The 113656-nt window shown below is 72.8% G+C and carries 102 protein-coding genes, 1 pseudogene and 2 riboswitches (2 of these 105 only partly in view); of the genes and pseudogenes, 55 read left to right on the forward strand and 48 right to left on the reverse strand.

What is annotated here, in order from left to right:
• Together dnaE and Dvina_RS13175 are read left to right on the forward strand one after the other, a co-directional pair.
• Positions 1-2697 carry the 3' portion of a DNA polymerase III subunit alpha gene (gene dnaE / locus Dvina_RS13170; protein WP_223102766.1) on the forward strand. The gene continues 843 nt to the left of window position 1, outside the view, so 2697 of the gene's 3540 nt are visible here — the last part of the coding sequence; its start codon lies off the left edge, out of view; it ends in the stop codon at positions 2695-2697.
• A gap of 25 nt (positions 2698-2722) precedes the next feature.
• Positions 2723-4114 carry a hypothetical protein gene (locus Dvina_RS13175; RefSeq protein WP_223102767.1) on the forward strand — a complete coding sequence of 464 codons (1392 nt, stop codon included), beginning with the start codon at positions 2723-2725 and terminating at the stop codon, positions 4112-4114.
• On the opposite strand, the gene Dvina_RS13180 is transcribed toward Dvina_RS13175, so the two are convergent.
• Positions 4081-4362, reverse strand: a complete 282-nt coding sequence (locus Dvina_RS13180; RefSeq protein ID WP_223102768.1) for a CBU_0592 family membrane protein — start codon at positions 4360-4362, stop codon at positions 4081-4083. The two genes, Dvina_RS13175 and Dvina_RS13180, sit on opposite strands and share 34 nt — an antisense overlap.
• 75 nt (positions 4363-4437) lie before the next feature.
• Here Dvina_RS13180 and Dvina_RS13185 point away from each other — a divergent pair, with 75 nt between their 5' ends.
• Entirely contained in the window at positions 4438-5328 is an 891-nt protein-coding gene (locus tag Dvina_RS13185) for a LysR family transcriptional regulator (protein ID WP_223102769.1), read from the forward strand.
• 9 nt (positions 5329-5337) lie between these two features.
• On the opposite strand, the gene Dvina_RS13190 is transcribed toward Dvina_RS13185, so the two are convergent.
• Positions 5338-6462 (reverse strand): WD40 repeat domain-containing protein, encoded by a 1125-nt coding sequence (locus tag Dvina_RS13190; RefSeq protein WP_223102770.1) that lies wholly within the window; start codon positions 6460-6462, stop codon positions 5338-5340.
• A 174-nt stretch (positions 6463-6636) separates the two neighbouring features.
• Positions 6637-7155, reverse strand: coding sequence for a SigE family RNA polymerase sigma factor (locus tag Dvina_RS13195; protein WP_380030174.1), 519 nt, complete (start codon positions 7153-7155; stop codon positions 6637-6639).
• 84 nt (positions 7156-7239) lie between these two features.
• Here Dvina_RS13195 and Dvina_RS13200 point away from each other — a divergent pair, with 84 nt between their 5' ends.
• Positions 7240-7581, forward strand: coding sequence for a hypothetical protein (locus Dvina_RS13200; protein WP_223102771.1), 342 nt, complete (start codon positions 7240-7242; stop codon positions 7579-7581).
• Between the two features lie 120 nt (positions 7582-7701).
• Here Dvina_RS13200 and Dvina_RS13205 read toward each other — a convergent pair whose 3' ends face one another.
• Positions 7702-8916 (reverse strand): SGNH/GDSL hydrolase family protein, encoded by a 1215-nt coding sequence (locus tag Dvina_RS13205; protein WP_223105501.1) that lies wholly within the window; start codon positions 8914-8916, stop codon positions 7702-7704.
• Positions 8917-9022: 106 nt separating this feature from the next.
• Complete coding sequence (locus tag Dvina_RS13210; protein ID WP_223102772.1) at positions 9023-9961, reverse strand: coiled-coil domain-containing protein; 939 nt, start codon at positions 9959-9961, stop codon at positions 9023-9025.
• Between the two features lie 171 nt (positions 9962-10132).
• Between Dvina_RS13210 and Dvina_RS13215 the strand changes: the two genes are divergently transcribed.
• A complete protein-coding gene (locus Dvina_RS13215; protein ID WP_223102773.1) occupies positions 10133-10348 on the forward strand; it encodes a ferredoxin in 216 nt (71 codons plus the stop codon).
• On the opposite strand, the gene meaB is transcribed toward Dvina_RS13215, so the two are convergent.
• The 6 genes from meaB to Dvina_RS13245 form a co-directional block, all read right to left on the reverse strand.
• A complete protein-coding gene (gene meaB / locus Dvina_RS13220) occupies positions 10345-11316 on the reverse strand; it encodes a methylmalonyl Co-A mutase-associated GTPase MeaB (protein ID WP_223105502.1) in 972 nt (323 codons plus the stop codon). The two genes, Dvina_RS13215 and meaB, sit on opposite strands and share 4 nt — an antisense overlap.
• The gene (gene scpA / locus Dvina_RS13225) at positions 11298-13337 is read right to left on the reverse strand and encodes a methylmalonyl-CoA mutase (RefSeq protein WP_425516563.1); all 2040 of its coding nucleotides are present in this window, start codon (positions 13335-13337) and stop codon (positions 11298-11300) included. Before scpA ends, meaB begins: the two co-directional genes overlap by 19 nt.
• 92 nt (positions 13338-13429) lie before the next feature.
• Positions 13430-15130, reverse strand: a complete 1701-nt coding sequence (locus Dvina_RS13230) for a methylmalonyl-CoA mutase subunit beta (protein WP_223102775.1) — start codon at positions 15128-15130, stop codon at positions 13430-13432.
• A 99-nt stretch (positions 15131-15229) separates the two neighbouring features.
• On the reverse strand, positions 15230-15799 hold the full coding sequence (locus Dvina_RS13235) for a hypothetical protein (protein ID WP_223102776.1): 570 nt from the start codon (positions 15797-15799) through the stop codon (positions 15230-15232).
• A gap of 179 nt (positions 15800-15978) precedes the next feature.
• Complete coding sequence (locus Dvina_RS13240; RefSeq protein ID WP_246656190.1) at positions 15979-17274, reverse strand: acyltransferase family protein; 1296 nt, start codon at positions 17272-17274, stop codon at positions 15979-15981.
• 145 nt (positions 17275-17419) lie between these two features.
• Positions 17420-18004, reverse strand: coding sequence for an ATP-dependent Clp protease proteolytic subunit (locus Dvina_RS13245; protein ID WP_223102778.1), 585 nt, complete (start codon positions 18002-18004; stop codon positions 17420-17422).
• A gap of 194 nt (positions 18005-18198) precedes the next feature.
• On the opposite strand from Dvina_RS13245, the gene Dvina_RS13250 reads away from it, so the two are divergent.
• Complete coding sequence (locus Dvina_RS13250) at positions 18199-18705, forward strand: chemotaxis protein CheX (protein WP_223102779.1); 507 nt, start codon at positions 18199-18201, stop codon at positions 18703-18705.
• Positions 18706-18834: 129 nt separating this feature from the next.
• On the opposite strand, the gene Dvina_RS13255 is transcribed toward Dvina_RS13250, so the two are convergent.
• The gene (locus tag Dvina_RS13255) at positions 18835-19194 is read right to left on the reverse strand and encodes a hypothetical protein (RefSeq protein ID WP_223102780.1); all 360 of its coding nucleotides are present in this window, start codon (positions 19192-19194) and stop codon (positions 18835-18837) included.
• 37 nt (positions 19195-19231) lie between these two features.
• Here Dvina_RS13255 and Dvina_RS13260 point away from each other — a divergent pair, with 37 nt between their 5' ends.
• Positions 19232-19762, forward strand: a complete 531-nt coding sequence (locus tag Dvina_RS13260) for an NUDIX domain-containing protein (protein WP_343217160.1) — start codon at positions 19232-19234, stop codon at positions 19760-19762.
• A gap of 3 nt (positions 19763-19765) precedes the next feature.
• On the opposite strand, the gene Dvina_RS13265 is transcribed toward Dvina_RS13260, so the two are convergent.
• The gene (locus Dvina_RS13265; RefSeq protein ID WP_223102781.1) at positions 19766-22249 is read right to left on the reverse strand and encodes a putative bifunctional diguanylate cyclase/phosphodiesterase; all 2484 of its coding nucleotides are present in this window, start codon (positions 22247-22249) and stop codon (positions 19766-19768) included.
• Positions 22250-22442: 193 nt separating this feature from the next.
• Here Dvina_RS13265 and Dvina_RS13270 point away from each other — a divergent pair, with 193 nt between their 5' ends.
• Together Dvina_RS13270 and Dvina_RS13275 are read left to right on the forward strand one after the other, a co-directional pair.
• A complete protein-coding gene (locus tag Dvina_RS13270) occupies positions 22443-22994 on the forward strand; it encodes an RNA polymerase sigma factor (RefSeq protein ID WP_223102782.1) in 552 nt (183 codons plus the stop codon).
• On the forward strand, positions 22981-23739 hold the full coding sequence (locus Dvina_RS13275; RefSeq protein WP_223102783.1) for a hypothetical protein: 759 nt from the start codon (positions 22981-22983) through the stop codon (positions 23737-23739). The genes Dvina_RS13270 and Dvina_RS13275 overlap by 14 nt, the downstream gene beginning before the upstream one ends.
• Positions 23740-23763: 24 nt before the next feature.
• Here the strand turns inward: Dvina_RS13275 and Dvina_RS13280 are convergent, their stop codons facing one another.
• A complete protein-coding gene (locus tag Dvina_RS13280; protein ID WP_223102784.1) occupies positions 23764-24417 on the reverse strand; it encodes a response regulator in 654 nt (217 codons plus the stop codon).
• 5 nt (positions 24418-24422) lie between these two features.
• Complete coding sequence (locus tag Dvina_RS13285) at positions 24423-26462, reverse strand: sensor histidine kinase (RefSeq protein WP_223102785.1); 2040 nt, start codon at positions 26460-26462, stop codon at positions 24423-24425.
• Positions 26463-26585: 123 nt separating this feature from the next.
• On the opposite strand from Dvina_RS13285, the gene Dvina_RS13290 reads away from it, so the two are divergent.
• Positions 26586-27209 carry a hypothetical protein gene (locus Dvina_RS13290; RefSeq protein ID WP_223102786.1) on the forward strand — a complete coding sequence of 208 codons (624 nt, stop codon included), beginning with the start codon at positions 26586-26588 and terminating at the stop codon, positions 27207-27209.
• Between the two features lie 99 nt (positions 27210-27308).
• Here the strand turns inward: Dvina_RS13290 and Dvina_RS13295 are convergent, their stop codons facing one another.
• Positions 27309-27887, reverse strand: a complete 579-nt coding sequence (locus Dvina_RS13295) for a TetR/AcrR family transcriptional regulator (RefSeq protein ID WP_223102787.1) — start codon at positions 27885-27887, stop codon at positions 27309-27311.
• A gap of 93 nt (positions 27888-27980) precedes the next feature.
• Here Dvina_RS13295 and Dvina_RS13300 point away from each other — a divergent pair, with 93 nt between their 5' ends.
• The 5 genes from Dvina_RS13300 to Dvina_RS13320 all read left to right on the forward strand — a co-directional run bounded on the left by Dvina_RS13300 (position 27981) and on the right by Dvina_RS13320 (position 32739).
• A complete protein-coding gene (locus tag Dvina_RS13300; RefSeq protein ID WP_223102788.1) occupies positions 27981-28454 on the forward strand; it encodes a MarR family winged helix-turn-helix transcriptional regulator in 474 nt (157 codons plus the stop codon).
• Positions 28451-30016: an MDR family MFS transporter gene (locus tag Dvina_RS13305; protein WP_223102789.1), complete on the forward strand. Its 1566-nt coding sequence runs from the start codon at positions 28451-28453 to the stop codon at positions 30014-30016. Before Dvina_RS13300 ends, Dvina_RS13305 begins: the two co-directional genes overlap by 4 nt.
• A 79-nt stretch (positions 30017-30095) precedes the next feature.
• On the forward strand, positions 30096-30860 hold the full coding sequence (locus Dvina_RS13310; RefSeq protein ID WP_223102790.1) for a phosphodiesterase: 765 nt from the start codon (positions 30096-30098) through the stop codon (positions 30858-30860).
• A 100-nt stretch (positions 30861-30960) separates the two neighbouring features.
• Positions 30961-31431 (forward strand): hypothetical protein, encoded by a 471-nt coding sequence (locus Dvina_RS13315; protein ID WP_223102791.1) that lies wholly within the window; start codon positions 30961-30963, stop codon positions 31429-31431.
• Positions 31432-31584: 153 nt separating this feature from the next.
• Positions 31585-32739, forward strand: a complete 1155-nt coding sequence (locus tag Dvina_RS13320) for a hypothetical protein (RefSeq protein ID WP_223102792.1) — start codon at positions 31585-31587, stop codon at positions 32737-32739.
• A 186-nt stretch (positions 32740-32925) separates the two neighbouring features.
• Here Dvina_RS13320 and Dvina_RS13325 read toward each other — a convergent pair whose 3' ends face one another.
• The 3 genes from Dvina_RS13325 to Dvina_RS13335 form a co-directional block, all read right to left on the reverse strand.
• Entirely contained in the window at positions 32926-33309 is a 384-nt protein-coding gene (locus tag Dvina_RS13325; RefSeq protein WP_223102793.1) for a hypothetical protein, read from the reverse strand.
• A gap of 77 nt (positions 33310-33386) precedes the next feature.
• Complete coding sequence (locus Dvina_RS13330) at positions 33387-34175, reverse strand: hypothetical protein (protein ID WP_223102794.1); 789 nt, start codon at positions 34173-34175, stop codon at positions 33387-33389.
• 121 nt (positions 34176-34296) lie between these two features.
• A complete protein-coding gene (locus Dvina_RS13335) occupies positions 34297-35172 on the reverse strand; it encodes a hypothetical protein (RefSeq protein WP_223102795.1) in 876 nt (291 codons plus the stop codon).
• A 99-nt stretch (positions 35173-35271) separates the two neighbouring features.
• Positions 35272-35400: riboswitch (cobalamin riboswitch) on the forward strand.
• A gap of 61 nt (positions 35401-35461) precedes the next feature.
• Between Dvina_RS13335 and Dvina_RS13340 the strand changes: the two genes are divergently transcribed.
• From Dvina_RS13340 to cobM, 5 genes are read left to right on the forward strand one after another with little or no spacing between them, the layout of a single operon-like run.
• Positions 35462-37570: a VWA domain-containing protein gene (locus Dvina_RS13340; RefSeq protein ID WP_223102796.1), complete on the forward strand. Its 2109-nt coding sequence runs from the start codon at positions 35462-35464 to the stop codon at positions 37568-37570.
• Positions 37571-37574: 4 nt separating this feature from the next.
• Positions 37575-38177 (forward strand): cob(I)yrinic acid a,c-diamide adenosyltransferase, encoded by a 603-nt coding sequence (gene cobO, locus Dvina_RS13345; protein ID WP_223102797.1) that lies wholly within the window; start codon positions 37575-37577, stop codon positions 38175-38177.
• Entirely contained in the window at positions 38171-39514 is a 1344-nt protein-coding gene (locus Dvina_RS13350) for a cobyrinic acid a,c-diamide synthase CobB (protein WP_223102798.1), read from the forward strand. Before cobO ends, Dvina_RS13350 begins: the two co-directional genes overlap by 7 nt.
• Positions 39505-41022 (forward strand): precorrin-6y C5,15-methyltransferase (decarboxylating) subunit CbiE, encoded by a 1518-nt coding sequence (gene cbiE / locus Dvina_RS13355; RefSeq protein WP_223102799.1) that lies wholly within the window; start codon positions 39505-39507, stop codon positions 41020-41022. Before Dvina_RS13350 ends, cbiE begins: the two co-directional genes overlap by 10 nt.
• Positions 41019-41774 (forward strand): precorrin-4 C(11)-methyltransferase, encoded by a 756-nt coding sequence (cobM, locus tag Dvina_RS13360; RefSeq protein ID WP_223102800.1) that lies wholly within the window; start codon positions 41019-41021, stop codon positions 41772-41774. The genes cbiE and cobM overlap by 4 nt, the downstream gene beginning before the upstream one ends.
• 47 nt (positions 41775-41821) lie before the next feature.
• On the opposite strand, the gene Dvina_RS13365 is transcribed toward cobM, so the two are convergent.
• Positions 41822-42556, reverse strand: a complete 735-nt coding sequence (locus tag Dvina_RS13365; RefSeq protein ID WP_223102801.1) for a laminin G domain-containing protein — start codon at positions 42554-42556, stop codon at positions 41822-41824.
• A gap of 134 nt (positions 42557-42690) precedes the next feature.
• Here Dvina_RS13365 and Dvina_RS13370 point away from each other — a divergent pair, with 134 nt between their 5' ends.
• On the forward strand, positions 42691-43758 hold the full coding sequence (locus Dvina_RS13370) for an NHL repeat-containing protein (RefSeq protein ID WP_246656192.1): 1068 nt from the start codon (positions 42691-42693) through the stop codon (positions 43756-43758).
• A 74-nt stretch (positions 43759-43832) separates the two neighbouring features.
• Positions 43833-45029: an ROK family protein gene (locus Dvina_RS13375; protein WP_246656193.1), complete on the forward strand. Its 1197-nt coding sequence runs from the start codon at positions 43833-43835 to the stop codon at positions 45027-45029.
• A gap of 24 nt (positions 45030-45053) precedes the next feature.
• On the opposite strand, the gene Dvina_RS13380 is transcribed toward Dvina_RS13375, so the two are convergent.
• Both Dvina_RS13380 and Dvina_RS13385 read right to left on the reverse strand, forming a co-directional pair.
• Complete coding sequence (locus Dvina_RS13380) at positions 45054-45716, reverse strand: response regulator (protein WP_223102802.1); 663 nt, start codon at positions 45714-45716, stop codon at positions 45054-45056.
• Complete coding sequence (locus Dvina_RS13385) at positions 45713-46819, reverse strand: sensor histidine kinase (RefSeq protein WP_223102803.1); 1107 nt, start codon at positions 46817-46819, stop codon at positions 45713-45715. Before Dvina_RS13385 ends, Dvina_RS13380 begins: the two co-directional genes overlap by 4 nt.
• 131 nt (positions 46820-46950) lie before the next feature.
• Here Dvina_RS13385 and Dvina_RS13390 point away from each other — a divergent pair, with 131 nt between their 5' ends.
• The 5 genes from Dvina_RS13390 (at position 46951) to Dvina_RS13410 (ending at position 52694) form a co-directional block, all read left to right on the forward strand.
• Positions 46951-47253 (forward strand): DUF6223 family protein, encoded by a 303-nt coding sequence (locus Dvina_RS13390; protein WP_223102804.1) that lies wholly within the window; start codon positions 46951-46953, stop codon positions 47251-47253.
• Positions 47254-47542: 289 nt separating this feature from the next.
• Positions 47543-48952 (forward strand): chitinase, encoded by a 1410-nt coding sequence (locus Dvina_RS13395; protein WP_223102805.1) that lies wholly within the window; start codon positions 47543-47545, stop codon positions 48950-48952.
• Positions 48953-49191: 239 nt separating this feature from the next.
• Positions 49192-49701, forward strand: coding sequence for a hypothetical protein (locus tag Dvina_RS13400; RefSeq protein WP_223102806.1), 510 nt, complete (start codon positions 49192-49194; stop codon positions 49699-49701).
• Between the two features lie 59 nt (positions 49702-49760).
• Complete coding sequence (locus Dvina_RS13405; protein WP_380030185.1) at positions 49761-51965, forward strand: ricin-type beta-trefoil lectin domain protein; 2205 nt, start codon at positions 49761-49763, stop codon at positions 51963-51965.
• A gap of 12 nt (positions 51966-51977) precedes the next feature.
• Positions 51978-52694, forward strand: a complete 717-nt coding sequence (locus Dvina_RS13410) for a cobalt-precorrin-6A reductase (RefSeq protein ID WP_246656194.1) — start codon at positions 51978-51980, stop codon at positions 52692-52694.
• Here Dvina_RS13410 and ileS read toward each other — a convergent pair.
• Positions 52680-55784: an isoleucine--tRNA ligase gene (gene ileS / locus Dvina_RS13415; RefSeq protein WP_223102807.1), complete on the reverse strand. Its 3105-nt coding sequence runs from the start codon at positions 55782-55784 to the stop codon at positions 52680-52682. The two genes, Dvina_RS13410 and ileS, sit on opposite strands and share 15 nt — an antisense overlap.
• Positions 55785-56097: 313 nt before the next feature.
• On the opposite strand from ileS, the gene Dvina_RS13420 reads away from it, so the two are divergent.
• A complete protein-coding gene (locus Dvina_RS13420) occupies positions 56098-56478 on the forward strand; it encodes a hypothetical protein (protein ID WP_223102808.1) in 381 nt (126 codons plus the stop codon).
• A 41-nt stretch (positions 56479-56519) separates the two neighbouring features.
• Here Dvina_RS13420 and Dvina_RS13425 read toward each other — a convergent pair whose 3' ends face one another.
• The gene (locus tag Dvina_RS13425; protein ID WP_223102809.1) at positions 56520-57287 is read right to left on the reverse strand and encodes a siderophore-interacting protein; all 768 of its coding nucleotides are present in this window, start codon (positions 57285-57287) and stop codon (positions 56520-56522) included.
• Complete coding sequence (locus Dvina_RS13430; RefSeq protein ID WP_223102810.1) at positions 57284-58288, reverse strand: ABC transporter substrate-binding protein; 1005 nt, start codon at positions 58286-58288, stop codon at positions 57284-57286. The genes Dvina_RS13425 and Dvina_RS13430 overlap by 4 nt, the downstream gene beginning before the upstream one ends.
• Before the next feature lie 71 nt (positions 58289-58359).
• Between Dvina_RS13430 and Dvina_RS13435 the strand changes: the two genes are divergently transcribed.
• The 3 genes from Dvina_RS13435 to Dvina_RS13445 are packed head-to-tail and all read left to right on the forward strand — an operon-like array spanning position 58360 to position 61131.
• The gene (locus Dvina_RS13435) at positions 58360-59334 is read left to right on the forward strand and encodes a FecCD family ABC transporter permease (protein ID WP_380030188.1); all 975 of its coding nucleotides are present in this window, start codon (positions 58360-58362) and stop codon (positions 59332-59334) included.
• Positions 59331-60320 (forward strand): FecCD family ABC transporter permease, encoded by a 990-nt coding sequence (locus tag Dvina_RS13440; RefSeq protein WP_223102811.1) that lies wholly within the window; start codon positions 59331-59333, stop codon positions 60318-60320. Before Dvina_RS13435 ends, Dvina_RS13440 begins: the two co-directional genes overlap by 4 nt.
• Positions 60313-61131 carry an ABC transporter ATP-binding protein gene (locus tag Dvina_RS13445; protein WP_223102812.1) on the forward strand — a complete coding sequence of 273 codons (819 nt, stop codon included), beginning with the start codon at positions 60313-60315 and terminating at the stop codon, positions 61129-61131. The genes Dvina_RS13440 and Dvina_RS13445 overlap by 8 nt, the downstream gene beginning before the upstream one ends.
• A gap of 10 nt (positions 61132-61141) precedes the next feature.
• Here the strand turns inward: Dvina_RS13445 and Dvina_RS13450 are convergent, their stop codons facing one another.
• From Dvina_RS13450 to Dvina_RS13460, 3 genes are all read right to left on the reverse strand, one after another.
• The gene (locus Dvina_RS13450) at positions 61142-62653 is read right to left on the reverse strand and encodes a precorrin-2 C(20)-methyltransferase (RefSeq protein ID WP_223102813.1); all 1512 of its coding nucleotides are present in this window, start codon (positions 62651-62653) and stop codon (positions 61142-61144) included.
• Positions 62650-63276 carry a precorrin-8X methylmutase gene (locus Dvina_RS13455; protein WP_223102814.1) on the reverse strand — a complete coding sequence of 209 codons (627 nt, stop codon included), beginning with the start codon at positions 63274-63276 and terminating at the stop codon, positions 62650-62652. Before Dvina_RS13455 ends, Dvina_RS13450 begins: the two co-directional genes overlap by 4 nt.
• A 174-nt stretch (positions 63277-63450) precedes the next feature.
• Positions 63451-64512, reverse strand: a complete 1062-nt coding sequence (locus Dvina_RS13460; RefSeq protein WP_223102815.1) for a precorrin-3B synthase — start codon at positions 64510-64512, stop codon at positions 63451-63453.
• A gap of 100 nt (positions 64513-64612) precedes the next feature.
• Positions 64613-64692: riboswitch (cobalamin riboswitch) on the forward strand.
• Positions 64693-64751: 59 nt separating this feature from the next.
• Between Dvina_RS13460 and cobN the strand changes: the two genes are divergently transcribed.
• Complete coding sequence (gene cobN, locus Dvina_RS13465; protein ID WP_223102816.1) at positions 64752-68288, forward strand: cobaltochelatase subunit CobN; 3537 nt, start codon at positions 64752-64754, stop codon at positions 68286-68288.
• A gap of 22 nt (positions 68289-68310) precedes the next feature.
• Here the strand turns inward: cobN and Dvina_RS13470 are convergent, their stop codons facing one another.
• Positions 68311-69117 carry a class I SAM-dependent methyltransferase gene (locus Dvina_RS13470; RefSeq protein WP_223102817.1) on the reverse strand — a complete coding sequence of 269 codons (807 nt, stop codon included), beginning with the start codon at positions 69115-69117 and terminating at the stop codon, positions 68311-68313.
• A 65-nt stretch (positions 69118-69182) separates the two neighbouring features.
• Between Dvina_RS13470 and Dvina_RS13475 the strand changes: the two genes are divergently transcribed.
• The 3 genes from Dvina_RS13475 (at position 69183) to Dvina_RS13485 (ending at position 71789) form a co-directional block, all read left to right on the forward strand.
• Positions 69183-69758, forward strand: coding sequence for a TetR family transcriptional regulator (locus Dvina_RS13475; protein ID WP_223102818.1), 576 nt, complete (start codon positions 69183-69185; stop codon positions 69756-69758).
• Between the two features lie 33 nt (positions 69759-69791).
• Positions 69792-70505 (forward strand): PhzF family phenazine biosynthesis protein, encoded by a 714-nt coding sequence (locus tag Dvina_RS13480; RefSeq protein WP_223102819.1) that lies wholly within the window; start codon positions 69792-69794, stop codon positions 70503-70505.
• Between the two features lie 174 nt (positions 70506-70679).
• Positions 70680-71789 carry a lytic polysaccharide monooxygenase auxiliary activity family 9 protein gene (locus tag Dvina_RS13485; protein ID WP_223102820.1) on the forward strand — a complete coding sequence of 370 codons (1110 nt, stop codon included), beginning with the start codon at positions 70680-70682 and terminating at the stop codon, positions 71787-71789.
• On the opposite strand, the gene Dvina_RS13490 is transcribed toward Dvina_RS13485, so the two are convergent.
• Both Dvina_RS13490 and Dvina_RS13495 read right to left on the reverse strand, forming a co-directional pair.
• Positions 71770-72609, reverse strand: a complete 840-nt coding sequence (locus Dvina_RS13490; RefSeq protein ID WP_246656196.1) for a histidinol-phosphatase HisJ family protein — start codon at positions 72607-72609, stop codon at positions 71770-71772. The two genes, Dvina_RS13485 and Dvina_RS13490, sit on opposite strands and share 20 nt — an antisense overlap.
• 26 nt (positions 72610-72635) lie before the next feature.
• Complete coding sequence (locus Dvina_RS13495) at positions 72636-73424, reverse strand: class I SAM-dependent methyltransferase (RefSeq protein ID WP_223102821.1); 789 nt, start codon at positions 73422-73424, stop codon at positions 72636-72638.
• Positions 73425-73560: 136 nt separating this feature from the next.
• Here Dvina_RS13495 and Dvina_RS13500 point away from each other — a divergent pair, with 136 nt between their 5' ends.
• The 4 genes from Dvina_RS13500 (at position 73561) to Dvina_RS13515 (ending at position 76364) form a co-directional block, all read left to right on the forward strand.
• Positions 73561-74145 (forward strand): cysteine hydrolase family protein, encoded by a 585-nt coding sequence (locus Dvina_RS13500; protein ID WP_223102822.1) that lies wholly within the window; start codon positions 73561-73563, stop codon positions 74143-74145.
• Complete coding sequence (locus tag Dvina_RS13505; protein WP_223102823.1) at positions 74142-75047, forward strand: GlxA family transcriptional regulator; 906 nt, start codon at positions 74142-74144, stop codon at positions 75045-75047. Before Dvina_RS13500 ends, Dvina_RS13505 begins: the two co-directional genes overlap by 4 nt.
• A gap of 244 nt (positions 75048-75291) precedes the next feature.
• On the forward strand, positions 75292-75612 hold the full coding sequence (locus Dvina_RS13510) for an ArsR/SmtB family transcription factor (protein ID WP_246656197.1): 321 nt from the start codon (positions 75292-75294) through the stop codon (positions 75610-75612).
• Positions 75609-76364 (forward strand): SRPBCC domain-containing protein, encoded by a 756-nt coding sequence (locus Dvina_RS13515; protein WP_223102824.1) that lies wholly within the window; start codon positions 75609-75611, stop codon positions 76362-76364. The genes Dvina_RS13510 and Dvina_RS13515 overlap by 4 nt, the downstream gene beginning before the upstream one ends.
• Here the strand turns inward: Dvina_RS13515 and Dvina_RS13520 are convergent.
• Positions 76308-77060 (reverse strand): SDR family oxidoreductase, encoded by a 753-nt coding sequence (locus Dvina_RS13520; RefSeq protein ID WP_223102825.1) that lies wholly within the window; start codon positions 77058-77060, stop codon positions 76308-76310. The genes Dvina_RS13515 and Dvina_RS13520 overlap by 57 nt on opposite strands.
• 53 nt (positions 77061-77113) lie before the next feature.
• On the opposite strand from Dvina_RS13520, the gene Dvina_RS13525 reads away from it, so the two are divergent.
• The gene (locus Dvina_RS13525) at positions 77114-77890 is read left to right on the forward strand and encodes an IclR family transcriptional regulator (protein ID WP_223102826.1); all 777 of its coding nucleotides are present in this window, start codon (positions 77114-77116) and stop codon (positions 77888-77890) included.
• 66 nt (positions 77891-77956) lie between these two features.
• Here Dvina_RS13525 and Dvina_RS13530 read toward each other — a convergent pair whose 3' ends face one another.
• Positions 77957-78313 (reverse strand): STAS domain-containing protein, encoded by a 357-nt coding sequence (locus Dvina_RS13530; RefSeq protein ID WP_223102827.1) that lies wholly within the window; start codon positions 78311-78313, stop codon positions 77957-77959.
• A 210-nt stretch (positions 78314-78523) separates the two neighbouring features.
• On the opposite strand from Dvina_RS13530, the gene Dvina_RS13535 reads away from it, so the two are divergent.
• Positions 78524-79153: an alpha-ketoglutarate-dependent dioxygenase AlkB gene (locus Dvina_RS13535; protein WP_223102828.1), complete on the forward strand. Its 630-nt coding sequence runs from the start codon at positions 78524-78526 to the stop codon at positions 79151-79153.
• 471 nt (positions 79154-79624) lie between these two features.
• On the opposite strand, the gene Dvina_RS13540 is transcribed toward Dvina_RS13535, so the two are convergent.
• Together Dvina_RS13540 and Dvina_RS13545 are read right to left on the reverse strand one after the other, a co-directional pair.
• Positions 79625-83011 carry a hypothetical protein gene (locus tag Dvina_RS13540; protein WP_223102829.1) on the reverse strand — a complete coding sequence of 1129 codons (3387 nt, stop codon included), beginning with the start codon at positions 83009-83011 and terminating at the stop codon, positions 79625-79627.
• Between the two features lie 3 nt (positions 83012-83014).
• A complete protein-coding gene (locus tag Dvina_RS13545; protein ID WP_223102830.1) occupies positions 83015-83470 on the reverse strand; it encodes a hypothetical protein in 456 nt (151 codons plus the stop codon).
• Between the two features lie 438 nt (positions 83471-83908).
• Here Dvina_RS13545 and Dvina_RS13550 point away from each other — a divergent pair, with 438 nt between their 5' ends.
• From Dvina_RS13550 to Dvina_RS13560, 3 genes are all read left to right on the forward strand, one after another.
• Positions 83909-88201 carry a galactose-binding domain-containing protein gene (locus Dvina_RS13550; RefSeq protein WP_223102831.1) on the forward strand — a complete coding sequence of 1431 codons (4293 nt, stop codon included), beginning with the start codon at positions 83909-83911 and terminating at the stop codon, positions 88199-88201.
• Between the two features lie 128 nt (positions 88202-88329).
• Positions 88330-88680 (forward strand): hypothetical protein, encoded by a 351-nt coding sequence (locus Dvina_RS13555; RefSeq protein ID WP_223102832.1) that lies wholly within the window; start codon positions 88330-88332, stop codon positions 88678-88680.
• Positions 88677-89090, forward strand: a complete 414-nt coding sequence (locus Dvina_RS13560; protein ID WP_223102833.1) for a hypothetical protein — start codon at positions 88677-88679, stop codon at positions 89088-89090. The genes Dvina_RS13555 and Dvina_RS13560 overlap by 4 nt, the downstream gene beginning before the upstream one ends.
• Positions 89091-89117: 27 nt before the next feature.
• Here Dvina_RS13560 and Dvina_RS13565 read toward each other — a convergent pair whose 3' ends face one another.
• On the reverse strand, positions 89118-90512 hold the full coding sequence (locus Dvina_RS13565; RefSeq protein ID WP_223102834.1) for an aminotransferase-like domain-containing protein: 1395 nt from the start codon (positions 90510-90512) through the stop codon (positions 89118-89120).
• Between Dvina_RS13565 and Dvina_RS13570 the strand changes: the two genes are divergently transcribed.
• From Dvina_RS13570 to Dvina_RS13580, 3 genes are read left to right on the forward strand one after another with little or no spacing between them, the layout of a single operon-like run.
• Positions 90511-91455 (forward strand): DMT family transporter, encoded by a 945-nt coding sequence (locus Dvina_RS13570; protein ID WP_223102835.1) that lies wholly within the window; start codon positions 90511-90513, stop codon positions 91453-91455. The two genes, Dvina_RS13565 and Dvina_RS13570, sit on opposite strands and share 2 nt — an antisense overlap.
• 18 nt (positions 91456-91473) lie before the next feature.
• Complete coding sequence (locus Dvina_RS13575; protein ID WP_223102836.1) at positions 91474-92289, forward strand: MerR family transcriptional regulator; 816 nt, start codon at positions 91474-91476, stop codon at positions 92287-92289.
• A gap of 34 nt (positions 92290-92323) precedes the next feature.
• Positions 92324-93397 carry a baeRF3 domain-containing protein gene (locus Dvina_RS13580; RefSeq protein WP_223102837.1) on the forward strand — a complete coding sequence of 358 codons (1074 nt, stop codon included), beginning with the start codon at positions 92324-92326 and terminating at the stop codon, positions 93395-93397.
• Here Dvina_RS13580 and Dvina_RS13585 read toward each other — a convergent pair.
• Complete coding sequence (locus tag Dvina_RS13585; RefSeq protein WP_223102838.1) at positions 93394-93996, reverse strand: TetR/AcrR family transcriptional regulator; 603 nt, start codon at positions 93994-93996, stop codon at positions 93394-93396. The genes Dvina_RS13580 and Dvina_RS13585 overlap by 4 nt on opposite strands.
• 65 nt (positions 93997-94061) lie before the next feature.
• On the opposite strand from Dvina_RS13585, the gene Dvina_RS13590 reads away from it, so the two are divergent.
• Positions 94062-94709, forward strand: coding sequence for an NAD(P)-dependent oxidoreductase (locus Dvina_RS13590; RefSeq protein WP_223102839.1), 648 nt, complete (start codon positions 94062-94064; stop codon positions 94707-94709).
• A 104-nt stretch (positions 94710-94813) separates the two neighbouring features.
• Here the strand turns inward: Dvina_RS13590 and Dvina_RS13595 are convergent, their stop codons facing one another.
• The 3 genes from Dvina_RS13595 to Dvina_RS13605 form a co-directional block, all read right to left on the reverse strand.
• Positions 94814-96562, reverse strand: coding sequence for an ABC transporter substrate-binding protein (locus Dvina_RS13595; RefSeq protein ID WP_223102840.1), 1749 nt, complete (start codon positions 96560-96562; stop codon positions 94814-94816).
• A gap of 339 nt (positions 96563-96901) precedes the next feature.
• Complete coding sequence (locus Dvina_RS13600) at positions 96902-97327, reverse strand: RpiB/LacA/LacB family sugar-phosphate isomerase (RefSeq protein ID WP_223102841.1); 426 nt, start codon at positions 97325-97327, stop codon at positions 96902-96904.
• A gap of 16 nt (positions 97328-97343) precedes the next feature.
• Positions 97344-97763: an SDR family NAD(P)-dependent oxidoreductase gene (locus Dvina_RS13605; RefSeq protein WP_223102842.1), complete on the reverse strand. Its 420-nt coding sequence runs from the start codon at positions 97761-97763 to the stop codon at positions 97344-97346.
• An 82-nt stretch (positions 97764-97845) separates the two neighbouring features.
• Between Dvina_RS13605 and Dvina_RS55930 the strand changes: the two are divergent.
• A pseudogene (locus Dvina_RS55930) lies at positions 97846-97908 on the forward strand (hypothetical protein); the annotation flags it as partial.
• Between the two features lie 348 nt (positions 97909-98256).
• On the opposite strand, the gene Dvina_RS13610 reads toward Dvina_RS55930, so the two are convergent.
• Entirely contained in the window at positions 98257-98850 is a 594-nt protein-coding gene (locus tag Dvina_RS13610; RefSeq protein WP_223102843.1) for a TetR/AcrR family transcriptional regulator, read from the reverse strand.
• A 63-nt stretch (positions 98851-98913) separates the two neighbouring features.
• Here Dvina_RS13610 and Dvina_RS13615 point away from each other — a divergent pair, with 63 nt between their 5' ends.
• Positions 98914-99831, forward strand: coding sequence for a radical SAM family protein (locus tag Dvina_RS13615; protein WP_223102844.1), 918 nt, complete (start codon positions 98914-98916; stop codon positions 99829-99831).
• Positions 99832-99912: 81 nt separating this feature from the next.
• Here Dvina_RS13615 and Dvina_RS13620 read toward each other — a convergent pair whose 3' ends face one another.
• The 3 genes from Dvina_RS13620 to Dvina_RS13630 all read right to left on the reverse strand — a co-directional run bounded on the left by Dvina_RS13620 (position 99913) and on the right by Dvina_RS13630 (position 104465).
• Positions 99913-101565, reverse strand: a complete 1653-nt coding sequence (locus tag Dvina_RS13620) for a S1C family serine protease (RefSeq protein WP_246656198.1) — start codon at positions 101563-101565, stop codon at positions 99913-99915.
• A gap of 186 nt (positions 101566-101751) precedes the next feature.
• Positions 101752-103095: a class I SAM-dependent methyltransferase gene (locus Dvina_RS13625; protein WP_223102845.1), complete on the reverse strand. Its 1344-nt coding sequence runs from the start codon at positions 103093-103095 to the stop codon at positions 101752-101754.
• Positions 103092-104465: an FAD-binding oxidoreductase gene (locus Dvina_RS13630; protein ID WP_246656199.1), complete on the reverse strand. Its 1374-nt coding sequence runs from the start codon at positions 104463-104465 to the stop codon at positions 103092-103094. Before Dvina_RS13630 ends, Dvina_RS13625 begins: the two co-directional genes overlap by 4 nt.
• 178 nt (positions 104466-104643) lie before the next feature.
• On the opposite strand from Dvina_RS13630, the gene Dvina_RS13635 reads away from it, so the two are divergent.
• A complete protein-coding gene (locus Dvina_RS13635) occupies positions 104644-105015 on the forward strand; it encodes a hypothetical protein (protein ID WP_223102847.1) in 372 nt (123 codons plus the stop codon).
• On the opposite strand, the gene Dvina_RS13640 is transcribed toward Dvina_RS13635, so the two are convergent.
• Positions 105012-105779 (reverse strand): SAM-dependent methyltransferase, encoded by a 768-nt coding sequence (locus tag Dvina_RS13640; RefSeq protein ID WP_223102848.1) that lies wholly within the window; start codon positions 105777-105779, stop codon positions 105012-105014. The genes Dvina_RS13635 and Dvina_RS13640 overlap by 4 nt on opposite strands.
• A 66-nt stretch (positions 105780-105845) precedes the next feature.
• Here Dvina_RS13640 and Dvina_RS13645 point away from each other — a divergent pair, with 66 nt between their 5' ends.
• From Dvina_RS13645 to Dvina_RS13655, 3 genes are read left to right on the forward strand one after another with little or no spacing between them, the layout of a single operon-like run.
• Positions 105846-108074 carry a PAS domain S-box protein gene (locus Dvina_RS13645; protein WP_223102849.1) on the forward strand — a complete coding sequence of 743 codons (2229 nt, stop codon included), beginning with the start codon at positions 105846-105848 and terminating at the stop codon, positions 108072-108074.
• A 30-nt stretch (positions 108075-108104) separates the two neighbouring features.
• Entirely contained in the window at positions 108105-108953 is an 849-nt protein-coding gene (locus Dvina_RS13650) for a class I SAM-dependent methyltransferase (protein ID WP_223102850.1), read from the forward strand.
• The gene (locus Dvina_RS13655) at positions 108946-109518 is read left to right on the forward strand and encodes a TetR/AcrR family transcriptional regulator (protein WP_223102851.1); all 573 of its coding nucleotides are present in this window, start codon (positions 108946-108948) and stop codon (positions 109516-109518) included. The genes Dvina_RS13650 and Dvina_RS13655 overlap by 8 nt, the downstream gene beginning before the upstream one ends.
• A gap of 1195 nt (positions 109519-110713) precedes the next feature.
• Here Dvina_RS13655 and murQ read toward each other — a convergent pair.
• A complete protein-coding gene (murQ, locus tag Dvina_RS13660; RefSeq protein ID WP_223102852.1) occupies positions 110714-111607 on the reverse strand; it encodes an N-acetylmuramic acid 6-phosphate etherase in 894 nt (297 codons plus the stop codon).
• Complete coding sequence (locus Dvina_RS13665; RefSeq protein WP_223102853.1) at positions 111604-112479, reverse strand: MurR/RpiR family transcriptional regulator; 876 nt, start codon at positions 112477-112479, stop codon at positions 111604-111606. The genes murQ and Dvina_RS13665 overlap by 4 nt, the downstream gene beginning before the upstream one ends.
• A 215-nt stretch (positions 112480-112694) precedes the next feature.
• Between Dvina_RS13665 and Dvina_RS13670 the strand changes: the two genes are divergently transcribed.
• Positions 112695-113459, forward strand: coding sequence for a methyltransferase domain-containing protein (locus Dvina_RS13670; RefSeq protein ID WP_223102854.1), 765 nt, complete (start codon positions 112695-112697; stop codon positions 113457-113459).
• A 31-nt stretch (positions 113460-113490) separates the two neighbouring features.
• Here the strand turns inward: Dvina_RS13670 and Dvina_RS13675 are convergent, their stop codons facing one another.
• Positions 113491-113656, reverse strand: the 3' portion of a protein-coding gene (locus Dvina_RS13675; RefSeq protein WP_223102855.1) for a MarR family winged helix-turn-helix transcriptional regulator. 320 nt of this gene lie beyond the right edge of the window; the window shows 166 of its 486 coding nt (coding positions 321-486); its start codon lies beyond the right edge, outside the window; its stop codon occupies positions 113491-113493.

The raw sequence follows: 113656 nt of genomic DNA on the forward strand, positions 1-113656 counted from the left end.
ACGCTGCTGGTGGCCGAGAAGGTCGACACCGCCGGGATGTTCGAGTTCCACAACCTGATGCCGCGCTTCCCGGTGCCCGAGGGTGAGACCGAGGAGTCGTTCTTCCGGGCCGAGGTCGCCCGGGGCATGGCCCGGCGGTTCCCGAACGGCGTCGACGAGGTCCACCAGAAGCAGGCCGACTACGAGACCGACATCATCCTGTCGATGGGCTTCCCGGCGTACTTCCTGGTCGTCTCCGACTTCATCATGTGGGCCAAGAACGAGGGCATCGCTGTCGGGCCGGGGCGTGGCTCGGCGGCCGGAAGCCTTGTCGCATACGCGATGGGCATCACCGACCTCGATCCGCTCCCGCACGGCCTGATCTTCGAGCGGTTCCTCAACCCGGACCGCGTCTCGATGCCCGACATCGACATCGACTTCGACGAGCGCCGGCGCGGTGACGTCATCCGGTACGTGACCGAGAAGTGGGGCGACGACCGGGTCGCGCAGATCGCCACGTTCGGCACGATCAAGGCCAAGGCCGCGATCAAGGACTCGGCCCGGGTGCTGGGCTACCCGTTCGCGGTCGGCGACAAGATCACCAAGGCGATGCCGCCCGCGGTGATGGGCAAGGACATCCCGCTCTCCGGCATCTTCGACCCGAACCATCCCCGGTACTCCGAGGCGGTCGAGTTCCGCACCCTGTACGACAGCGACCCCGACGTGAAGAAGGTCGTCGAGACCGCGAAGGGCCTCGAGGGCCTGATCCGCCAGACCGGTGTCCACGCCGCCGGCGTCATCATGTCCGCCGAGCCGCTCATCGACCACGTCCCGCTCATGCGGCGCGACGCCGACGGGGCGATCATCACGCAGTTCGACTACCCGACCTGCGAGACGCTCGGCCTGCTGAAGATGGACTTCCTGGGGCTGCGCAACCTGACGATCATCGACGACGCGGTGAAGAACATCAAACGCCGCGGGATCGAGCTCGACCTGCTCTCCCTCGAGCTGGACGACAAGCCGGCCTACGAGCTGCTGGCCCGCGGCGACACCCTTGGCGTGTTCCAGCTCGACGGCGGCCCGATGCGCTCGCTGCTGCGGCTGATGAAGCCGGACAACTTCGAGGACATCTCCGCGGTGCTGGCCCTGTACCGGCCTGGCCCCATGGGCGCCAACTCCCACACGAACTACGCCCTGCGCAAGAACGGCCAGCAGGACATCACCCCGATCCATCCGGAGCTGGAGGAGCCTCTCAAGGAGATCCTCGGCCCCACCTACGGGCTGATCGTGTACCAGGAGCAGGTCCAGCGCGCCGCGCAGAAGCTGGCCGGGTACACCCTCGGGCAGGCCGACCTGCTGCGCCGGGCCATGGGCAAGAAGAAGAAAGAGGTCCTGGAGAAGGAGTACATCCCGTTCCGCGACGGTATGCGCGCCAACGGCTACAGCGACGAGGCGATCAAGAGCCTCTGGGACGTGCTCGTCCCGTTCGCGGACTACGCCTTCAACAAGGCCCACACCGCCGGTTACGGCCTGGTGTCCTACTGGACGGCGTACCTCAAGGCCAACTACCCGGCCGAGTACATGGCCGCCCTGCTCACGAGCGTCGGCGACGACAAGGACAAGATGGCGATGTACCTGGCCGAGTGCCGGCGCATGGGCATCGAGGTCCTCCCGCCCGACGTCAACGAGTCGATCGGCCCGTTCGCCCCGGTCGGCAGCAACATCCGGTTCGGCCTGGCCGCCGTGCGCAACGTCGGCCACAACGTCGTCGACGCGATCGTGCGCTGCCGGCAGACCGCGAACGGGCTGTACAAGGACTTCGACGACTTCCTGTCCAAGGTCGACGCGGTCGCCTGCAACAAGAAGACGATTGAATCCCTGATCAAGGCGGGCGCGTTCGACTCGATGAAGCACCCGCGGCGGGGCCTGCTGGCCATCCACGCGGACGCCATCGACAACTACGCCGACCTCAAGAAGAACGAGGCGATCGGGCAGTTCGACCTCTTCGGCGACCTGCTCGGCGGCGACGACGCCGCCCCGGGTGGCGGCACGGCGATGGCGGTGCAGATCCCCGACATCGAGTGGGACAAGCGCGAGCTGCTCACGTTCGAGCGGGAGATGCTCGGCCTCTACGTCTCCGACCACCCGCTGTTCGGCCTGGAGTCGGTGCTGTCGAAGGCGGCCGACACCGAGATCAGCCGGCTGTCGGAAGAAGGAGCAATCGCCGACGGTACCGTCGTGACCCTCGCCGGCATGCTCACCGGCGTCCAGCGGCGCATCACCAAGCAGGGCAAGCCGTGGGCCTCGGCGTCCCTGGAGGACCTCGGCGGCGCGGTCGAGGCGCTGTTCTTCCCCAACACCTACGAGCTGGTCGGGCAGTACATCGCCGAGGACGCGATCGTGGTCGTCAAGGGCCGCGTCGACAGGCGCGACGAGACGCCCCGGCTGATGGCGATGGACCTGTCGATCCCGGACGTCAGCACCGCCGACGAAAACCGCCCGGTCGTCCTGTCGCTGCCGGCCACCCGCTGCACGCCGCCGCTCGTCGACCGGCTCAAGGAGATCCTGGTCAACCACCCGGGCAAGGCCGAGGTGCACGTCAAGCTGCTCAACGGCTCCAAGGTGACGCTGCTGCGCCTGGGGCCGTACCACGTGAACAACACCACCGCCCTCAAGGGCGACCTCAAGGCGCTGCTCGGTCCCAACAGCTTCAGCTGAGTGCATCTCGGGGTAACCTCGGCGGGTGCACACGCACGTCCGGTCCCTGTGGCTGTCCCGGCGAGCACGGTGGTCGGCGTCCGCCGTCGCCGTGCTCGCCGTCGTGCTGCTCGTCGGCGGCGTGGTGTATCGGATCAACCAGCGCCCGTACGGGTTCAAGACGTTCGACCGGGTCGGCGGGGTCGCGCTGCCCGCCGGCAGCGAGCGGCCCCGGGCCTTCCTCGACGGCGGGCGGGCGTTCCTGGGCCGCGCGACCGGCGGCGGCGGATACGAGCTGCGGGCCGTCGACTCGGACCGCCCGGCCACCGCGATCTGGACCAACACCGGCCTGACCGACGTCGACACGTTCCGCTACGCCCGCGGCATGGTCCAGGTCACCGGCCTCGCCGACGCGCGGGGCGGCCGCCGCGTCACGCTGCTCAACGCGAACAACGGCCTGGCGTTCCGGACGTTCGACGTGGCCGCCGGTGACCGCTGGGCGCTGATCGGCAAGTACTTCGTCCGCTACGCGGACGCCGAGCACCGCCTGACCGTCACCGACGTCGGCAGCGGCCGCCTGAACGCGAACCTCGACCAGTCTGCGCCTGGGGAGGGCCGGCCTGGCGAAGCGGCGCCGGGCCGGCCTGGGCGAGGCGCGGCGAGCTGGTGGCTCATCGACAACTGGAGCGGCCAGCAGGTGCCGACGTCGCCGGTCGGGGAGCCGCTCGACGAGGCGCTGACCGTCGACCCGCACATCGTCCGGGCCACCGCGGACGGCGGCCTGGAGGTCGTCGACCTCGCCGGCGGCCGGGCGCTCGGCGGCGGCAAGGGCCTGGTGAACCCCGACTCGCTCGTGTACCCGTACGAGGAGCAGGTGTTCACCGTGGCGCGGGCGGCCGGGTTCGAGCTCAGGGCGTACACCCGCGAGCATTTCGGCAAACCGCAGTGGACGTGGGCGTCGCCCGACCCCTCCGCCCGCCCCCTGTTCGTGAGCGCGTGCGGCGAGGAGCGCATCTGCGTCGGCGAGGACCACGCCGTGACCGAGCTCGACACCGCCACCGGCGCTGTCGTGTTCCGGGTCGCGGCCGAGCGCCCGTCCCAGGCCATCCCCGTCGGCGACCGGATCATGCTGCGCACCGCGTCGGTGGCCGAGGGCGTGGTCGAGACGCTGCTCGACGCGCAGGGCCGGACGGTCGACAGCTGGCGGGGCAAGCGCGCCGCCCGCCTCGACGAGGGCAGCTACCTGCTGCTGCCGGCGGTCCCGGCCGCGGGCCCCTTCGCCTGGATCGGCGTCGACGCGCAGCACGGCACGGCCCGCGACCTCGGGTCCGTCGACGCCCGACCCGACTCGTGCACGTGGAGCCACACCTATCTGGCCTGCGCCACGGCGGGCGAGTTCGCGTTCTACCGCATTCGGGCGCCCTGGTACTCCCTCTGATCCGACTTCGCCCGCGAGGTGCGCGCGATCCGGAACATGGCCACCGCGCCGATCCCGACCCAGATCACGTTGAGCCCGGCCGACGGCCAGGCGTGGTTGACCGCCGAGTTCCAGCCGAGCGCCGCCGCCCCGACGATGTTCATGGCCTGGAAGACGAACCCGTCTCCGGTCAGGCGCCGGGCCGAGACCAGCCCGTACGCGACGAGGACCAGCGCGGCCCCGATCCACCCCACGATGTCGATCACCATGGGCCCGATCCTCGCAGCAAGCTCCGCTAACGTGTGAGCGAGAATTCCTACAGCCTGACTTCAGCGGGACTGCACATGGACCTGGACCCCCGCCGCCTGGCCGTCCTGGCCGCGATCGCCCGCCGGGGCACGCTGGCCGGGGCGGCGGCCGCGCTGCACGTCACCCCGTCCGCCGTCTCGCAGCAGCTGGCCGCCCTGGAGCACAGCGTGGGCCGCCCGCTCGTCGACCGCTCGGGCCGCCGGGCCGTCCTCACCGCCGCGGGCCGCCTCCTGGCCGGCCGGGCGGAGGCGATCGCCCGCGAGCTCCTGGAGGCCGAGCGCGAGCTGGCGGCGCTGTCGGGCCGGGCCGCGGGCCAGGTGCGGGTGGCCGCCTTCCCGACTGTCATCCGGCACCTGCTGGTGCCGGCGATGGCGCTGTTGGCCGCGGATTTTCCGGACGTGGTCTGCTCGATCACGGAGCTGGAGGGCGCCCCCGCGCTGCGCGAGCTCCGGCTCGGCGGCATCGACGTGACGATCACCGAGCGGGACGCCGGGTCGCGCAGCACCGCGCCCCGCTCGGTGACGGTCGTGCCCCTCTGCGACGACCCGTACCGGGTGGTCGTGCCGGTCGGCTGGCCGCCTGTCCACTCCTACGCCGACCTGGCCGACCGCCCCTGGGTGGCCGGGTCGGCGAACTCGACGACCGGGCAGATCCTGGACCGCGTCGGCCGCGAGCGCGGCCTGACACCCCGCCGCGTCCACGAGTGCCTGGACTACCCGACGGTCCTGGCGCTGGTGGCGGCGGGCCACGGCGCGACGATCGTGCCGGACCTCGCCCTGCGCGGCGTCGACCGCGACGAGATCACGGTGACCACGCTGCCGGTGGCCGGCGCCCGCCGCCTCGACGCCCACGTCACCGCCGGCCGGGCCCGCCTCCCCGCCGTCGAGGCCCTGCTCACCTGCCTCAGGGCCGTCGCGCCGGCCTAGCCGCCCCGGTCAGCCCGGATACACGACGAGCCTGATCGGCCGGGCCAGGAGCGTGACAGTCGTGAGCGCGCCGGTGTCCCGGGCGATCACCTCGATCGCCGCCGTGCCGACCGAGAACGGATCGCTCCGGCTCGGGGCGAGGTGCAGCAGCAGCGGCCCGTCGGCGTTGATGCCCAGCAGGTAGCGCTCGTCCGGCGGCCCGTACTCGACCCCGCCGTTCGCACCCGGGCGCTCGGCCGCCGGCCCCTTGTCCGGCAGCGGGTACCGCACCGTCAACCGCCCCTCGCCGAGGTCGTACCCCACGAGCGAGCGGTGCTCTCCCTGGGTCGCGGTGAGGTACACCGTGCGGTCGTCCGGGCCGAGCGTCACCGACCCGGACTCGGCCGGCACCGTTTCGCCGCGGGGCAGCCCGAGGTCGGCGATGTTCTGGGCGATGTGCCCGGTCGCACCGTCGGCCAGCCGCAGCCCGTTGAACGGCGACCCGGGCGCCTGGCACAGCACCAGGGTGCCGGAGTTGCGGATCGCGCAGGCCCGGTTGGGGGGCGCGGGGTCGAGCGGCACCGTGGTCCGCGCTGCGGTGGCGAGGTCGACGATGGTCGCGGACCCGCTGCGGGCCGGCACCACCAGCTTCCCGCCGTCGGGCGAGAAGTGTGCGCCTTCTCCCGGGGGCAGCTCCTGCCGTCCGGTGCCGGCCAGGTCGCGCAGCACCCGCGTCTGGTCCGGCCGCAGGGTCACCAGCCACCGCCCGTCCGCCGAGATCGCCTGCACCTGGAGCCCGTCCACCCGGTACTGGTGGCCGTCGGCGGTCAGCACCGCCCAGGCGCCCGTGTCACCGTTGAGGTAGGCGAGCGTGGCCCGCCCGACGCCCCGGTCCTCGGGCAGCAGCGGCGGCGACTGCTCCGGCACGATCCGCCCCGGCAGGCCGGCCGCGCCCGGCGGTGACTCGGGCTCGGCGCCCCGCCCGAACGGCACGGCGACCGCCACCAGCCCGGCCACCACGAGCAGCGCCGCGGCGACCGGCACCAGCCGCGTCACCAGCTGCCGGCGCCTGACCACCCGCACCGCCCGGTCGGTCACGTCGTACTCGCGCGCATCCTCCGCCACTTCGACAAGCACGTCCCGCAGCCCGGTCACGTCGCCTCCTCGCTTCGCTCGTCGTTGCCGTGCCCGTCGGGCTGTGCTTGCCGGTGACCGGCCCCTCCACTGCGTTCCGGACCGGTCACGTCGCCTCCTCGCTTCGCTCGTCGTTGCCGTGCCCGTCGGGCTGTGCTTGCCGGTGACCGGCCCCTCCACTGCGTTCCGGACCGGTCACGCCGAAACCTCCGCATCCTCGATGAGCTCCGCGAGCTCGGGCGCGATGACCCGCAGCCGGGCCAGCGCGTGGTGGGTCTGGCTCTTGACCGACCCGACCGAGCAGCCGAGCGCGTCGGCGGTATCGGCTTCGGAGAGGTCCTCGAAGTACCGCAGCACGATCACGGCCCGCTGCCCGGGAGCCAGCCGGGCCAGCGCGTTGCGCAGCACGATCCGCCGCACCGCCTCGGCCGACTCGTCGCGCCCGCCGGCCCGGTCGGGCGGGTCGGCGGTCGTCATCTCCAGCCGCCGCCGCGCGCGCCACGACGAGACGTGCTCGTGGTAGAGCGCCCGCCGCACGTAGGCGTCAGGCGCCCCGGCCCGCGTCACCCGCCTCCAGTGCCGAGCCACCTTGACCAGCGTGACCTGCACGAGGTCCTCGGCCGCATGGTGATCGCCGGTCAACAGGAAGGCGATCCGCGACAGCCGCCCCAGCCGTGCCGCAACGAACTCCCGAAAGCCCGCTTCATCGTCCACCAGCACCCCTCACGATGTCGTCCACACCCGGGTACACGACCCCACCGACATCCGGGGTTGGCCCCCGCCGGAGAGAATGACGACGTGCGGAGCCCCTTCCTCGTCATCGAGCGCGACCGCTTCGTGGCTCGCCTGCCCGACCACGGTGACGACCTCGAGCGCCTCCAGGACCAGGACTTCTACGTCACCGTCGACGGCGGCCCGACCTACTGCGTGACCCTCATGACCCTGGAGGCGATCGACGCGGTCCTGCGCCGATGGGCGCAGACCGGCGAGGGCGCGGGGGGACGGTACTTCTACGCGACGGATCTGGTCATCACGCCGCGGCCCGGGATCACCGCGATGATCGAAGCGATCGAGGCCCTCGTCGCGGCCGACGAGCTCGCCGGTGCCGGCCGGATCATCCCCGCCTCGGCCGCCGATTGACGGACGCGGCGGCGCCGTCGGGGGAAGGCCGCCGCCACCCCGGCCGGGCGGTGGCGCTCGGCGCACCGAGCCGGCCGGGGTTGAGCGCTACGCGCTGCTCGCGTACGCCGGGGGCTGACGCTACGACGTGGTGATGGTGCCGTCGGGCCGGCGGGCACAGGTGACCGCCCGGGCCGCCGTGGTGGACGCGCCGGCCAGGCACTTCGCGAGCACGGCCTGCCCCGCGGCCGTCGGGTGCCAGGACTCCTGGCACGTCTGGAAGTACGAGACACAGGTATTGGCGATGCGCTGGATGTCGAGCTTGTCCTTGCCCGACAGGCTCGTCACGAACGTGCCGCTGGGGCCGTCCTGCAGGCGGATCGGGGTGGCCAGGGCGTTCGCCGGGCTGCCGGGGTGCTCGCAGAGGCGGGCGCCATCGAAGGCGTGCTGCACGTCGAGGAACACCAGGTCGTCGCTCGGGAACTCGGCGGCGACGGTGTTGCGCACGTTCTGCACCAGCGTGCCGAGGCCCTGGGAGAAGAGGTGGCCGGCCGAGAGGCTCGCGCGGTGGATCGGGCAGCCGGCGGCGTAGCGCAGGGCGCCGAGGTCGCGGAACTTGTCGCGGTCGTCCTGGCGGCCGTCGGCCTCCCAGTAGGACGGGTCGAGGTCCAGCGGGAGCGGGTTGGTGTAGTCCTGGAAGACCACGCGGTGCTGGTGGTCGGCGTCGACCTGGTCCAGGGTGGTCAGCAGCTGGCGGATCGCGGCGACCGTCTCGGCCGTGGCCGCGTCGAACTGGGCCTGCGTGGCGAGGTCGCCGGCGGCGCACGGGGCCTGCGGGACCGGGCCGTTGAGGTAGGCCCAGAACTCCCACCAGCCGGTCCACGCGTCGGCGATGAAGCGGTTCGCGCACTTCTCGGCCACGTCGCCGAACGTGAACTGGCTGTTGTTCGAGCCGAGCCCGACGAGTACGAGATCGATGTCGTGGGTCTGGGCGACCGCCCGCAGCTGGTCCAGCTGGGCGGCGACCGTCCGGCCCTTGTCGCGGGCCGATGAGGGCTGGGCGAAGTCGGCGGGGCGGCCGCCGGAGCAGGCCAGGTTGTAGCGGTCCTGGATGCCGGGCAGGGTGGCCTGCTGCAGTGACGCGTTGGCCGAGCGGTGGCAGAAGTAGGCGTTGCTGTTGGGCGCCGACCAGCCGGGGAAGCCCTGGGCCACCCCGTTGACGTCGACGACCGGCTGGTAGTTGCCGGCGCCCTCGCCGCTGATGAAGCTGTCGCCCAGCGCGACAGCGGCTGTGGGTAACGCGGCCTGCGCCGGCGCACTGGTGGCGACCAGTGCACTGCCGGCGACGACCGCCATGACGAGCGCGGAGCGGAGGTACGTGTTCAAGTCGGTCTCCTCGGTCCCAGAACGTGAAGAGTTCTCGGATCAGATCACGGGAGACCTATGGTCGTCAATGTCCTACCTAGTAGATGGACATATGCACGTGGTTCGTGTGGTCGCTGCTCGGGTCGCCCTGCCCGCTGCGGTAGGGGTGCCAGCCGGCGGCGGGGGTCCAGATCTGGCGGTACCAGATGACGTACATGACGCCGAGGGCCGGCGCGTTGCGCACGAGCCACGTGGCCAGCTCCGTGCCGTACTCCTTCGACGCCCCGGCCGCCACCCCGCCGAACCCCGAAGGGTCGGCGGCGAAGTCACAGGCCCGGCCCTTCGGGTGCTCGTACGGCCCGCCCGGCCGGAAGCACGACACGTAGTGCGCGAAGCCGGCCAGCTTCACCTGCTCCAGCGCATGCACGGTTCTCGGCGTGAGGCACCCGGCCGTCGTCGGGTCGTGCAGGCTGCACGTCTCCTCCGGCCACGCCCCGTCGCTGCGGCGCGGTGCGGGCTGGGCGGCCACGAGCGGCGCCTTCGTGCTCATCGTCGTGCCCGGGTCCAGGATCGGCTGCGACTCGCGGTTCAGGGCCGCGGCGAGGGCCTGCTCGACGGCGGTCTTCTGCTGGGCCATGACCGTGAGCTGTTGCTGCTGGCGGGTGACCTCGGCGGCGATCGTCGCCCGGTTCGCGTCGAGGCTGGCCCGGACACTGGCCAGCACCCGCAGCTGCGCGGACTGCCGCCGGGCCACGAGCTCGAGCAGGCTCACCCGGTCGGCGAAGACGCCGGGGTTCGGCGAGTCCAGCAGCGTCGCCGCATCGCGCAGCCCGCCGCCGTACTGGTACGCCTTCACGGTCACCATCTCCGTGGCCGCGACCAGCCGCCGGTACTGCGGCTCCAGCTGCGCCTGCTGCGCCTCGACGAGCGCCTGGCGGGTCTGCGAGGCGGCGAGCAGATTCTGCGCGTCGATGAAGGCCCGGTTCGCCGTCTCCAGGCGCTCGGAGAGTTCGATCGAGCCGGCCCCCTCGTCCACGGTGGCACCCGGCGACGGCCGTGGAGCCGCCGCCGCGGACACGGGCGTCAGCAGAGCCGCCAGTGCGCAGAGCACGGCCACAAGCCACGGGGATCTGGACATACCACAGTCACATCGGCCTTCGGGGCGGCAACTTTATGGAAACCCAAAAGCTTCGATAGGTTGTACCGCATGTGGCGCATCACGATCAGCGAGACGTGCATCGGCTCCGGCAGCTGCGTCGGCGTGGCCCCCGAGTACTTCGACCTGGATGACGCCGAGGGCCGGGCCCGGCCGATCAGGGCCGACGTCGAGCCCGACGAGACGGTGCTCGACGCGGTGGCGAACTGCCCCATGGAGGCGATCACGGTGACCGACCTGGAGACCGGCGCGACAGTCGACGCCTAGGAGCCCGAGTGGTAGGCGGCCAGGAGCCGCTCGGCCGCCTCGACCGGGGTCAGGGTGCCGGACCGGACCGCGCGTTCGACGTCCGGGGTCAGGGCGCGGACCGCCGGTGAGGTGCGCAGGCCGTCCAGCAGGGCGTCGCGGGTCATCGACCAGACCCAGCCCAGCTGCTGGCGCTCGCGGCGGGCCCGCAGTTCGCCGGTCGCGGCCAGGTCGTCGTGGTGGCGGCGGAGGCGGTCCCAGAGGGCGTCGAGGCCCGCGCCGGTCAGGCCGCTGCAGGTCAGGACCGCGGTGTCCGAGTGCAGGAGGCGCAGGGCGCCGGAGAGTTCGCGGGCGGCGGCTCGGGCGTCCTGTTCGTGGGGGCCGTCGGCCTTGTTGACGGCGATGACGTCGGCCAGTTCCAGCACGCCCTTCTTGATGCCCTGGAGCTGGTCGCCGGTGCGGGCCAGGGCCAGGAGCAGGAACGTGTCGACCATGTCGGCGACGGCTGTCTCGGACTGGCCAACGCCCACCGTCTCGACGAGCACCACGTCGTAGCCGGCGGCCTCGACGACGACCATCGCCTCGCGGGTCGCCCGGGCCACGCCGCCCAGGGTGCCGGAGGTGGGGGAGGGGCGCACGAACGCGGCCGGCGCCGCGGCCAGGCGGTTCATCCTCGTCTTGTCGCCCAGGATGCTGCCGCCCGTGCGGGTCGAGGACGGGTCGATGGCCAGGACGGCCACGCGGTGGCCGGCCTCGATCAGGTGCATGCCCAGGGCGTCGATGAACGTGGACTTGCCCACGCCGGGGACGCCCGTGATGCCGATCCGCCGCGCCGCCCCGCCCGCAGCGGCCAGGGCGTGCAGCAGCTCCTGGGCCCGCGCCCGGTGGTCGGCGCGGGTGGACTCGACGAGCGTGATCGCCCGGGCGATCCAGGCGCGGTGGCCCCCGCGGACGCCGTCGACGAGGTCGCTCAGTGCTGCAACCGGGATCGCAGCACCTCCAGGAGACTCGCGGCCGCGTCGGCGATGACGGTGCCCGGGCCGAAGATCGCCGCCGCGCCCGCCGCCCTGAGCTCGTCGTGGTCGCCGGGCGGGATGACGCCGCCGACGACGATGAGGATGTCGTCGCGGCCGAGCCCGGCGAGCTCGTGGCGCAGGGCCGGCACCAGTGTCAGGTGGCCGGCGGCCAGGGAGTTGACGCCGACGATGTGCACGTCGGCCTCGACCGCCTGCCGGGCCACCTCGGCCGGGGTGGAGAACAGCGGGCCCACGTCGACGTCGAAGCCGAGGTCGGCGAAGGCGGTGGCGATGACCTTCTGGCCGCGGTCGTGCCCGTCCTGGCCCATCTTCGCGACCAGGATGCGCGGGCGGCGCCCCTCGTCCTCGGCGAACGCGTCGGTCAGGGCCCGGACCCGCTCGACATTGCCGGCCCCGGCGGCCTCGTCGCGGTACACCCCGGAGATGGTACGGATCTGCGCCGTGTGCCGGCCGAAGACCTTCTCCAGCGCGTCGGAGATCTCGCCGACCGTCGCGTGCGCCCGGGCCGCCGCCACCGACAGCTCGAGCAGGTTCCCGCCGTTCGCGGCACCCTCGGACAGCGCGGTGAGCGCCGCGTCGCAGGCGGCCTGGTCACGGGAGGCCCGCAGCTGCGCGAGCTTGGCGATCTGCGCCGAGCGCACCGCCGAGTTGTCGACCTTGAGGACCTCGATCGGCTCGTCGGTGTCCGGGCGATACTTGTTCACCCCGATCACCGGCTGCCGGCCCGAGTCGATCCGGGCCTGGGTGCGGGCCGCCGCCTCCTCGATGCGCATCTTGGGGATGCCCTCGCTGATCGCCCGGGCCATGCCGCCGGCCCGCTCGACCTCCTCGATGTGGGCCCACGCCTTCGCGGCCAGATCGTGGGTGAGCCGCTCCACGTAGGCGCTGCCGCCCCACGGGTCGATGACCCGGGTCGTGCCCGACTCCTGCTGCAGGAGCAGCTGCGTGTTGCGGGCGATGCGGGCCGAGAAGTCGGTCGGCAGGGCCAGGGCCTCGTCGAGGGCGTTGGTGTGCAGCGACTGCGTGTGGCCCTGGGTCGCGGCCATCGCCTCGATGCAGGTCCGGACCACGTTGTTGAACACGTCCTGGGCGGTGAGCGACCAGCCCGACGTCTGGCAGTGCGTGCGCAGGCTCAGCGACTTGGGGTTCTTCGCCCCGAACCGCTCGACCAGCCGCGACCACAGCAGCCGCCCGGCGCGCAGCTTCGCGACCTCCATGTAGAAGTTCATGCCGATGGCCCAGAAGAACGACAGCCGGGGCGCGAACACGTCGACGTCGAGCCCGGCCGCCTGCCCGGCCCGCAGATACTCCACCCCGTCCGCGAGGGTGTACGCGAGCTCGAGGTCGGCCGTCGCCCCCGCCTCCTGGATGTGGTACCCGGAGATGGAGATCGAGTTGAACTTCGGCATGTGCCTGGAGGTGTACCCGAAGATGTCGCTGATGATCCGCATCGACGGCTCGGGCGGGTAGATGTAGGTGTTGCGGACCATGAACTCCTTGAGAATGTCGTTCTGGATCGTGCCCGCGAGCTGTTCGGGCGCGACCCCCTGCTCCTCGGCGGCGACGATGTACAGCGCCAGGATCGGCAGCACCGCACCGTTCATGGTCATCGAGACGCTCATCCGGTCGAGCGGGATGCCTTCGAAGAGCCGGCGCATGTCCAGGATCGAGTCGATGGCGACCCCGGCCATGCCGACGTCACCGGCGACCCGTGGGTGGTCGGAGTCGTAGCCGCGGTGGGTGGCCAGGTCGAACGCGACCGACAGGCCCTTCTGCCCGCCGGCCAGGTTGCGCCGGTAGAACGCGTTTGACTCCTCGGCGGTGGAGAAGCCGGCGTACTGCCGCACCGTCCACGGCTGCGTCGTGTACATGGTCGGGTAGGGCCCGCGCACGTACGGCGGGATGCCCGGCAGGCTGTCCAGGTGCGTGACGTCGGCGAGGTCACCGGGCCCGTAGAAGCTCTTGACGTCGATGCCCTCCGGCGTCGGCGAGACCGACGACTCGGCGACGTCGGACGGGTCGGCGTCGCGCGGCGTGCCGAGCGCGATCTCGGAGAAGTCGGGAATCACTGCGCCACTCCCAGGTCGAGATGCGTCTGGCGCAACACGTCGAGCGCGTCGCAACCCATGTACAGGTAGGAGTCCACGCCGTCATACGGACCCTGGCCGGCCAGCCAGATCCGGGTCACGCCCTCGGCCCGCAGGCGCGCCGCCAACTCGGCGACGCCGGAGGCGTAGGAGCGGTCCGAACCGCAGATGCAGGCGACAGGCGACGTGCTGTCGGCGGTGAGGCGGACGCCGCCCGCCGCGAACAGGTTGGTGGCGAACGAGACGCGGGCCGAGTTGGCCGCCGTCGGACCCAGCGTGACGAGCCGGACCGTGGGCGGGTCGGCCCGGGCGTCGGCGGCGTCGCGGAGGAGTTCGAAGCTCTGGGAGTACCAATGCCGCGGTAGTCCGCCCGAAGGCGGCAACGGTGCCGGGGGGCGCACCGGCCGGCGCTCGGCCAGGTCCGGGAACTCCGAGACGCCGGTGATCGGCTGCCGGCGATGGGCGAGGTCGGCGTGGCGCCGCTCCCAGGTCGTGCCGATGCGGTCCCCGACAAGCCCCGAGCGCAGCGCCGCGGCCATGCCGCCGGCCCGCTCGACCTCGGTGAACACGTCCCAGGCGGCGTGGGCGAGGGCGTCGGTGAGCGACTCGACATACCAGGAGCCGCCGGCCGGGTCGAGGACGCGGGCGGCCCCGGACTCCTCGATGAGCAGCGACTGGGTGTTGCGCGCGATGCGGCGCGAGAAGGCGTCGGGCAGGCCGAGCCGGGCGTCGAAGGGCTGCACGGTGACCGCGTCGGCGCCGCCGGCCCCCGCCGCGAAGCACGCGATGGTGGTGCGCAGCAGGTTGGTCCACGGGTCGCGGGCGGTCATCATCGCGCTGCTGGTCACGGCGTGCTGCCGCTGCGCGCCGAGGTGCGGCACCTCGCAGACCTGCGCGACCCGGGACCAGATCCGGCGGGCCGCCCGCAGCTTGGCGATCGTGGCGAACTGGTCGGCGGTGGCGGCGAACCGAAACTCGAGCTGCTGGAGCGCCATGCCGGCGCTGAGCCCGGCCCCGACGAGTTCGCGCAGGTAGGCGAGGCCGGTGGCGGTCGCGTACCCGAGCTCCTGGGCGTCGCTGCCCCCGGCGTCGTGATACACCGTGGCGTCGACGGTGGCGACCGGCACACCGGACATCTTGGATAGTTCAGACAAAATGCTCGTGTCGTGTACCGTCCCGGTGCGCGCGGTGAGCCCGAGCGGGTCGGCGCCGAGATTGCCGGATTTGTCGGCCCCGGGCAGCGCCAGGAACGCGCGCGCGGCGGCCAGCGTGTCGGCGCCGTTGTCCAGCACCACCCCGGCCAGGTCCAGCAGCACGCCGTCGAGGGCCTCGGCCAGGTCGGCGGGCGCGATGCCGGCCAGCCACAGCGAGGTCGCGCCGTTCTCGAGGTCGGCCAGCACGGCCGCCCGGGTCACCTTCGGGTCGGGGTCGGCGTGGCGCTGCCGGACGTCCCACGGGCGCGGCGCCGGGTGCCCGCCGCGCACGAACGGCACGTGCCCGGGCTGCCCCGCGGGCGGGGCCGGGTCGGCCGCGGTGTACAGCGGCGCGATGCGCACGCCGTCGTAGGTGTCGGTGGCCAGCAGGTCGGCCACCGCCTCCGGGGGCGTGTCCTCATCGGCCCGCCCGGACTTGCGCAGCACGCCCAGGGCGAGCCGCTGCCAGTCCAGAAGATCGCTCATGCTGGACACGGTAGATCCCCCGTTTCGGGGAGCGAACCCGCCTGTGACAACCTCCACCGGCTCACTTTGTCACTTTCCGGGGCGTCGCGCCTGACGGCTTTAGCGCCGCTGCAGCACCTGCAGGCCGACGGCGAGGCCGAGCGGGGAGCCGGTGATGGCCGTGACGGTGCGCCGGCCGCCGGTGTGCGCGGGGAGCACGAGCTGGGTGACCAGGACGCGGTCGGCGTGGCAGTCCATGTCGACGTACGTCTCGTCCTCACCGATGCGGAACAGTGCCCAGATCTGACCGTCGCCGAGGCAGACGACCTGGAGGCGGTATTCGCCGGCCGGATAGGTGCGGGCGTCGTCGAACCGGGCCGTGTTGCCCCGCAGCGCGGTCATGAACCGCACGTCGAGGGCCTCGACGGTGCTCGCGTCGACCGTGTTGTACGCGGTGACCCGGTGCAGCATGTCGGCCTTCTCGGCGGCCGTGAGGTCGGGCGCGACCGCGGCCGACGCCTCCGGGGCGGCGGCCACACCTATCGACATCCGCGGCGCGGGCCGGGAGGCGGCCACCGCATAGCCGAACGCGGCCCCGATCGCCAGGACGATGGCGATGACCCAGGGCGAAGAGCTGGACCTGGGCCGCTCCGGCACCGGCTCGGCGCCGATCACCTCGATCTCCGTCATGAGCACGCTCTCCCGGTGCGAGGGCCACGGCGAGCCACACTGCGGCGCTGCCGGTGGCGGGCATCGCCAGCACGATCGTAACGCGGTCGGCCGACGTGGGCAGGGGTCGGACGGCCGGGACGAGCGCCCCGGCCGCGACGACCGCGATGATCAGGCGGACCGCAGCCCGCGGACCCGCCTCACCCGCGCCCTGGTCTCGAGGCATCGACGACACCCACCGGCTCCGGCCCGTCCTGATCGACGGCCGGGAACATACGGGGAGATGTGCCGGTTTCGCCGTCCCGGGCGGTGGGTTCCGCCGGCTTTCCGACCGCACCGCCGCGCTCGCCGCGCGGGACGATCCTCGACGGCGTATCGAAGTTCATGCTGGCCTTGAGCAGCCTCTTCAGCCGCGGCGCGAACGGCTTCTCGACGAGCCGGTGGCCCAGGTACGCCAGGACCAGCATCCCCGCGATCATGATCGGCAGCAGCGCCCAGGGCTCGATCTGGCCCTTGAGCCGCCGGATGGTGATCACGCCGATGTCCTGGTGCAGGAGGTACAGCGGATACGTCATCACGCCCGCGATCGTGAGCCACCTCCAGTTCGCCCACCGCAGCCAGCCCAGCGCGGTGGCGGCCACGACGGCGAGGAAGCCGCCGAACAGCACCATCGCGAGGGTCCACTTCATGTGCACCCCGAGGAACTGGTTGAAGTGCCGGGTGTCGAGGAGCACCTGGTGCTGCGCGAGCAGGAACGCGACCCCGACGAGCCCCCAGAGCAGCGGCGTGGAGCCGAAGCGGTGGATGAGGTACAGCAGGATCCCGAGAATGAAGTACGGCGCGTAGATCGGCTGCACGACCTGGTCCAGCAGCGCGATGTCCAAGTGGTTGGTGATGACCGCGGCGATGAGCCAGAGCGAGGCGAACGCGAGGACCCGGCGATAGGTGAGCCCGAACGCGACGACGATGGCGAACAGCAGGTAGAAGCGGGCCTCGGCCCACAGCGTCCAGTAGACGGCGTCGACGCTCGGGACCCAGAGCGCGTCCTGGGCCATCGTGAAGTTGACGAGCAGGTCCGAGAGGGTGGTGGGCGCCCGGATCACGCCGGAGTCCAGGGCCACGCTCCGGTTGAAGTGCACGACCGCGAACGAGACGACGATCGCCACCCAGTACATCGGGTAGAGCCGGGTGACCCGCGAGACGAAGAAGTCCTTCAGGTTGCGGTCCCAGCAGCTCATGCAGATGACGAACCCGGAGATGACGAAGAACATCTGCACGCCGAGGTAGCCGTAGTTCGCGAAGTCGAACAGCCGGCCGAAGATGGCGCGATTTTCCCGCTCCCAGATATGCGACTGGGGCGTGCCGACATAGTGGTACAACACCACGAGCAGGGCCGCGACCAGCCGCAAGCCGTCGAGCGCGGCAAGGCGGCCTTCCCGCCGCACCGGGGTGCCGGAGGTGGAGCGCGGTTCGGTTGGGGTAGGCGCGTTGAGCACCCGGCACTGTAACCCTTTCGGGCGGTCCATGTCGAAATCAGCGCATGGCCACGGCCCCCGCCGCGTCTGCGCGCGTTCCCCGCCGGCGCACCGGTCTGCGGCGGCGGTGCGGTCGGCCCGGGCTCGGCGCTCGACGCTGCCCGGCTCAGCGCTTGACGATGCTCGCCACCAGGCCGTAGTCGACCGCCTCCGGGGCGGTGAGGACGCGGCCGGCCTGGAGGTCGTCCTCGACGCGGGAGCGGGGCTGGCCGGTCGCGGCGGCGATGCGCAGGATCAGGTCCTCCAGCTCGCGCAGGTAGCGCCCGGCCTCGGCGACCACCTGGTCGGCCGTGCCGCCGGGGGAGTTGACCTTCGGCTCGGCCAGGCGGAACCGGGCGTGCGCGAACGCGGCCCGCTCGGTGGTCGCGCAGAACACGCCGAGCGCCGCACCGCTCACCTCGCCGACGGCCGTGGCGTGCACCGGTGCCTGCAGCGACTCGATGGCGTCGACGAGCGTCCAGACGGCGGCCAGGTTGCCCTGCTCGGCGCTCATGTGCACGCTTATCGGGTCGGGCCCGGCGGCGTCGAGGGCCAGGAAGGTGGCCGCGGCCCGGGCCGCCATCTCGGCCTCGATCGGCCCGCGCAGGAACACCATGCGGCGCGCGAACAGCTGCTCGTCCAGCCAGGGCGCATGCTGGGCCGGAGGCACCGGGGGCTCGTCGTCCGGACGCCTGTCGAAGTGTGGGCGCATGTGCTCGAACATATGTGAGTTTTCCCCTCCCGGCCGCCCGTGACCGCCCGTTTCCGCTGCGGGCTGAACCCCGTCCGGTGTCGGCGGCTTTTTGGCAAAAGTGGCAAATTGCTCGTCCTGAAACCTGGGACTGCCACGATGCGGTGAGGAGGCACCGAAAGGCGGTGCCGTTGGTTCTATGCCCGGGAGCCGCCATGGCGGACGTTTCCACCGCAGAGTCCGGCCTGGTCGATCAGGACCTCGTCGAGATCGTCCACGAGGTCTGGGACGCGTACCTCCAGCAGCCCGACGCTCCCGAGGTCGACACGCCGACCGTTCAGGACGCGAAGACCATCACCGCCGCCGTCTCCATCACCGGCGCCTGGGAGGGGCACGTCCGCGTCCTGGCGCCGCCCTCGGTCGCCGCCGACATCACCGCCATCATGCTGGCCATGGACAAAGCCGAGGTGACCGACCAGGACGTCACGGACGCCATGGGCGAGCTCATCAACGTGGTCGGCGGCAACATCAAGAACCGCGGCGCCCAGCCGGCCAAGCTGGGCCTCCCGGTGGTGGCCACGGGCAAGATGCTGTTCCCCGCGACCAAGGAGACCCACCGCCTGGCCCTGCGCTGGCCGGAGGGCGACCCGATCACGTTCAGCGTCCTGCAGGTCAACCCGGACCGGGCCGTCATCCCGGCCGCGACGGCCCGCCCGCGATGACGTCCGGCCGCGGTGCCGGCCGGCCGGGAAAGAGGTCCGCCATGCGTCCCTGACCGGACTCGGGCAACCGCACTCCGGCACCCGACCCGCCGGCGACGCGGCCGGACACGCGCGGGCCGGCCGCAGGGCTCAGCCGCGTCGCAGGCGGGTGCCGACCGGGGTGTCGAGGCGGAACGTGGTGCCGATGTTCCCCTCGTAGCCGAAGTCGACGCTCTTCACCACTACCTGCTCCGGGCCGGCCTCCACGATCTGCACCGAGATCGGGTCGGGCCGGTCGTCGAGGGCCAGCGACCACCGGTCGGCGAGGTAGCTCAAGCCGACCGCTTCCAGGACCTGCCGGCCGTCGTCCTCGTCGCCGGCCTCGCCGAGCGCGTAGCCGAACACGGTCACCGGCACGAACCGGCCGGGCGCGTCGTCGGCGGGGCGGAGGAAGCCGAGCAGCTCGCCGTCCTCGTCGCGGCGGGCCTCGGTCCAGCTCTCGGGAATCATGAACGGGCACGATACCCGGCCGCTGTACCCTGCCGCGATGACAATTCCCGGTGGTGACTACACGGCCGCGCTGCCGCGCAAGCGGATGGGCGCGGCGGTCCTGTTCCGCGATGCGCGCGGGCGGGTGCTGCTGGTCGAGCCGTCCTACAAGGACGACTGGGAGCTGCCCGGCGGGACGGTCGAGGCCGACGAGTCACCCCGGGCGGCGGCCCGCCGCGAGGTCGCCGAGGAGCTCGGGCTGGAGGTGACGCCCGGGCGGCTGCTGGTGGTCGACTGGGTGCCGCCGCGGCCCGACCGGACCGAGGGCGTGATGTTCGTCTTCGACGGCGGGGTGCTCGGCACCGACACCGCCGCGAGCGTGCGGCTGCCCGCGGACGAGCTGCTCAGCTGGGCCTGGTGCACCCGGGACGAGGCCGCGCGGCGGCTCTCCCCGCGGCTCGCCCGGCGCACGGCGGCCGCCCTCGACGTGGCAGCGGGAGACACGGCGATCGGAGACACTGCGATCGGAGACACGGCTGCCGGGGACACGGTGGCCGGCGGTGCGGTCTACCTCGAGGACGGCGTCTGAGCGCTACCAGGTGCGCTGGCGGACCAGGGCGGCCTCGACGCGCTCGGCCGGAGCCGGCTGGCCGTAGTAGTGGCCCTGGCCGTAGCGGCAGCCGGCCCGGCGGACCAGCTCCAGGTGCTCGCCGGCCTCCAGGCCGTGGGCGACGACAGTGACACCCAGGCGGCGGCCCAGGTCGACGACGACGTCAATGATCGGGGCGACCTGGCCGCCGGGGGCCGGCGGGGCGGTGAACAGCGCGCGGTCGACCTTGAGCAGGTCGGTCGGCAGGCGGCGCAGGTGGGCCAGCGACGTGGAGCCGGTGCCGAAGCGGTCGAGCGCCGTGCGCACGCCGATGGCCCGGACCGTGGCCAGGGGCTCGGCGACGCGCTCGACGTCGGTGCCGAGCTCGCGCTCGGCCAGCTCGATCACGAAGTCGTGCGGGTCGATCTGGTGGGCGTCCAGGGCCGTGCTCAGGCGGCCCGGGAAGGTGGGGTCGGTGAAGTCGTCGAACCCCACGTTCACCGAGATCCACAGCCGGTACCCCTCGTGCTGCCACAGCGACAGCTGACGCGCGGCCCGGGCCATGACCCAGTCGTGGATCGACGCGCTCAGCCCGAGCTCCTCGGCCACGGCCAGCACCTCGCGCGGCGGGATCGTGCCGAGCCGCGGATGCCGCCAGCGCAGCAGCGCCTCCACGCCGATCGGGTGGCCCTCCACGAGGTCGTACACCGGCTGGTAGGCCAGGTCCAGCTCGCCGCGCTCGACGGCCAGGGGCAGGTGCTGCTCCAGCGTGGCCCGGCGGACGTACGCCTCCTCGGCCGCCTCGTCGTGCCACTCGACGCGCCCGCGGCCGGTGCGCTTGGCCCGGCGCAGCGCCAGGTCCGCGCGGCGGAGGGTGTCCTCGGGGCCGCCGCCGACCGGGGCCAGGCCGATGCCGGCGGACAGCTGCAGGACGGTGCCCGGCACCGGGTACGGCTCGGCGAGCTCCCCGAGCAGGCGGGTGGCGAGGGTGTAGGCGTGGACCTTGTCGACAAGGGTGTACACCGCGAACTCGTCGCCGTCGACGCGGGCGGCGACGTCGTCGGGGGCGACGGCGGCGCGGATGCGGGCGGCCACCTCGACCAGCAGCGCGTCGCCGATGTCCGGGCCGTGCAGGTCGTTGACGCCCGCGAAGCCGTGGAGGCCGACGGTGACCAGGAAGCCGCCGCCGCGCTCCAGCGCGCGCAGCAGTGCGCCGCGGTTGGGCAGGCCGGTCAGCGGGTCGACGCGGGCGCTGCGCTCGAACGCCAACCGCTCGGCCGCGTCCCGCAGATGGATGACCACACCGCCGACGGCCGGATCGTCACGAAGATCGCTGACGGTGTACTCGACGTGGCGCCAGACCCCGAAACCGTCACAGATCCGGGTCCGCACCGGCGTCGACGATCCCGTGAAGGACCGGCGCACCGCCGCCACGTCCTCGGCGTGGACCAGGCGGACGAACTCGCGACCGAGCACCTCCTGGTCGGACAGGCCGAACTGGCGGGCCGCGGCCGGGGACTGCCAGCGCACCGTCAGATCCTTCTCCAGGATGAGGATGACGTCGCTGGAGCCGCCGATGATCGTCGTGAACGCGCTGCGCGCCGCGGCCAGCTCACCGCTGAACTTGCGGGACTTGAGGGCCTCGACCGCTTCTCGCAGTACCACCGCCAGCACGGCCGCGGCGCCGATGACCATGGCCGGCGTGCCGATCCGGCCACGGCTCACCAGCGCGTAGAGGACCGCACCGGCGCCCGCGAGGACGGGGCCGACCAGGAGCGGGTCGCCGATGAGCGTGCCGTCGGTGACGCGGAGCGTCGCCTCGCGGGTGTCGACCGAGCGGCAGGCTCCGGCCCAGACGAGTACCGAACCGAAGACCAGCAGGCCCCCGGCGGAGAGCAGCCAGGCGTCGTGCCGGGCCGGCTCGGCCGGCAGTAGGGGCACGATCGCGACGGCGAGCACGACGAGGGCGACACCGGCCCCGGCGGTGAGTGCGGAGCCGCGCGGGAACGGGGCGCGGACGCCGCTGACCACGCCGATCGTGATGCCGAGCGTCGCCAGCAGGCAGGTGACGAACACCGCGGGGCGGGGGGCACCGTGCAGGTCGAGGACGAGGACCAGCAGCGTCAGGAACTTCCACAGGGCGACGCAGATGCCGTCGAGCGCGCGGCGGAGCGCGGCCGCGGGGCCGGCCGTGACGCCGGGGAGGCTCAGCAGGCCGGCGACGAGCAGCAGGCCGGCCGCGGGCGCGGCGTACGGGGCGGCCATCGGCAGGGCGGCGCACGCGGACGCGGCGGTCAGGCCGGAGCCGAGGGCGGCGAGGCTGAGCCGGCTGGAGCCGCCGAGCGCGAGCCGAAACAGCCAGAAGGCGTGCAGGAGCCCGGACGCGGCCGCGGCCAGGAGCACGGCGGCGGGGACGGACAGGCCGAGCAGCGGCCCGCCGAGCAGGACCGCGGCCGCGGCGGCGAGGGTGAGCGGCGCGGACGCCATCAGCCAGCGCTCGCGGGATCTGTGCGCTCCACCTACTCCTGCTCGCATGAGGGTCCGTCCAGTCGCCGGGGGGCTTTGACCCCGGTAACGACCCCGCCCGCAGACGGTGACGCTCGGCTATTGATCGTTCACTCGACAGGCGTACCGTGTGGCCACTGGACGGAATCGGGCCCGTCCGGCTCTCTATACCGTGATGCACGAAATTGGGACGGCACCGGCGGACTTCGCGGAGTTCTACCGGACCGAGGCGGCGCGGGTGCAGCACGTCATGTGCGCGTTCGCGGGCCGCGAACTCGGCCGGGAGGCGACCGCGGAGGGCTTCGCGCGGATGCTGGAGCGCTGGGAGCGGCTGCGCGAGCTGGGTCCACCCCAGCGGCGCGCGTACGTGCTGACGACGGCCAAGAACTACGCGCGGCGCCGGGCGGAGGCGGAGTCGCGGTTCATCGGCCTGGAGGACCGGCCGTGGACCGAGCCCGTGGCCGTCGACGAGGCCCTGAGCCGGGTCGAGGACAGCCTCGGCCTGGAGGGGGCGGTGCGGCAGCTGATCGACTCGCTGCCGCCCCGGCGCCGGCAGGTGGCGCTGCTGTACTTCCTGCACGACGACGGCTACGCGGACATCGCGCGGCTGCTCGACATGAGCGAGTCGACGGTGCGCTCGCACGTGGCCGAGCTGCGCCGGGTGCTTCAGCCGTACGTGCGCCGATTCCAGCAGATCACGGAGGCGAGTGAGCATGGCCGAGCATGACGTGACCCGGGAGCTGGTGCGCCGCGCGTACGCCGACGCGCTCCGCGACGATGCTCCGGACCTGGACGAGGTGGTGCGCCGAGCGGGGCAGCCACCGGCCGCCGCCGGCCCCCGGCACGCGGTGAACCCGAAGCGCCGCCGCCGTCTGGCCCTGGCCGGCGTCTTCGCCGGCGTCATCGGGCTGGTCCTGGTGGTCGGCCTCTCCTCCGGGCGCCTCGGCGGCGGCGCGCCGGTGGGCCTGCTGCCGGAGGCGTCGGCGTCCCGGTCCGCGGGCCCGACCCCGACCTTCGACGACGCCGTCCCCGCCGGCACCGCCCCGGTCGGCCTGCCCAGCAGCTGCGCCGTCGCGTGGAAGCTGACGTTCGCGAACGGCGCGTTCTCGGTCACCGCCGACGGCGAGAGCGTCTGCCCACCGGTGGTGCCGCAGCGGATCTGGCTGATGGACGTCAAGGAGGGCAACGGCCTCATCTACCCGGGCGCCGCGACCGTCTGGCCGGCCGCCACCACGGGCACCGCGCTGGCACCGCCGTTCACGTTCACCGTGCCGAGCATCCCGACCCTGGCGGAGGGCCACTTCTACCGGCTGATCTACCTGCCGCCGGGCCCGCTGCCGACCCCGGGGCAGGACGCGACCGAGCCACACCGGCAGGCCCTGGAGCTCTCCTGGACGGTGCCGCAGGTCGTGACCGGCGACTCGTCACCGGGCCACGACGTCTTCGGGTCGCCGTACCCGCGCCGGTCCTGACGCTTCGAGGCCGGCCTGCGGGCCTCAGCGGCCCAGGCCGGCCTCCCGGGCGCGGACGATGGCCTCGGCGCGGTCGGACACGTGCAGCTTGGCGAATACGTTCGAGACGTTGTTGCGTACGGTCTTCTGGGACAGGAACAGCGCCTGGGCGATCTGCGCGTTGGAGCGGCCGGCCGCGAGCAGCTCCAGGATCTCCCGCTCGCGAGCGGTGAGGTCCGGGAACGCGGTCCGCGGCTCCAGGTGCCCGGCGGCGAAGAACTCGGCGATGCGCCGCGCGAGGGGTGCGCCGAAGACGGCGCCGCCGGCCGCCACGGTGGTGATGGCCCGCACGATCTCCTCCTGCTCGGCCCCTTTGACCAGGTAGCCGCGCGCGCCGGCCCGCACGGCGGCGAAGACGGTGCCGTCGTCCTCGGACATCGTCAGCACGACGACCCCGGACTCGGGCACCGCGGCCGCGAGTCGCCGCGTCGCCTCGATCCCGTTCAGGTCCGGCATCTGTACGTCCATCACGACGACATCCGGCCGGAGCCGCACGGCACTGTCGAACGCCTCCTGGCCCGTCGCCGCCGTCCCGACGACCTCGATGCCGTCGACGGAGCCGAGCAGGACGGCGAGCCCGTCGCGGAAGATCGGATGGTCGTCGGCGACGAGCACCCGAATCACCTGGTCGCTGGTCATGTCAGTCAGCCTAGTGCGGGCGGGGCCAGCGGGACGTGAGCGCGGATGACGGTGCCGCCCCCGTCCGGGCAGATGATCTCGCAGCGGCCACCGAGCTCGTCCGCCCGCTCGCGCAGCGACACGAGCCCGACCCCGCTCGGCGTGCCGGGCGCAATGCCGCAGCCGTCGTCCCGCACCTCGATCACGAGCTCGTCCGCGCCCGCGGTCAACGTGACAGTGCAGTGTGCGGCGCCCGCGTGCTTCGTGACGTTCGTCAGGGCCTCGGCCACGATCCGGTAGGCCGCGACCTCCACCGCCGCCGGCAGGTCCGCGGGCAGCGTGGCCGAAACCCGCGTGGTCAGCCCGGGCGCGCGGAGCCGCTCGGCGAGCTGCTCGAGCGCCCCGGCCAGGCCGATGTCGTCGAGCGCGGGCGGGCGCAGGTCGTGCACCAGCCGCCGGACGTCGGCGAGGGCGGTGGAGACGTCCTCGCGCGCCTGCCGCAGCACCTGGTCGGCCCGCTCCGGCGCCCGGGTGAGCAGGTTGCGGGCGGTGTCGATGCGCAGCCCCACGCCCCCGAGGGCCGGGCCGAGACCGTCGTGCAGATCGCGGCGGACCCGGCGGCGCTCCTCCTCCCGGGCCCCGACCAGCCGCTCCCGGCTCACCTGCAACTCGGCCGCCAGATAACTGGAGCGGGCCGCGGCCGCCGCCTGCCGCACGACGTCGGCGAGGAGCCGCTCGTCGCGCGGGGAGAGTGCGGTGCGGTAGGTCCCGGCGGCGAGGATGAGGCGGCCGACGGTCTCATCGCGGTAGGTGATCGGCAGCGTCTGCGTCGGGCCCGCCGCCCGCCCGAACTCGGCAAGCAGCGCCTCCCCGCCGCTGCGGTGCACCTCCACGGCGACGTACGGCGAGCGGAACGCCTCGGCAACGCTGCGGGCGACGGCGAGCAACTGGCGTTCGGGGCTGCCGGAGCGCTCCAGCTGCTCGGCGAGGCCGGAGATGATGCGGTACGGGTCGTGCCGCTCACCCAGCACCAGGCGCTGCACGAGCAGCCAGAGCCGGCTGCGCAGCGGCCCGTAGACCAGCAGCACCACGAGCAGCCCGGCCAGCGCCGCACCCCGCGTCCCCAGGCTCGTCGTGACGAGCGCGAGGACCACCGCGTCGACGAGCACCACGACGACCGCGAGCGTGCCGTAGAGGACGGTGCGCCCGAGCAGGTTGTCGATGTCGAGCAGCCCCGGTTGGAGTACACCCATGGCAATCGCGAATCCGGTGACCGCTATGGCGACGAAGAGCCCCGCGCCCAGCACCGACTGCGGCAGGACGAGCGCGGAGAGCATGACGAGCACGTCGACGACGCCCGCCCAGAGCAGCCAGCGCATCCGGGCCCGGTCCGAGGCGGCGCGGTAGCGGCGGAACACGATGGCGAACGGGATCAGGAGGCTCACCGGCAGGGCCGCGTAGCCGATCCGGAGCAGGACCTCCCACGCGGTGTCGGGCAGCGGCAGGTGCAGCAGATCGACGGAGAGCCCCTGCGCGGCGGCGGGCGCGGGACCGTCGTCCATGGCGTCGGCCACGCGCGCCGGCACGAAGAGCAACGTCAGCGGCAGTACCGCGGTGGCGGCGAGACTGCCCACGGCCGCCCATCGCCACCAGCCCCGGGGCAGGCGCCCGTCCGGGTAGAAGACGAGCAGGAGCGGGAGCGAGAACAGCAGCCCGGCCCCGACCCGCTGGTAGACCCAGTAGGCGTACTCGGCCCCGGCCGGTGTCGGCGAGTGCGCGACCGCCCAGGCGACGTAGGCGACCGCGAGGCCGTCGAGCGCCCAGTGCAGCCCGCTCGCGCACAGGATCCAGGCCACGGCGTTGCGCGGCACCCGGTGCGCGAGCAGGCCGCCGGGCACGGCGAGGGCGAGCCCGGCCAGCCCGGAGACCCAGCCCGCCTCGAGGCCGTCGCCGCTTCGCTGCTGGGCCGTGAGGCTCAGCTCGAGGACGGCCGAGGCGACGGCCGCGGCGAGTGTGAGCACCACGAACCCGCCACCGGCCAGTGTGGGTATTCGCGGCTTGGGCACGGGGTCATGGTGCCATCCGGGGTGTCCCGCAGTCCCGGGGACAGCAGTCCCGACTTACCCGGGACAGCTTTCGGGTTTCCCGTCCCTGCCGCCCGGGTCGCCGCGCCCGGCAAGGTGCTGGGCATGACGATCCGAACCGAGCCGATTCCCGCTCGTACCGATAATCCGTCCCCCGCCACCCGCCGCGTCCCGGTCCGCCCGCTGGCCCTCGCCCTGACCGCCGGCACCCTGGTGTGGGCCGGCACCATGTTCACCGTCGGCAACAACCCGGCCTCGTCGCTGGGCCTCACCATCTCCGACCTCGGCGGCGCCGCGTTCCAGCTGGGCCTGTTCGCACTTCTGGCGATCCAGCTGCGCACGTCGGCCACCGGCACGTCCCGTGCGGCCCGCGGCATGCTGTACGTCGAGCACGTCCTGCTCGCCGTCGCCACGGTGTGGAGCGTCCTGCACGCGATCCCGTCGCTGCGCGACGCCGCGTTTCTGGTCCCGATGGACGTCTTCTGGCCGCTGTCCATGCTCGGCATGTTCGTGATCGGCCTGAAGATCCTGTTCACCGCCCGCTGGCAGGGCGCCGCCCGGTTCTGGCCGACGGTGGCCGAAAGCTGGGCCGTGGTCACCGTCCCCACGTTCGCCGTCGTCGGCTCGCCGATCGCCGACTACGTGGGCGCCACGCACCTGCTCGTCGGCTACGCGACCCTCGGCCTGATCCTGGCCTTCCGCCCCGCGCTGACGGGAGCGGGCGCATGACAGCCTGGGCCGGCCCGTACCGCGCCTGACACCCACCCACCCGCCACACCCGACCGTCCCGGACCACGCCGGGCCGCTCGGGTGTGGCGTGCGTCGTGGTCAGCGGAACGTTGTGGCCATTTCGGTGAAGGTTTCGTGCATCACGGTGGCCAGGGGAGTGCCGCGCTCCCGGTCCAGCCACTCCTGGACGGCGACGCGCATGGCCACCAGGAGGGCGGCGGCCATCAGGCGGGCTCGGATCGGGGGTTCGGCGCAGCGGGCCATGACCGTGGCGGTCAGCTCGTTCTCCATGGCGGCGTACGTCGAGACCTGGTAGGCGGCCAGCGCCGGGTGGCGGCGGACCAGGCGGACCTGGTTCACCCAGTTCGGGTCGCGGGCGCCCAGGTCCTGCTGGATCTCCAGGGCCGCGGCGGTCAGGGCCTCCCACGGCGGCTCGGCCGGTGGGCGGGCGCGCACGGCGTCGACCAGGGCGTGGACGCGCTGCTGGTCGCCGTACAGCAGCGCCTCCTCCTTGCTCGCGAAGTAGTTCGAGAACGTGCGGCGGGAGACGTCGGCGGCGTCGGCGATGGCCTCGACGGTAACGCGGTCCAGGCCGTGCTCGATCGACAGTGCCAGGGCGGCCTCGTGCAGGGCCTGCCGGGTGGCCACCTTCTTGCGCTCGCGCAGCCCTGTTCCCACGGCAACGATGTTACCTAGTTCTCATTGGGCAAACTTGCGCATTGGGCAAGTTTTTTGGATGCTTGTATCAGGCAAGTATTGAGGGGAGGGGCGATGGAGCACGTGGACGCGGTGCGGGACGGGGTGCGCGCGCTCATGAAGGTCGTGCGCCTGCTCAAGCAGCAGCACCAGCACGAGCCGGGAGCCCTCGCCCCTGGGGTCGTCGGGCTGCTCGCCGTGATCCACAACCACGAGCGGCTCCACCTCAAAGAGCTCGCCGCGGCCTGCGCGCTCGACCAGTCCACCACCAGCCGGGCGGTCAGCACGCTCGTGCAGGACGGGCTCGTGCGGCGGGTCGCCGACCCCGGCGACGGGCGGGCGAGCTTCCTCGAACTGACCGAAGCCGGCGCGGAGGCCATGCGGCGCTCCGACGACTGGTACGCCGGCCTGCTGACCGCGGCCCTGCGCGACTGGACCCGCGCGGACGTCGAGCGGTTCGGCGGCCTGCTCAAGCGATTCGCCGAGTCGCTGAACACCGGCGCGGCGCGGCACGAAGCACAGCCAGAACCACTGGAGGCGGCACGATGAGTCATCCCACCCACACCGAGGAGCCGATGACCCATCGGCAAGTGCTGGAGGCGCTCAGCGGCCTGCTGCTGGCGCTGTTCGTCGCGATGGTCAGCTCCACGATCGTCTCGACCGCACTGCCGAAGATCATCGGCGCGCTCAACGGGACGCAGACGCAGTACACCTGGGTCGTCACGGCCACCCTGCTGGCGGCCACCGCGACCACGCCGATCTGGGGCAAGCTGGCCGACCTGTACAGCAAGAAGGCCCTCGTCCAGATCTCGATCCTGATCTACGTGGTGGGCTCCATGCTCGCCGGCATCGCGCAGAGCGCCGGCGAGCTCATCGCGGCCCGCGCGTTCCAGGGCATCGGCGTCGGCGGCCTGCAGGCCCTGGTGCAGGTGGTCATCGCCGCGATGATCCCGCCGCGCGAGCGCGGGCGCTACAACGGCTACCTCGGCGGCGTCATGGCGGTCGCGACGGTCGGCGGCCCGCTGCTCGGCGGTGTCATCGTCGACACCGACTGGCTGGGCTGGCGCTGGTGCTTCTTCGTCGGCGTGCCGGTGGCGGTCCTGGCCCTCGTCGTGCTGCAGAAGACGCTGCACCTGGTGACGATCCGGCGGGACAACGTGAAGATCGACTACGCGGGCGCCTCCCTCATCGCGGCCGGCGTGAGCATCCTGCTGATCTGGGTGTCGTTCGTCGACGGCTCGTTCGCGTGGGCGTCGTGGCAGACCGCGGCCATGGTCGGGGCCGGTGTCGTCCTGCTGGCCGTCGCCGTGTGGGTCGAGTCCCGGGCGGCCGAGCCGGTCGTGCCGCTGGCGATCGTCCGGCAGCGCACCACCGCCCTGTCGATCCTGGCCTCGCTCGCGGTCGGCATGGCGATGTTCGGCGGCGCCGTCTTCCTGGGGCAGTACTTCCAGATCGGGCGCGGCTACACGCCCACCGAGGCCGGCCTGCTGACCATCCCGCTGATGGCCGGCGTGCTGATCTCCTCGATCGTGGTCGGGCAGCTCATCACCCGGACCGGCAAGATCAAGCCGTACATCATCGCCGGCACCATCGTGCTCGTCGCGGGCTTCGGCCTGCTGGCGACCATCGACCACCGGACGTCGCTCGTCTACGTCAGCGCCGGCATGCTGCTGGTCGGCGTCGGGGTCGGCATGTCGATGCAGAACCTGGTGCTCGCCGTGCAGAACACGGTCCAGCTGAAGGACATCGGTGCGGCAAGCGCGACTGTCGCGTTCTTCCGCTCGCTCGGCGGCACGATCGGCGTCTCCGTCCTCGGCGCGGTCCTGGCCCGGCGGGTGACAGGCAACATCACTGACGCGGTGACGGCCGCGGGCGGGCAGGTCCCGGCCGGCGGTCAGACGAGCAACCTCAACCTCAGCGCGCTGCCGGAGGCGTTCCAGCACATCGTGCGGGCCGCGTACGGCGACGCGACGGGCCACATCTTCCTCATTTCCGCGGCCATCGCGGTCGTGGGCGTGGTCGCGGCGGTGTTCATGAAGCCGGCCACGCTGCGCAGCACTCTGGACCTTTCGGTGAAAAAGGACGAGGAGCCGGTGGCCGCCGCCCGGTAGGAAGAAAACAGACCCGAACGGGGCCGGCTCACCCCCTGGAGCCGGTCCCGTTCGCCGTGCGCAGGCGGTATAAGGAACCATGCCGCTCATCGCGCATCTCAGCGATCCGCACATCACCACCGGCGCTCTGGCCGCCGAGCCGGCCGCCGGGCTCTACCGGGCCCTCACCCGCGTGCTGGCCCTGGAGCCGCGCCCCGACTGCGTGATCGTCACCGGCGACCTGGTCGATCACGGCCGCCCGGAGGAGTACGCGGTGCTGCGGGAGCTGATCGAGCACTTCCCGGCGCCGGTCCACCTCGTCCCGGGCAACCACGACGCCCGCGCCGCCCTCCAGCAGGCCTTCGAGCTCGATGAGACGTTCTACGCGGCCGAGTACGACGCCTTCTCCGTCGTCGTCCTGGACTCCCTCAACCCGGAGCTCGGCGACGCCGGCATCCTCGGCTCCGAGCAGCTGGCGTGGCTCGATCAGACCCTGCAGGCCCGGCCGGAGGTACCGGCGTTCGTCTGCCTGCACCACCCGCCGGTCCGCGTCGGCATCCCCGGCATGGACGCGATCCGGCTTGTCGACGGGCCGGAGCTGGCCGAGGTCGTGCGGCGGCACCCGCACGTCGCCCGGGTCCTCGCCGGCCACCTCCACCGCGTGGTCACCGCCGGCTTCGCGGGGACGATCCTCAGTGTTGCGCCGAGCACGTACCGTCAGGTCGACCTCGGGATGCGGGCCGACCGCCCGGTTTCGTTCGTCGCCGAGCCGAGCGGGTTCCTGCTGCACCGGCTGGAGGGCAGCGAGTGCGTGACGCATCTGGTGCAGGTCAGCCACACCGGAGCCCCGGTGACCGCCTATTGAGCCCGGTGCGCGTGGCACGTTTCCGGGATTTGGCGCGCGGCGGCGGACCGTACCTTGAATGCAGCGCACCTGAACTTGAACCCCGAGAGGAACCACCCCCATGAGCGACTTCGACCTCCACGGCTCCGGCCACGTCCTGGGCGGCGGCGAGGACCACGCCTCCCTCGAGGCCGTCGACCAGCACCAGGGCCACGAGCTGGACCACCAGTCCCAGTACGGCATCCTCGAGCAGGACCACCGCAGCGTCGAGCACGAGGAGTTCGAGAACCTCAAGCACATCGAGTACACCGACGCGGCGGGCAACCACTACGAGATCACCGAGTACACGCACTACGAGCACACGGAGATCGAAGAGGACCACACCCTCATGGCCTACGGCCAGGAGAGTGGCGGCGAGGCGGGCTTCGGCGCGGCCGACGGCACCGACGCCGGCTTCGGTGAGGCGGGCTTCGGCGAGTCGGGCTTCAGCTCGCACCTGGCCCACAACCTGGACAGCATCACGTCCCGGTTCGAGAACTTCCTCGGCTCCGGTGTCTCCAACGACAACGAGATCAACGACGCCAGCGCGTAGCTCAGGGCTGCTCTCTGGGTGAGATTGCGCTCACGGCGCCGGCCGGCGGGACCCCCGCTGACCGGCGCCGTTTCGTTTTCCGGGCGATGTCAAGCCGTTTCCCGCTCGGAAATGGCCTGCGAACTGCAAGTTTCCGACGCAGACTGGGTCGCCATGAGCCTCGACGACGACTGGCACTACCTGCCCACCAGAACCCGGGCCGGCGCGCTGCAGCGCGGACTCGGCCGGGGAGCGGTCCGGGCCGGGCAGGACCCGGCCGCCCCGGAGCTGATCCAGGCCTGCATACGCCGCGACCATCGCTGGCTGCCGCTCGACGACCGCGGCGTCTACCTGGCCCGGCTGGTCCGCGACCTCGACCTGCCGGTCGGCCCGATCGTCGCCCGGCTGTTCACCGCCACCGACGAGACGGGCGAGTTCACGCACGTCCTGCGGGTCGCCGAGGCGCTGGCCCGGGCCGGCAACGCCACCATGGTCGAGAGTCTGCGACGCTACGTCGAGATCGGCCACCACTGGCGCGAAGCCCTCACCACCATCGCCACCGCGTGGCCGGCGAACTGGTGGGACGACCTGCTCCCGGCCGCCGCCGACCGCCTCGCCTCCTCCGGGCGCCCGCTGCACCTGCCGCCGGGCCCGCCGTGGGGCGACTGGGCCACCCGCGACGAGCGCATCCGGGCCGCCGTCGGCCACGGACCGCAGCCCCGGCGTGGCCTCGGCGAGCTGCTGAGCGCGGCCGACCTCTACGACGACGAGCTCGCCGACCCGGCCGCCGACGCCGAGCCCTGCCTGGCCGCACCGGCCGCGGACTCCCTGTCCGCGGCGCGGCGGGCGGTCGCCGATCCGGCCTCCGGGGGGTACTGGCGCGGGCTCTGTGTCATCGCGGAGCACGGCGACGAGTCCGACGGGCCGGCGCTGCTGGCCGGGCTCGACTGGCTCGACAAGCGCGCCGACGACATGTGCGGCTACGACCGGCTCGTCGACGGGCTGGTCCGGGTCGGCGGCGACGCGGCCCGGCAGGCGCTGCCGCGGATCCGGTCGCTGTGGTTCAGCCCGCACTCCTACGAGCGGGCGGCGTACCTGCGGGCCCGGCTCGCGCTCGAACCGGACGCCTGCGCCGGCGCGCTCACCGAGGGGCTCTGGGACTGCGAGGCCGACGTGCGGCTGATCGCGGTCCGGCGGGTGCCGCTCGACGCCAAGCTGGAGCGGCGGCTGGAGTACCTCCGCGACGACCCGATCGAGGTCCCGGAGGTTCGCGCGGCCGCGGCCGAGCGCCTGACCCTGGAGTCGATCTACCGGGTGTCGCCCGCCTGACACATCGGCGCAAGTGCGTGCCAAGTGCTCGCCAAGTCCCGTCCCGCATGCTGTCTTCAGCACCACCGAAGGGGCCCGGAAGCGGGCCTTGCAACACTTACCTCGAGCGCCTCGCGCCTCGATTTCTATAGATATCTGAGCCGGCCCGGCGGCCCCTCCCCCTCGTGCCGCCGGGCTCTCAGGACCCTACTTGGCCTGCCCGCACGTGGCCTGGATGCGCTGCGTGAGGCGGTCCGCGAAGGCGGGGTCGCTGATCACCCGCTGCTGGAACTCATCGACCTGGGCCGTCGTGAGGTCCGTGTAGATCGGGCGGGTGGCATAGGCCGACGCCATCGCCGCCGGGTCCGTGTACACCTGCGACTGGACCGAGCACAGATGCTGCGCGGTCGCGTCCAGGAAGATCGTCTCGCGGCGCTCCGCGGTCGGCGGGCCCGAGGGCGCGGCCGACGCCGAGGGCTTCGGGGCCTTCATCTCCTGGTTGGTGTTGTCCGAGGACTTCCCACACGCGCAAAGGCCTGCCGCCACGACGGCCAGTGTGGCCGCGGCGAGCAGGGCACGGGAGCGGATCATCGAGCTTTGCCACCTCTCTGTGGACCGGCCGGGGTCGCCCGGCCGGTGCGCGAGCGGCACCGGCCGGCCCGGTGCCGTTACGAGACGACCAGCGTGAGGTCGTTGGTGTCGGTGGTGCTGCCGTACTTGAGGTTCACCGTGAGCTTGTAGGTGCCCGCGGCGACGTTCGTCGCGTCGAACTTGACGGCCGCGAAGTCGTCGGTGCCGACGGCCAGGCTGCTGCCCTTGCTCAGCGACGTGTAGGTGGCGGTGTTCTGCGGGTAGCTCACGACCAGGCCGGTCGGGCCGCCGGTGACGGTGACCTGCAGGTTGTCGACGCCGCTCTTGCGGGACTGGAAGACCAGCTGCGACCAGACCGGGGTGGCCTGGGGCACCGTCACCGCCGACGTCTTCTGCACTACGGCGTCGCCCGTCACCGACACGACCGGGAGCGTCGCCGTGACCGATCCGGACCTGTCGGTGCCCGTGCAGTCGCTCGCCCCGTCCGCCTTCACCGTGTAGGTGTAGCTGAGCTTCAGCGGCACCAGGGCGAGCAGCGTGTTCGACTGGAGCGAGACGTTGAACGCGGCGTAGTCCAGGTGGCCGGCCTTGAGCGAGTCGCCCTTCGACAGCGAGCTGTAGGTGGCGGTGTTCGCCGGGTACTTCACCGTGACGCCGGTCCCGCTCGCCGTCACCTTGAGGTCGCAGATGTCCTTGCTCGCCGCCCACATGGTGCCCACCCAGCCCGTCTGGCCCGGCAGCATCGGCGCGAGCACCGGCACGACGAGCCCCAGTTCGGGCGTGGCCGCCGTGGCGGGCGCGGCCGCAGGCAGGATGGCGGCCGCACCGGCGGCACAGGCGAGGGCGATGGAGGCGGAACGGCGCATCGGAGGGGTCCTTCCCAGGGTGACGTGCTGTCGAGTGGCTGATCGGCGCCCGGGCGGGGCGGTTGAGCGAAGGCCGTGTTTCGGAACCGGTTCGGCGGGGCTCAAAACCGGTGCCGCCGGCTCAGCTGCTCAGGGCCACCCACGACTCGTACTGGTGGACCGCGATGCCGGCGAACGCCGGATAGCGCTGCGCGGCCGCGTCGACCGCCGACAGGGTCGTGTGCAGGCGCTCCTCGGAGGTGCCGTGGAAGCTGCAGTACGAGCAGTCGCCGAGCGCCTGGGTCTCCGCGCCCAGCCGCGCCGGCTTCGCCGCGGCACCGGCCCGCCGCAGCAGGTCGTCGGCGACCCCGACGATGGAGTTGGCGCCGGTGGCCGTGTTGCGGTAGCTCATCACCGTGACCCCGGCGACGCGGGCGAGCACGGCGTCGGCCAGGTTCTGCCCGCCGGCCAGCGTGACTGTCGGGAGCCAGAAGGGCACGTCGGCCTCCACCGGCAGCTCGGTGGCGTCCGACATCTCCTGCAAAAGGGCCAGATATAGGGGTACCAACGCAGCCTTGTCGTTCGGCCAGGAGGGCAGCAGGTAGGGCTCCACATCCACGTGCAGCCCGTGGAAGAGGCCCGTGGCCGCGGCGCTCGCCGCCCAGGTCAGCGCCGTGGCGTGGGCGGTCGTCCAGGACGGGTCGCCGCCGAGCGCGTCGAGCATGATCCCCGCGTCGTCGCACAGGCCCTTCAGGGTCGCCAGGCGCCGGAGCTCGGCCGGGCCCGCCTGCGGGTCGTAGTACGCGAACAGCGCCCGCACCCCGTTCGCGGCCGCCCACTCGACCACCGGCCGCGGCTCGTCCTGCTCCCACAGCCACATCGCCCGCGTCCCCGGCGGCGCCACCGCGGTCTCCGGGCCCAGGGCCGGCAGCCGCAGGGGCGTGGCGGCGATCAGCGCGATCCCCACGAGGAGCACGCAGAGTCCGGCCTGCGCGGCCGAGTCGAGGACGCGCCGCATGCCCGGCTCATCGGCCGCCCGCCCGGCAAGATGAGTGTCACATCCTGTGACGTTGACGTCGCCGGGGCCGGTGGGACACGATGGCGCTTGCGGTATGTGGAGGAACCCGGTGCAAATCCGGGACGGTCCCGCCACTGTGACCGGGGAGTTCGCACCTCAGCGCACGGACCACGGCCGGCGACGGCGGGAAGGTCGAGGGGCGGCGGCGATCCGGCAGTCAGGAGACTCCAGCCGCGCAACTGCGTAAAGCCACCTCGCGGGCGCGGACCCGCCGAAGGGAAGAGTGTCAGTGACCCCGCCGTACCCGTTCTCGGCCGTCGTCGGCCTGCCCGACCTGCGCCTGGCACTGCTGCTCACCGCCGTCTCACCGGCCATCGGGGGCGTGCTCGTCCGCGGCGAGAAGGGCACCGCCAAGTCGACGGTCGTGCGCGCGCTGGCGGCGCTGCTGCCCGACATCGACGTGGTGGCCGGCTGCCGGTTCGCCTGCGACCCCGCCGCGCCCGACGCGGAGTGCCCGGACGGCCCGCACACCGTCGACACCGTCCTGACCTCGACGCCCGACGACCCCGGGCTGCCCACGGTCACCGTCGGCGTCGAGCTGGAGCTGGACGCGGTCGGGCCGGGGTTCGAGCGGCGGCGGTCGGCGCTCGTCGAGCTGCCCGTGGGGGCGACCGAGGACCGGGTGGTCGGCACGCTTGACCTGCAGCGGGCGCTCGGGGACGGGGTGAAGGCCTACGAGCCGGGGCTCCTCGCCGCGGCGCACCGCGGGGTCCTCTACGTCGACGAGGTCAACCTGCTGCCGGACCACCTCGTCGACCTGCTCCTCGACGCCGCCGCCATGGGCCGGGCCCACGTCGAGCGGGACGGGGTGTCGGTCAAGCACGCGGCCCGGTTCCTGCTCGTCGGCACCATGAACCCGGAGGAGGGCGAGCCGCGCCCGCAGCTGGTCGACCGGTTCGGCCTGGTCGTCGGGGTCGCCGCGCCCCAGGAGGCCGCCCCGCGGGCCGAGGTCGTGCGGCGGCGGCTGGCGTACGAGCTCGACCCCGCTGCCTTCGCCGCCCGCTACGTCGCCGACGACGCCGCCCTCGCCGAGCGGATCGTGACCGCCCGCGCCCGGCTCGCCACCGTGGCGCTGCCGGACGCGGAGCTGGACCGGATCGCCCGGATCTGCCTGGCGTACCGCGTGGACGGCCTGCGGGCCGACATCGTCGTCGCCCGGACGGCTGTCGCGCTCGCGGCCTGGCAGGGCCGGACGGTCGTCACGAAGAACGACGTGCGCGACGCCGCCCGCCTGGCCCTCCCGCACCGCCGCCGCCGCGACCCGCTCGACCCGCCGGGCGCCGACCGCGACCGCCTCGAGGAGGTCCTCGAGCAGGAGGCCGGCCCCGATCCGGACGACGATCCGCCGGGCGGCCCGCCGCCGTCCGATCCCGACCCCGAGCCCGGCCCGAGCGACAAGCCGGACGGGTCTGCGGCTCCCCCGCCGGCGCCTTTGCCGCCGGGGCCCGCCGAGCAGTCGTTCGATCCGCCCACGCAGCGACCGCCGGTTGAGCCGAGCGACGGCGGCTTGTCCGATAAGTCCGACTCGCCAGACGAGTCTGCCTCGTCCGACGTTTCGGATATGCCGGGCGTGGCGGCGCCCGGGCAGCTCGCGTTCGCCGGGCTCCCGTACCGGCCGAAGCTGCTCACCATCGCCGGGCGGGCCAATCGGCAGCCCGGGTCACACGCCGGGCGCCGGTCGCCGGCCCTGTCGCGCCACGGCCGGGTCGTGCGCTCGCGGGCCCCGATCGGCGGCAAGCTCACGAGCATCCACGTCCCCGACACGATCCGCGCCGCCGCCCTGCGCGGGGTGCGGCGGGCCGAGGCCCGCGACGTCCGGGAAGCGGTGAAGGTCGGCCGCGAGGCGAACCTGGTCCTGTTCGTCGTCGACGCGTCCGGCTCGATGGCCGCCCGGCAGCGCATGGCCGTGGTGAAGACGGCCGTGCTCTCGCTGCTGCGCGACGCCTACCAGCGCCGGGACAAGGTGGGGATGGTCTCGTTCCGCGGCCGCGACGCCGAGCTGGTGCTGGAGCCGACCGCGAGCCACGAGGTAGGCGTCGTGCGCCTGGCCGAGCTGCGCACCGGGGGCCGCACACCGCTCGCCGCCGGCCTGCGCCGGGCCGCCCGCACCCTGCACGGCGAGCGCCGCCGGGACGCCCGCCGCCGCCCGCTGCTCGTCGTCGTCACCGACGGCCGGTCGACGAGCGGGCCGGACCCGCTGACCGTGGTGCCGCTCCTGGCCGGGGTGCCCGCGGTGGTCGTCGACTGCGAGAGCGGCCCGATCCGCCTCGGCCTGGCCCGGCGCCTGGCCGCCGCGCTCGAGGCGTCCTGTATTCCACTGAGCAGCCTGGGGGCGTGACACCGTGCCGCAAGGAAAAGTCGAGCAGGTCCCCGACGACGGCCTCACCACACGTCAGCGGCGGCGGTTGCACGTGCTCGCGGTACACACGGGGCAGGGTAAGGGCAAGTCGACGGCGGCCTTCGGGATGGCGTTGCGGGCGTGGAGTGCCGGCTGGTCCATCGGCGTGTTCCAGTTCGTGAAGAGTCCGAAGTGGAAGGTCGGCGAGGAGACCGCGCTGCGGGCGCTCGGCGCGACCGGCCAGGGCGGCAGCGTCGTGTGGCACAAGATGGGGGAGGGCTGGTCCTGGATTCAGCGCCCCGGCACCGAGCGCGACCACGCGGTCGAGGCGGCCGAGGGCTGGGCCCAGATCAAGCGGGATCTGGCCGCGGAGACGTACCGGTTCTACGTGCTCGACGAGTTCACGTACCCGATCAAGTGGGGCTGGGTCGACATCGCCGACGTCGTCGAGACGCTGCGTGAGCGGCCCGGCAACCAGCACGTCGTCGTCACCGGCCGCGATGCCCACCCCGACCTGCTCGAGGCGGCCGACCTGGTCACCGAGATGACGAAGGTCAGGCATCCGATGGACGCCGGGCGAAAAGGGCAGCAGGGCATCGAGTGGTAGCCCGGATCGTCATCGCGGCGCCCGCCTCCGGCCACGGCAAGACGACAGTCGCGACGGGCCTGCTTGCCGCGTTCGCCGCCCGCGGGCGGAAGGTCGCGCCGTTCAAGGTCGGCCCCGACTACATCGACCCCGGGTACCACGCGCTCGCCGCCGGCCGCCCGGGCCGCAACCTCGACCCCGTGCTCGTCGGCGAGGACCTGATCGCGCCGCTGTTCGCCCACGGCGCGGCCGGCTGTGACCTGGCCGTCGTCGAGGGCGTCATGGGCCTGTACGACGGGCGCACCGGCGCCGGCGAGTTCGGCTCCACCGCGCACGTCGCCCGGCTGCTGCGGGCGCCCGTCGTGCTTGTCGTCGACGCGACCGCGCAGGCCCGCTCGGTCGCCGCGCTGATCCACGGGTTCCGCTCGTTCGGCGACATCTCCGGGAGCGCGCTGCACATCGCGGGCGCCGTCCTCAACCGGGTCGGCTCGGACCGGCACGAGCAGATCCTGCGCGACGCCTGCGCCGAGGTGGGCACGCCGGTCCTGGGCGTGCTGCGCCGCCACGACGCGGTCGCCGCGCCGTCGCGCCACCTCGGGCTGGTGCCGGTGGTCGAGCGGTCCACCGAGGCGGCCGCGTCCGTCGCCGCGCTGGCCGAGCTGATCGCGGCGAGCGTCGACCTGGACGCGATCGAGGCCGTGGCCCGCACGGCGCCGCCGGTGACGGCCGTGCCCTGGACACCTTCCGTGGCCGAGCCGGTGGCGGGATCGCCGGTCGTGGCGGTCGCGGGCGGGCCCGCGTTCTCGTTCGGCTACGCCGAGACCGTCGAGCTGCTGACCGCGGCCGGCGCCCGGGTGGCCCCGGTGGACCCGCTGCGGGACGAGCGGCTGCCTGACGGGGCGCGGGGGCTTGTCGTCGGCGGCGGCTTTCCCGAGGTGTACGCCGAGCAGCTCTCCGGCAACGGGGCTCTGCGGCGCGCGGTGGGGGATCTCGCGGCCGGAGGCGGAGCCGTCGCCGCGGAGTGCGCGGGGCTGCTGTGGCTGTGCCGCACCCTCGACGGCAAGCCGATGTGCGGGGTGCTCGACGCGGACGCGGTGATGACGCCGTCACTGACGCTCGGGTATCGCGACGCGGTGGCGCTCACCGACAGCGTGCTCGCTCCCACCGGCACCCGGGTGACCGGGCACGAGTTCCATCGCACGCGGGTGACGCCCGGCGCCGGTCCGCAGGGTGCCGCGTGGGCCTGGCGCGACGGCCGGGACGGGTTTGTCACGGGCAACGTGCACGCCTCCTACCTGCACCTGCACTGGGCCGGCAACCCCGCGCTGGCCCACCGGCTGGTCGCCGCATGCGTCTAGTCGTCGGGCTGGGGGCGCGCTCGTCGGCCACGCCTGACGACGTCCTGGCGCTGCTGCGGGAGTCCAACGTGGAGGATGACGTGCTGACGCTGTCCACGGTGGACTCCCGGCGGGCGCTGGCGTCGGTCGTGGCGGCCGAGTTCGGCTGGAGCGTGGTGACGTTCCCGGCCGAGCAGCTGGCTGCCGTGGCGGTCGCCTCGCCCTCGCCGCGGGTGCGGCAGGCCCTCGGGACGCCGAGCGTCGCCGAGGCGTCAGCTCTCCTGGTGGCGGGCGGCGACGGTGCCGCCGCCGTCCTCCTGACCGGCAAGCAGTCCTCGCCGTCGGTCACCATCGCCGTGGCCGCGCCCGCGCCGGACGTGGTGGTGGTCGGCATCGGGGCCGACGGTGACATCAGCGCGGCCGGGCGGGCCGCGCTCGAGCGGGCCGACGTCGTCTTCGGCGGGCCGCGGCAGCTCGCGCTGCTCGGCAACCCGGCGGCGAAGGCCATCGCCTGGCCGTCACCGCTGGTGCCCGCGCTGCCGCGGCTCCTCGCCGAGCAGCACGGCCGCAGCGTGTGCGTGCTTGCCTCCGGAGACCCGATGCACTACGGGATCGGCACGACTCTCGTGCGGCTCCTCGGGGCCGCGCACGTGCGGGTGGTACCGCAGCCGTCGTCGATCTCCCACGCCTGCGCGCGGCTGGGCTGGGCGGTGGAGGACACCGAGGTCGTTCGCGACATCCGGGTGCTGCCACGCGTGCTGCACGACGGCCGCCGGGTCCTCGTGCTGTCGGCGGGGAGCGAGACCCCGCGTGACGTGTGGCGGATGCTCGAAGCGCACGGGTTCGCCGACAGCGAGGTCACGATCCTGGAGGACCTCGGATCGGTGCGGGAGCGCATCCACCACGACCCGGATCGGGCCCGGCCGCTGAACATCGTGGCGGTGCTGGTCCGCGGTGGGGACGGGGTGCCGCTCGGGCCGGGGGTCGCCGACGAGCGGTACGACAGCGACGGCCAGCTCACCAAGCGCGAGATCCGGGCCGTCACCCTCGCCGCCCTCGGGCCCCGGCCCGGCGAACTGCTCTGGGACGTCGGCGCCGGCTCCGGCAGCATCGCCGTCGAATGGTCCCGCGCCCACCCCAGCTGCCGCGCCGTCGCCTTCGAACGCGACAGCGCCCGGGCCGAGCGCATCGGCCGCAACGCCCACACGTTCGGCGTGCCCGGCCTCGAGATCGTCGTCGGCGCCGCCCCGTCGGCCCTGGCCGGGCGCGCCGATCGGCCCGACGCCATCTTCATCGGCGGCGGGTTCACGGCGCCCGGCGTGTTCGAGGCCTGCTGGCACGCGCTGCGGCCCGGCGGGCGGCTCGTCGTCAACGCCGTCACCATCGAGTCCGAGCGGCTCGTCGCCGAGCTCCAGCAGCGCCACGGCGGCGACCTCACCCGGATCGCGGTCAACCGGGCCGCACCCATCGGCGGATTTCTGGGCTGGCGACCGATGCTGCCCGTGACACAGTGGACGGTGCGGACGTGACCGTGTACTTCATCGGCGCCGGCCCGGGCGCCGCCGACCTCATCACCGTGCGGGGCCGCGACCGCCTCGCCGCCGCGCCGGTCTGCCTCTACGCCGGCAGCCTCGTCCCGGTCGAGCTCCTCGCCCACTGCCCGGCCGGGGCCCGGCTCGTCGACACCGCGGACCTCGACCTCGACCAGATCATCGCCGAGCTCGTCACCGCCCACCGCCAGGGCCACGACGTCGCCCGCCTCCACTCCGGCGACCCGTCCGTCTTCAGCGCCATGGCCGAGCAGCTGCGCCGCCTGGACGCGGCCGGGGTCCCGTACGAGATCGTGCCGGGCGTCCCCGCCTTCGCCGCCGCCGCCGCGTCGCTCGGCCGCGAGCTGACCGTCCCCGGCGTCGCCCAGACCGTCATCCTGACCCGCACCGCCGCCCGCGCCACCCCGATGCCACCGCGCGAGGAGCTGTCCACCCTGGCCGCCAGCGGGGCCACGCTGGTCCTGCACCTGGCCGTCCAGCGCATCGCCGCCCTGGCCCCGGAGCTGGCCGAGCACTACGGCGCCGGCTGCCCGGCCGCCGTCGTCGCCTACGCGAGCCGCCCCGACGAGCGCATCCTGCGCGGCACGCTCGCCGACATCGCGGGGCAGGTGGCGGCGGCGGGCATCAGGCGCACGGCCGTCATCATCGTCGGCCCCGCCCTGGCCGCCGAGACGTTCCCCGACAGCCACCTGTACTCGACCACCCGCGACCGCCACCACCCGGCCATCTGACCCCGCCCACACGCCGGGGCGGCGGGCACCGGTGATGCCGCGCCGGTTCAGCCCAGCGCGATCCAGACGTCGTCAAGGGCGCCGTGGAACTGGTCGTTGTTCAGGCCGTCGCCCTTGCCGCCCACGCTCAGCGGCACCGTGTTGGTGACGGACAGCGTCGCCGGGATCGGGGTGGTGGCGTGGACCGCGTCGTCGACGAGCAGGGTCAGGGTCGCGCCCGCGCGGCGGCACTCCAGGCGGTGCCACCCGCCGTCGGCGATCGACACGTCCGACCGGGCCACGTGGATCCCGCGCACCACGTTGTCCGACATGACACAGCTCGGCCGGCCCGCCTCGCCGTCGACCTGGAGCTTGTACTGGCTGCCCGACGCCGAGTACCCCTTCTGCAGCACGTTCTCGCCCGAGCCGGTCTGGCCCTTCGCGAGCCGCACCGACGCGCCGTAGCGGATCGGGCCCGTCCCCGGGTTCAGGTCGGGTGCGTCGGGCGCCTGGAGCACCGCGTGCGGGCACTTCTTCGCCTTGCCCTTGCACTTGGCCGGGAACGCCGCGGCCAGACCCGCCGGCCCCGGCGACGACTTCACCCGGCCGCCGTGGCCGCCGAACGGGACGAGCGTGTGGCCGTGGCCCGAGTCGTCGGCCACGGGATCGCCCGCCTTCACCGCGTCGAAGCTGTATCGGGCGACCACCACCGGAGCCGGGGCGTCAACGGCCACGGCCGCCGAGACGTCGAACAGGGCGGCGCCCCCAGCCAGCGTCGCCGTCAGCATCCCCCATGTCTTCATGTCCGAAATGTGCCATATATTGGGACCTTGAAACATGGCATTCCACCATCGTGTCGGTCACTGTGTGCGTCCGTTCGTACCACGTACAGTCACCCGGGCGGAGTGGGCGGCGCGGCCCTGGCAGACTGGACGGCATGCGCTGGACGGTGATCCTCACGATTGTCGTCCTGGCTCTGGGCGTACCGCAGGCCGCGTTCGCCCGGACCGAAGGCCCGCAGGAGGTCTGCCGCATCACCGACCCCGCGGTCACCGAGGCGTCCGGCCTGGCCGTGCTGCCCGGCGGCGGCTACCTCGTCGAAAACGACTCCAACCCCGAGCCGCGCAAGACCCGCCTGTTCTACCTCGGCCCCGACTGCCGGGTGACGCGCAGCATCGGCTACCCGACGACCGCCCGCGACCCCGAAGACCTCGCCGTCGACGGCAAGGGCACCGTGTGGATCGCCGACATCGGCGACAACAGCCCGCTGACCGGCGGCTCCGGCAAGCGGCGCGACACGATCGCGCTGTGGACCCTGGCGCCGGGCGCCAAGAGCCTGAAGATCCATCGGCTGCGGTACCCCGACGGCGTGCCACGCGACGCGGAAGCCCTCCTCATCGACGGGGCGGGCCGCCCGGTCATCGTCACCAAGGACCCGAGCGGCGAGGTCTTCCGGCTCGACACACCGCTGCCCACCGACAACGCGGAGGGCGCCGCGCTGAGCGCCGTCGGCAAGTTCGAGGCGACGCACAGCGGCACGAGCAACCCGTTCGGCTTCCTGGGCGCCGCCTTCGTCACCGGCGCCGCGGTGGCACCCGACGGCACCCGGGCGGTCGTGCGCACCTATGCCGACGCCTACGAGTTCGACGTCCGCGACGGCGATGTGGCGAAGGCCATCACCACCGGCACGCCACGGGTGACACCACTGCCCGACGAGCCCCAGGGCGAGGCGATCGCCTACACACCCGACGGCACCGCCTTCCTGACGGTCTCCGACCAGCCGGGCCCCGCGACGATACTCCGGTACACAGTGGACCGACCCCGCCCGTCCGCCCCGGCGACGGGCACACCGGCGGCCGCCCCACGACCCGGCTCGGCGGCCGCCGCACCTCCCACGGCCGCCGGTCCGGACAGGCGCGGCCGGGTAGCGCTGCTCACCGGCGCATTCGTGGTGGTCGCCGTCGGCCTTGTAGCGGCCGTCGCCCGCCGGGCCCGCCGCCGATAAACCGGCCGGTGTCGACGGGCGTGCGCCCGCGTGACACGATCGTCACGGACAGGGCAAGGGGGAGGCGGTTCCGGGTGGTGCGCATCGAGGTCGAGCGCGCGACGACGCGCGACATGCGCCGGCGCAACCGTTCGACGCTGCTGTCCGAGCTGTTCTTCCGAGGGCCGCTGAGCCGGCACGATCTGAGCCGGATCACCGGGCTCAGCGCCGCGACCGCCAGCAGCGTCACCGCCGAGCTGCTGCACGAGCACCTGATCATCGAGGCCGGCCAGATCGAGTCCGACGGCGGGCGGCCGCGGGTGCTGCTGCGGGTCAATCCCGACTTCGGCCGGCTGGTCGGCGCGGACGTCGGTGAGACAGGCGTCAAAGTGGAGCTGTTCGACCTGTCGATGACCCGGCTGGCCGCGGTCGACGAGCCGCTGCCGTCCTCGCGACCCGATCCGTCGGCGGTCGCGGGGCAGCTCGAGGCCGGCATCCGGGCCGTGCTCGAGGACGTCGAGCCGGAGTCGGTGCTGGGCATCGGCATCGGGGTCCCGGGCACCGTCGAGCAGGCCGACCCGCCCCTCGTCTACGCCCCGACCCTCGGCTGGCGCGGCGTCTCCTTCCACGGCCTGCTCCGCGAGCGCGGCATCACGGCGCCCCTGTTCCTCGAGAACGGCGCCAAGACGCAGGGCCAGGCCGAGATGTGGTTCGGCGCGGGCCGGGGCGCCGGCAACGCCGTCATCGTCCTCGTCGGCTCCGGTGTCGGCGCCGCCGTCATCACCAACGGGACCGTCTACCGCGGCGCGAGCAGCAGCGCGGGGGAGTGGGGCCACACCACCGTCGTCTACGGCGGCCGTCAGTGCCGGTGCGGTGCCCGGGGCTGCCTGGAGGCGTATGTCGGCGCCGAGGGGCTCCTGGAACGCTACCGCGCCCTCGACCCCGACCACCCGGCCACCGACGGCGAGGTCGCCGACGTGACGGCCCTCATCGCCGCCGAATCACCGGCCGCCACCGAGACCCTTACCGAGACCGCGGGCATGCTCGGCGCCGGCATCGGCAACCTGGTCAACCTGTTCAACCCGGAGCGCGTGGTCCTGGGCGGCTGGGCCGGCCTGGCGCTGGGCGCCCGCCTGCTGCCCCAGATCCGCGACGCGGCCCGCGAGCAGGCGCTGGAGCACCCGTTCGGCCAGGTCTCGATCGAGCTGTGCGAGCTCGGCCCCGACGCCGTGGCCTTCGGCGCCGCCACCCTCCCCATGGCCGAGCTCCTCCGCCGCGCCTCCCGCCCGTAACCGCCACCTGCGCAGCGCGGCGCGTCACGATCGGGGCGGCGTGACCAGACCGGACTCGTAGGCGATGACGACCAGCTGGGCCCGGTCGCGGGCGTGGAGCTTCGTCATGGCCCGGTTGATGTGGGTCTTCGCGGTCACCGGGCTGATCGTCATCCGTACCGCGATCTCGTCGTTGGCCAGGCCCTCGGCGACCAGGGCGACCGCCTCGCGCTCCCGGGTGGTCAGCTCCCGCAGCGCCGTCGTGGCCGGGGCCGACGGTGGGTGGGCGACGAAGCGTTCGATGAGCCGGCGGGTGATGGACGGCGCCAGCAGGGCGTCTCCGCGAGCGGCGACGCGGACCGCGTGCAGGAAGTCCTCCGGCAGGATGTCCTTCACCAGGAAGCCGGCGGCACCGGCCCGCAGGGCGCCCAGCACGTACTCGTCCATGCCGTAGTTCGTCAGCACCACCACGTGCACGGCGGCCAGGTCGGGGTCGGCCGCGATCTGGCGCGTCGCCTCGATGCCGTCCACGCCCGGCATCCGCACGTCGACGAGGACGACGTCCGGCCGGTGCCGGCGGGCCAGCGCCACGCCGTCGGCGCCGTTGCCGGCCTCGTCGACCACGTGGATGTCGTCCTCGGCGTCGAGCAGCGCGCGGAAGCCGCTGCGGATCAGGGGCTGGTCGTCGACCAGCAGCACCCGGATCACGGACCGGCGTCCACGGGAAGCTCGGCCTGCACCGTGAAGCCGCCGCCGGGGCGGGGCTCGGCCCGCAGGCGGCCGCCGAGGGCGCTGACCCGCTCGCCCATGCCGAGCAGGCCGACCCCGGGCACCGGCGGGTGGTCCGGATGCGCGGTGCCGTCGTCGTCGACGCGGACGACCACGGCTCCCGGGCGGTGGCCGATGCGGACCGAGGCGCTCGTCGCCGCCGCGTGCCGGGTGATGTTGGTCAGGGCCTCCTGCACGATGCGGTAGGCGGTCCGCTCGACCACGTCCGGGGTCGGGGCCGGCTCGCCCTCCACGATCAGGTCCGCGTCGAGGCCCGTGGAGCGGGCCCGGTCGACGAGGTCGGGGATGCGGTCGAAGCCGAGCGGCGCCACCATCTCGTCGTCGCGCAGCGCCTCCAGCGTCGTGCGCAGCTCGCGGGCCGCCTCCCGCCCGGCGTCGCGGATCGCCAGCAGGGCCGCCGGGACGGGCTCGCCGCGCTTCTGGGCCAGGTGGACGGCGGCCTCGGCCTGGACCTTGATGACGGAGATCTGGTGGGTGAGCGTGTCGTGCAGTTCGCGGGCGATGTGCAGGCGCTCCTCGTCGGCGCGGCGGCGGGCGGCCTCCTCGCGGGTCCGCTCGGCCTCGTCGGCCCGGCGCTCGGCCTGGCGCAGCGCCTCGCCCGCCGCGGCCGCCGCGATCAGCCAGGCCAGTTCGAGCACGCCGCGGGCCCGGGCCATCGCCGCGGCGGCGTCCGCCGAGCCGCCGGCCAGCGCGGTCAGGGGCAGGCCGACAAGCATCGCGACGCTGACGGCGGCGGTGGCGGCACGGTGCCCGGCGCGCACGGCGGCGTACACCGCGACCAGGTACGCCACCGCGAACACGTCGAACCCGGCGGCCTGATACCCGAGCGCGCACAGCCCGGTGGCGACGAGCACCGCGACCGGCTGCCATCGCCGGGCGACGAGGACCAGCCCGCCCGCCGCGAGCAGGACGTAGCCCGGCGCGCCCACGTCCCGGTGCTCGGCCAGGCCGCTGGAGACGAGGATCGCGGCCACTGCGACGCCGATGACGACGTCCCACACTCCGATCCGCCGAGCGCCCATGAGGCACCCTAACCGCCCGCCCGCCGCCGCGAATCCTGCTGCGGTCCGACGGCGCCTGCTGCGTTCGCAGTAGCCGGAAAGGCCGCCCGGTGCACGACGACGCCGGTGGGCGCAGCACCCACGATTGCCGCATGAATGGATACCTGACACTTGATCGGCTCGTGGCGAGCGTGGCCATGCTGGTGGCCCTGGCCGCCCTCATCGCCGGAGTGCTCGCGATGACCCGCCGGGCCCGCCTCGGCCGCCGCGCGCTCATGGTCACCATGGCCGGCGGCGCCGCCGGCGCGGTCGTCGGCGTGGTGCTGCTGGCGACCGCCGACGGAGGGCCCGGCACCGGCAACGGCGTCGTCGGTGCGGGTGCGGCTGTCGTGTTCGGGCTGGCCGCGGCCGTCCTCGCCGGGCTGGCGCTGCGCCGGGTGCCCGCGGCGGACTGAACCGCACGGACCGGCAGTCGGCGTCGCCGACGCCCGGCGTCGACTGCCCGCACCCGGCGGCCTCGGGCCGGCCCGGTGGGCCCCACCCGTTTCCTGAAGCAACGGCCTGCTCACAGCGGGTGGCGAGGCTCAACGGGACCTTAATGGCACCCCTTTTTTCGCCTCTTTTATTGACGCGTGATGCATCTGGTCATAGCCTGCCCTCAATCTGGAAGGGCGCTTAACAGATAGGTTGCCGGCCAGTTCTGAAGCGCGTCCAACCGGGGTCACCCTCATTGAAAGGCCCCTCATGGCAAAAACCCGCCTGCTCCGCCGCGGAGTCATCGCCGCGGCCGCCCTCGCCGTCATCGGCGTGGTCGGTGTCGTGGCGATGAACTCCGCGTCCGCCGCCACGGTCGGCCAGATCACCGGCTTCGGCGGCAAGTGCATCGACGTGGCCGCGGCCAGCTCGGCCAACGGCACGCAAGTGCAGCTCTACACGTGCAACGGTACGGGCGCCCAGCAGTGGACCATCGGCGACGACGGCACCATCAAGGCGCTCGGCAAGTGTCTCGACGTGAACGCGGCCAGCTCCGCGAACGGCACCAAGGTCCAGATCTACGACTGCAACGGCACGGCCGCGCAGCAGTGGTCGCGCAACAGCGACGGCACCCTGCGCGCGCTCGGCAAGTGCCTCGACGCGACGGGCAACAGCTCGGCCGACGGCACCCCGCTGCAGCTCTGGGACTGCTTCGCCGGCGCCAACCAGCGCTGGACGCTCCCGGGCGGCACCACCACGCCGCCCACCACCGCGGGCCCGACCTCCAACCCGCCGGCCTCCAACCCCGCGATGGGTGCGGCGCCGTACGCGTACCTCGGCTGGGGCAACCTGCCCGACCCGCGCACCATCATGAGCGCGACGGGCATCAAGTGGTTCACGATGGCGTTCATCCTCTCCAACGGCGCCTGTGAGCCGCTCTGGGACGGCAGCCGGCCGCTCACCGGTGGCCAGGACCAGACCACGATCAACAACATCCGGGGCGCCGGCGGTGACGTCGCCGTGTCGTTCGGCGGGGCCAGCGGGCCGTGGCTGGAGCAGACCTGCAGCAGCGCCGCCACGCTCGCGGCGGCGTACCAGAAGGTCATCAACGCGTACGGGCTCAAGGCCATCGACATCGACATCGAGGGCACCGTCTACAACAACCCGACACTGCAGCAGCGCACCATCGACGCGCTGAAGACGGTCAAGGCCAACAACCCGAACACCGCCGTCTACGTCACCTTCCCGAGCGACCGCAGCGGGCCGGACTCGTCGATGATCAACCGGGCCGCCGCCAGCGGCCTGACCGTCGACGCGTGGACCATCATGCCGTTCGACTTCGGCGCGGCCGGGCAGAACATGGGCAACCTGACCATCCAGGCAGCCGAGGGCCTGAAGAACGTCGTCAAGAACGGCTACAAGTACACCGACGACCAGGCGTACCGGCACTCCGGCATCTCGTCGATGAACGGCATCACCGATGTCGGCGAGACGGTCACGGTGGCCGACTTCCGCACCATGCTCGCCTACGCCCAGCAGCACCACCTGGCCCGGTTCACGTTCTGGTCGGCCAACCGCGACCGGCCGTGCAACGGGGGCAGCACGAACGACGACACGTGCAGCGGCGTCTCGCAGAGCGCGTGGGACTTCACCAAGGTCATCGCCCAGTACAAGGGGTAGGACCCACGGACTGGTGCCCCGGTATGCGGACGGCCGGGGCACCGCCGTGAGGTAGGCCACGTTCGTTGTCGGGTGGCATACATCCGGGATCAAAGTGCGCCGCGGCGACCGTAGTTTGCTCTTCGTCAAGCGAAGACAGACCGCGCGCTCCTGGCGGTACACATAAAGGAATCCCTGATGTCCAAGCGTCTGCTGCCCGCCCTTGCCGTTGCCTGCACCGCGCTGCTGCTCACGGCGGCGTGCGGGAAGACAAGAAGACCGATGCTCCGGCCGCGGCGAGCTCCGCTGCTCCGGCCGCCTCCACCCCCGCATCCACATCCGCATCCGCCTCGGCTGCGCCGTCCACCCGCGGCTCCGCCAAGGCCGGCAAGCTCGAGTTCTCCACCGTCGGCAAGATGACCGGAGAGCTGTTCACCAAGGACCCCGACTGCCCGTTCGGGCAGTGGGACGCCAACTCCACCGGCGTGGAGGCCAAGTACCGCTCGGCCGTTGCGAGCTTCAAGCAGTTCGACTGCTACGAGAAGAAGGGCGCCGCGCTCCCGCACCGCGGGCAGCAGGCCATCTTCGTGGAGTTCAAGGCGGCCAACGCGGCCAAGGCCTACGCGCAGGACCAGGCTTCGATGTACCCGACGCTCATCGTCGGCAGCACCGTGGTCGTGGGCGGCACCGGCCTGTCGAAGACCGACATGAAGGCCTGGCTCGCCGACGTCAACGAGACCGCCGGCGGTGCGGGGGAGATCCTCGCCTGAAGCGGTGTCCCGCTGGGGTGGTGACGGCGATCCGGCGCCACCCCAGAAAGGGATTCTGCGTGACCCCCTCCACCAAACGACGGCCCCGCCTGCGGATCGGACTCGCGGTGAGCGCGGCCGTCCTGGCCGTCGCCGGCATCGGCGTGTTCGCGATGACGAGCGCGTCGGCCGCCACCGTCGGCCCGATCACCGGCTACGGCGGCAAGTGCGTCGACGTGGCCGCGGCGAGCTCCGCGAACGGGACGCAGGTGCAGCTGTACACCTGCAACAGCACCGGCGCCCAGCAGTGGACGGTCGGCGACGACGGCACGATCCGGGCCCTCGGCAAGTGCCTGGACGTCAACGCCGCGAGTTCGGCCAACGGCACGAAGATCCAGATCTACGACTGCAACGGTACCGCCGCGCAGCAGTGGTCGCGCAACTCCGACGGCACGCTGCGCTCCCTCGGCAAGTGCCTCGACGCGACCGGCCCGAGCTCGGCCGACGGCACCCCGCTGCAGCTCTGGGACTGCTTCGCGAGCGCCAACCAGCAGTGGACACTGCCCGGCGGGCCGACGAACCCCACCACCGGGCCGCCGACCACCGGCGGCCCCACCTCCGGCCCGCCGAACAACCCGAACAACCCCGACCTCGGGCCCAACGTCTCGGTGTTCGACCCCTCGATGTCGCAGGCCACGATCCAGAGCCGGTTGAACACCGTCTTCAACGGGCAGCAGAGCAACCAGTTCGGCGCCCAGCGCTACGCGCTGCTGTTCAAGCCCGGCACCTACAACGTCGACGCCAACGTCGGCTTCTACACGCAGGTCGCCGGCCTCGGCCTCTCCCCGGACCAGGTCACCATCAACGGGGCCGTGCACGCCGAGGCGGACTGGTTCCAGGGCAACGCGACGCAGAACTTCTGGCGCTCGGCCGAGAACCTGTCGGTCAACCCGACCGGCGGCACCGACCGGTGGGCCGTGTCCCAGGCCGCGCCGTACCGCCGCATGCACGTGCGCGGCAACCTGCAGCTCGACGACGGCGGCTGGTCCTCCGGCGGCTGGATCTCCGACTCGGCGATCGACGGGCAGGTCCGCTCCGGCTCGCAGCAGCAGTGGATCACCCGCAACTCGACGATGGGCAGCTGGACCGGCCAGAACTGGAACATGGTGTTCGTCGGCGACACCAACGCGCCGAGCGGCAACTTCCCCAACCCGCCGTACACCCGGGTCGCGCAGACGCCGGTGGTGCGGGAGAAGCCGTTCCTCTACGTCGACGCGCTCGGCGCCTACCAGGTGTTCGTGCCGGGGCTGCGGACCAACGCGACGGGCAACTCGTGGCAGGGCGGCAACCAGCCCGGCAGCTCGCTGCCGATCAGCCGGTTCTCCATCGTGAAGCCCGGAGCCACCGCGGCCTCGATCAACGCCGCCCTCGCCGCCGGGCAGAACCTGCTGTTCACACCGGGCGTGTACCACGTCAGCGACACGATCCGGGTCACCCGCCCCGACACCGTCGTGCTCGGCCTCGGCCTGGCCACGATCGTGCCGGACAACGGCGTGACCGCGATGACCGTCGCCGACGTCGACGGCGTGAAGCTGGCCGGCATCCTGTTCGACGCGGGCACCGTCAACTCGCCGGTCCTGCTCGAGGTCGGGCCCGGCGGCTCCGGTGCCGACCACTCGGCGAACCCCACGTCGCTGCACGACGTGTTCTTCCGCATCGGCGGCGCGACGGTCGGCAAGGCCACGGTCAGCCTGCGGATCAACTCGAACAACGTGATCGGCGACCACACCTGGATCTGGCGGGCCGACCACGGCAACGGCGGCACCGTCGGCTGGAGCACGAACACCGCCGCGAACGGCCTGGTCGTGAACGGCGCCAACGTCACGTTCTACGGGCTGTTCGTCGAGCACTACCAGCAGTACCAGGTGATCTGGAACGGCAACGGCGGCCGCACGTACTTCTTCCAGAACGAGATCCCCTACGACGTGCCGAACCAGTCCGGCTGGTCGAGCGGCGGCGGGGCGCAGGGCTGGGCCGCGTACAAGGTGGCGGCGAACGTCACGGCCCACGAGGCCTGGGGCCTGGGCAGCTACTGCTTCTTCTCCACCAACTCCAGCGTGGTGCTCGGCCACTCGTTCGAGGTGCCGCAGGCGGCGGGCGTGAAGTTCCACGACATGGTCACGGTCTCGCTCGGCGGCACCGGCACCATCTCGCACGTCATCAACAACACGGGAGCCGCGGTGAACTCCGGGCACCAGGTCGAGGACCTGGTGAGCTTCCCGTAATAGGCTCGTGCGGTGCCGTCCGTGCTGATCCTGGGCGGCACCGGGGAGGCCCGCCGGCTCGCCTCGGTGCCGCTGCCGGGCTACCGCGTGATCTCCTCCCTCGCCGGCCGCGTCGCCGACCCGGCGCTCCCGGCGGGGGAGGTCCGCGTCGGCGGCTTCGGCGGCCCGGCCGGCCTGGCGCAGTATCTGCGGGACGAGCGGATCGACGTCGTGGTCGACGCCACGCACCCGTTCGCCGTGCAGATGTCGGGCAACGCGGCCGCCGCCTGCGCCTGCACCGGCACGAGGCTCGTCGTGCTGCGGCGGCCGGGCTACGACCTGGACCCGTCGTGGCCGCGCGTCGATTCGCTCGAGCAGGCGGCCGGGCTGCTGCCGGCGCTGGGGGAGCGGGCCTTCATCACCACCGGGCGCCAGGGAATCGGACATTTTCGAGATCTCGCAATATTCTGCCTCGTCCGCTGCGTCGAGCCGCCCGAGCCGCTGCCCGCCAACTTCACGGTGCTCCTGGATCGGGGGCCGTTCACGGTGGAGGGCGAGATCCGGCTGCTGCGCCGGCACCGCATCGACGTGCTCGTCACCAAGGACAGCGGCGGCGCGATGACCGAAGCCAAGCTCGAAGCGGCCCGGAGCCTGGGGATCGCGGTGGTGGTCGTCGACCGCCCACCGGTCACCCCAGGCGTCCCCGTCCTGTCTACAGTGGACGAGGTGGCCCGGCTACTGCTTGCGTAGCCAGAACGTCAGCCCGGCCGCCGCGTTCGCGTTCGCGTCCGGCCATCCGGCGCCGGCCCCGAAGGACGTGGCGAGCACCTCGTCGGCGATCGCCGCGGCGTGCTCCTGCAGTGCCGATGCGGTGTCGGGGTCGTCGGCCCGATACTGCAGCGAGATCCGGTCCGTCACCTCCAGCCCGCTGCTCTTGCGGGCCTCCTGCACCTGCCGGATCACCTCGCGGGCGATGCCGGCCCGGCGCAGCGCGGGCGTGAGCTGCAGGTCCAGGGCGACCGTCGCCCCGGCGTCGCTGGACACGGCCCAGCCCTCGCGGGGCGTCTCGGTCAGGAACACGTCGTCGCGCTCCAGGGTGATCGCCTCGCCGCCGACGTCGACGCTCGCCGTGCCGGTGGTGCGGAAACCCTCGCCGAGCACCGCCGCGTCGGCGGCCGCGACCGCCTTGGCGATCTCCTGGACCCGCTTGCCGTAGCGCTTGCCGAGCGAGCGGAAGTTGGCCTTGGCCGTGGTGTTGACGAGGGAGCCGGTGAGCGGCTCGACCGCCTGCACGTTGAGCTCCTCGGCCAGCAGCTCCAGCAGCTCCGGGCCGAGCTCGTCGAACCCCTGCGCCGAGACGAGGACCCGCGACAGCGGCTGGCGGGTCTTGACCGTCGCGTCCGCGCGGGCGGCCCGGCCCATCTCGACGAGCCGCCGCACGAGCGCCATCCGCTCGGCCAGGCCCGGGTCGACACGTGACGGGTCCGCGACCGGGTAGGGCGCCAGATGTACCGACTCCGGAGCTCCCCGGTCGGTCGGGACGACGAGGTCCTGCCAGACCCGCTCGGTCACGAACGGTGTGAGCGGGGCCATGAGCAGCGTGACGGTCGTGACCGCCTCGTGCAGCGTGGCCAGGGCCGCCGGGTCGCCGCGCCAGAACCGCCGCCGGGCCCGCCGCACGTACCAGTTCGACAGGTCGTCGACGAACTGGGCGAGCAGCCGCCCGGCCCGCTGGGTGTCGAAGGCCGCCATGGCCGCGTCCACGTCGCCGACGAGCCGGTTGAGCTCGGAGACGACCCACCGGTCGAGCACCGGCCGCTCGCGCAGCGGCACCGTCGCATCGGGTGTCCAGCCGGCGGTGCGCGCGTAGAGGCTCTGGAACGCCACGGTGTTCCAGTACGTGAGCAGGACCTTCCGCACCACCTCCTGGATGAGCGTGTGCCCCACCCGCCGGGCCGACCACGGCGAGCCCACGGCGGCCATGAACCAGCGCACGGCGTCGGCACCGTGGCGCTCCAGCAGCTCCATCGGGTCGAGGATGTTGCCGAGGTGCTTGGACATCTTGCGGCCGTCCTCGGCCTGGATGTGCCCGAGGCAGACGACGTTGCGGTAGCTCGACCGGTCGAACACGAGCGTGCCCACGGCCATCAGCGTGTAGAACCAGCCGCGGGTCTGGTCGATCGCCTCCGAGATGAAGTCGGCCGGGTAGCTCTTCTCGAACGTCTCGGCGTTGCGGTGCGGGTAGCCGTACTGCGCGAACGGCATGGCGCCCGAGTCGTACCAGCCGTCGATGACCTCGGGCACCCGCCGGGCGGTGCCGCCGCACTCGCCGCACGGCAGCGTGACCTCGTCGATGTAGGGCCGGTGCGGGTCGAGGCCCGTCACGTCGCGCCCGGCCCGCTCGCTGAGCTCGGCGAGGGACCCGATGCAGGTCAGGTGCCCTTCGTCGCACCGCCAGATCGGCAGCGGCGTGCCCCAGTAACGCTTGCGCGACAGCGCCCAGTCGACGTTGTTGGTGAGCCAGTCGCCGTAGCGGCCGTGCTTGATCGACTCCGGGTGCCAGCCGGTGCTCTCGTTCTCCCGCAGCAGCGCGTCCTTGATCTGCGTGGTGCGGATGTACCAGGAGGGCTGCGCGTAGTACAGCAGCGGCGTGTGGCAGCGCCAGCAGTGCGGGTACGAGTGCTCGTACTGCACGTGCCGGAAGAGCGCGCCGTGCTCGCGCAGCGTCGCGGTGAGGACCGCGTCGGCGTCCTTGAAGAACAGGCCGCCGACCAGGTCCAGGCCGTCCTCGAACCGGCCGTCGGGGGCGATCGGGTTGATCATCGGCAGGTCGTAGGCCCGGCAGGTGGCGTAGTCGTCGGCGCCGAACGCGGGCGCCTGGTGGACGAGGCCGGTGCCGTCCTCGGTGGTGACGTACGTGCCGAGGACGACGAAGTTCGCGCCCTCCAGGGGCACCAGGTCGAACGGCCGCCGGTAGGTCCAGCGCTCCATCTCCTTGCCGGTGAACGCCTCTCCGGTGAGCGTCCAGCCCTCGCCGAGCGCCTTGCCGACCAGCGGTTCGGCCACGACCAGCCGCTCGGTGCCGTCGGTCGCCACGACATAGGAGACATCCGGGTGTACCGCCACGGCCGTGTTGGACACGAGCGTCCACGGTGTCGTGGTCCAGATCAGCAGCGCCGCGGCCCCGCTCAGCGGCCCCGACGTCAGCGGGAACCGCACGTACACCGACGGGTCGGTCACGGTTTCGTAGCCCTGGGCCACCTCGTGGTCGGACAGGCCCGTCTGGTCGCGCGGGCACCACGGCGCCACCCGGAAGTCCTCGACGAGGAGCCCCTTGTCGAAGATCTGCTTGAGCGACCACCACACGGACTCGATGTACGACGGGTCCATGGTCCGGTAGGCCCCGGCCATGTCGACCCAGTAACCCATCCGCTCGGTGAGCCGCCCGAACGCGTCGGTGTGCCGGGTCACCGACTCGCGGCACCGGGCATTGAACTCGGCGACCCCGTAGGCCTCGATGTCCTGCTTGCCGGTGAAGCCGAGCTCCTTCTCCACGGCCAGCTCGACCGGCAGCCCGTGGCAGTCCCAGCCGGCCTTGCGGGCGACGTGGAAGCCCTTCATGGTCTTGTAGCGGGGGAACACGTCCTTGAACACGCGCGCCTCGATGTGGTGTGCGCCCGGCATGCCGTTGGCGGTGGGCGGCCCCTCGTAGAACACCCACTCCGGCCTGCCCTCGGATCGGGCCAGGCTGAGCCCGAACACATCGCGCTCCTGCCAGAGCGCGAGCACCTGATGATCCAGCGCAGACAGGTCCACCTGCGCCGGCACCGGCCGATACATGATCTTGTACCTCTCCGTCGGTCTTCACGGACAGAGGGACGAGGCCGCAGCCCCGCGGTACCACCCTCCTTGGCCGTGTTTCGACACAGCCCACTCTTGTCCAGCCACGGCTCCGGGGTGATCTTCTCCCCGCGCACACCTGCCGGGCTTCCACCGTCCCCGGTTCGCTCAAGGCTGCGTGCGGGGGTACTCGTCCCCTTCAACACCTGCGCCGAAGTATAGGCCGACCGGGCGCGGCACGCTTTGGGGATACAAGCGCCCGGACGGCCCGTCTACTGTTCTGGCAACGACGACGAACAGGGTGGACCACAACATGAGCGACTACGACGACGGCGGCCAGCTCGACCCGGGCTACACCGGCGACGAGCAGCCGGACACGTTCGGCCACGGCGACACCGACCTCGGCCACTTCGAGACCGGCCAGGACCACAGCGCGATGGAGCAGCTCCACGCCGACCACGGCTCCGAGAGCGACCTGCAGAGCCAGTTCGGCGTGTTCGAGCACGACACCCACCAGGCTGAGTCGACAGCCCTCGAGCACGGGCAGCACGTCGCCTACAGCGCCGGCTACGACGAGGGCGAGCAGCCGTCGTTCACCGGCGGCGACATCGACGACCTGCACGCCCGCCTCGGCGGCCTGGGCGGCGAGGACGAGCCCGGCGCCTCCGCGGGCCTCGGCGTGGCCTCGAACTGAGCACTTCGGAGCAGCCCCGGCCGCCGCGGCCGGGGCTTGCTTCAGTCGCCTTCCGGCACCGCCGCCTCCTTGATCAGGTCGTCCTCGCTCGCCCCGCGCCGCCAGTATCCGGTGAACTTCACCCGTCGCCTGTCGAACCCGCGCTCGTGCACCAGATGCCGGCGCAGCGCGCGGATCTCACCGGACTCGCCGGCGATGAACGCATACGGCGTGCCCGCCGGTAGCACCGCCGCCCGCACCGGGCCGAGCAGCCCGGCCGGGCAGTGCACGACGCCCGGCGCGCAGCGGGCCGGCGCGGCCGCGACGAACGTGTGCACCGGCAGGCTGTCGCCGACGTGGGCCCGGATCGCGGCCAGGGCCGGCACCGCCGTCTCGTCCCCGGCCAGCAGGACCCAGTCGGTGCCGTCCGGCGGCAGGAAGTCGACGCCGCCGTTGTCGGTGACCGTCGGGCCGAGCACCAGCAGCCGGTCGCCGGCCTGCGCCCGCGCCGCCCACCGGTTGGCCGGCCCGCCGCCCGGGTGCAGCGCGAAGTCCACGTCGAACTCGTCCGGCCGGTGCGCGGCGACGGTGTACGTGCGCATGACGGCGCGCACCGCCGGGTCCATGGCCCGCCACCCGGGATACCAGTCGGGGGTCCGCGGCACGATCGCCGTGGACTGGCCGGGGGCCGGGAAGAACAGCTTGCAGCGCTGATCCCGGCCGCCGCTGGCGAAGGCGCCGAGCTGCGGCCCGGCGAACGTCAGCCGGACGGCCGAGGGCGTCAGCCGGGACCGCGCGGTGACCCGCACATCGAAGAAGTCATAGGTCATGCGGTGACCTTCTTCGCTCCCGACAGGGCCTTGGCGAGGGTGTCGAGCGCGCCCGCGCACCCGGTGTAGCTGAACCGCGGCTCGCTCTGCCACGGCACGATCTGGGCGGCCTTGACCGCCGGCAGGCTCGCCCAGGTCGGCTTGGCGGCGAGGTCCTTGGGCTGCAGCGCCTGGGAGCGGTTGTCGAGCAGTATCACGTCGGCCTTGTACTTGTCCGCGTTCTCCCAGCTCAGGTTCTCGAAGTAGCCTCCGGAGACGGCGGTCGGGGCGATGACCTCGACGCCGAGCTCCCGGTAGTAGCTCAGCTCGCCGTAGACCTTGGGGTCGCAGACGTACAGCAGGTCGGGGCTCGCCGACGCGGCCAGGACCTTGAGGCTCCCGTTGGCCTTCACCGCCGCCCTGACCGCCGCCGCGGCCGTGTCGAACTGCGCCTGGCCGGCCGTCGGGTCGCCGCCCAGCGCCTTGGCCAGGTCGGCGTAGCGCTTGATGACGGTGGCCAGCGAGGTCCGCGACACGGTGAGGCCGATGCTCGGGGCCAGGCCGAGGATCTTGTCCTTGCTGTCCTCGGGGACGTACCAGAGCTGGTTCGCCTCGTACATGTTGGTGATCAGCAGCTCGGGGCGCAGCGCGGCGTACTTCTCGATGTTGAACTCGCCCCACGCGTTGCCCAGCGACTCGACCTTGGCCGGGTCGAGCCCGCCGGCCAGCGGATCCTTGCCGCCGTCGGCCGCCTTGAGCGGGCCGAACGTGCCGGCGAACGCGGTGACGCCGAAGTCGTGGAGCGCGGCCGCGGTGCCGACGTAGGCGACGACCCGCTTCGGCGTGGTGCCCAGGTTGACGGCGGTGCCGCGGTCGTCGGTGAAGGCGAACGGACCGCCGCCCCCGCCCCCGCCGCCGCCGCTCGCGGCCGGGTCGGAGCCGGTGCCGTCGCCGCAGGCCGCGAGCGCGCCGAGGCCGAGGACGCCGGCGAGCAGGCCGCGGCGGGAAACGGTCAAAGCCATGGTGGGTTGCCTCCTCACACGTGAGAGCTTAGGGTAGCCTTACTTAAGTTGATCGTGTCAAGGCGGTACCTTTGCCCCCCTTTGTGCGTATCGTTGCCGCGGTCGGCGTCCTCGTCCTGGTCGCGGTGGCCAGCCTCGCCGTCGGCGCCCGCGCGCTCGGCCCGGCCGAGGTCTGGCGCGGCCTCACCGACGCCACGGCGGCCGGCGCCACCGTGGTCCGCGACCTGCGGCTGCCCCGCACCGTCCTCGGCCTGCTGGTCGGCGCCGCCCTGGGCCTGGCCGGCGCCCTCATGCAGGCGCTGACCCGCAACCCCCTGGCCGACCCGGGCCTGCTCGGCGTCAACGCCGGCGCGTCGGCCGCGGTGGTCAGCGCCATCGCCTTCCTCGGCGTGACGGACCTCTCCGGCTACGTCTGGTTCGCCTTCGGCGGGGCGGCCCTGGTGTCCGTCGTGGTCCATGCCGTGGCCGGCGGGCGCTACGGGTCCCCGGGATCGCTGGCATTGAGTGGTACCGCGGTCAGCGCCGCCCTCTACGCATACGTCGCCGCGGTGCAGCTGCTGGACACGGCCTCACTGGACCGGATGCGGTTCTGGACGGCCGGCTCCCTCGCCGCGGCCCGCCCCGGCACCGCCTGGCTGATCGCCCCGTTCGTGGTCGTGGGGGCCGGGATCGCCGCGCTGCTGGGCCGCCCGCTCGGGGCCCTCGCGCTCGGCGACGACTCGGCCCGCGCGCTCGGCGCCCACCCGGGCCGCATCCGCATCCTGGCCGCGGTGGCGATCGTGCTGCTGTGCGGGGCGGCGACAGCGGCCTGCGGGCCGATCGTGTTCCTGGGGCTCATGGTGCCGCACCTGGTCCGCTCGTTCACGGGCGCCGACGTCCGGCTGCTCCTGCTCTACAGCGGCGTCCTCGCGCCGGCGCTGCTGCTGGCGGCGGACGTCATCGGGCGGGTCGTGGCCCGCCCGGGGGAGCTGTCGGTCGGGGTGGTCACCGCGGTCCTCGGGGGTGGGTTCTTCCTGGCCATCGTCCGAGGGCGGCGGTCCGCATGAGCGGGCGCGCCTTCTGGGTGAGCCTGGCCCTGGCCGCGGTCGCCGTGCTGGCCGCGCTCGTCGCGATCGGCAGCGGCGACTATCCGATGGGCCTCGGGGACGTCGTGCGCACGCTTGCCGGTGGCGGTACCCCCGCCGATGCCTTCATCGTCCGTGCACTGCGCCTGCCGCAGGTCGTGACGGCGCTCGTCACCGGCGGTGCGCTGGCGCTGGCCGGAGCGCTGTTCCAGTCCCTGGTACGCAACCCGCTCGGCAGCCCCGACGTGCTCGGCTTCACGCAGGGCTCGGCGACGGGCGGCCTGCTCGCGGTCGTCGTGTCCGGCGGTGGCACCGCGGCGGTCGCGGGCGGCTCGCTGCTCGGGGCCGTCGCCACCGGTGTCGCCATCTACCTGCTGGCCTGGCGCGGCGGCGGCCACGGGCACCGACTGGTTCTGGTCGGCATCGGCGTCGCCGGCATCCTCACCGGCGTCAACAGCTACCTGCTCATTCGCGCGAACATCGTCGACGCCGCCCGGGCCGTGCTGTGGCTCACCGGCAGCCTCGACGGCCGCGGCTGGGGCAGCGCCGCGGTCGCCGGCGGCGCGCTCGTGCTGCTGACCCCGGTCGTCGTCGCGCTGGCCCGGGCGCTGGCGAACCTCGAGCTGGGCGACGACCCGGCCCGCGGCCTCGGGGTCGGCGTGGGGCCCGTCCGGGCGGTCGCCCTGGCCTGTGCCGTGCTGCTGGCCGCCGCGGCGGCCGCGGCGGCCGGACCGGTGCTCTTCGTGGCCCTCACCGCACCCCAGCTGGCCCGGCGGCTCACCGGCGTGGCCGGCCCCAACCTGCTGCCCAGTCTCTTCCTGGGCGCCGCGCTGCTGACCGGCGCCGACGTCCTCGCCCAGCGGCTGCTCCCCGGCCGCCAGCTCCCCGTCGGCGTGGTCACCGGCCTGCTCGGCGGCGGCTACCTGATCCTGCTGCTCGCCCGCACCGCAAGGAGAGCCCGTGTCTGACCGCCTGCGCGGCACCGACCTGACCCTCGGCTACGAGGGCCGCACGGTCACCGAGGGCCTGTCCATCGACATCCCCGACGGCTCGTTCACCGTCATCGTGGGCCCGAACGCGTGCGGGAAGTCGACGCTGCTGCGCTCCCTGGCCCGGGTCCTGCGCCCGAAGGCCGGCACCGTCCTGCTCGACGGCCGCGACATCGCCACCCGCCCGGCCCGCGAGGTCGCCCGCACCCTGGGCCTGCTCGCCCAGACCGCGACCGCCCCCGACGGCATCACCGTCGCCGACCTCGTGTCCCGCGGCCGCTACCCGCACCGCGGCCCGCTGAGCACCTGGAGCGCCGCCGACGAGCGCGCCGTCCGGTGGGCCATGCAGGCCACGTCGGTGACCCCGCTGGCGTCCGCGTTCGTCGACGAGCTGTCGGGCGGCCAGCGGCAACGCGTCTGGATCGCGATGGTACTGGCCCAGCAGACCCCGCTGCTGCTGCTGGACGAGCCCACGACGTACCTGGACATCGCCCACCAGCTCGACATCCTCGAACTCTGCGCCACCCTGCACCGCGAGCACGGCCGCACCCTGGTGGCCGTCCTGCACGACCTCAACCTGGCCGCCCGCTACGCCACCCACCTGGTCGCCATGCGCGCGGGCCGCATCGTGGCCGCGGGCCCACCGTCCGACGTGGTCACCGAGTCCATGATGGAGCAGGTCTTCGCGCTGCCGTGCCGGGTCGTCCCCGACCCGGAGACCGGCACCGCCCTCGTCATCCCCCGCAGACGCGCGAGCGCGGGCGGTGCGGCGGCGGAGCCGGCGCGGTGAGGGCCGGCCGTCAGGCGGGGTACCGCCGCGGCGTCCACACCACCGGTGCCGCCCCGTCCCGGTCCAGCCGGCGGGTCTGCGACGAGCCGATGATGAGCAGCGTGCGCATGTCCACTTCGGACGGTTCGAGGTCGGCCAGGCGCACCACCCGCACCGACTCCTGAGGCCCGCCGACGTCGCGGCCCAGCACCACCGGAGTGTCGGCCGCGCGGTGCTGCAGCAGCAGCGCCTTGGCCGCCTCGACCTGCCACGTCCGCGACTTCGAGCCCGGGTTGTAGACGGCGATGACGAGGTCGGCCCGGGCCGCGGCCTCGAGGCGCCCGGCGATGACGTCCCACGGCTTGAGCCGGTCCGACAGCGACAGCACGCAGAAGTCGTGGCCGAGCGGCGCACCGACCCGGCTGGCCACGGCCTGGGCCGCGGTCAGGCCCGGCAGCACCCGCACCGCGATGTCCTTCCAGCGCGGCTCTGCGGCGACCTCGAGGACGGCCGCGGCCATCGCGAACACGCCCGGGTCGCCCGATGAGACGACCGCTACCCGCCGGCCCTCGCGGGCCAGGGCGAGCGCGAACTCGGCCCGCTCGGCCTCGACCCGGTTGTCGGAGGCGTGCCGGCGCTGGCGCGGATTGCCGGGCACCCGGTCGAGGTACGGCCCGTAGCCCACGAGGTCGTCGGCCGCCGCGAGCGCGGCCTGCGCCTCGGGGGTGAGCCAGTCGCGCCCGGCCGGCCCGAGCCCGACGACCACCACCTCGCCCTCCCGGACGGCGGGCGGGGCGGCGGCCAGCTGCGCCGCCGTCTCGTCATGGACGCGGGACGGCAGGATGGCGATGGAGAAGTACGGCACCGAGTCGGCATCCACGTCGCGCAGCGGGGCGACCCGCTCGCCGGCCGTGGTGGCCCGCTCGACGTACCACGCCTCGTCGAGCCGCCCGGCCCGCTCGATCGCGTCGCGGACCTTGCCGAACGTGCGGCCGAGCTTCATCACCGCGGCCGAGTCGGTGGCGGCCAGCCGCTCGGCGAGCACCCCGGCCGGCAGGGTGCCGGGCAGCACGGTCAGGACCTCGTCGCGCTCCACGAGCGGGCGGCCCAGCACCGCCGACGCGCCCGCCACGGACGTCACGCCCGGGACGACCTCGGTGGGGTACCGCTGCCGCAGTCGCTTGTGCATATGCATGTAGGAGCCGTAGAACATCGGATCGCCCTCGCACAGCACGACCACGTCCCGCCCGGCGTCGAGGTGCGCGGCGAGGCGCGCCGCCCAGGCGTCGTAGTGCTCCTCGATGACGCCCCGGTAGTCGGCGGTGTCCTCGGTGGTCACCGGGTAGACGAGGGCCTCCTCGATGTGGTCGGCCCGCAGGTACGGCGCGGCGATCGACCGGGCGATGCTGCGCCCGTGCCGGGCACTGTGGTAGGCCACCACCGGCGCCGCGGCGATCAGCCGGGCCGCCTTCACCGTCATCAGCTCGGGGTCGCCGGGCCCGAGTCCGACACCGTACAGCCGCCCACTGTCCACAGTGCTCATTCCTTCTCGCTCGCGATCGCGTTGACGGCGGCGGCCGTCATCGCGCTGCCACCCCGGCGCCCGTGCACGACGAGATGCTCGAGCCCCGACGCCGCCAGGGCCGCCTTCGACTCGGCCGCCCCGATGAACCCGACCGGGATCCCGAGCACGGCGGCGGGCGTCCCGGCCCCCTCGGCCACCATCTCCAGCAGCCGGAACAGCGCGGTCGGCGCATTGCCGATGGCCACCACGGCCCCGTCGATCCGTCCCCGCCACAGCTCCAGCGCGGCGGCACTGCGCGTGTTGGCCAGCCGCTGGGCCAGCGCCGGCACCGCGGGATCGCGCAACGTGCAGACCACCGCATTGTCACGGGGCAGCCGCGCGCGGGTCACCCCGGACGCGACCATCTCGGCGTCACAGAGGATCGGTGCCCCGTCCCGCAGCGCCGCCCGCGCCGCCCGCACCACGCCGGGGGAGAAGCCGACGTCGGCCGGCAGGTCGACCATCCCGCAGGCGTGAATCATGCGCACGGTCACCTGCGCGACGTCGGCCGGCAGCCCCGACAGGTCGGCCTCGGCCCGGATCGTGGCGAACGAGCGCCGGTAGATCTCCGCCCCGTCCCGGATGTAGTCCCAACCGCTCACGCCGCCGCCTCCGCAAGCTCCGGCGGCGACGCGAGCCCCGCCCAGCACTTATGGTTCGCGGCCACTCCGCTTCGCTCCGTACCGCTCACGCCGCCACCTCCGCAAGCTCCGGCGGCGACGCGAGCCCCGCCCAGCACTTATGGTTCGCGGCCACTCCGCTTCGCTCCGCGGCGCTCACGCCACCACACTGCGCTCATATCCGGCCGGCGTTGCCAGCATCTCCACGTGCCTTCCCTTCGGTGCGCCGCAGCGGCGCTCGCAGCCGACCCAGTGCGCCGGCTCGGCGGTGCCCGCGGCCACCGCGGCCCGGGCGTCCGCGCGGACGTCGGCGAGTGACTTGGCGCAGCCGGGCCGGCCGGCGCAGGCGGTCACCCCGGCCCACGGTGAGGCCGGGTCGGCGACGAGACCGGACTCCACAGCGTCGGCCATCGCCGCGGCCGGGACGACGACGGTCCGCCACGGCGTGACGATGATCTCCCCCAGCGCGCTCAGCGCGGCCGACTGCGGGGCTGTGAGCAGGCCGAGCGGGACCGCCAGGACCGCCGAGTCGCCGTGGATGCCGGGACCGGGCGGATCGGTGCGATTCGGGGCAAGAGCCGTGAGCCGGGTGCCGAGGCGGGCGGCGACCCGCTGCGGCCCGTCGACCAGCTCGGCCAGCCGCCAGGCGTTGGAGTGCTGGGCCGCCCGCTCGGCCAGAAACGCCCCGGCGGCGCGAACGAGCAGCTCGGGGTGGCCGCGGGCCTCGGTGAGTACCCCCGCCAGCGTCAGATGGGAGTCGTGGAGGCCGACGTCGCCGAGCAGCGGGGTCACGTCCCCGCGGCCGTCGTCGATCGTGGCCAGGAACCGGCCGGGCAGCGCGGCCAGGGCGGGCTCGGCGCACAGCAGCGCGTCGAACCGCGCGACGAGCGGGCGCACGGCGGCGCTCAGCGGGGTCGCGACGATGTTGCGGACCCGCTCGTGGGTGGCCGACGGCAGCAGCCCGGCGCTGGTGAGCCGGGCCGCCAGCTCGTGCTCGGCCCCCGGCGGCAGCGCTCTGACCTGCACGTTTCCGCGGGAGGTGAGCTCCAGGGCGGGGTCGGCGAGCTCGGCCGCGGCGGTGCGCAGGACGGCCAGCTGGGCGCCGGTGATCCGGCCGCCCGGCAGCCGGACGCGGGCCAGGCCGCCGTCCGCGGCCGGGTGGACCTGGACGGCACCCGGGCACCGGTCGGCACTCTCACGTCGGGTCGCAGGCTGCACGGGCGGATACTACCTGCGCACGGGACGTGGACCACGCTCGCTTGACGGGCGCCTGACGGTCCAGGAGAGTTGACGGCGCTGTAAGCACGGCGACGAGTGGAAGGAACCCGGTGCGAGTCCGGGGCGGTCCCGCCACTGTCACCGGGGAGCGCGTGTGTCTTTCCGGGAGCCAGGAGACTTCTCCGCCGCCGGAACCGACCACCGACTTGGGGCGCGGACCCTGAGGGAGGAACCCCGGCGTGATCCTGCTGCTGTCCACGTCCGACACCGACCTGCTCAGCGCGCGCGCCAGCGGCGCCGACTGGCGACTGGCCAACCCGTCCCGCACCGCCGTCGAGGACCTCACCGGGCTCGCCGAAGGCGCCGAGCTGATCGTTGTGCGGTTCCTCGGGGCGTACCGCGACTGGGAGCACGGCTTCGACACGCTCATCGCGACCGGGCGGCCGGTCGTGCTGCTCGGCGGCGAGCAGGCCCCCGACGCCGAGCTGATGAGCCACTCCACGGTTCCGGCCGGCCTCGCCGCCCAGGCCCACGCCTACCTGGCGTTCGGCGGCCCGGCCAACCTCGCCGAGCTGCACCGGTTCCTCTCCGACACGATCCTGCTCACCGGCCACGGGTTCGCCGAGCCGGTCGAGCTGCCCGCCTGGGGCGTCCTCGAGCGCACCGCCGCGGAGGTGGAAGGCCCGACGGTGGCCGTCATCTACTACCGGGCCCATCACGTCTCCGGCAACACCGCGTTCGTCGAGGGGCTCTGCACCGCGATCGAGGACGCCGGCGCCCGGGCCCTGCCCGTCTTCGCGGCGTCGCTGCGCACCGCCCCGGCCGCGCTGCTCGCCACGCTGCGCCAGGCCGACGCGCTCGTGGTGACGGTCCTCGCCGCCGGCGGCACCCGCCCGGCCGACGCCCAGGCCGGCGGGGAGGACGAGGCGTGGGACGTCGGCGCGCTCGCCGCCCTCGACGTGCCGATCCTGCAGGGCCTGTGCCTCACCAGCAGCCGCGAGACCTGGGACGGCAGCGACGACGGGCTGTCACCGCTGGACACCGCGACCCAGGTGGCCATCCCCGAGTTCGACGGGCGGCTCATCACCGTGCCGTTCTCGTTCAAGGAGATCGACGAGGACGGCCTCACCGTGTACGTCGCCGACCCCGAGCGCGCGAGCCGGGTCGCCGGGATCGCCGCCGCCCACGCCCGGCTGCGGCGGCTGGCGAACGCGGACAAGCGGATCGTGGTGATGCTGAGCGCGTACCCCACCAAGCACTCCCGGATCGGCAACGCCGTCGGCCTCGACACCCCGGCCTCCGTCGTGCGGCTGCTGGCGGAGCTGGAGGCGCGCGGGTACGACCTCGGGGAGGGCTTCCCCAAGGACGGCGACGCGCTCATCCACGAGCTCATCGCCGCCGGTGGCCAGGACGTCAACTGGCTCACCGACGAGCAGCTGCAGGGCAACCCGGTGCGCATCGCCGGCGCGCGCTACGCGGCGTGGTTCGCGACGTTGGACGAGGGCCTGCGGGCCGGGATGGAGCAGCACTGGGGCCCGGCACCCGGCGAGCTGTTCGTCTCCGACGGCGACATCGTCCTCGCCGCACTGCAACGTGGCAACGTCGTGGTGATGGTGCAGCCGCCGCGCGGGTTCGGGGAGAACCCGGTCGCCATCTACCACGACCCCGACCTGCCGCCGTCGCACCATTACCTGGCCGCGTACCGCTGGCTGGCCGACGAGTTCGGCGCGCACGCCGTCGTGCACGTCGGCAAGCACGGCAACCTGGAGTGGCTGCCCGGCAAGACCGTGGGCCTGTCGGCCGGCTGCGGGGCCGACGCGGCGCTGGGCAACCTGCCGCTGATCTACCCGTTCCTCGTCAACGACCCGGGCGAGGGCACCCAGGCCAAGCGCCGCGCCCACGCCACCCTCGTCGATCACCTGGTGCCGCCGATGGCCCGGGCCGAGTCGTACGGCGACATCGCCCGCCTGGAGCAGCTGCTCGACGAGCACGCCAACATCGCGGCGCTGGACCCGGCCAAGCTGCCGGCGATCCGGGCGCAGATCTGGACCCTGATCCAGGCGGCCAAGCTCGACCACGACCTGGGCCTCGACGACCGGCCGCACGACGCCGAGTTCGACGATTTCCTGCTGCACGTCGACGGCTGGCTCTGCGAGGTCAAGGACGTACAGATTCGCGACGGGCTCCATGTGCTGGGCCAGGCGCCGTCGGGATCGGCCCGGGTCGACCTGGTGCTGGCCATGCTGCGGGCCCGGCAGATGTGGGGCGGCCAGGTCGCGGCCCTGCCCGGACTGCGCGAGGCGCTCGGGCTCGACGAGTCGAGCGTGGAGCGGTCCAATGTGGACGCTGTGGAGGCGTCGGCGCGGGCGCTCGTCGCGGCGATGGAGGAGCGCGGGTGGGACGCCTCCGACATCGCCGATCTGTCGGACAACCCGGAGGTGCTGCGGGTGCTGCGGTTCGCCGCCACGGAGATCGTGCCGCGGCTGGAGCGCACCACCGACGAGCTCACGAACGTGCTGCACGCGCTCGACGGCGGCTACGTCCCCGCCGGGCCCAGCGGCTCCCCGCTGCGCGGCCTGATCAACGTCCTGCCGACCGGCCGCAACTTCTACTCCGTCGACCCGAAAGCGATCCCGTCCCGCCTCGCCTGGGAGACCGGCCAGGCGATGGCCGAGTCGCTCCTGGCCCGCTACCGCGCCGACCACGGCGAATGGCCCCGCTCCGTCGGGCTGTCCATGTGGGGCACGAGCGCCATGCGCACCGCCGGCGACGACATCGCCGAGGCCCTGTCACTGCTCGGCGTCCGCCCCGTGTGGGACGAGGCGTCGCGCCGGGTCACCCGCCTGGAGCTGATCGACCCGGGCGAGCTGGGCCGCCCCCGCATCGACGTCACCATGCGCATCTCCGGCTTCTTCCGCGACGCCTTCCCGCACGTGGTGGCCCTGCTCGACGACGCCGTGCAGCTGGCCGCGGCCGCTGCGGGCGAGGACAACTACGTCCGCGAGCACGTGGCCGCGGACGTCGCCGCCCACGGTGACGAGCGCCGGGCCACGCTGCGCGTCTTCGGCTCCAAGCCCGGTGCCTACGGGGCCGGCATCCTCCCACTCATCGACAGCCGCAACTGGCGCGACGACCGCGACCTGGCCGAGGTCTACGCGGTGTGGGGCGGCTACGCCTACGGCCGCGGTGTCGACGGCGTCGCGGCCCGCACCGACATGGAGGGCGCGTACAAGCGGATAAGTGTCGCGGTGAAGAACACCGACACGCGCGAGCACGACATCGCGGACTCGGACGACTACTTCCAGTACCACGGGGGCATGGTCGCCACCGTCCGCGCCCTGACCGGCCGGGCCCCCGCCGCGTACGTCGGCGACAGCACCAACCCCGACGCCGTGCGCACCCGCACCCTGAGCGAGGAGACGGCCCGCGTCTTCCGCGCCCGGGTGGTCAACCCCCGCTGGCTGGCCGCGATGCGCCGGCACGGCTACAAGGGCGCCTTCGAGCTGGCCGCCACCGTCGACTACCTGTTCGGCTTCGACGCCACGGCCGGTGTGGTGGCCGACTGGATGTACGAGAAGCTGGCCGAGTCCTACGTCTTCGACCCGGACAACCACAAGTTCCTCACCGAGTCCAACCCGTGGGCGCTGCACGGCATCACGGAACGCCTCCTGGAGGCCGCCGACCGCGGGCTGTGGGAGCACCCGCAGGAGTCCACGCTCGCCGGTCTGCGCGAGGTGTACCTCCAGACGGAGGGCGACCTGGAGGACGACGACTGACCCGGGGCCGGCTCAAGCGCGGTCAAGCGCAGACAGGGGCATCGGCGGCGAGGCGGTGGGCGGCGGCGGCCACTGTCGAGTACCCGGCGGTGAAGGCGGCCGGGGTCTCGGCGCGGATCGCGGCCCTGAGCTCGGTGAGCGTCTCGGGCGGCAGGCGGTTGATGAAGCCGGACGTGGAGATCTGCTCCGCCCACTCGTCGCGCGTGTACGGGCGCTGCCACGGGAAGGTCCACAGCTCCGGCTCGGCGAACGCCCCCGTTGCCCGCAGGGCCGCCGCGGCCTTCTCGGCCAGCGGGGCGTATGCGGTGCCGCCGAACGAGAAGGACTTCGGGCCCGGCAGGTCCGGCAGGAAGCGTCGCAGCGCGGCGCCGGTGGCTTCGCCGACCTCGGGCGGGGGCTCGACGCCGTTCCAGAACATGGTGATCAAACCGCCCGGGCGGAGCAGGCGGGCCGCCGCCGCCGCGCCCCGGGCGGGGTCCACCCAGTGCCATGTCTGGCCGGCCACCAGGGCGTCGAAGGTGCGGCCCGCGGGCTCCCACTCCTCGATGGTGGCGATGACCACGTCCAGGCCGCTGCGGCGGGCGACAGCGGCCATCCTCGGGTCGGGGTCCAGGCCCAGGACCGTCGCCCCCGCGGCCTGGAGCTGGCGGGCGACGATGCCGGTGCCACAGCCCACGTCCAGCACCTCGCGGCCGGGTGCGGCGGCCAGGATGCGGGTGATCAGGGCAGCCGGGTAGGTGGGGCGGGCGCGGTCGTAGCGGTCGGCGTCGGCGCCGAAGGACTCGGCGACAGTCCGCTGCTCGTGGGACTCGCCTGATAGAGTGGGCATGCGCCCACTCTAATGGGCACTTGCCCACTTCGTAAACCGCGCGCGGCAGAACGAAAGGGTGCTGCGTGCCTACCGGGGTTGCCATTCGTGATGTCCGCGAGCAGTTGTTCGACGCCGCGGATCGGATCCTGCTGCGCGACGGGCCCAGCGGGCTCACCAGCCGGGCCGTCACCACCGAGGCCGGTGTCGCCAAAGGCGTACTGCACAAGCATTTCGCTGACTTCGATGCCTTTCTCGCGGACTTCGTGCTCGATCGCGTGCACCGCATGGCCCCGCAGGCGCTGGCGCTGCGGGAGGCGGCCGGCCGGGGTACCGTCGCCGGCAACGTGACCGAGGCGCTGGTGGGCGTGTTCGGCTCGGTTGCGGTGGCGATCGTCGCGCTCATCACGTTCCGCGACGAGCTGCGGGCCCGGCTGCGCGAGACCTGGCCCGCCGGTGTGCCGGTGCTGACCGAGGCCGCGAGCATGCTCGGCGACTACCTGGCGCGGGAGCAGGACCTCGGGCGGGTCGGCGCGGCGGCCGAGCCGCAATTCCTCGCGGCCATGCTCATCGGCTCGGCCCACCTGCTGTTCGCCGACCGCACCGGGCCCCCGCCGACCCGCGCCGACGTCGAGCGGATGGTCACGAACGTGCTCCGGTGAGCCCGGCCTCCGGGGCGGAGTAGCGTTTCGGCGGTGATCGTGCGGTCGTGTCTGCGTGACGGGCGCGGTGGCAGCCCGACGGCGGTGCTCGTCGGCGGCCCGGTGCCGCGGGTGGCGGTGCCCGGCCCGTCGCACACGGTCTGGATCGGGCCGGGCCGGCGGCTGCGGTTCTTCACGGCGGCCGGGGAGCTTCCGGCCTGCGGGCACGGCACGGTGGCGGCCCTCGCCGTGCTGGGGCCGGGGGAGCACACGCTGCACGCCGGTGGCCGCTCGTTCGCCGGGCGGGCCTGGCCGCAGGGCGGTCTCGTCGCCGCCGCCTTCGACGCGGGCCCGGTCGGCCTGCGCACGCCGGCCGCCGTGGAGGTCGCGCCGGTCCTGGCCGCGCTCGGCCTCGCCGCGGCGCCGACCGTCGTGGCGTCCGTCGGGCGCCCCCGGCTGCTGGTTCCCGTGACCGCCCGCGACGAGCTGGCCGGGCTGGCACCGGACCAGGCCGCGCTCAAGGCGGCCTGTGACGCGGCCGGGCTGCTCGGCTGCTACGTGTACGCGCCGGCCGGCGACGGGGGACGGTTCGCGGCCCGCATGTTCGCGCCGTCGATCGGGGTGCCCGAGGACATCGCGAACGCCAACAGCACCGCCTGCCTCGCCGCGGCCCTGGCGGCGGACGTGACAGTCGACATGGGCGACGCGCTCGGGGAGCCGGCCACCATCACCGCCGGCCCGCGCGGCGTGGGTGGGGTCTGCCGCTAGACCGGCGGGGCCGGGGCGGGTGCGACCGTCCCGTTGCGATATTCACATTCCTCTTTTTACCGGCTACTCTCCCCGGCGGGAGCCGCGCGCGTTGACTTCGTCAGTTCCAAGTCAGCCGCGTCGTCGTCGTGCTGTCGAAGCGCTTCGGCGACTGCGCACCCCTGAGGAGTACCAATGCAAGTTTCATCGACCGCGCGGCGTCTTGCGCTCGGCGCTCTGGTCCTGGTGACGGCCGTGTTCGGCCTGGCCGTGATCAGTCAGCCGGCCTCCGCCCACGGCTCGCTCACCGACCCGCCGTCGCGCAACTACGGCTGCTGGGAGCGGTGGGGCTCCGACTTCCAGAACCCGAACATGGCCACCATCGACCCGATGTGCTGGCAGGCGTGGCAGGCCAACCCGAACACGATGTGGAACTGGAACGGCCTCTACCGCGAAGGCGTCGCCGGCAACCACCAGGCGGCGATCCCGGACGGGCAGCTGTGCAGCGGTGGCCGGACCCAGAACGGGTACTACGCCTCGCTGGACACGGTCGGAGCGTGGACCGCGGCCACGAAGCCGAACAAGTTCACGCTGACGCTCACCGACCAGGCCCAGCACGGCGCGGACTACCTGCTGATCTACATCACCAAGCAGGGCTTCGACCCCGCCACGCAGCCGCTGACCTGGAACAGCCTGGAGCTCGTCCAGCGCACCGCCCGGTATGCGCCCGCCCCGCAGTACCAGGCCCAGGTCGACGCCGGGACCCGCACCGGCCGGCACGTCGTCTACACGATCTGGCAGGCCAGCCACCTCGACCAGTCGTACTACCTGTGCAGCGACGTGATCTTCACCGGCCAGGGCGGCAGCACCGGCTCCCCGTCGGCGTCGGCGTCGGCCTCGCGGTCGCCGTCGACCTCGGCCTCACCGTCGCGGTCCGCCAGCGCGTCGGCGTCGCCGTCGCGGTCGGCCGGCACGTCGCCGTCGGTGCCCACCTCACAGCAGCCCGGTGGCTGCACGGCGACCTACACCAAGTCCTCGGAGTGGGCCGGTGGGTTCGGTGCCACCGTGACCGTCACCGCGGGCTCCGCGGGGATCAGCACGTGGACTGTCAAGTGGACGTTCGCCAACGGGCAGACCGTGACGAGCTCCTGGAACGCGACGATCACATCCAGCGGCTCCGCGGTCACGGCGACCAACGCGGCGTACAACGGGAAGCTGAGTGCGGGGCAGAGCACCAGCTTCGGGTTCAACGGCAGCTGGACGGGGACCAACAGCGTCCCGACACTCAGCTGTAGCGCCCAATGATCCAGTGGTCGTAGGGGTGCCGGCCCGGCCGGAACCCCGCTGACTCGGCGAGGGCCGCGGCCGCGGCGAAGTTCGTGGCCACGGCCTCGGGCCGGTGGGCGTCGCTGCCGAAGCTGACGGCGGCGCCGCCGGCCTCCCGCCACCAGTGCACCAGTGTGGGTTCGAGGGTGCGGCGGGTGTTGATCTCCAGCGCGCGGGACGTCCCGGCGAGGGAGCGCAGCACCTGCCGTACCTCCTCCTCGAAGTCCTCGATGCGAAACGCGTGTCCGGCCGGCAGGTAGCGCACCGGGTAGTCGAGGTGCGTGAGCGTCGAGAAGTCGCCGCCCGCCTCGACCATGCGCACGACCTCGGCGAAGTAGTCCCGCAGCACCGCTTCGACGGGCCGTCGGGTGTACTCGTCCTCGACAAGCACTGCCGCACCGTCGACGCGCAGCGAGTGCAGCGAGCCGATCACGCGCTCGAACGGTGCGCTGGCGAGCAGCGCGGCCGCCTCCCGCGCGAACCAGTGGGGCTCGCCGAGCTCGACGCCGGTGATGATGCGCAGCGCCGGGTACTTCGCCCGGCACCTGTCGATCGCCTCGAGGTAGCCGTCGACGTCGAGCGCCGGCGCGGTGAGGTGGGCCGGGTCGCTCATGTACTGCGTCCAGCGCTCCGGCACCCCCGCCGGGTCCACCGTCCACGACACGAAGTCGGTGTGCTCGGTGAACGCGATCGCCGGCAGGCCGAGCTCCACCGCCCGCGCGCACGAGCCTTCCATGTCCCCGGTCCGGGTGTCCCAGGAGAACTCGGTGTGGGCGTGCAGGTCCGCGGGCAGGTTCACGCAGTCATGCTATGTCGGCCCCGGGATCAGGGCCGGGCCAGGATCTCGCCGTGGAGGATCGAGAGCCAGCCGTCGGGGTCGCCCGCCCACCGCGTCCAGCCGGCTGAGATGCGGTCCAGCTCCTCCTGCGGTACCCCCGAAGCAAGGGCCTGGCGAGCCATCGCGGACTCCCGGACCCGGTCCGCCCACATGCCGCCCCACCAGGCGCGGTCCTCGTCGTCGGCGAAGCACCAGGTGCTCGACGTGGCCGTCACCTCACTGAAGCCGGCCGCGTGGGCCCAGGCCAGCAGCCGCCGCCCGGCGTCCGGCTCGCCGCCGTTGGCCCGGGCCAGGCGCTGGTAGAGGGCCAGCCAGTCGTCGAGCTCGGGCAGCTGCGGATACCAGGTGAAGGCCGCGTAGTCGCCGTCGCGCGCGGCCACGTAGCCGCCGGGCTTGCACACGCGGCGCATCTCGCGCAGGGCCAGGACCGGGTCGGCGACGTGCTGGAGCACCTGGTGGGCGTGCACGACGCAGAAGGTGTCGTCGGGGAACGGCAGGGCATGCACGTCGCCGAGCGCGACCGCGGCGTTGGGCACCCCGGCCAGGCCCTCCCGCGCGACGGCGACGGCCTCGGCGTTGACCTCCAGGGCGACGACGTTCGCGACCCGGGCCGCGAGGTCGCGGGTGATTGTCGCGGGCCCGGCGCCGACGTCCAGGACGACCATCGCGTCCGTGAGCACCGGCAGCAGGTAGGCGGCGGAGTTCTCGGCGGTCCGCCAGCGGTGGGAGCGCAGCACCGATTCGTGGTGCCCGTGCGTGTAGACGTTCGTATCCATGTCCCAGACAGTAGTATTTTCATCTCAAATCCCGGAACAATCTTCCTGAATAATGAGAAACCAGATGACCGGATCGGTCCGGGTCGCGACCGCTGCGGTCCTGGTGCGGGCGCGCGCGGAAGCGCACGATCGGAGCATGCGAAGCGCACTGCTCATCATCGACATCCAGGAGTCGTTCCGGCACCGGCCCAGCTGGGCGGCGGTCTCCAACCCCGGCATCGTCGACACCGTGAACCCGCTCATCGACGACGCCCGGGCCCGCGGCGACCTCGTCGTGTGGGTCCTGCACACCGAGCCGGGCACCGGCACCGTCTTCGACCCGGCGGCCGGTGACCTCGTCCGCTACATGGACGGGCTCGAGCCCCGCGCCGGCGAACCCCAGCTCGTCAAGACCTCGGCGAACTGCTTCACCACGACCGGCCTGCAGCAGCTGCTCACCACCGAGGGCATCCGGCACCTCATCGTCACCGGCATCCAGACCGAGCTGTGCTGCGAGACGACCACCCGGGTGGCCGGCGACCTCGGGTACGACGTCACGTACGTCACCGAGGCGACCGCCACGTTCCCGATCGCCCACCGCGACGAGCGCGACCTCCCGTACGACGAGATCCTGGCCAGCCCGCGCACCCTGCCGACGGCCGACATCATCGCGCGCACGGAATATGCTCTGGCCGGTCGGTTCGCCACCATCGCCACCGTCAAGGAGGTCCTCGCGCGGTGAGAGTCGTCTTCCTGCTCGTGCCCCACGTGCACCTGCTCGACCTGGCCGGCCCCGCACAGGTGTTCTCCACCGTGCGCGACCTTAGGCTCGGATACGAGCTGCACTACGTGGCCGAGCAGGAGGAGGTGCCCACCGCCCAGGGCGTAGCGCTGCGAGCCGTGGTGGAGTGGCCCCGGCTCGGCCGCGACGACCTGATCCTCGTCCCCGGCTGGCGCTCGCTGACGTTCGGCGAGCGCCACGGCACGCTGACCGGATCGACCCGGGGCCGGATCGCCGCCCACCACGCCGGCGGCGGCACGGTGGCGAGCGTCTGCGCCGGGGCCGATGCCCTGGGCCAGGCCGGTCTCCTCGACGGCCGCCGCTGCACGACGCACCACGGCCTGCAGGATTACCTGGCCCGCCGCTACCCGCAGGCCCGTGTCGTCCGCGACGTCCTCTTCGTCGAGGACGAGCGGGTCGTCACCTCGGCCGGCATCGCCAGCGGCATCGACCTGGCCCTGCACCTGGTGGCCACCCGCCACGGCCCCGCCGTCGCCGCCCAGGTGGCCCGCGAGATGGTCGTCTACGCCCGCCGCAACGGCGACGCCCCGCAGCACAGCGCCATGCTCCGCCACCGCGACCACCTCAGCGACGTCGTCCACCGCGTCCAGGACGTCATCGACGACCGCTTCGCCGACCGCCTGCCGCTGCGCGACCTGGCCCTGGCCGCCGGCGTGAGCGAGCGCACCCTGACCCGCGCCTTCGGCGAGGCCACCGGCCTGACCCCGCTGCGCTATCAGCAACTGCTCCGCCTGGAGCGCGCCGAGCACCTCATCGGCCACGGCGCCACCGTCGAGGCCGCCGCCCACGCCACCGGCTTCGAGGACGCCCGCATGCTGCGCCGCCTCCGCGCCCGCGGCTGATCCCCGACGCTTCCGGGCGCCCGCACTTCGAGCGACACCCGCCGCTGTGGTGCTCACCGCGGCGGTGCTGGGGCAGTGCGGCGCTCCTGCGCGCGGCCGCTCGCAGCCGGTGCGGGACGCCGCGGTACCGGTGAGGACGTCGAGCATGACGCCGAGCCCGGTCCGTCGGCGACGGCGCGGTGGGGCGCCGCCCGGCGGGCTGGTTGCCGTTGACGGTATATACGTTCAGAGGTATGTTCGAGGGGTGCTATCGATCTTCGAGGTGCTCGCGCTGCCGGCGCGGCGCGAGGTCATCGAGCGGCTGCGCGGCGGGCCGAAGTCGGTGAGTGAGCTGGCCGAGGCGCTCGGGGTCAGCCAGCCGATCATGTCCAAGCACCTGCGGGTGCTGCGCGACGCCGGGTTCGTCAGCGTCCGCGCGGACGCGCAGCGGCGCTGGTACGAGCTGCGCCCGGAGCCGCTCATCGCGGTCGCCCAGTGGCTGGAGCCCTACCGCTGGATGTGGGAGAGCCGCCTCGACCTCCTCGGAGATCATCTCGACACGATGCGGAAGGAATCGAACCCATGACCGTTCCGGAGTTCGTCGACGGTGCGTCGCCGGTCATCAGGGTCGTGCGCACCTACGACCATCCGATCGAGCGCGTCTGGCGGGCGGTGACGGCGCCGGAGCACCTCGCCGCGTGGTTTCCGACCGGCGCGGAGATGGACCTGGTCCCCGGCGGGAAGATCCGCTTCGGCGACCTGGGTGACGGCGGCTCCATGGGCGAGGTCCTGCTCGTCGAGCCGCCCACTCGCCTCGACTTCCGCTGGGGCGACCAGCGCTTCGAGTTTCATCTGGCGGCTGTCGGGGGTACCGCGACCACCTTCACGCTCGTCCACCACTTCGACGACCGCGCGGGCGCGGCCAGCTTCGCGACGGGGTGGGAGCTCTGCCTGCGCGCCCTGGCGGCGGCGCTTGCCGGTGCGCCGCCACCGCCGGCCGATCGCGGTGCGGCCCGGCACGAGGAGCTGGTGCGCGCGTTCGGGCTCGACCGGCCGCGGGTGACGCGCGACGGCGACGGCTGGCACGTGCGGTTCGAGCGCCAGCTGACCTGCTCCGCCGACGCGGCCCGGGAGATCCTCGGTCCGGCCGCCGACGGGGAGCGGCTCGCGTTCGCCCCGGGCACCGGGCACGGGGCGCGGCTCGTGCTGGAGTTCGAACGTACGGAGGAAACCGCAGTTGCTGCTGCAGTCGCCCTGTGGACGGCCCGTATCGAGGGCGTCTCAGCGGCCGCCAGTGACATCGATGGTGGTGCCGGTGATGAAGGCGGCGTCGGGTGACAGCAGCCAGGTGATCGTGCCCGCGACGTCCTCGACGGTGCCGGCGCGTCCGAGCGGCTGCTGCGGCCCGAGCCGGTGCGCGCGGTCGGGGTCGCCGCCGGTGCCGTGGATCTCCGTGTCGATGATCCCCGGGCGCACGCTGACGACCCGGATGCCGTACTTCGCCACCTCGAGCGCCAGCCCGCGGGTCAACGTGTCGACGGCGGCCTTGCTGGCGGCGTAGTCGACGTACTCGCCGGGCGCACCCAGCTCCGCGGCCCTCGACGACACGTTGACGATGACCCGGTCGGGCCGGTCGCTGTCGCGCATCCGCGCGACCGCCTCGCGGCAGCAGCCGGCCAGGCCGACGACGTTCACGGCGAGGATGCGGGTCCACCGCTCGGCGTCGATCCCGTCGAACGTCGACTGCCGCTCCAGCACCCCGGCGCTGTTGACGAGCCCGGCGAGGGGCCCGAGCGCGTCGGCCGCGGCGAACAGGTCCGGGATCTGTGCCGGGTCGCCGACATCGCACGCGACCGCGCGCACGGGGCTGTCCGGCCGGTCGAGCTCCTCGACGAGCGCGCGGGCGCGGTCGTGCCGGCCGCGGTACCCGAGGACGAGCGCCCGGCCCGGCACCCCGGCCAGGCGGCGGGCGACGCCGGCCCCGATGCCCCGGGTGCCACCGGTGATGACGTAGACGGCTGCTGTGCTCGGCATGCCCTCGATCTTTCCGGATTTCCGTCCGGGGCGGCGAGGGTCAGAATCAGTGAGTGAGCCGGATCGTCGCCAACGCCCCCGCTGCCCCCGTCTCGATGCTCGGACGCGTGCTGGCGCTGCTGGACTCGGTGGCCGCCGCGGGGCCGCTCGGGCGCGGCGAGCTGGCGGCCGCGACCGGACTGCCGCCCGCCACCGTCAACCGGATCGTCGCGTCGCTGCTCGCCGAGCGGCTCCTGGCCGAGGACGCGGGTGTGCTGCGGCTGGGCCTGCGGCTGTTCGAGCTCGGGACCGTGGCCGGGCAGGCGGGCGTCACGCTGCTGGACGTCGCGGGGCCGTACCTGGTCGATCTGCACGGGGCGTTCGGCTGCACGGCGCAGCTGGCGGTGCTCGACGGGGATGCGGTGGTGTACCTGCTGAAGGTCGGCTCGCCGCGGCAGCGCCGGCTGGAGACGCGGGTCGCGGGGCGGTTCCCGCCGCACTGCACGGGGGCGGGCAAGGCGTTGCTGGCGTTCGGCGCTCTGGAAGCGGTGGATGGTGTACTGGCCCGGCTGCCGCTCGCCGCGCGGACGCGGGCGACGATCACCGACCGTCCAAGACTGCTGGCGGACCTGCGGGCGACGCGGCGCCGTGGCTATGCCGTCGACCGCGGCGAGTTTCAGGACGGCATGACGGGGGTCGCCGCGCCGGTGCGGGCCGCCGGCCGCCCGCTGGCCGCGGTGACGCTCGCCGGCCCCACCGAGGTGTTCGACGTGCCGCGGGCCGCGCACGCGCTGCGGCTTGTCGCGCAGCTGATCGAGGGGCGACTGGGCGGTGCGGGCAGCGGCCGATAGCGCAGCACCGGGCCGGCGCGACCGGTGGCCACGCGTGCACCCCGCAGCGCCCCTCGATCGTCGCGCTCAGGCGGACTTGGGCGGGGCCCAGCCGCTGTTGCCCGTCGGTGTGCTGAGGATCTCCAGCAGGCCGAGGAGGCTCAGGACGCGGCGGACGCCCGGGCTGGGGTTGACGATCCACAGGTCGCTGTTGTTGGTGATGGCGTGCGCGCGGGCCGAGACGAGCTTGCCGATGCCCGTCGAGTCGATGAACGTGACGAGGCTCAGGTCGACCTCGACCGCCTTGGCCCGGACGTCGTCGATGGCCCGGAACAGGACGGTGCGGAGCTCGCTGACGTTCTCCATGGTGACCTCGCCGGCGACGCGCACGCGCAGCGCCTGTCCGGGGAGCGGCTCGACAGTGACGTTGAATTCGGGGAACACGGCGAAACGATCGGCGGGACTCATCGGGCTCAACACCTTCCAACTCCGAGCCGGTCTCACGATACGGCCATTCGCTGCCCACGTCATCCCGGAGAGCGATCTCGACCGATTCGTTCGAACCCGAATGAGGGTCGTAGGGGGTTCACGCTCTGAGCTGAAGGTGGCGGGATTTGCTCGTACGGGTGTTCGAAATCGGGTAGGCTTCGGGGCATGATTGACCTCGCGTATCAGCCGTCGATGTTCGACGTCGCCGGACCCTCGCTCGGCTCGCTCACCGGCCAGGTGACCCGCCACCACCTGTCCCGGGGCGCGTGGGTCGATCACCTGCCCGGCTGGGTCCTCGGCTCCGACGCGGTGCTGCAGACGCTCCTGCACGAGGTCGAGTGGCGGGCCGAGCGCCGCAAGATGTACGACGACGTGGTCGACGTGCCGAGGCTCCTGCGCTGGTACCCGGCCGAGGAGACCCTCCCGCACCCGCTGCTCACCGAGGCCCGCCGCCGCCTCACCGTCCACTACGTCGAAGAGCTGGGCGAGCCCTTCATGACCGCCGGCATGTGCCTCTACCGCGACGGCCGCGACAGCGTCGCCTGGCACGGCGACACCATCGGCCGCGGCGCCCGCTTCGACACCATGGTCGCCATCGTCTCCTTCGGCTCCCCGCGCGCCCTCCTCCTGCGCCCCCGCGGCGGCGGCGACAGCATCCGCTTCCCGCTGGGCCACGGCGACCTGGTCGTGATGGGCGGCTCCTGCCAGCGCACGTGGGAACACGCGATCCCGAAAACCGCCCGCCCGGTCGGCCCGCGGGTCTCCGTCCAGTTCCGCCCGGCCGGAGTCGCCTGACACCACCACTGCCCGCCGCCCCGGCCGGCCCGGCGCTGAGCCGCCGGGCCCTGGCCACCCGCCGCCCACCCCGGCGCGGCCCGTATGCGTCGAGGCTTCGCGCGCGGTAGCCGGCGGTGATCGCGATGGGCCCATCTCGCGCGAAGTCGCCCGACTGAGCCGGCACACGGGCTGCCGCGGCCGTGCCTCCCACGCCGCAGACCCGCGCTTGTCGGCGCGCCGGAAGTTCAGGCTTCTTGTCGTTCGGCCCGCGACATCGGCTCGTCCCGCGCCCGCGCGAGGGTTCGATGCCTGCGTGGCAAGGCGCGGGTAGCAGGCGCGGACTGCGGCGAGACCGGCCTGGTCGTCGAGACCCGTGCGTCGGGGGTGGCGGAGCAGCCAGTTCACAAGCTGCCGGACCTTGGGCAGGTGTAGTGCCGCAGGCGGTGCAGCGGTGAGAGGCCGCAGCCCGCGGACGGAGTTCGGCTGATCCTACGTCGTGTGGTCGATGGCCAGTAGGTACTCGTCGGCGATGGCGGCCGGTAGCTGGGGATCCACCTGGCTGATGGTCACCAGGTGCTTGCGCCAACCGGCCGTCCGTAGCAGTTCCAGCGCAGCGCTGCGGGCCAAGTCATGCTCCGAGGCGTCGGCCGCCGTTGTCACGATGATCGGCCAGGCTCTGCCGGCCGCTTCAGGATGCTGCAGACCGGTCGCGATCTCGACCGCGAGCCGGCGATCTCCGGCGAAGGCGACGGCCCCGGCCAGCCCGGCCAGCAGGATGTCTCTGGCCCGCGGGTCGGTACCGCTGCCGATGTGCCGCATTGTTTCCCGTGCCAGCGATCGCGTCCGAGCCGGGTCCAACGACTCAGCGATGGCCTTGATTTCGGAGATGACCCTGTCCAGCCAGGCCTCAGAACTCGGTGAGTTCTCATGCGCGGTCTCGTCGGGCCCGGCCCCGAGCGCGGCAAGCAGCGTCGTGCTGCGGCTCTCTTCAGCGTCCGAGTCGGAATACTGCCAGGTCCCATCGCTGGTCACCAACTCCGCCAACTCGGGCAACGACTCTTCCGTCCAGTCGTCGCCTGACCCCGCGCCTGTCAGGGACTCGACCTCCGCGGCCAGCGCTTCGGCTCGGTCGAGATCCTCGGTGAGTGTTGCGACCCAGGCCAAGCCGCTGAGCGCTCGACTCAGGAGTTCCGGCCTGGCGAGTGCCCGGGCGAGAACCTCGGCTTCGTCGGCCAAGGCACGCGCACGACCGAGGTCTCCGCCGGCTGCCACCGCAGCCGCCAGACCGGTCAGGAACCGCGATTGCAGATACTGATTCGTGACGAGTTCGGCGTTGGCCTCAGCCTTGCCGAGTAACGACGCGGCTTCCGCGGGCCGGTCTCCCGCCGCCAGGACCCGGCCAAGCTCCGTGAACGCCCTGGCCCGAAAGTACGGATACTCCATCCCCGCAATGACTTCCTCGGCCCTGGCGGCCACGACGGAGGCTCGCCGGGTGTCGCCAGTAGCAATGAGCGCCGCCGTCAATGCCGTGAGGTCCGCCTCGATGTTGCCGTGTTCCTCGGCGATGGCATGTCGCATCAAGGCCTCGATCTGCACTGCCAGCTCGGCAGCGCCATCGAACCGGCCGATATCGGCAAGTGTGCCAGCCAGTGCCGTCAATGGCTCGGCCTGGTCCTCGGGGTCCAGCACTGTGCGGATCAGCGCCTGTGCCTCGGCGGCCAGTAGGCCGATCGGGTCGTCGGCGCGGGAGGCGAGCGCCGCCTCGGCCATGGCCCACAACGGCACCGCCGTGCCCTGCGGGTCGGTGAACTCAATGGTGCTCACCGCGACGGTCAGCGCAAAGCGGACGTCGGAGTCCGTGACCGCGGCCATTGCCCTGACGAGCGCAGTCAGGGCCGCGATGACGGAACGCAGGTCCGACACGCTGTCGAGGAGCGCACCAATCGCCTCGACCGGCTCGGCGATATCCATACCCGGACCGGTGGGCACCCACATCAGGGCGATGAGCGACCTCGCCTGCCAATATGGTGACTGCATCTCATCGAGCAGACGCTCCACACGACGCCTGTCGCCGGCCTTGGCCTCGGCGATGAGCAGGTGGAACCGGGCTTGATCGCGCTGGTCGTCGTCGATCACACTGGCGATGAACTCAGCACGCTGGAGGTCGCCCACCGCCGCCTTGGCTCGCACCACCTCGGTCAGAGCATCGATGACCGCAAAGTCACTGCCGGAAGGCGGGGCTGCGGAGAGCACGGTCTCGGCCCGGCCGGCCTGCATCGCGGCCCAGTCGACCTCACCGATGGCGACCGCCGCCTCGACCAGCGCAGCCAGGGGACGGATCTGGTCCAGTCCGCTGATTGCTGTGAGCTCCTCGGCCGCCTCATCGATGAGGGCATGCGACCGTTGGTGATCACCGCTGGCGAAGACCGGGTGGACCAGTCCAGCGAGCGCCTGCACTCGGTTCCCGGCATCCATGGAGCGGGCGAGGGCCTCGCCACGCGCCGGTTTGCACAGTTTCGCCCATACTGCGGGCAGACCGATCGGAGCGTTGAGATTGCGATTGAGCAGCCGATCGCGGTGCAGCTGGAGGCGACCGACCGCGCTCAGGTCCGGCGGGTCCAACTCCGCCATCGTCTGCTCGGCGAGGGACAACTCGGTCAAGGCGACCGAGTCACCCCCAATGATGTCAAGCATGCGATCATGACGAATTCGGTCGGTGACAAGCGCCATCATGCGTTTCGTGTCGCCCGTTCCGTGCAGGAGCCCGAAGTATTCGCTGAGCAGGTATTCGGGCGTGCCGGACGGCCAGTCGTTGTCGCGATACCCATCGGCCCAGGCGTGGAGCCGAAGCCTGTAGTCATCCAGCCGCTGCTTACCGATCTCCTCGACAGCCCGGCGTTGCAGCTCCTCGTGGGCCAGCAGGTACAGCTCGATGTCGGGTTGCCAACGCCCTACCCGGTTGCGGAACGATCGGCCAGACACCACCTTGAGTTGCCGGCTGATCTCCCGTTGCGGCCGGCCGGTCAGCTCGGACAGATCCGAGGTTGTGAGACCTCCGCCGCAGACCGTCAGCAGACCCAGCAGATCCCGCTCGGCGGTCGTTGCGGCAAGGAGGCGAGTCAGCTCTCGCTCAGCGTCCTGGCGCACGACCACCGCGGCCGGGGCGATCGCCAGCTGGCGGATGTTGGCGGGACTCCGCAGCGGATGGTCGTCGGGCACGTCGTCAGGGACCGGCGGATGGGGGCGCCCCAGCACGAGGACGCGCAGACCCAGCGGAGGCTTGGGCGGCAGCATCGCAGCGATGCTGTGCGCATCCGGCCCGACGGTTACCCCGCGGTCTTCGTCGAGGCCATCGACCAGCAAGAGGAGCCGCTCCCCCCGGCGATGACAGTGCGCTACCGCTTCCTCGAGCATGCCCAAGAAGTGGGCGTGCTTCGTGCCGGCGCTGAGCAGCGTCGGCAGCGGCTGGTTCGTGAGCTGTGCGAGCTGTTCGAGAACGACGTCCACGAACGCCGCTCGGTCATGCTGGTCGGCGTACCGAGCGGTGACGAAGAACGACACGATGCGCAGACCTTTGGGCGGGTTGAGCACGAACCACGCGGCCAGCGCAGACTTCCCTGCCCAGGCGGGAGCCCGCCACCATTGGTAAGCGGGTGCCGGATCTTCCGCCGTGCCGAAGGCCGCCATCGCGGCGAGCTCCCGGTCGCGGCCCTCGAGCTGTTCGGGCGCGATCAATTGCACCTGCGCCAGGTAGTGCGAGCGCACCGGCGTAGAGGTGCCGAATACCGCCACTCCGCTGACGGCAATGCCGCCTCGGTCAGCGGTGGCAGAGCCGGTCTTGTGGGCCGTCGCTGCCGTGCGCCGCCACAACCTCATCGCTCACCCTCTCCTACCGATCGGGCCGCCGCCGCCGTCGCCGCCGTCAATGTCATCGCCGCCGGTCACCTCGACGCCTGTGTTGGCTGCGCCCCCGGCTGCCGCCCGGGCGTCGCCGCTTCGGCGGGCCACCGTGTCGCGGGTGGCCCCGATGACCCCGGAATTCGCGCGGCTTCCGGACCCGATCGCCGTGGCTGACCCTGTCGACTCAGCGCGGATCTCGCCGGTGCTCGACCCGCGCCAGGCTCGCCACCCTTCCCAGGAGGCGAACAGGCCGACAGCCACGGCAAGCCCGGCACCGGTCGGCCGGCTCCACCCGTCGGTGAACATATTGGTCAGCAACGCGACGACGGTTGCGAGCAGGACCGACATCGATGCTACGGCGCCACGGCGGAGTGATTCACGCACCTCAAAGTCCTGGTCGTCGAGGGATGGCACGACATCAAGCTGCGGTGTCACGACCGTATCAGCGCCCGGCAACGCAGCGCTGCCGCCGCACAGCTTACGGGCGCGAGCCTTCGACGATTGGCCGCAACCGCGGCGTTTCCGAGCCGGAACGGGTGCGGCGGCGGCGCGAGCACTGCCACGCATCGCATATATCAACGTCAGTTGCGCAGATTCGAACGTACGAACCGAACGCGATGCCACACAACCGCGCGGGCCGGTTGGACCGATAGAAACAGACCGTTGACTTGCGCGTCGCTTGTCTGCAACATTTGGCGCAACGCTGTGCAAGATTCCTACAACCGGTCGACAGAGTTACGCTACTGTCCGCAACTCGATCGCAGGCTGCGCCGCCAACCGCGCCGTGATCGTGTCGAGCGACGCCTCTCTCCACCGCCAACGGCAGAGGCGCACCATCACCCCGCCCGGACACATGAGACGCGAAGGATCCCCATGAGCAGAAGGCTCGTGACGCGGAGGGTGCTGGCGGCGTTCGCCGTGGCCGCCCTCGTCGCCGTGACGGCGCAGACGCTGCCGGCCGAGGCCGCCGGCGGCCCCAACCTGGCCAGCGGCCGCAGTGCCACGTCCAGTAGTACCAACGGGCAGAACGGCATCGGGAACATCAACGACGGCAATCAGGCCAGCTACTGGGAGAGCGCCAACAACGCCTGGCCGCAGTGGGCCCAGATCGACCTCGGCAGCGCCAAGCCGATCGACCAGATCAAGCTGAAGCTGCCCAACGACACCGCGTGGGCCACCCGCACCCAGACCCTGTCGGTCACCGGCAGCGCGGACGGGACGAGCTTCGCGACGATCGTGAGCTCCGGCGGGTACACCTTCAATCCCGCCGGCCAGAACACGGTCACCATCAGCTTCAACGCTACGACCACCCGCTATGTGCGGCTGAACTTCACCGCGAACACCGGATGGCCGGCGGCGCAGGTGTCCGAGTTCGAGATCTACGGCGTGGCCACGACCGGCGGCAACCTGGCCGCGGGCAGGACGTTCACGGCCAGCAGCCAGAACGCGCAGTACGCGCCGGGCAACGGCGGCGACGCCAACCAGGACAGCTACTGGGAGAGCTCGGGCGCGTTCCCGCAGTGGCTCCAGGTCGACCTGGGCTCGGCCGTGCCGGTCAGCTCCGTCGTGCTGAAGCTCCCGGCCGCCTGGGGTGCGCGCACCGAGACGCTGTCCGTGCAGGGCAGCACCACTGGCAGCACGTTCTCCGACATCGTCGCGTCGAACGGGTACAGCTTCGCGCCCGGCGCCGCCAACACGGTGACGATCCCGTTCACGCAGACCACGACGCGCTACATCCGGGTGAACATCACGGCGAACACCGGCTGGACGGCCGCGCAGCTGTCGGAGCTGGAGGTGTACGGCCCCACGACCGGCGACACCCAGGCGCCGACGGCCCCGGGCAGCCTCGCGTACACGAGCCCGGGCAGCGGCCTGATCAAGCTGACCTGGACCGCGTCGAGCGACAACAGCGGCACGATCGCCGGCTACGACGTCTACGCCAACGGCACCCTACGCACGAGCGTGGCCGGCAACGTGCTCACGTACACGGACAGCCAGCCGGACACCGCGACCGTCGCGTACTACGTCAAGGCCCGCGACGCCGCCGGCAACCAGTCGCCGAACTCCAACACGGTGACCCGCACCGGCACGAACCCGGACACCCAGGCGCCGAGCGCGCCCGGGAGCCTCGCGTACACCCAGCCGGCCGCCGGCCAGATCAAGCTGACCTGGACCGCGTCGAGCGACAACAGCGGCTCCATCGCCGGGTACGACGTCTACGCCGACAACTCGCTGCGCGGCTCCGTCGCCGGCAACGTGCTGACGTACACCGACAGCCAGCCCGACACGGCGACGGTCTCCTACTACGTCAAGGCCCGCGACGCCGCCGGCAACGCCTCGGCGGCCAGCAACACGGTGACCCGTACCGGCACCGGCTCCCCGACCGGGACCAACGTGGCCCTGGGTAAGACGATCGAGGCCAGCGGCTCGGTCTTCACGTTCGTGCCGGCCAACGCCAACGACAACAGCGTCACCACCTACTGGGAGGGCGCGGCCGGCTACCCGGCGACGCTCACGGTGAAGCTCGGTGCCAACCACGACATCAGCAAGCTCACGCTGAAGCTCGACCCGAGCAGCGCGTGGGCCAGCCGGACCCAGAACGTCCAGGTCCTCGGCCGGGAGCAGAGCGCGTCGGCGTTCACCCAGCTCGTCGGTGCGGCCAACTACACGTGGAACCCGGCCAGCGGCAACTCGGTCGACATCCCGGTCTCCGCGCGGGTCGCCGACGTGCGGCTGCAGTTCAACTCCAACACCGGCGCCCCCTCGGGCCAGCTCGCCGAGTTCCAGGTCTTCGGCACCCCGGCGCCGAACCCGGACCTCCAGATCACGGCGGTCAGCCAGTCCCCGGCCGCGCCGGTCGAGACCGACTCGGTGAGCCTGACCGCCACGGTCAGGAACAGCGGCTCCGCCGCATCAACCGCGACGAACGTCAACTTCTATCTCGGTACCGCCCAGGGCACGGTCCTGGCCGGCACGGCAAACGTCACCGCGCTCGCCGCGGGCGCGCAGGGCACCTTCACCGCCAACATCGGCCCGCGCACGGCCGGCACCTACACGGTGAGCGCCAAGGTCGACGAGGGCAACTCGGTCGTCGAGACGAACGAGGCCAACAACGCCTTCACCAGCGGCTCCAACCTCGTGGTGGCCCCGGTCCAGAGCTCGGACCTGGTCGCCTCCCCGGTGGCCTGGTCGCCGTCGAACCCGTCGGCCGGCAACACCGTCACCTTCACCGTCGTCATCAAGAACCAGGGCACGCAGGCCAGCGGCAGCGGCGCGCACGGCGTCACGCTCACCCTGCAGGACTCGACAGGCGCCACGGTCAAGACGCTCACCGGATCGTACTCTGGGACGCTCGCCGCCGGCGCCAGCTCACCGGTCATCACGCTCGGCACCTGGACCGCCGTCAACGGCAAGTACACCGCGCACACGGTGCTCGCCGCGGACACCAACGAGCTGTCCGTCAAGCAGGCGAACAACACCAGCGACAACCCGCTGTTCGTCGGGCGCGGCGCGAACATGCCCTACGACATGTACGAGGCCGAGGACGGCACCGTCGGCGGCGGGGCGAGCGTCGTCGGGCCGAACCGCACCATCGGCGACCTCGCCGGTGAGGCGTCGGGCCGCAAGGCAGTCACGCTGAACGGCACCGGGCAGTCCGTGCAGTGGACCACCCGGCAGAACACCAACACGGTCGTCGTGCGGTTCTCGATCCCGGACGGCACCACCTCGTCGATAAACGTGTACGTCAACGGCTCGTTCGCCAAGGCGATCCCGCTGACCTCGAAGTACGCGTGGCTCTACGGCAACGAGGCGTCGCCGACCAACTCGCCCGGCACCGGCCCGCGCCACATCTACGACGAGGCCAGCATCATGCTGGACAGCACGGTGAACGCCGGCAGCACCATCAAGCTGCAGAAGGACGCGGCCAACTCCGGCAACATCGCCGTCGACTTCATCAACCTCGAGCAGGTCGCCCCGATCGCCAACCCGAACCCGGCCACGTTCATCACGCCGGCCGGCTTCACCCAGCAGGACGTGCAGAACGCCTTCAACACCGCGTCGCAGAGCACCACCGCGGTCGGCGTCTACCTGCCCGCCGGCACGTACGTCACCAACCAGAAGTTCCAGGTCAACGGCAAGGCGCTCCAGGTCGTCGGGGCCGGGCCGTGGTACACGAAGTTCACCACGCCGCAGGACCAGCAGAACACCGACGCGGGCTTCGCCGTGCAGACCTCGGCCAACGGCTCGACGTTCAAGAACCTGTCGTTCTTCGGCAACTACGTCGAGCGCATCGACGGCCCCGGCAAGGTGTGGGGCGAGCTGAAGGACAACCAGAACCTGACGATCGACAACGTCTGGGTGGAGCACACCGTCTGCATGTACTGGGGCGTGCACAACAGCGGCATCAACATCTCCAACAGCCGCATCCGGGACACGTTCGCCGACGGCATCAACTTCACCAACGACACGACGAACACCCACCTGAACAACATCGACGCCCGCTCCACCGGTGACGACTCGTTCGCGCTGTTCTCGGCGATCGACTCCGGCGGCTCGGTCGGCAACCACGACAACCTGTGGGAGAACCTGTCGGCGACGCTCACCTGGCGCGCGGCCGGCTTCGCGGTCTACGGCGGCTACAGCAACACGTTCCGCAACATGTACATCGCGGACATGCTGTGCTACTCCGGCATCACGATCAGCTCGCTGGACTTCGGCTACCCGTTCGTGGGCTTCGGCACCCAGCCGACGACGATCCAGAACGTGTCACTCGTGCGCGACGGCGGCCACTTCTGGGGCCAGCAGGCGTTCGGTGCGATCTGGGCGTTCTCGGCCTCGAAGGAGTTCCGCGGCATCCGGGTGTCCGATGTGGACATCGTCGACCCGACCTACCAGGGCATCATGTTCCAGACCAAGTACAAGGACCCGAACACCCCGGAGTACGTCTTCACCGACACCATCTTCACGAACATCAACATCAGCGGCGCCCGCCGCAGCGGTGACGCTTTCGACGCCAAGTCCGGCATCGGCATCTGGGCCAACGAGCTCCCGGAGGCCAACCAGGGCCCGGCCCGCGGTGCCGTCACCTTCAACCACCTGACGTTCTCGAACAACGCCGAGAACATCCGCAACACCACGCCGCTCGTCATCACCATCAACCCGTAAGGCTCCTGGAAGCAGTGGACGGCCGCCGGTCCTGCCCCGGCGGCCGTCCGTGTTCGGCAGCCGTACTCGCCCGGAGTTGAGTAGCTGCACGGATGGCAGCGGACCGGGGCCGTGGCACATTGCCGGACATGGATGGTGATGGTGCCCCGAAGCGGGCGTCGATCGGGCTGAGCATGCTCGTGGCGCTCGGCTGGTACGTGACCGTGATCGCCGCGAACTACGCCGGCCACTCCCAGATACCCACGGCGCCGGTCCGGGACTGCGGCGAGATCTTCGGCTGCCTGAGCCCGGCTCAGGAGCTCATGCTGCTCCTGCTGTTCGCGGGCCCGCTCATCGCCGCGCTGCTGCTGTGCACGGCCGGGCTGAGCCTGCTGTTCGCCCGGCTCGTGCCCTCGTCGATCCTCGCCGGCACCGCCGCCGCGGCGGGCAGCGTCGCCGTCGTGGTCGTGGGCGCGCTCGTCTGGAGCGCGGCCCGGTGAGGCGGGCCGGGCTCGGCGCACTGTTCCTGATCTGGCTCTACGGCGTGCCGTTCCTGCTCATCGTCGGGCTGGTCCGGCGCACCTCGGCGCCCTACGTGGCCACCCACGCGGCGGCCCGGTCCTTCGGCGCGACGACCGACACCATCCTGACCGCGGCGCTCCTGCTCAACCTGGCGCTGCCGGTCGCCGGGTGGCTGCTCGCCCGGTGGGCCCGCGACCGGCTCTGGCTGGCCCACTTCGGCTGGTCGTTCGCGGGCCTGGTGCTCGTCTACCTCGCCGTCGCGGTGGTCGGCGGCCTGGGCACGGCGCCGCTGTTCGGCTGGACCCCGGCCGACCACGAGCCCACCCCCCAGCCCACCGTGACCAGGTGCATCCCGCGCAGCGGCGGCCACGGCTGCCCCGGCGGCTGATGACGCCGGTGCGCCCGGGCCACGTCGTCAGCCGGCGGTGAGGGCCTGGGCGAGGCGGTGGATGCCCTCGTCGAGCAGCGCCGGTGGTGCGGCGGCGAAGGTGAGGCGGAGGTGGGGGGCGTCGGGCTCGGCGGCGTACCAGGGGCGGCCGGGGAAGACCACGACGTCGCGCGCGGCCGCGGCCGCCGTCACGGCGATGTCGTCGGTGCCGTCGGGCAGGCGGAGCCAGGCGTGCAGACCGCCCCGCGGTACCGGCGGAGGGTCGAGGTCCGGCAGGTGGCGGCGGACGGCGTCCAGGAGTGCGTCGCGGCGGGTGCGCAGCGCGGTGCGCAGGGCCCTGAGGTGCCGCGGCCAGGCGGGCGAGGTGACGAAGTCGAGGGCGGCCTGCTGGAGCGGGCCGGCCACGAAGAAGTCGTCGAGGACGCGGGCCGCGCGGAGGCGGGCCCCGGCGGCACCGCGGGCGCCGATCGCGGCCACCCGCAGGCCGGGGGCGGCCGACTTGGTGAGGGAGCGCAGATACACCACGTGCCCGTCGGGGTCAGCGGCGACCAGCGGCGGCGGGGGATCTGCGTCGATGGCCAGGTCTCGGGCGTAGTCGTCCTCGAGGAGGAACGCGCCCGCGGCCCGGATCTCGGCCAGGACCTCGGCCCGGCGCGCGGGCGCGAGCGTGGCCCCGGTCGGGTTGGCGAACAGCGGCTGGCAGTAGAACAGCCGGGCTCCGGTGCGGCGCAGTGCGGCGGCGAGCAGGTCGGTCCGCACTCCGGCGTCATCGGCCGGCACCGGTACCACGCGCAGGCCCGCGGCCCGCGCGGCGGCGAGCGCCCCGAGGTAGGTCGGCGACTCGACGAGCACCGTGTCGCCGGCGGTGGCCAGGGCCCGGAACGCGGTCGACAGCGCCGCCTGGCCACCCGGGCAGATGGTGAGGTCCTCGGCCCGCAGCCCACCGCCGGCCTCACGGGCGAACCAGGCCCGCAGGTCCGCGCGCCCCTCGACCGGCCCGCGCTGCCAGCTCGCCGGGTGGCGGGCCGCGCGGGCGAGCGCGGCGCCGAGCGCGGTTGCGGGCTGCAGGTCCTCGTCCAGGTATCCGCTGGACAGCGGGATGGCGCCCGGCCGCGGGATGGCGAGCAGGGCCTGCATGGCGTCCTCGCCGGGCGGCCGCGGCCCGAGGGCTATCGACTGCCAGGAGAGGTCGGGCGCACCGCGGGCGGGCACCCGGGCGGCCACGAACGTGCCGCGGCCGGGCTGCGTGTCCAGGACGCCCTCCGCGGCCAGCGCCCGGATGGCCCGGCTGACCGTGATCGCCGACGCCTGGTGGCGGGTGGTGAGCTCGCGCACGGTCGGCAGCCGCGTCCCCGGGGCGGCGCCCCGCGCCTCGGCCCGCAGATCTTGGATAACGCGAGCCGATGCGTTATCGTCACTCATGAGTGGTAAGGATAACGTTACTCGGTCGAATGCGATAACGGGGGGCCTGCTCGGCTTCCTGGGTGTCCTCGGGTTCAGCCTGTCGCTGCCGATGACGCGGGTCGCCGTCGAGCACCTGGACCCGTGGTTCGTGGCGTTCGGCCGGGCGGTCGGCGCCGGTGCGCTGGCGATGGCATACCTCGTCGCCGTCCGGGCGCCGCGCCCCACCCCGGCCCAGTGGCGCCGGCTGGCCGTCGTCGCGCTCGGCGTCGTGGCCGGCTTCCCGATGTTCACGTCGCTGGCCCTGCAGACGAGCACCGCCGCCCACGGCGCCGTCGTCGTGGCGCTGCTGCCCGCGGTCACCGCCGGCTTCGCCGTCCTGCGCGCCAAGGAGCGTCCGGCCCCGGCCTTCTGGCTGGCCGGGGGCGCCGGCCTGCTGGCCGTCCTCACCTTCGTGACCCTGAGCGGCACCGTCTCCGGCGCGCTCGGCTGGGCCGACCTCTTCCTGCTGGCCGCTATCACCCTCTGCGGCCTCGGGTACGCCGAGGGCGGCGCCCTGGCCCGCGACCTCGGCGGCGCCCGGACCATCTGCTGGGCCCTGGTCCTGTCCCTGCCGTTCTCGATTCTCGTGACGGGTGTCGCGGCTCTGCGCCACCCCCCGCACGCGCCGCTGCCGGCATGGGGCGCGTTCGCCTACCTCACCCTGATCTCGATGTTCCTGGGCTTCGTGGCCTGGTACTCGGGCCTGGCCCGGGGCGGGGTGGCCCGGGTCGGCCAGATCCAGCTCGCGCAGCCGGTGCTGACCCTCGGCTGGTCGGCCTGGCTGCTGCACGAGCACGTCGCGACGGCCGCGCTCGTCGCCGCGCTGTTCGTGCTCGCGTCGGTGGCGTTGACGCAGCGGCTGCGCACCCGCGATGCCGCGCCGCGCGGACCCGTTGCCGTCGAGGCCCGGCAGGGCGCTTGACCTTGCCATAGTGGTGGCGTGGAGCTGGTGAGTATCGGGGACTTCGCGCGGCTCTCGGGCCTGTCGCCGCGGGCGCTGCGCCTCTACGACGAGATGGGCCTGCTGTGCCCGGCGCGGGTCGACACCCACTCGGGCTACCGGTGGTACGCGCCGGAGCAGGTGAAACGGGCGCGTCTGCTCGTGGCGCTGCGGCAGCTCGGGGTCCCGCTGGCCGAGGCCGGGGCGCTCGCCGACCAGGAGCCCGAGGTGGCGGCGCGGCGGGTGTCGGACTCCTGGGCGCGGGCCGAGTTCGAGCATCACGGGCGCCGGGTGCTGGCCCGTTACCTGGTCGAGGAGCTGCGCGGCCGTCCGGGTCCGCGGTTCGCGGTGCGGGTGCGGGCGGTACCGCAGCGATGGCTTGTGACGTTGCAACGGCACGTGACGCCGGACGAGCTGGTGCCGATGGGCCGGGACTTCCTGATCCGGCGAATGCGCGCGGCCGGCGTGCCGCGGCCGGTGAGCCGGGCCGACGCCCCGTTCATCATCTACCACGGCCTGGTGACCGCCGACAGCGACGGCCCGGTCGAGTGGTGCCGCCCGGTGGACGATGCCGAGGCGCTCGCCGCCGCCGACCCCGACCTCACCGCGCGCGTCGACCCGGCCCACGAGGAGGCGTACGTCGAACGCCCGGCGGCCCAGAGCGACCCCGAGACCTGGCTGGTGATGGAGGCCCTGGCCGCGTGGGCGGTCGAGCACGGCCGGCCGGCCGCCGGCCCGATCCGGATGACGATCGGGCCCGGCCGCGAACCCGGCAGTGGCCCGTCCGGCGACATCGCTATCCCCCTGGAGGCGTGAGCCCCCGCGGTGATGCGCGGAGGATGGTGGGCGCATGACGGTGAAGGAGCTTGCGACACTGACGCCCAGCGGATATCCGGCGGTCTCGTTGTTGATGCCCACGCACCGGACCGCGCCGGACAGCCTCCAGGACCCCATTCGGCTGCGGAATCTGCTGGCCGAGACCCGGCGGCGGCTGGAGACCGATGAGACGGTGCCGGGGGAGGTGGCGTCCGCGGTGTACCACGAGATCGTCGCCGCGGCCGATCAGGTGGACCTTCGCCACAGTGGCGAAGGGCTGGCGGTCTTCGCGTCGCCCGGCGAGGTGCAGGTGCGGGTGCTCGACTCGCCCGTGCAGGAGCGGGTCGTCGTGGCCGACACCTACGAGGTGCGCGACGTCGTCGCCGACGCGGCGCGGCGGCACCGGTACTGGGCGGTGGCCCTGTCCGAGCAGCCCACCCGGCTCTGGAGCGGCGACGGGGCCGAGCTCGTCGAGGTGACGTCGCACGGCTTCCCGTTCATCCATGACGAGGCGGGGCTGCCCCGGGACTACGGGCAGGAGCCCAGCAAGTACGAGATCGAGCGGCACCGCCGGTTCTTCCGGGAGGTCGCCGTCGGGCTGGCCGAGGTGGACCGGCTCGACGCGCGCCCGGTGTTCGTGCTCGGGGTGGACCGGTATCTGGCGTACTTCGCCGCCGAGTGGCCGCGGCCGTTCGCTGGGACGGTCCTGGGCAACTACGACCACGCCGGGCCGCACGACGTCTACGAGCTGCTGGCCCCGCGGCTGGCCGCGTACACGGCGGCGGAGCAGGCGGCGGCGCTCGAGCGGCTGGACGCGGCGCGCGGGGCCAACCGGTTCGCGGCCGGGCTGGCCGAGGTGTGGAGCCTGGCGCATCAGGGGCGGGGCGCGCACCTGGTCGTCGAGGAGGGTTTCCACAGCCCGGCCCTGGTCCACGACGACCACCTGCACCCGGTCGACGAGGACGTGCCGGCCGTGTGGGGCGTGCCGATCGACGACGCCGTCGACGACATCGTGGAGTCGGTGGTGCGCCAGGGTGGCGAGGTGACGTTCGTCGGCGACGGCAGCCTGGAGGCCGACGGCCGTATCGCGCTCATCCTGCGGTACTAGAGGCGCAGGCCCGCGACGAAGCCGGCCGCCGCCCGGTCGTCGGGCATGGGGTCGGGCGCGAAGAACGTGGCGAACGCATGCTGGAAACAGGCGCCCAGCAGCAGGCCGGCCAGGGCCTCGGGGTCGGCGCCGGGCGCGATGTTGCCAAGCGACTGCTCGGCCCGCAGGTATTGGGCCAGCCCCTCGTTCGCCCGGTGCGGGCCCAGGTTCTGGGGGCGCAGCCGGTCGCGGTGCGCGGACAGCAGCGCCGGGTCGGCGAAGATCGAGGCGAACATCGGGAACCCGTCGCGGTAGAACGTGATGCACACCGCGGCCAGCTCGGTGAGGATGTCGCGGACCGGTGCCGTGCCCGCACGGGCCGGCAGCGCCAGGAGCAGCGGGATGAACGACGGCGCCCGCTCGTGCAGCACGACGACCATCAGCTCGAGCTTGTCCCGGAAGTGCTTGTACAGCGTCGCCTCGGAGAACCCGGCCTCCCGGGCGATCTCCTTCGTGGTGGCGTTGGCCAGCCCGCGCTCGCGCAGCACCCGCGCCGCCGCGTCGAGGATCACATCTCGCGTGCCCGCCACCGGCACCCCTTCCCAATCCGCTGTACCCATGCCATTGTAGTGGTTAGTAAGCACTCACTAACCACGGCACTCACTCACCGACTTGGGGGGTTGGCATGAAGCTGACCGTGTTCGGGGCGACGGGCGGGATCGGAACGCTGCTGATCAGGGAGGGGCTGGCCCGCGGGCATGAGATGACGGCCGTCGCGCGGCGCCCGGCCGACCTGGGCTGCGACGTGGTGGTCGCGGACTTCGGCGACGCCGAGGCCCTGGCCGCCGCGGTGGCCGGGCGGGACGCGGTGCTGTCCGCGCTCGGGATCCGGCCCGCCGAGATGAAGGCGCGGCGGGCGAAGGACCCGGGTGCGCGCAGCACGGTGCAGGCCGACGGGGCCCGCGCACAGGTCGCCGCCATGCGGGCAACGGGGGTGCGGCGGATCGTGAGCGTGGACGCGGCCGGCCGGGTCGCCGACGCGGGCGACAGCGTGCTGATGCGCTACGTCGCCAAGCCGATCGTGGGGCGCATCCTGGCCGAGGGCTTCGCCGATCTGGCCGTGGCCGAGCAGGTGCTGCGCGACGGCGGCGTCGACTGGACGCTCATCGCGCCGCCGCGGCTGACCGACGGCCCGCACCGGCCGTATCGGACGGTGCTCGACGTGAACGTCCGCGGCGGGCGGACGCTGTCGCGGGCCGACGTGGCCGATGCGATGTTCCGGGCGCTTGACGAGCCCGGCTGGATTCACCGGCGGGTAAGCGTCGCGTACTGACGGCATGGGAGTGGCCGGCCGCTTCAAGGAGGAAGAAGCGGCCGGCCGTTTGACCGCGGCCCCCGGGAAGTCCCTCGTCAACCCGGAGGCCGTTCAGGCAGCGGTCAGCTCGTGACCCCCAGGCTGCCGAAGTCCACCTGACCGTAGTACTGGTTGATGTAGACGTTCGTCAGCCGCGGGTTGCGGTAGTTCAGTGCCTTGTCGTAGGTGAACGGCATGTATGCCGCCGACTCCGACACCTTGGCGTTGATCTGCTTCCAGATGCCGGCGTTCTTCTGCGGGTCGGGCTCGGCCGTGGCCTGGTCGATGAGCGCGTCGATCGCCGGGTCCTGCAGCTCCGAGTAGTTGTTGTTGCCCGAGTCGTAGATCAGCCGGCTGTCGACGAGGACCTGCAGGAAGCCGGCCGGCGTCGGGTAGTCCGCGCCCCAGCCCGCCATCATCAGGCCGTACCCCTTGCTGTGCACGTTGCCTGGCGAGCCGATGATCGAGCGGAAGTACAGCGCCGCGTCCTGCGGGTCGAGCCGGGCGTTGATGCCCACCGCGGCCATCGACTGCTGCACCGCCTCCGCCGTCTTGAGCTCCTTGCCGGTGTTGCGGGTCGCGAGGACGGTGTCGAACCCGTTGGGCTTGCCGCAGGCGGCGAGCTCTTCCTTGGCCTTGTCGATCTGCGGCTTGCCGGACTTGGTGTTGAACACGTCGTCGGCGTCGTCGTGCCCGGCGATCGTCGGTGGCAGCATGTTCGTCGCGATGTCACCGCCGGCCTCGACGCCGCCGCGGGCCGTCTGCATCGCGGTCTTGTCCAGCGCATACTGCACGGCCTTGCGGCAGTGGATGTTGTCGAACGGCGGCACCTTGGTGCTGATCGCCACGTAGCGGATGAAGCCGGTGACCGGGGAGTCGGCGTACTTCTTCGTCTCCGGGTTCAGCAGGATCTTCGGCTGCGTGCCCGGCTGCACACCGGTCTGGGCGATGTCGAGGTCGACCTCGTTGGCCAGGAGCTGGTTGTCGATCTCCTCGACGGCGGTGCCGTAGACGACCTCGACACGGTCCGGCAGCGCCTTGCGCACCGGGTCGGTCTTCGGGTCCCACTGGTCGTTGCGGACCAGGCTCAGCTTCTTGCCCTCATCGTAGGACTCGAACTTGTACGGGCCACTGGAGACCGGGTGCTGCGCGTAGCGGCTGCCGGTGTCCTTGGCCTTCGGCAGCGGGGCCGACACCGGCATCTGCAGCATGTACAGGAAGTCGGCGAACGGCTTGGCCAGCGTGAACACGATCGTGGAGTCGTCGGGTGTCTGCACCGAGCGCAGGCCCATCTTGTCCGGGTCGGTGTCCTTGTACACGCCCGGGTACTTCTGGCCCTGGTCCAGCAGGTCCACCAGGTATGACGGCCCGGCCGTGATGACCTCGCGGGCGAAGATGCGCTCGATGCCGTACTTGACGTCCTTCGAGGTGATCGGCGTGCCGTCCTCGAACTTCACGCCCGGCTTCAGTTTGAATGTGTACGTCTTCCCGCCGTCGGTGGGCGTGGGGACCTCGGTCGCGAGGTCCGGCACCAGCTTGAGCCCGTCGGCGCCCGGCTTGGTGTCGTTGGCCAGCAGCGTGCGCACGTAGAAGCTCTTCATGAGGTTCCACTCGCTCGCGTAGTACGCGATCTGCGGGTCCAGCGAGTCCGGGTCGTCGTGGATCGTGAGCTTCAGTGTGCCGCCCGGCTTGTCCGACGGGTTCACCACACCGGTGACCGCCGCGTTGTAGCCGGCCGTGCCTTTTGGACCTTTGTCCTTACTGCTATTGTCGCTGCTGGCGCCGCCTCCGCAGGCGGACAGCGCGAGCGCCGCGGTGACTGCACCAGCCATCACCGCACGTCGTTGCATATTCACGTCATGGGCCTTTCCGGGTGCCGCGGTTGTGGTGCCGCGGATCGGGGTCTCCGCACGCGGGCAGCGCACATCACCCGGCCACAGTCTCGTTGTTCACTGTGGACTGTCCACAGTGAACAGGGTGCGGGCATGCTCCGCACCCGGCGAGAGTGGTCGGCTGTCTGCGTCACTACGTCGCGCGGACGGCGATGTGCGTCGCCGTTCTCTGTGCAATGACCCCGGGCTCGGGCACCCGGTTGCGTCACGAACTCCGTTGCCACATAACGGATTGATTACCGCGTGTTCAGCCCACGTCACGCGATTCGGTTGCGTACTTTATCGATTTGTGTCCAAGCGTTTGAGGCGGGCGATGTTCTCCGCCTCGTCGGGGTCGGCTGCGGGCGTCTCCAGGAACGCCCGCAGCACCTCCACCGCCACGTCCGGCGCCAGCCGCTTGAGGCTCATCGCCAGCACGTTGGCGTCGTTCCACAGCCGCGCCCCGCGCGCCACCCACGGGTCCCACGCGACAGCCGCCAGGGCCCCCGGCACCTTGTTGGCCGCGATCGCGGTCCCGGTGCCGGTCCAGCACATCACCACCCCGAGCTCGGCCCGCCCCTCGGCCACCGCCCGCCCGACGCCCGCCCCGAGGTCCGGCCACGGCAGCGCGTCCACGCGCACGACCTCGTGCCCGGCCGCGGCGAGGTGCGCGAGCACGGCGTCGGTGGTGGCGTTGCTGTCATCGGCGGCAAAGGCGATTCGCACACCCTCATTGTCCCCCTCACCCGTGGTCGGCCGAGCGGGCCAGCACCTCCGCGGATCGGATGTCGGCCAGGTTCTCCAGCGCCCCGGTCACGGCCGTGAACGCGGCGCCGCCCAGCACCAGCCGCCGCGGCGGCTCCGGCAGCTCCATGGCCGCGAGCACCGCCCGCACCCCGCGGGCCGGATCGCCGCGCTGCCGGCCGTTCTGGGCCACCATCGCGTCGCGCACCCGCTCGATCATCGGGCGGTACGGCCCGTCTTCCACGGGCTCCGCGGCGAACCCGGCGTGGGCGCGGGTCCGGAACGCGCCCGGCTCGACCGTCAGCACCCGGACGCCGAACGGCTCGACCTCGGCCCGCAGCGCCTCCGTGAGCCCCTCGACGGCGTGCTTGGCCGCGGGCCGTGAGCACCACCCGGTCCCCGCGCTCGAGCGCCGCATCGGCGAACGCCGCCCCGAACCCTCCCGGCGAGCCGCCGGTGATGAACCAGCTGCGGCTCACGGCGCGATCATCAGCCGCGCGATGAGGCCGTCGCGCAGCTACCGGTACTACACCGCGGCCCAGATCCCGCCGGCGCAGGTCATCCACCAGCTGCGGCAGCTCGGCGTGCCGCTCGCGGAGGTGCGGGCGATCCTGGCCACCGGGGACCTCGACCGGCGGGCCGGGCTCGTCGCCGGGCACGTACGGCGGCTCGAGGGGAAGGGTGCGGTGACCGTCTACCGGCCGGTGCGGGCGCCGCGGCCCGGCGGGCGGGTGGAGGTGCTGGAGCTGCCGGCCGCCGACCTGGCCGTGACCTACGGGCGGCTCGGCGCGTGGGTGGTGCAGCACGCCCTCGCTGTCGACGGGCCGGTGCACGAGGTGTACCTGCGGGCCCGCGCGACACCGAGGAGCCGGGGCAGTGGCGGACCGAGATCGGGTGGCCCGTCTTCCGGGTCAGCTGAGGGCGCGCGACGCCCCGGTGTAGGCGCGCTTCGCGGTGTCGCGGACTTCGGCGAGTACCACAGCGATGGTTTGGCGTTGTTGGATCTCCCGGCGGATCTGGGCGTGCAGTGCGCGGTCGATGCCCGAGAGGATCGCGGCGGCCCAGCGGGCGTCCGGTTCGGGGCGGCCGGACTCGATGAGGGCGGTGGCGACGGCCTCCTCGGCGGCCTCGCCCAGCAGCCGGAGCCGGGCCTGCAGGGCGGGGCTGTCGTCGACGACCTTCCAAAAGCGCGGCGAGTCCGGGTGCAGGCCAAGCGTCGGCTCACCGCGGTCGAGCTCGTCGAGGAACAGCGCCAGGGCGGCCTGGGCGGGGTCGGGGGCGCCGCGGACCGCGTCGGCGAGGCGGGCGATGACCTCGTCCTGGCGGTCGAAGAAGAGGTCCTCCTTCGTCGCGAAGTAGTTGAAGACCGTGTTCACCGACACCCGGGCCGCCTCGCCGACCTCGGCCACCGTCACCCGGTCGAAGCCGCGGTCCATGAACAGGGCCGTCGCCGCGTGCGCGATCGCCGTGCGGGTCGCCGCCTTCTTCTCCGCCCTCAGCGCCATGCCCAAATCTTAGCGTGAAACCAAATTTGGTGTGACACCAAAAATTGGGCTACGGTGCGAGGCATGACGATGACTTTCGGCATCTACGCGGGCGGGCTCGGCGCCGACCCCGAGGGCAACGCCATCCCGGGGCCGCCCGAGGACCCGGAGCGGACCGCCGAGCTGCTCGACGAGCTCGGAGTGCAGCTCGTGCGCGGGTACGTGCTCTACAGCGACGCCGAGGGCGCGCACATCGAGGCGCCGCCCGCGCCGTGGCGCCACGCGGTCGACGGGCGCCGGCTGGACCTGGTCGTGTGCTTCCACGAGCCCGGCGACGACCTGCGCGGCTGGTGCGAGTTCCTGCGCACGATGCTGCGCACCCACGGCGACCGGCTGGCCACGCTCCAGGTCGCCGAGGAGGCCAACCACGACGGGCCGGGCGGCGACGCGGGCTACCCGGCGGTGCGCCGCGCGATCGTCGAGGGTGTGCTCGCGGCCCGGGCCGAGGCCGACCGGCTCGGCATCGACGTCGGGATCGGCTGCAACTCGACCCCGATCTTCGACCCGGAGCAGGAGTTCTGGGCGTCGCTCAAGGAGATCGGGCCGGTCATCGACTACGCGGGCCTGGACTTCTTCCCCGACGTGTTCCGGCCGCTCACCGACGTCCGCGGCGCTGTCGAGACCGTGCTGCGGGGGTTTCGGGAGCAGAGCCTGGCCGCGGCCGGGGTGCCCGCGACGACCCCGCTGCGGATCACGGAGAACGGCTGGGGCACCGGGCCCGGGCGGACCTACGCGCGGCAGGCGGAGGTCGTCGAGGAGGTCGTGCGCACGGTCGCCGGGCAGGCGGCGGCGCTGAACATCACGGCGTACGAGCACTTCGCGCTGCGTGACGCCGACAGCACCAGCCCGCGGCCGATGTCGCAGTTCGGCCTGGTCACGTCGGACTACGTGCGCAAGCCGGCGTTCGACACGTACCGGCGGCTGATCAGCGAACTGTCGTGAGACGACGCAGCGGCCCGCGTTGTGGCGAACGCAGGCCGCTGCTGCGAAAGGGAGTTGCTGGTCTGGAGATTAGGCCATCGCCTACGGCGCCTCGCCGAGGGTGACCGTCACGGTCTGGTCGCTGCCGTTGCGGTTCACGGTGACCTGGACCTGGTCGCCGGCCTTGCCCGCCTGGACGGCGTTGATGAGGGCCGTCGCGTCGCCGACCGTGGCCGAGCCGAACTTGGTCACCAGGTCGCCGGTCTTCAGCCCCGCCTTGTCGGCCGGGCCGCCCGCGACCACGCCGCCGATCAGGGCGCCGTTGGTGCCGTCGGTGAGCTGCACACCGAGGTACGGGTGGCTGACCTTCCCGCCCTTGGCGAGTTGGTCGGCGCCGGCCCGGGCCCGGTTCGCCGAGATCGCGAAGCCGACGCCGATGTTGCCGCTGTTCTCGCCGGCGGTGGCGATCGCCGTGTTGATCCCGACGACCTCGCCCCGCAGGTTCACCAGCGCGCCGCCGGAGTTGCCGGGGTTGATGGCCGCGTCGGTCTGGATGGCGTCGGCGATCGACTTGCCGCCCTGCTCGCCCTCGATCGTGCGGTGCAGCGCGCTGACGATGCCGGCCGTGACCGACCCCTGGAGGCCGAGCGGGCTGCCGACGGCCAGGACGGTGTCGCCGACCCGCAGCGCGTCGGAGTCGCCGAACTTGGCCGCGGTGAGCCCGGAGACCCCCTGCACCTTGATCACGGCGATGTCCCCGGCGGGGTCGGTCCCGACCACCGTCGCCGGTGCCGTCTTGCCGGTGCTGAACGTGACGGTGAGCTGCCGGGCCCCGGCGACCACGTGGTTGTTGGTGATGATCTGGCCGTCGGCGGTCATGATGACGCCGGAGCCCTCGGCCTCGCCGGTGCTGATGTCCACGACGCTCGGCAGCACCGCCTCGGCGACCCCGCCGACCGAGTCGCGGTTGAGGTTCGGGGCCGGGTTCTGCGTCACCACGTTCGGCGCGGGCGCGGCCTTGTCATCGGCGAGCGAGTTGGCGACGAGGCCCCCGCCGAACGCCGACACCAGGGCGAGGACGATCGCCCCGACGGCGATGAGCGGGACGTGGCTGCCGCGCTGAGGTGCGGGCTGCCCGTGGTAGCCGGGAGCGCCCGGCGGCGGCCCGAACGGCGGCCCGACCTGGGGGAAGGCGCCCGTGTTCGCGCCGTAGGCACCCCCGGTCGAGATGGGCGTGGTGGCGAAGTTGGCGGTGCTGCCGGAGACGGGCTGGTTCGGGGCGTGCCCGTGGTAGCCGTTGACGGACCCGGGCCGGCTCCAGGGCGACCCCGGGGCGCCCGGCTGCGGCTGCGTGACTGCCCCGGGGTACTGCCCCGGGATCGCGCCCGGCTGCGGCACGGTGGCGCCGGTGGGGTACTGCCCGGCCATTCCGGCGGGCGGCTGCCCCGCGGCCCCGGCGGGGTGCGCGAAGGTGGGCGGCTGCGGCGGCGCCACGGCCGGCGGCACCGAGGCGGGCGGGGCCGAGGCCGGGTAGGACGACGACGGCGGCGCCGAGGCCGGGTAGGACTGGGCCGGCGGAGCCGACGCCGGGTACGACGAAGCGGGCGGCGCCGAGGCCGGGAAGGCCGGCGCGGACGACGGCGGCGGCCAGGACCCGTGCGGCGGCGGCGCGGCGGCAGACTCCTCGGGCTGCGAAGCGGAGCGGGGCGTGTCGCCGTGCTCCGAAGTGCTCCACTGGCGGTCCTGGTCACTCATGATGTCCAGATTGCACCGCGCGCCTGCCACGAAACTGGATTCTCCCTGGGAGAAAGCCGAGAGCCACAGACCGGTCGGACGCCGTGACATGGCGAAAAATAGTGATACGTCCGGAAAATAGCGATTCACGCCGCGTGTGGCAGGGGGCGGCCGCCGAACAGCGGCCGCCCCCTGGAGACGGGAGGGCTATGCGGTCCAGTCGGGCCGCAGCGGGTACGACGAGACGCCGTCCTTCGTGGTCTTCGTGGCCAGGATCTGGTGCAGCTGGATCTCGTTGCGCTCGAACGCGAGCCGGGAGCCGGCCATGTACAGGCCCCAGACGCGCGCGGTGCCCAGGCCGACCTCGGCCACGCAGTCGTCCCAGTTCTCGACCAGGTTGCGGTTCCAGCCGGTCAGGGTCAGCGCGTAGTGCAGACGCAGGTTCTCCTCGTGCTGCACCTCCAGGGCCGCGTCGTGGGCCTCGGTGACCAGGCGGCCCGGGGCGGCCAGCTCGCCGTCCGGGAAGACATAGCGGTCGATGAAGGCGTCCGGCTTGCGGGAGGTGCGGCTGTGCGCGCGGGTGATGCAGTGGTTGAGCAGGCGGCCGCCGTACTTCAGGCGGTCGCGCAGCGCACGGAAGTACTGCGGGTAGTTGCGCAGGCCGATGTGCTCGGTCAGGCCGATGGAGCTCACCGCGTCGAAGTGCTCCAGCGGCGCGTCGCGGTAGTCGAGGTAGCGGACCTCGGCCAGGTGGGAGAGGCCCTCGCGCTCGATCGCGGCCTGCGCCCACAGCGCCTGCTGCTTGGACAGCGTGACGCCCAGGGCGCGCACGCCGTATTCGCGGGCCGCGTGCCGGACCATGCCGCCCCAGCCGCAGCCGACGTCCAGCAGGCGCTGGCCGGGCTTGAGGGCCAGCTTGCCGGCGACGAGGTCGTACTTGTTCGCCTGCGCCTGTTCGAGGGTGTCGGACTCGGAGCGGTAGACGGCGCAGGTGTACGTCATCGACGGGCCGAGGACCATCTCGTAGAAGCGGTTCGAGACGTCGTAGTGGTGGTGGATGGCCTCGGCGTCGCGGCCCTTGGCGTGGCGCAGGCCGAGGCCGGCGAGGGCGCGCTTCCAGCCGGGGGTCGACTCCTGCGGCGGGGGCGGCGGCGGGCGGAGGCGCTCCCAGCCCAGGCCGCGGGCCAGGCGCAGGGCCTCGGCCGGTGCGGGCATGCGCAGGTGCAGGCCGTCGGCGAGGGTGTGCAGCGCGTCGTACGGGTCGCCGGGGTGGACGCCCTGGACCTCGAGGTCGCCGCTGACGTACGCGCGGGCCAGGCCCAGGTCGCCGGGGGCGGTGAGCACATAGGACAGTCCGCGCTCGGTGGCGACGTGCAGGGTGATCGGGGAGTCGGCCGGGCCGATGGAGCTGCCGTCGTAGGCGGTGATGCGCACCTTCGGCTCGTCGGCGGTGACGGCGCGGACGATGTCGGCGACTTTCGGGACGGGGGGCCGGCGGCGCGGGCCGGGGACGGAGCCAGGGGTGTTCGTCGTGCGGTAGGTGCTTGTCATCTGCGCCCCACAACCTTGTCGTAGAGGTCGGTCAGTCGGTGATCGGGGTCGTAGCGGTCCTTGGCGGCGCGGTAGGCGGGGCCGCCGTAGAGCCGGTCGAACGTCTCCCGGTCGTAGTAGGCATCGGAGTAGAGGGATTTGTGACCGCCGAGTTCGAAGACCTTGTCCTCGATGAGCCGGTTGACGTCGCCGTCGCGGCGCCCCGGCTCGATGGGCACGGTGCCCCAGAAACCGACGTTCACGTATTTCTGTCCGGCGTGCATCGGATACAGCGGCCACTCCCGATCCCGCAGTCGCAAAGGACACAGCCACAGCGGCGCCATCGGTACCTCCTGTGCGAACCACTGCAGGAAGTCGCCCGTGCGCTCCAGCGGCAGCTCCACGTCCTGCACCACCCGCTCGCGATCGAGCTCGCCGCGCCACCGGCCGACGCGGGCGGCGACGCCGTAGCGGTTCTCCCAGCGCACGATGCGGTGGTAGACGTCGCTGCGGCGGTACTGCCGGGGCCACAGCCGGCGCACGGCCGGGATCTGCGCCCCGAACGCCGACGAGCACCAGAACCAGTCGGTGTCCCAGCGCCACAGGTAGTCGTAGGCGCGGAGACGGTCGGTGGCCTTGGACCGCAGCGACCGGTAGTAGATGTCCTGGCCGGTGTAGTCGCTGCCCGGCTCGGCGTCGTCGGAGAAGGTGCCGAGCACGAGGTAGGACTCGCCGGGGCGGAACACGACGCCGTCCATGACGTCGACGTGGCGGCCCTCGTGCTCGCCGGTGTCCATCACCGTGCCGACGACCTCGAGCAGATCGTCGATCCGGTCGAAGCGCAGGTTCGTGGTGCGGACCCCGGCCGCGATCGGCATCAGCTCGATGCGCAGGCGCGTGGCGTACCCGAGACTGCCGAGCGAGTTCGGGAAGGCCGCGAAGAGCTGGGCGTGCTCGCCGTCGGGCCGCGCGGTGAGCACCTCGCCGGTGCCGGTCAGGATGTCCAGCTCCAGCACCGACTCGTGCGGCAGGCCGTGGCGGAAGGAGGTCGCCTCGATCCCCAGCCCGGTCACCGCCCCGCCGAGCGTGATCGTGCGCAGCTGCGGGACGACGAGCGGCATGAGCCCGTGCGGCAGCGTCGCGTCGACCAGGTCCTCGTACGTGCACATGCCCTGCACTTCGGCGGTCCGCGCCTGCGGGTCCACCGCGATGACCCCGTTCAGCCCGCTGACGTCGAGCCCGTGGCCGACCTCGGCCCGGGGCCGGAAGAGGTTGGAGGTCTTCTTCGCGAGCCGCACGGTGTCGCCGGGCGGAATCGCGGCGTACGACTGCTGGAGGGTCTGTACGGCCTCGCGGTGTGCCGCCCAGCCGACCGGTTGACTTCGATTCACGCAACCACCTCGCCGTTCGTGCCACATCCCCGTCGGCGCGCGGTTGCCCCTGGTGTGGAGAAAGCGGAGGCGCGCCTCAGCCAAACTTGCACACTCCGCAAGATCAGCCAACGCCTGGTGACTGAACTCACGCTGCCCCGGGTGCACAGGGGTGAATCAGTGGTGCGAGGGTGATTCCATGGATCAGCGGTGCCGCCTCCGGGTGATCGGCGAGAACCTCGACCTGGCCGGGTCGCCCGCGGCGTTACGGGAGCTTGCGGCGGCGTTGCGCAGCGCGGGGCCGGCGGTGGAGGTACCACTGCGGAACGGGGCTTTTGCGCAGGAGCGCGGTGACGGGCCCTTGGTGATCGAGCTGCGGGCGGCCCCGACGCTTGTGGTCCGCGGGGCCGATGCCGCGCTCGACGAGGTGTGGACGGCGATCGAGGCCGTCGCCGCGGCGGTCCCCGAGGACGGCGCGGCCGCACCGCACCGGCACGTCGAGCCGGCCGGCAGCCGGGGCCTGGTCGTCACCCTCGACGCCGACGAACCGCTGGCCGCGCTCGGGCTCTAGACGCGCTCCGCCACGGCGACCAGGAGGGCGAACCCGGCCGAGTCGTCGTCGGCGTCACCGCCGGGCTCCGGGCGCCACAGCGGGCTGCGCACCAGGCCGGGCGCGACCGGTTCCCAGCCCTCGATGAGCCCGGCCAGCTCGGCCTCGTCGCGCGGCACCGTGGACAGGCCGGTGCGGGTGTAGAGGTCGGCCAGCTCCGCGACCGCCCTCGTGGCGTGCGACACCACCAGGATGCTCCCCGGGACCAGGGCGTCGTGATAGGCGCGCAGGGCCTCCCGCAGCTCCGGCGTGTCCGGCACGAAGTGCAGCAGCGCGACGAGCAGCAGGCACACCGGCTCGTCCGGGTCGAGCAGCGCCTTCACCCGCGGGTCGCCCAGGATCTGCGCCGCCTGGAGCAGGTCGGCCTGCACGACGGTGGTCAGCGGATCGCCGTCGAGGATCTGCCGGGCGTGCACCACGGCGGCCGGGTCGATGTCCACGTACACCACCCGCGCCTGCGGGTCGATCGAGCGCGCGATCTCGTGGACGTTGCCCTCCGCCGGAATCCCCGAGCCGATGTCCAGGAACTGGCGGATGCCGCGCCCGGCCGCATGCCGGACGGCGCGGTCCAGGAACGCCCGGTTGGCCCGGGCGATCCGCGAAATGTCCGGGACGAGCGCGAGCGCCCGCTCCGCCATGGCCCGGTCCACGGCGAAGTTGTGGCGCCCACCCAGGTAGCAGTCGTAGATGCGGGCGGCGCTGGGCCGGTTAGGGTCAACGCTCATACGGTAGATGGTTCCGAAATGTCGCATCCTTAAAACGCAAAGTCACGACGGTTCTACTGTGAGTGAGTGCGGTGGACGGTTCGGCTGGCGGAGAGCCTTCTGGAGGTCGCGCCGGACGCGCTCGTCGTCACCGGCCGCGACGGTGTGATCCGACTGGCCAACGCCGCGGCCCGCGACCTGTTCGGGCGGGACGATCTGCTGGGCCGCAGCGTCGACGTGCTGGTGCCGGTCAACGGGCCCTCGATGGTGCCGCGGCTGGCGGCGTACATGGAGGGCGCACACCCGCCGCGCCGCCCGGGGCAGCCGCTGACCATGGCGCGCGGCACCGGCGCGCAGTTCCTGGCCGACATCGCGCTGTCAGTGGTTGACGCCGACGACGAGCGGCTGCTCGTCGCGACCATCCGCGACACCGGGGCCGAAGGCTTCGATCCGGCGCAGTCGCTGCTCGCCTCCATCGTGCAGTCCTCGCACGACGCGATCGTCACCACCGACCTCGACGGGCTGGTGCTGTCGTGGAATCCGGGGGCGGAGCGTCTGTACGGGTACGCCGCCGGGGAGATGGTCGGGCGGCCCAAGGACCTGATCATCCCGGTGGACCGGCGGCCGGACGAGGCCGAGATCCGGGCGATCGTCGGCGCGGGCGGGCGGGTCGACCGTCACCGCACGACGCGGCTGCGCCGGGACGGCACCGAGCTCGCCGTGTCGATGCTCGTCTCGCCGCTCATCGGCCCCGACGGGCGCACGGTCGGCGTCACCACGATCACCCGCGACATGAGCGAGCGGGAGCGGGCCGAGGCGCGGATGCAGGTGGTGCTCGACGCCGCCCCCGACCCGCTGCTCGGCGTCGGCGAGGACGACCGGATCGTGCTGGCGAACGCCTCGGCCGAGCGGCTGTTCGGCTTCCCGCGGTCCGACCTGACCGGGATGCCGGTGCGGCGGCTGCTGCCCGGCGGCGTCCGCACGGAGGCCGGCCCGTCCGCGGGTGCCCGCCGCCGCGACGGCTCCGAGCTGCCGGTCGAGATCACGCTGAACACGCTCACGGGCGAGGACGGCCTCATCACCCTCGTCGGCGTGCGGGACATGAGCGAGCGGCTGGCCGCGCTGGCCGAGCAGGAGCGGCTGCGGGCCGAGGCCGAGCGGCAGAAGAACGAGGTGCGCCAGCAGCGCACCCAGCGCCTGGAGAGCCTCGGCCAGCTCGCCGGCGGCATCGCGCACGACTTCAACAACCTGCTCGCGGTCATCCTCAACTACGCCGAGTTCATCGTGGAGGACGGGGCCGACACCCCGTTCGCGCTCGACGCCGAGCAGATCCTGCGGGCCGGGCGCCGCGGCAGCGAGCTGACCCACCAGCTGCTCGCGTTCGCCCGGCGGGAGGTGGTGCGGCCCAAGCCCCTCGACGTGAACCGGGTCATCGGCGAGGTCCAGCAGATGCTGACCCGCTCCATCGGCGAGCACATCACGCTCGGCACCGCCCTGGTCGACGGGCTCCCGGCGGTCGTCGCCGACCCCGGCCAGCTGGAGCAGGTGCTCGTGAACCTCGCGGTGAACGCCCGCGACGCGATGCCCGCCGGCGGACACCTGACCATCGACACCGGGCTCGTACACGTCGACGAGGGGCATCCGGCGGTCCGGGAGGGGCTGCACCCGGGCGGGTACGTGCGGATCCGGGTCTCCGACACCGGCACCGGCATGCCGCGCGAGGTCATCGAGCAGGCGTTCGAGCCGTTCTTCACGACCAAGCCCAGCGGCGAGGGCACCGGACTCGGCCTGGCCACCGTCTACGGCATCGTGGTCCAGGCCGGCGGTACCGTGCAGATCTACTCCGAGCCCGGGGTCGGGACCACGATCTCGATCCTGCTGCCCGGCAGCGACGCCGAGCTCGTGACCGACGACGCCGGCCGTGCGGTCCGCCCGCCCGGCCGGGGCCAGACGGTCCTGGTCGCCGAGGACGAGCCCGCGCTGCGCGAGGTGACCACCCGGATCCTGCGCCGGGGCGGCTACGCGGTGCTGTCGGCCGCGGACGGCGTGGCCGCGCTGCAGCTGGCCTCTGAGCACGGCGGCCCCATCGACCTGCTGCTCACCGACGTGGTCATGCCGGGGATGCTCGGGCGGGTCCTGGCCGAGCGGGTGCTGCACCTGCGGCCGTCGACCCGGGTGCTGTTCATGTCCGGCTACGCCCAACCCGTCCTTACCAGCAACGGCATCCTCGACCCCGGCGTCCACCTGCTGGAGAAGCCCTTCACCGGCGCCGACCTCCTGAACGCGGTCGCGGACCAGCTGACGGCGGCCTTGTAAAAATGGATGTTCATTCATTATTCTTCGGGTATGCGAGGTAGTAGCCGCTCCGCGGAGCACGTGGCGCTCTTCCGCGCCCTCGAGCACAGTCGCCGGCACGACCGGCTGTTCGCCGACGGGCTGGCGACACGGATGCTGCCGCCGGGGTACCGGGCCGTGGTCGCCGCGTCGCGCGTGCCCGCCGTGCACCGGTGGATCGTCAGGTACATCGACACGCACTACGCCGGCGGCCCGCGCGCCTCGGCGGTCGTGCGCACCCGCCTGATCGACGACCGCGTCGAGGCCGCCCTCGCCGCCGGGGCGACGCAGCTGGTCCTGCTGGGCGCCGGCTTCGACAACCGCGCCCACCGCATCGCCGCGCCCGTCGCGTTCGAGGTCGACCACCCGGCGACCCAGGCCACCAAGCGCCGCCGGGCGCCTGCGGGCGGCGTGCGGTTCGTCCCGGTCGACCTCGCGGTGGACGCGCTGGCCCCCGCACTGCAAGCCGCCGGCTTCGACGCCGCCGCGCCGGCCGTTGTCGTCTGGGAGGGCGTGACGAACTACCTCACGGCGGAGGCCGTCGACACCACGCTGCGCGCCCTGGCCGGCCTGCTGGCGCCCGGGAGCACGCTCATCTTCACGTATGTGGACCGGGCCGCGCTCGACGGCACCGGCGCGTTCGACGGTGTGGCCGAGTGGCACGCCGCGGTGCAACGCGGTGGCGAGCCGTGGACGTTCGGCTTCAAACCGGCACAGCTTCGGGGGTACCTGTCCGAGCGCGGCCTGCACCTGACGGAAGATCTGTCCACAAGGGACGCGGCCGCCGTCTACCTCCGGCCGCTGGGCCGCACCGACGAGCCGACGGCGGAGTTCTACCGGATCGCGGTCGCCGATGCCTAAAGTGGACGACGCCCACTTCGCCGCCCGCCGCCGCCAGATCCTCGACGCGGCCGCGGCCTGCTTCGCCCGCGAGGGCTTCCATCGCACGACGATGCAGGACATCGTGCGCGAGTCGAAGATCAGTGCCGGACTGATCTACCGGTACTTCACCGGCAAGGACGACATGATAGCCGCCATCGCCGCCGAGTGGCACGAGCGGCGCACCGCGATGCTCGGCGACGATCCGGCCGCGGGATACCTCGACGTCCTGCGCCGCGTCGGCGACCCCGCGACCCGCGCGGAGCTGCAGCTGGCGGTGCAGGTCTGGGCCGAGTCGGTCCGCAGCCCGGCGGTGCGCGCGATGTCCAGGGCCAACGTGGACCGCCCCGTCGCCGCGGTGGCCCCGCTACTGGCCGGAGCGTCCGCGGACCCGGCGTCCCTCGCCCGCGTCTTCATCGCCATCTACCAGGGCCTGGTCCTGCAGACCCTCTGGGACGACGACCTCGACCACGCCGCCTTCGTCCGTGCGGTGGCGACGCTGCTGCCTGATCCGGCCGAGCCAGGGCCCGGCGCCGACCAGGAGTAGCAGGATCGTCAGCGGCAGCCGCCACAGCGCACCGATGCCGCCGCCGGGCTGCTCCGGCCCGGCCTCGGCGGTGTGCGCCCAGACGAGGAACGCATCGCCGATGGGCAGCAGCCCGAGCGCGTACCGCTTGGTGGTGAGCGTGTTCATCGGCACGCCGGCGAACTCCCCGTAGCGCTCCATGGCATCGGCGAGGCCGAGGTCCCCGTTCACCCGGGCCGCCCCGACGGCGACGACCGTCGCGGAGAGCGACACGCCGAGCGGCAACGGCCCGCTGTCGACGTCCGCCGCCCCGTCGGTCCCCTTCGGGTACTCCCGCACCGCCGGCCCGAGCCCGAGCGGCCGCACGACGAACCGAGCCCGGAAGGTGCGGTACTGCTCCCGCGCGAAGTCGTTGTCGACGCTCGGCAGGAAGCGCAGGATGACACTCTGCGAGCTGCCGCGGGCCCCCTGCAGCGCATCGCCGGTGACTGGGTCGACGACGTGCGGCAGCAGCCCGGTCGCGGGGTCGAGCCGCTCCCGCGCCCGCCCGACCCACCGCCGGACGGTAGCGCCGAACGTCTCGCCGGCGAGCTCGTCGTGCAGCCGCAGCGAGGCGATGGCCACTGTCGAGTCGACGGGCCACGCCTGCCCCGGATAGGCCGGCAGGAACGGCGTCGGGGACGCGTCGAAGGCGGCCGCGATGGCCCGGGACTCGTCGTCGAAGCGCCGCAGCTCGCCGGCGTCGCGCTCCCGGCTCAGGATCCGGCCCCGCAGCCAGTTGGTCCACCCGGCGTAGAAGACCCCGTACCGCGGCGCGAGCCCTTCGGCGAACGGCGCCCTCCCCTCGGCACCGTCGAGTTTGGACAGTGCCCACCGCGCATCCGCGAGGTGCCCGGTGTCGGCGCTGGCGAGCCCGTAGAGCACGTGCAGGAAGAAGTACCCTTCGGGAAACAGCCCTTGCGCGTCTTCGCCCGCACCGTGCTCGAGGCGCTCCCGCAGGAAGGCCAGCTGCCGATCGTTGCCCTCGACCGGCGCGTAGAGGCGCACTACCCCGCTGAGGGCGCACCCGGCCAGCAGCCCGGCGAGCACCAGCCGCAGGATCCGCCCCATGCGCGCGACGGTAGCGCACGGGACCAACCCCCGGCCCGGTACCGGCCCGGACGGCCGCCCGTACGCGGCGGTGGGAGGCTGCGCGGGCCCGCCGGTGCCGCTGCGGCTACGCGTCGCGGAGTGCGGTCAGCGCGGCGTGGACGATGCCGGAGGTGCGGGCCAGGGCCCGGCGGGCGGCCGCGGGGGACGCCTGCGCGAGCAGGGAGACGAGCGCCACCTTCGGCTCGCCGTCCGCGGCGGCCAGGGCGGCGGTGCAGGCCTGCTCGTCCAGGCCCGTCGCCTGGGTGAGCAGGCGGACCTGGCGGGCGCGCAGCTTGGTGTTGCTGGCGACCATGTCGGTCATCAGGTTGGAGTACGTCCGGCCCAGCCGGACCATCACCGCCGTCGACAGGGCGTTGAGTACGAGCTTCTGGGCGGTGCCGGCTTTCATGCGGGTGGAGCCCGTGATCGCCTCCGGGCCGGTGTCGACCGCGATGTGCACGTCGGCCAGGCCGGCCAGCGGGGCGGACGGGTTGGCGGAGATCAGGACCGTGGCGGCGCCGGCGGTGCGGGCGGCCCTGAGGGCGCCGGCCACGTACGGTGTCGTGCCGCTCGCGGAGGCGCCGACCGCGATGTCACCCGGCCGGACGGCGACGGCGGCGGCCGCGCCCAGAGCCTCGTCGTCCTCGGCGCCCTCGGCCGCGGTGAGCAGCGCGGGCGGCCCGCCGGCGATGTGCGCGGCGACCAGGCCGGCGCCGGCGCCGTAGGTCGGCTGGAGCTCGGCGGCGTCGAGGACGGCCAGGCGGCCCGACGTGCCCGCGCCGAAGTAGTGCATCCGGTGGCCCGCGTGCAGCGCCGCGACCGCGAGGTCCACGGCCTCGGCGACCGCGGGGAGTACCGCCAGCACCGCCGGCGCCACCTTGTGGTCCTCGGTGTTGATCAGCCGGAGCACGTCGAGGGTGGGCAGGCGGTCGATCTCGGTCGTGGCCGGGTTGCGGCGCTCGGTGGGGGAGAGGCTCACCCGCGGCCTCGTTCGGCTTTGGTGCGCCGGCCGCGCACCGCCTCGCGGGTCGCCTCCAGGGCCGTGCGGGTCCTGTCGTACGTGCGCTGGGCGACGCCGACGAACACGCAGTCGACCACGGTGAGCTGGGCCAGGCGGCTCGCCATGGCGCCGGAGCGGTACGTGGTCTCGCGGGCCGCCGTCGTCAGCACGAGCGCGGCGGCGCGGGCGATCGGCGACTTCGGGAAGTTGGTCAGGGCGACGGTCGTCGCGCCCCGGCGGCCGGCCTCGGTGAACGCCTCCATGGTGTCCATCGTGGTCCCCGTGTGCGAGATGCCGACCGCCACGTCCCCCGGGCCGAGCAGCGCCGCGCTTGTCAGCGCCACGTGCACGTCCGACCAGGCGTACGCGGTCAGGCCGATGCGGTGCAGCTTCTGCTGGAAGTCCTGGGCCACGAACGCACTCGCGCCGACGCCGTAGATGTCGATGCGGCGGGCCGCGGCGATCGCGGTGACGACCTGCTCCAGCGCGTCGAGGTCCAGCTGGGCGGCGGTGTCCTCGACGGCCCGCGCGTCGGCGTAGGCGATGGTCCTGACCACCTGGGCCAGGTCGTCGGAGCGGCTGATGTCGCTGCCGACCGCCTCGTGGGCCCGGTCGTCCCGGCGGACCCGGCCCGCCTCGGCGGCCAGGCGCAGCCGTAACTCGGGGTAGCCGGAGACGCCGATGGCCCGGCAGAACCGGATGACGGTGGTCTCGGAGGTGGCGGCCCGCTTGGCCAGCTCGGTGATCGTCATCTGCGCCGCGGTGGCCGCCTCGTCCAGGATGATCCGCCCGACCCGCTGCTCGGCCCGTGAGAGCGAGGGCAGCAGACCACGAATCCGCACCACGGTCATGTAAAAAAGTTACCGAAATCGACTCGTATTCGTCAATACTTCACCGGCGGGCCGCGGAGCCGGAGCGGTCGCCTCCGGTGATGGGCGGACACGGTCGGTACCCTAGGACATCGTCGGCGATGGGGGTCCGGGCTGTTCGCGCTTGTCATGCTGATGTCGGATTGACGATCAGATTCCGGGCTGCCGGGACGGGCGCGCCGAGCCAAACTGGCGTGATGGTCACCGATGTCCCGTACTGCGCGCTCGACCAGATAGCGGCGAATCCCGAGGTCCAGCGGGTGCGGGAGGTGGCGTTCGCCGCGCTGCACCTCGAGCCCGGGCAGCGGGTGCTCGACGCGGGGGCCGGGACCGGCGAGGTCGCGCGGCTCCTGTCGACCCGGCTGTCGGGGACGGGCTCCATCGTGGCCGTCGACGCGTCGGCCGATGCCGTCGCGACCGCGCGCGCCCGCGACGAGGGGACCTGCGTGCGGTACACCCAGGGCGATGTCTGTGCTCTCGACTTTCCGGACGGCTGGTTCGACGCCGTCCGGTGCGAGCGGGTGCTGAAGCATCTGGCCGAGCCCGACGCGGCCGTGGCCGAGCTGGCCCGGGTCACGCGGCCGGGCGGGCGGGTCTGTCTCGTCGACACCGACTGGGAGTCGGTGGCCGTGGACGGGCTGCCCCATCCGCTGGTGGCGCGGGTCCGGACCCACCTGCTGGCGACGGTCGTCGGCCAGCACCTCGACATGGGGCGCACACTGCGGCGGCGGCTGCTGCACGCGGGGCTGCGGGACGTGACGGCGGTGCCGGTGGCGCTGTACTTCGCCGACCCGCTCTCGGCCGCCGCGGTGCTGCCGATGGTGAACCCGATGGTGCCCGCCGACGCCGGCCTGATCCCGGCGGATTTGCGCGAGGAGTGGTTCGGGGCGCTGGCCGAGGCGGGGGAGCGCGGCGACTTCCTGGCCACGATCACCATGTGGGTGGCCGCGGCGACGGTGTAGGTGACTGCCGCTGCCGGGCGCGGTGGCCGGCTCAGGGCTCGGCGGCCGCGAGCAGGTCCTTGAGCAGGGCGTTCAGGCGCCGGCGGGCGGCGGGCGGCAGCTGTTCGAGCACGTCGCGCTGGGCGTCCAGGCCGGCGCCGACGGCCGCGTCGACGAGGTGGCGGCCCCGGGCGGTCAGCGTGATGATCAGGCCGCGG

This window comes from Dactylosporangium vinaceum, assembly GCF_019904175.1.
GTDB lineage: Bacteria > Actinomycetota > Actinomycetes > Mycobacteriales > Micromonosporaceae > Dactylosporangium > Dactylosporangium vinaceum.

Coding starts and splice junctions, on each gene's coding strand:
- Dvina_RS13270 (WP_223102782.1), top strand. CDS start 22,443: ATGCACGAAATTGGGACGGCACCGGCGGACTTCGCGGAGTTCTACCGG.
- Dvina_RS13640 (WP_223102848.1), bottom strand. CDS start 105,779: ATGAGCGTTGACCCTAACCGGCCCAGCGCCGCCCGCATCTACGACTGC.
- Dvina_RS13485 (WP_223102820.1), top strand. CDS start 70,680: ATGCAAGTTTCATCGACCGCGCGGCGTCTTGCGCTCGGCGCTCTGGTC.
- Dvina_RS13250 (WP_223102779.1), top strand. CDS start 18,199: ATGGCGGACGTTTCCACCGCAGAGTCCGGCCTGGTCGATCAGGACCTC.
- Dvina_RS13520 (WP_223102825.1), bottom strand. CDS start 77,060: ATGCCGAGCACAGCAGCCGTCTACGTCATCACCGGTGGCACCCGGGGC.
- Dvina_RS13550 (WP_223102831.1), top strand. CDS start 83,909: ATGAGCAGAAGGCTCGTGACGCGGAGGGTGCTGGCGGCGTTCGCCGTG.
- Dvina_RS13605 (WP_223102842.1), bottom strand. CDS start 97,763: ATGCGGCGCTCGAGCGCGGGGACCGGGTGGTGCTCACGGCCCGCGGCC.
- Dvina_RS13635 (WP_223102847.1), top strand. CDS start 104,644: ATGGATCAGCGGTGCCGCCTCCGGGTGATCGGCGAGAACCTCGACCTG.
- Dvina_RS13585 (WP_223102838.1), bottom strand. CDS start 93,996: ATGGGTACAGCGGATTGGGAAGGGGTGCCGGTGGCGGGCACGCGAGAT.
- Dvina_RS13215 (WP_223102773.1), top strand. CDS start 10,133: ATGTGGCGCATCACGATCAGCGAGACGTGCATCGGCTCCGGCAGCTGC.
- Dvina_RS13610 (WP_223102843.1), bottom strand. CDS start 98,850: ATGGCGCTGAGGGCGGAGAAGAAGGCGGCGACCCGCACGGCGATCGCG.
- Dvina_RS13430 (WP_223102810.1), bottom strand. CDS start 58,288: ATGGCTTTGACCGTTTCCCGCCGCGGCCTGCTCGCCGGCGTCCTCGGC.
- Dvina_RS13180 (WP_223102768.1), bottom strand. CDS start 4,362: ATGGTGATCGACATCGTGGGGTGGATCGGGGCCGCGCTGGTCCTCGTC.
- Dvina_RS13265 (WP_223102781.1), bottom strand. CDS start 22,249: ATGGCGTCCGCGCCGCTCACCCTCGCCGCCGCGGCCGCGGTCCTGCTC.
- Dvina_RS13470 (WP_223102817.1), bottom strand. CDS start 69,117: ATGCCCACTCTATCAGGCGAGTCCCACGAGCAGCGGACTGTCGCCGAG.
- Dvina_RS13420 (WP_223102808.1), top strand. CDS start 56,098: ATGAGCGACTACGACGACGGCGGCCAGCTCGACCCGGGCTACACCGGC.
- Dvina_RS13425 (WP_223102809.1), bottom strand. CDS start 57,287: ATGACCTATGACTTCTTCGATGTGCGGGTCACCGCGCGGTCCCGGCTG.
- cbiE (WP_223102799.1), top strand. CDS start 39,505: ATGCGTCTAGTCGTCGGGCTGGGGGCGCGCTCGTCGGCCACGCCTGAC.
- Dvina_RS13665 (WP_223102853.1), bottom strand. CDS start 112,479: ATGACCGTGGTGCGGATTCGTGGTCTGCTGCCCTCGCTCTCACGGGCC.
- Dvina_RS13565 (WP_223102834.1), bottom strand. CDS start 90,512: ATGAGTGACGATAACGCATCGGCTCGCGTTATCCAAGATCTGCGGGCC.
- Dvina_RS13515 (WP_223102824.1), top strand. CDS start 75,609: ATGACCGTTCCGGAGTTCGTCGACGGTGCGTCGCCGGTCATCAGGGTC.
- Dvina_RS13320 (WP_223102792.1), top strand. CDS start 31,585: ATGAGCCTCGACGACGACTGGCACTACCTGCCCACCAGAACCCGGGCC.
- Dvina_RS13260 (WP_343217160.1), top strand. CDS start 19,232: ATGACAATTCCCGGTGGTGACTACACGGCCGCGCTGCCGCGCAAGCGG.
- Dvina_RS13535 (WP_223102828.1), top strand. CDS start 78,524: ATGATTGACCTCGCGTATCAGCCGTCGATGTTCGACGTCGCCGGACCC.
- Dvina_RS13205 (WP_223105501.1), bottom strand. CDS start 8,916: ATGGCGGTCGTCGCCGGCAGTGCACTGGTCGCCACCAGTGCGCCGGCG.
- Dvina_RS13235 (WP_223102776.1), bottom strand. CDS start 15,799: ATGACGGAGATCGAGGTGATCGGCGCCGAGCCGGTGCCGGAGCGGCCC.
- Dvina_RS13670 (WP_223102854.1), top strand. CDS start 112,695: ATGGTCACCGATGTCCCGTACTGCGCGCTCGACCAGATAGCGGCGAAT.
- Dvina_RS13370 (WP_246656192.1), top strand. CDS start 42,691: ATGCGCTGGACGGTGATCCTCACGATTGTCGTCCTGGCTCTGGGCGTA.
- ileS (WP_223102807.1), bottom strand. CDS start 55,784: ATGTATCGGCCGGTGCCGGCGCAGGTGGACCTGTCTGCGCTGGATCAT.
- Dvina_RS13255 (WP_223102780.1), bottom strand. CDS start 19,194: ATGATTCCCGAGAGCTGGACCGAGGCCCGCCGCGACGAGGACGGCGAG.
- Dvina_RS13580 (WP_223102837.1), top strand. CDS start 92,324: ATGACGGTGAAGGAGCTTGCGACACTGACGCCCAGCGGATATCCGGCG.
- Dvina_RS13290 (WP_223102786.1), top strand. CDS start 26,586: ATGACGATCCGAACCGAGCCGATTCCCGCTCGTACCGATAATCCGTCC.
- Dvina_RS13185 (WP_223102769.1), top strand. CDS start 4,438: ATGGACCTGGACCCCCGCCGCCTGGCCGTCCTGGCCGCGATCGCCCGC.
- Dvina_RS13315 (WP_223102791.1), top strand. CDS start 30,961: ATGAGCGACTTCGACCTCCACGGCTCCGGCCACGTCCTGGGCGGCGGC.
- Dvina_RS13495 (WP_223102821.1), bottom strand. CDS start 73,424: ATGGATACGAACGTCTACACGCACGGGCACCACGAATCGGTGCTGCGC.
- Dvina_RS13395 (WP_223102805.1), top strand. CDS start 47,543: ATGGCAAAAACCCGCCTGCTCCGCCGCGGAGTCATCGCCGCGGCCGCC.
- Dvina_RS13655 (WP_223102851.1), top strand. CDS start 108,946: ATGCCTAAAGTGGACGACGCCCACTTCGCCGCCCGCCGCCGCCAGATC.
- Dvina_RS13325 (WP_223102793.1), bottom strand. CDS start 33,309: ATGATCCGCTCCCGTGCCCTGCTCGCCGCGGCCACACTGGCCGTCGTG.
- Dvina_RS13595 (WP_223102840.1), bottom strand. CDS start 96,562: ATGGCTGGTGCAGTCACCGCGGCGCTCGCGCTGTCCGCCTGCGGAGGC.
- Dvina_RS13555 (WP_223102832.1), top strand. CDS start 88,330: ATGGATGGTGATGGTGCCCCGAAGCGGGCGTCGATCGGGCTGAGCATG.
- Dvina_RS13625 (WP_223102845.1), bottom strand. CDS start 103,095: ATGACAAGCACCTACCGCACGACGAACACCCCTGGCTCCGTCCCCGGC.
- Dvina_RS13615 (WP_223102844.1), top strand. CDS start 98,914: ATGACGATGACTTTCGGCATCTACGCGGGCGGGCTCGGCGCCGACCCC.
- Dvina_RS13590 (WP_223102839.1), top strand. CDS start 94,062: ATGAAGCTGACCGTGTTCGGGGCGACGGGCGGGATCGGAACGCTGCTG.
- Dvina_RS13245 (WP_223102778.1), bottom strand. CDS start 18,004: ATGCGCCCACACTTCGACAGGCGTCCGGACGACGAGCCCCCGGTGCCT.
- Dvina_RS13570 (WP_223102835.1), top strand. CDS start 90,511: ATGAGTGGTAAGGATAACGTTACTCGGTCGAATGCGATAACGGGGGGC.
- Dvina_RS13305 (WP_223102789.1), top strand. CDS start 28,451: ATGAGTCATCCCACCCACACCGAGGAGCCGATGACCCATCGGCAAGTG.
- Dvina_RS13230 (WP_223102775.1), bottom strand. CDS start 15,130: ATGAGCGATCTTCTGGACTGGCAGCGGCTCGCCCTGGGCGTGCTGCGC.
- Dvina_RS13390 (WP_223102804.1), top strand. CDS start 46,951: ATGAATGGATACCTGACACTTGATCGGCTCGTGGCGAGCGTGGCCATG.
- Dvina_RS13300 (WP_223102788.1), top strand. CDS start 27,981: ATGGAGCACGTGGACGCGGTGCGGGACGGGGTGCGCGCGCTCATGAAG.
- Dvina_RS13440 (WP_223102811.1), top strand. CDS start 59,331: ATGAGCGGGCGCGCCTTCTGGGTGAGCCTGGCCCTGGCCGCGGTCGCC.
- Dvina_RS13450 (WP_223102813.1), bottom strand. CDS start 62,653: ATGAGCACTGTGGACAGTGGGCGGCTGTACGGTGTCGGACTCGGGCCC.
- Dvina_RS13335 (WP_223102795.1), bottom strand. CDS start 35,172: ATGCGGCGCGTCCTCGACTCGGCCGCGCAGGCCGGACTCTGCGTGCTC.
- Dvina_RS13500 (WP_223102822.1), top strand. CDS start 73,561: ATGCGAAGCGCACTGCTCATCATCGACATCCAGGAGTCGTTCCGGCAC.
- Dvina_RS13620 (WP_246656198.1), bottom strand. CDS start 101,565: ATGAGTGACCAGGACCGCCAGTGGAGCACTTCGGAGCACGGCGACACG.
- Dvina_RS13385 (WP_223102803.1), bottom strand. CDS start 46,819: ATGGGCGCTCGGCGGATCGGAGTGTGGGACGTCGTCATCGGCGTCGCA.
- Dvina_RS13310 (WP_223102790.1), top strand. CDS start 30,096: ATGCCGCTCATCGCGCATCTCAGCGATCCGCACATCACCACCGGCGCT.
- Dvina_RS13650 (WP_223102850.1), top strand. CDS start 108,105: ATGCGAGGTAGTAGCCGCTCCGCGGAGCACGTGGCGCTCTTCCGCGCC.
- Dvina_RS13330 (WP_223102794.1), bottom strand. CDS start 34,175: ATGCGCCGTTCCGCCTCCATCGCCCTCGCCTGTGCCGCCGGTGCGGCC.
- Dvina_RS13275 (WP_223102783.1), top strand. CDS start 22,981: ATGGCCGAGCATGACGTGACCCGGGAGCTGGTGCGCCGCGCGTACGCC.
- Dvina_RS13280 (WP_223102784.1), bottom strand. CDS start 24,417: ATGACCAGCGACCAGGTGATTCGGGTGCTCGTCGCCGACGACCATCCG.
- Dvina_RS13540 (WP_223102829.1), bottom strand. CDS start 83,011: ATGAGGTTGTGGCGGCGCACGGCAGCGACGGCCCACAAGACCGGCTCT.
- Dvina_RS13365 (WP_223102801.1), bottom strand. CDS start 42,556: ATGAAGACATGGGGGATGCTGACGGCGACGCTGGCTGGGGGCGCCGCC.